We start from the raw sequence: 110,783 nt of genomic DNA, 5'->3' as shown, positions 1-110,783 counted from the left end.
CGCACCAGCCGCCAGCCAAAACCCAGCAGCAGCACGATGGCGACGAACGTGATCGCCGCTTGCGTGAGCATCGACTGCAGCCATTTTTCGAGGATTTCCTGCTTCGATTGCGCGGTCGCGACAATCAGGGGGTAGGTATCGAGGTGGCGATAACTGTAGAGCCGCTCGATGCCGTCAATTTTGGAGCGGCGCATGCCGGAGCCGATCGGCCCCTGGCTCAAGTACATCTGATGGATCGGGCCGTTGCGCACGTTGGTGCCGAGCAGTGAATCGTTGTGCGGCAGGCGGTAGACCATCGTGCCATCGTCGAGCGTGAGCATGACCACGCCGGCGCGGCCGACATTGAAGCTTTCGTACAGTGTCGAAAAATACGCGATGCGGATGGTGCCAAGCGCAACGCCGGCAAAGGCACCATCGGGATGGTCAAGGCGGCGGGACACCGGCAACACCCAGGCGCCGGTCGACCGGCTACGCACCGGCTTGCCGACATGCACGCTGCGATCACGGTGTTTCAGGTGAAACTGGAAGTATTCGCGATCGGCATTGTTGTAGCGCAGCGTGCGGTCCTGCGACGTCATCAGCCAGCGCCCATCGGCGCCGAATACGAACAGGCCATGCAGTTCTTCGACCTGCGACGCCATATTCTTCAGATGCAATTGCAGCCTGGTGCGCGCCGGGCCATTGTCGACGCCATCGGTTTCCACGCGTTCGACCACACCGGCCAGCACGGTATCGACCACGCGCACGGCGCTTTCGCCCTGCGCTGCGAGCGCATGCGACATATTGGCGGTGGCCACGGCAACCTCGGCCAGGCGTTCCTTGCGCGCGCGCCAGCTGTCAGAGATCTGGATCGCCAGCAGCAGCAGGCACAATCCGATCACGAACAGCACGGCATTGCGCACCGCGGGGCGCTTTGCAGCGGTCAGACGGGAGATCTCGGGAATGGCGCTGTGCTCTAGCATGGCGAGGCGGTGAGCCGCCACTGGCGCAAACGCCAAGGCCGTCAGCAGCAGTGAGGCTCATTACTGGTAGAAAACCGACGGATTGTCGCATAGTGCTGCCGAATCACCCGAATTGTCACTGCATTGTTACATCTGGCGCGCGACTCACGCCACGCGCAGCCCCAGTTCGCTGATCAGTTCGGCCGCCTGGCGCGGCGTGATCCAGGCGCCCTGGAACAGTTTGACGTCGGCCAGCGTCAAACCGGACAGATCCGCTTCGCGCAGGTCGGCGTGATCAAAGCGCGCCTGCTTCAGGCTCGCGTTACGCAGGCTGCCGCCCTCGAACACGGTGTCGCGAAAATCGCAGGCGGCCAGGTCGGCATCGGAAAAATCGAGTCCCTTCAACGTCGATTTGCGAAACGACATGCGGCGCAGGTCGGCGCCGATCAGCAGGCACTCCTCGAAGGTCAAGCCCAGATGCGCCGCTTCTTCGAAATTTGCACCGGTCAGCTTGCAGCCCGTAAAGGTCACCGAGGCCAGGCGCGCGCGGCGCCAGCTGCTGTTGTTCAGGTCACAGCTTCGCAATTGCGCATCGGTCAGGTCGGCCGCCTCGAAATCGGCTTGCCGGCCGCGGCAGCGCTGCCAGGTCGTCTGTGCCAGTTTGGCGGCGTAGAACGACGTTTCGGCAAGGCTGCAATTGATGAAACTGCTGCCGCGCAGGTCGAGCCGCGACAGGTCCGCGTTGTCGAGCACGCAATCGAGAAAGGTGACGCTGCCGTTTGCAAGTGCCGCATCGATATCTTCGCGGTCGGGAAATTGAGTAAATGTATGCATTGATTTGTTTTGAAAAAAGCGCATGCCAAATCCAGCCACCGTCTTTCAAGTTCCCGGCTTGCGCTGATGGCAGTCAATAACACGCCAGACGGCACGCGCATCGCCACCGACATAATGACTGCGGCAGTCTACCTGAATTCGCCCATGCCCAATCCGTGCATCATTCCCCCAGGAATTGATGGCGTTGACAGGCGGCGCAGGGTGTTGTGCACAGGACGGGAAAGGCAGCGAGTGCGTTTCCACTTGGACAAAAAAAAGGTAAGATAGCGTCGCTCCCTTTATGTTTTTGATAAGCGCTTATTTTTGCTTAAGCATATTGAAAATAGTCGAAGGGTAATCGTGTTTGAGAAATGCGGAATACAAGATGGATCATAAGAAAACGGCTGATTGGGAACTCGCTTCCGGCAGCTGGACGTTGGCAGCCAACGATGGCGAGATTCGCCTTAATCGCACGGTGATGGGCAACGCCGTCGCCGCTTCATTGGGTGTAGCAGACATTGCCACCATCATGAAAATGCGCTGTGCGAACGGTGCGTCAACGCTGTATCCCCCCGATTTCAATTTTTCGCCCGTTGACGGCGCCCAGCTGGCGCCAAACAGGCCCAGCGCCGCAAGCTGGATCGCGCCGAGCGGCGCGTCGGCCATCACGGACGCCGGGATGCCTGAAGCTGTGGGCCTCAAGCGCACGCGTCACAGCGTGCCGGTCGATCGCCTGCGCCGGCATGACGCCGACAGCATGGCCGACCTGGAATTGCCACTGCCGCCACCGGGCGAGTACGAATTTTTCTCGGGCACGTTCGGCACGGTCGATGCCGTCTTGCTGGCGCTCGATACGGGCAAGGGCGCGCTGTTCGGCTGGTTGCCCGCATCGCAGAAATGGCAGCCGCTGCTCGGCACCGGCACGCGCCTCTTGTCCGAGTCGACCTTGCCGGTGCATGCGTGGCGCGCCGAGATGGCGGCCGCGTTCAACAGCCGCCTGTATATCCCCACCGAACATGGCCTGGCAATGCTGGTGCCCGATTTCGCGGCGCTGCAGTTCCGGATCGATTACGTGGGCAACGCCCCGGTCGTGGGCGCGCCAATGGCGTTCGATCACCAGGTGTGGGCGCCGATCCGCCATGACGATGGCGTGGTGCAGTTCGTGTTCGCCGACGCCCATGGCGTGGCCGGTCCGCCACTGCGCGTCGATGGCCGCTGGAGCCTGGGCGAAATGGGTGCGCCATGCGCCTATGGCCGGCTTGCGGTCTGGCCCTGCGAGGCGGGACAATTACGCTTGCAGAAAATGACCGACGGCAGTGTGGCGGCCACGTTCCTGGCCTGGCCGCAAGGCATCAAGCCCCACTTCGAGTTCGGCAGCGCGCACATGGCGCGCTCGGGTTCGCTGTGGCAGTTGTGCTTCGATAGCCGCCTCGACAGTTATGTGTACGTGCGCCTTGGCGTCAACGAGCACGAACAGGTGGCCGCGCTCAATCCGCGCATCGGCTCTGGCACCATCAATTACCGCTTCGCCACCAAGCTGAAAACCGATCCGTGGGTCGAGCCGGAACATGGCGACGACGGCGCGGCCAACACGGTTGTCGTGCCGCTGCTCGAACTGGGCGAGCGCAGCGCCGTGCTGGGGCTGCGCATCGACAGCACCGCCGGCCTGGGCACCTTGCTCAATTCGGCTGAACGCATGCGCGCCCAGCTGGTCTACGATGACGAGAACAACGACATCGTGTTCCACACCATCGCCGTCAGCAAGCCATGGGAACTGCGCCTCTTCCTGCACAACGGATACCTGTGGGTCTACCACCCCGGCATGCAGCGCATCCTTGGCTGGGACGTCCAGCAATGATGCCGCGCGTGTGGTGCGCGGCGCTCGTGAGCGTCGTCCTGGGGCTGTGCGCCGTGCCGGCGCAGGCGATCCAGCAAGCGTTTCTGGTGCAGAATTCCGGCTGGATGGAGCCGTTCTACGCCGATCCGCAATCACAGTTCAAGCCGCTGATCGCCGCCGTGGCCAACGCTGCGGCGCGCCCGGGCGACAAGGTCATGGTGCTCGCGTTCAGCCAGTCCAGCGGCAGCAATGTCTCGCCGCAATTGCTGGGGCAGGGCGATGGCGCAGCCCAGGTGGCCGGCTGGCTGGCGCCGCTCGCGCCTGCGCGCAAGAGCGCCAGTGCGCTGGCTGACACCGATTTTCGCGAAGCGGTAACCAAGACCATAGGCGAGACCTTCAAGTCGCGCCCCGGCATCATCTGGATTTTTACCAACAACAAGAACAGCCCCGGCAACGACCCCGCCACGGCGGCGCGCAACCTGGAGTTTTACCGGCTGCTGCATTTGGAGCCATCCATCACGCGCACCGTGGTGTTCCCGCTGCGCATGCCTGTGCAGGGCAAGTTCTTTGCCGCCAAGGGCTTGATGGTCTACGGGCTGGCCTACGGCAAGGAAGCGGGCGACGAGCTGGGCCGCATGGTGGCCGAAGGCCGGCTCGCCAACATTCTTACCAAACCACCGGCACGCCTGAAACCGGTGGACCAGGACGGCGTGCGCATCGTGCCCCAGGCCGTCCTCAATACCCCGAACATGACAGCTTCGCTGGGCACCGACAAGCGCACTGTCGTGCTCGATGTGGACGCCGACAAACTGGTACCGCAAGTGCGCCTGAAGGCGTCCTTGCAGAACCTGTTCTATCCGTACCTGATCGCCCAGGCCACGGTCGATGGCCAGCTGCGCACGCGCGCCGGCACGACGCCGTTGACGGTGGCACCGACAGCCGTGAGCAATCTCGCGCCGGGCGCCAGCCAGTCGATCGAGGTCAGCTTCAAGCTGCCGCTCGAAGAAGTGCCGTCGGCCTGGTCGCGTCAGGCGATCGCGGCGATGGGCAAGCAGGTCATCATGCCGATGTCGGTGAGCCTGGGCCTGAGGGATCAACGGCTGGCCTTGCCCGCATCGTTCAGGACCGAGATGCAGGAACTGTTCCCGGGCGATCCGCTGTCGGACGTCTTCGTTCCGCCCGACAGCGTGAAATCGTCCACCGCGCAGGTGCCGCTGATCGTGCGCGTGCAATATCCATTGACGCCCGTGCTCGTGATCGTCGGCGGCGTGCTGGCGTTGCTGCTGGCGCTGGCTGCGCTGGCGTTTTTGGCCATGAAAACCACGCGCTATCCGATCATGGTCAACGGTGTGCGCCGCAACGTGCTGCTCAAGCCGTTCAAGTCGCTGGCGATCAAGACCGACGACGGCGCCGCGGTCGGCCAGATCCGGCGCGGACTCGGCGGCCCAACCGTCGTCCAGGTCGAGCCTGGCCAGACGTTGACCATCGCGTCGTAATCCATTCAAGTAGTCCTCACACCCTCCAGGAGAACGTGGCATGACGCAGCAAGCAAAAGAAAACGCAGGCTTTACCCTGCCGGCACCGGTCGAAGGCGAACAGGCGCCCGCCGCGCCGGCGACCCCGGCAACGGGAACGGCCGAGACCGTCCAATCGCTGCCGGTGACCACCGACGTCGACACGTCGTCGCGCGATGCGCTGATCGGCGGCGGCGTCCTGCTGGTGCTGTTCATTGCGTTTTTCTTTGCCAAAAATGCCTACGCCAACACGCTGGTGGCAAAACGTATCCAGCCGGGCAAGGCGAATGCGGCTGGCTGGTGGCTGTTCATCTTTCTGGCCAGCCTGTCGACCGGCGTCGTGCTGGCGGCAATCAATGCGCCGAAGTTCATGGCGCCCCTGATCATCGGGCCACTGACGCTGATCGGCCTGATTGCGCTGGTGCTGATGCTGCTGTCTTCCCGTAAATAAGCGCCCGAATACCCCATTAGGACTACGCGACATGGCAGATAATCTGAACCAAACGATCGGCGCCGGCACCGGCGAACGCAAGCAGGAGCAGAGCATCGACCTGCGGCCGACGCTGTTCATCGGCATCGGCGGCACCGGCATGGAAGTGCTGATGCGCGTACGCCGCCGCATCCTTAACACGCTGTGGGGCGGCAACGGTTCGCGCACCCGCGTCGACAGCCTGGCCGAATTTCCGGTCGCGCAGTTCATCCAGTTCGACCTCGACACGGGCGCCGTCATCGACAGCGGCCGCGCCCAGGCCGAAGACCTGCAATTTGACCAGGTCAAGTTCACCGACGAAGAAAAAATCGTCGAAGCGTTTGACATGGACAAGTACAGCCGTGATGACGACGCGCTGGAGAAATATCCGCACATCAAGGAATGGCTGTCGCTGACGCCGAAAAAGATTCGCGAACTGGGCATCGATCCATCGAAGGGCGCGGGCCAGATCCGCGCTGTCTCGCGCCTGTACCTGTTCGACAAGTACACCAAGATCCGCGACAAGATCCGCCTGAAGCTCAAGACGCTCAAGGCCGGCCTGTCGCACGAGCAGCAACTGGCGCGCCTGGGCCTGCGCATGGAAACCGAAAAGTTCCGCATCGTCATCGTGGGCTCGGTGGCCGGCGGCACCGGCTCGGGTGCCTTCCTCGACATGGGCCTCCTGGCGCGCTGGCTGGCCAAGTCCGAAGTGGGCAATGCCGACGTCGAACTGATGCTGTTTTTGCCGACCGGCTACGCGGGCGCCAACAAGGAGCGCACCGAAGCGAACGGCTACGCCGCGCTGATGGAGCTCGAATCGGCCATGCTCGGCAACAAGGGTTACGTGGGCCGCTGGGATGCCTACGACCAGCCCGAATTGCCGCGCGAACCGTACAGCGAAGTCTATCTGATCGACTCGGGCAACCTGGCCCAGCAGCACACGAACGACGTCAAGGATGTCTACCACATGGTGGCCGACACGCTGTTTGAAGACTTCGCCTCGGGCGACTTCGCGCGGCGCAAGCGCTCGGTGGCCGTGAATCAGGCGCAGCACAAGAACTTCCTGCACGATGCGCTGGTGCCGAAGAACCGCTTTGCCGACATGCGCCTGTCGTACTCGAAGCGATTTTCATCGTTTGGCCAGGCCGTGCTCGACACGCGCCAGGAAGCGCGGCGCGAAGAGCGCGCGCACCGCTGGGCGGGCGCCATGCTCAAGGCCTTCTTTGGCGTGGGCAGCGTTGACACGGGCGTGAACCGCGCCACCGACAAGCAGCGCGACGAATTCATGGCGGCCCAGATGGCGCTGCGCGCCGCGCCGTTCAGCGATTTTCCGACCTTCTCCGACCGCAACGTCGAGCTGAAACGCTCGAGCGGCGAGTTCCTCGATTACGCCCTCGTCGACGACCTGCTGCAGGACAAGCACGGCCTGCTGCTGGCCGGCGTCGAGCAGCGCGTCAATGCACGCATCGACAGCATCCGCACCGGGTTCGACCGCGCCGAGTGGCCGACGCAGGTGCGCGAGACCGTCCAGCAGCTCGAGCGCGACTCGGTGCGCGACCAGGATTCCACCGCCGACACGACCGAAGACCGCGTGGTCAAGCGCCGCCGCGAGGTGTTAGAGCGCATCAAGCAGGCGATCCGCGACCAGCTCTACGCCTACCTCGACAACAAGGATTTCGGCGGCCTCGAATACGTGCTGTCGCTGGTCGAGCAGATCAAGGACCGCCTGGAAGCACCGGGCACGGGCCTGATCAGCGCGCTCAAGCTCAACAGCGAGCGTTACCGCGAAATCAAGGAAGCGGTGCGCACCCGCGAATACGAACGCCTGCTGGCCAATCTCGAACAGACCCGGGGCGGCTTCTTCAGCAGCAATAACGAAAAGCAGGCGGTCACGGTGCTGGACCATCTGCGCACCGAAATTGCCAACGCGCTCAAGTTCCACCTGCGCGCCAAGGCCGCCGACGAAGCGGCGATCCTGATGGCCGACCTGTCCGCCTGGCTGGGCAAAAAGAACGGCGTCGACGCGCAGGGCCGCGCCATCTGGAACGGCCTGGTCGGCGAATTCCAGGCCGGCCGCGAAGCCGTGCTGGCCATGCTGGGCCAGCTGCAGCACGCCAATGCCATCATCCAGCAAGACCTGAACAAGGACCACGCCACCTTGATCACGGTGCCGGTGGCCGAGCGCAACGTGCCAATGCCTGGCGCGCTGCAACTGCGCGAATGGGCCGACGAAGCGTTCAAGGATCTGGGCGGCTCGAAGGTGCTGTTCCCGATGCTGGGCGACACCGCACAGCGCAGCGAGATCATCAACAAAGTCAAACGCATGGCCGAGCGGCAGTTGACGCTGGCCGGTGCGGGCGACGCCGAAACCGTCGACCACGATCCGTTGATCGAAGCGCTGGAACAGATGAATCCGGCCGAACGGATGGACCGCTTCCGTAAACTGCTGGCCTGCGCCATGCCGTGGATCGACGCGAATCTGTCGGGCGACTTCACGGTCAAGGCCGACCAGTTCAAGTGTTTCGTGGGCGTGGCCAATGCCGACCGTTTCAAACGCCTGTTCGGCGCCGAACTCAACACCTGCGTGCCGACCCAGGCCAATATCACCGCGGCGCAATTGTCCATCGTCGAGACCGGCGTGCCGGGCCGCGCTGTCTGTTACTGCGAGCTGTCCGGCATCCCGATGACGGTGCTGCGCGGCATGGAAGGGTGGCGCACCAGCTACCGCAAGGAAGCCGAAAAGAACCCGACCCACACGCACATCGACTCGACCCAGTTCAGCCATCCAATGGCGCCGACGACCGACGAGATCAACCGCCTGGCCGAAGACTTCAAGCAGTACCTGCAGGCGATCATGCTGGGCATTTTGACGCGCTCGACCCAGCGCGTGATTCCGCGCGGGCAGTACCAGTTTGCCGTCGCGCGCGGCGACGTGCGCCGCATCGGCAACGAACGCGCCATTCGCCAGAACGGCTTGCCGGCCACCTACCGCGACGCCATCGTCGAGCGCGTGCAGGAGCGCCTGGCCGAGCTCGACGCGAGCCAGACGGTCGCCCTGGCGGCGCTGGCCAGCTATTACGAGACGGCCGTCTACACGCCAAAACTGGTGGAAGACGCGACCGGCGCGCAGGATGACCGCAAGGGCTTTGCCAGCGCGATTGCCGGCGAAGCCAAGCGGGAGCTGGCCGAGAAGGCCCGCCGCAAGGGCATGAGCCAGCGCGACATCGACCGCGCGGACGAGCAATTGCTCGAGGTGCTGACGGAGTGGGCAAGCGTCGTGCCGGATTCGGATGAAGACGCGTATGACTGGGAAGTGCGCGAGCCGGGCGAGGATGGCCATCTGCGCCTGAAATACGTCATCAAGCCGGATGCGTTCAACGCCGGCAAGCTTGATGGGTTGCTGGCGCCGCAGGCTACCGCGCCTGTTGCCAGGTTCCCGGCTGGCGCGCCTGGCATGCCACCATTATTGGGCGCCACGCCACCGCCACTGGGCGGGATGCCGCCACCGCTCGTCGAGCATCAATATCACCTTGGCATTGGCGGGCAGCAGTTCGGGCCGTACAGCGCGCAGCAGATCGTGCAGATGGTGCAGGCGGGGCAGGTCGTGGTCGCTGGCACGAAGGTGTGGCGCGTCGGTCTTGCGGTTTGGGGCGAGCTGGCGCAGTTGCCGGAATTGACGATGCTGTTCGGGGCGCCGGCATCGCCGCCGCCGTTGCCACCGATGCTGTGAGGACGAGACTTTGAAACAGTGTTCTGGCTGCAGCGCAACGCTGCAGGGTGAGGTGGCGTTTTGTCCATTCTGTGGTGAAGGGGTGGATGGGGCGGTGCGCAGGGTCGGGCAGGGCGGGGGCGCTTCTATTCCTGCTGCTGCGGTTTCTGCCGCTGCTGCTGCTGCTGCTGCGGTGCCGGTAACCGCGCCGCCGAGTGTGCCTGTGCCTGCCGCGCCTGTCGTAAGGCCGCAACCTGCGCCCGCGCCTACGCCGACGCCGACGCCGGCGGCGAGCGCGACGCCTGCTGCTGCTGCGCCCCCATCTGCGCCCGCGACGCCTGCCCGGCCTGCGGTCGATCGCGCGCCGATACCGCCCGCAACGCGCAAAGGCGGGAAGGGCAAGTGGATCGCCGGCGGGCTCGTGCTGCTGCTGGTCGTGCTCTACAACATGGGCTCTGGCGACAAGCCGGTGATCGAGGAAAATGCCTGCGAATCGGCGTTCGATCTGGGCACCAAGGCGGTCACGGCCGGGGATATCGCCGCTGCGCGCACCCAGGCACTGCGAGCCAGCGCCGAATGCGGCGAGAAGGACCGCGCCAAGGTCAACACCCTGCAACGCGCCATTGCGGCAGCAGAAAAGACCGACAACACTTGCCTGCGCAACTTCCGTTCAATCGACGGCTTGTTGCAGGACAGCCGGCCTGGTCGTGCGCGCGCAGGACTGAACGAATTGACGGCGGCGTGTTCAAACAAGCCGGAGGCCGAAGCCTTGCGCACCCGGCTGGAGGCGACCCAGGAATCCATCAAGGGAGCACTGGCTGACGTGCGCAGCGCGCTCGATGCACGTGACCAGGCGCAAGCCAGGGCAGCACTGGCCAAACTGAGTGGCCTGAATCGCGACGAACCCAGCCTGAACCAGCTCAAATGGGAGGTCGACGCACTGGACGCCGCCGCCGCGGCTGCCGCCCAACCGGCACCACCTGCCGAGGTCTTCATGCCGGGCGCCGCGCCGGTCCAGCGTGCGCCAAGCCAGGTACAGGAGCCGACGGCGCCGCGTGCGCCGACTGCGCCTGCTACCCAAGACACGGGCGCAGCGCAGCGCACGTCGATGGCAACGATGTTCCTGCGTGATGCCGAGCAAGCGCTGTTGCAGCGAAAATTTGATGCCGCAAGAACGTATGTAGAAAGCGCGCGCCGGGCCGACCCGAACAATCCGCAGCTCGATAGCATGATGCAGCAGATCCGCGATCGCGAACGCCAGATGCTGCAAGAAGAAACCACCATCAGATAATGCAGTCTCATCAGGGAAAACCATGAAAACGCCAATGAAAAAGATCGTTGTGCTGACGTTGCTGACGAGCCTCGTATCCGGCTGCGCCACCACGGGCCAGAGCGGCATGTCGCAAACGCAGTATCCGCAGGGCGGCGTCGCCGCCGAGCAGGACCCGTGCGCCGTTGGCTCGTCGGCGCTGATGGGCGCCGCAGCCGGCGCACTGCTGGGCGCGCTGATGGATGGCAAGCGCGGCGCAGCACGCGGCGCCGCCGCTGGCGGCATCGTGGCCGCACTCGGCTGCGTGGCCATCAACTCGCAATCACGCCAGACCCGCACCGCCGCCCAGGTCGACAACGACTTCATCCGCACCCGCGGCCGCCTGCCAGCCGAGCCGCAAGTGGTGTCGTACCAGCCGCGCCTGAACGCCAGCACGGTGCAGCGTGGCAAACCGGTGGTGGTGACGTCGACGGTTGAACTGGTCAACGGGGCGACGACACCGGTCATGCAAGTGCGTGAAGAGCTGGTGGTGTTCGATCAGGATGGCAAGCAATTCAAATCGGGCTCGAAGGCGCTGACCAACAACTCGGGTGGGCGCTTCGAGAACTCGTTTGAAATCACGCTGCCGAAGGATGCGTCGCAGGGACGGTATGCACTGCGGACCAATTTGTATGTCAACGGCAAACTGTCGGCGTCGCGGGATTTGAGTACGCAACTGGTGTGGAATGGGGTGGAGCAGGTGATGATTGCCAGCCGTTGACTCAAACTAAAGCCGGGGTCGGGTCTGACATTCGGACACGAGCTCAGGCTTTATATAACGTCGACGACTGAAAAGTTTGGCTTAGCCAAGACATTATTTGCCGCGCTGCAAGAACAACAGGATGAATCTGGGGCACGTGTCTGAATGTCGGACCCGCCCCCTACCTTTCTGACTTGACGCTACTTTTTTTGGGCCTGGCCGAAGTAGGGGTGCAAAATCATTTGCACTGGACGGATGCTGTCACTCGGTGCGACTCCAGTGTTCGCTGCTTGAGTATGCAATGTTTCGCGGAAGCGCTAACGCGATACCAGCGAGCGGTGGTGGGCTCATACCAGCAGGCTATCCACCTCACCCCGTCACCATTGAAGCCGAATCTGACATCGTGGCCGCCGTGCACCGTTTTCGTCTCACCCATCAATTCGCACTGTTTCTCATCACCTTCAAACATGCCGGCTCCGATGAGTCGCGCTCCAGAATTCTTCGCAGGACAGTCGATTACCTCTGCTTGCACAGTGCCAGAAACCAAGATGATTGCGAGTAGTGCTGCCTTCATTTGGGAACAACCATGTAGATCTAATCTGCGTTATATGAGTCGGAATAGGCGCTTCCCTCGGCCTTACTTTTGCTCCGCGCGGCGATTTCCCGCTGCCTGACGGTGTTTGGGATGCGCGTGCGCCACTGGTCCATGACCCGTATATTCTTTGCTTTGGTGCTCGATACGCCCCTCTCGCAAAAATCCACGAACAGCGCTGCATGGTATCCATGCTGATTCGGGAAGCGCCCATTACCCTGCTTGTCGAATACGAAGTTCGCGATCACCGTTCCTCGATTCAAATAGCTCAGGTCGACTACCCGAGGTCCTGGCCTCCATCGGCTTGTATGCCCAACACCTGTCGTTGCCTGCACAAGCGCCGCACACTTGCCGTTTGAAAATGGTGCGCGACCGTTTAGTTTGTCCACGTCCCCAGAATATATGAAATATGCCATAGCCCTCCCAATCGCATTAGTGATATACAGCCGGGTGTAGAGCACGTGTCTAAATGTCAGACCTGATCCCGGCTTTTACTCTTGCATGAAGACGGTTCAGGTCTGGCCGAATTAGGGCTCCAACAAAGCGATCAATTTAGTGGCCAGAACCAGATCGGCTTTGCCGCCCAAAAGCAAGTGCGCGCGCAATCCTGGAATCTGCTCCCGGGTCGATGCACGATCAGGTCTATGTGACCTACCGCCCCCCCCCCGATGCGAAAAAAGGACACGACGCCGTTGCGACTGCCGATACCTGCGCGCGCATCGTCTTCGTCGGTGTAGACCTCGGGCCACCCCCAGATCATCTTGAGAATTTTCGACAGCTTTTCCTGTCCAGGTTCGATCAGCTTGCCAGCAAGCACACCAGCCTTCGCTTTCATGCGAGCACCAGGCAATGGCACACCAGCCCGTAGCAGCCCGTAACTCATGCGCACTGCACATGTGTTCATATAGCTTTGGTTGTCGATCAGGTCGTCCCAGCCGATCTCGCCATATAATTCGCCGCGCGAAGATTGTGCGGGATAGTATTTAAGCAACTGTATAAATCCCGGTTTCATGGCTTGGATCCTGACGTTGGGCACGGATAGATCCTGCTTACCATCGATAAGGCCAACTCAGCCGCGCTCCGCGTAAGTTGATGTGGGGATAGGCGCTTCATCTGTGCAGCAGCTTCATAGCTGAGCTCATGCGCGACGGGCTGACCATTTGGGCACCACCGCACGCCGACGGTGCCGTCGAGCACTCCATCCATATATCCCGTCGCCCGCTCGCGGCGGAGCGACGCAAGATCGTTTTCTGGCATTGCCACCATGTCGCGCACGAACTGTTCGCCGGTCATGGCCGGTGGATGCGGCTCCGCTGACGCCCCTAAAGGCACTAGGGCTAATAGCAGGATGAGAGGACATAAAATGACCTCCATTGATTCGGTTGCGGCAGAGCGAGTAGCGCGACATTGATACGCAATGCTGGTGTTCCATCGTCCCTGTAACCGTGCACACGCCGTGCGCCTAATGCGTCGCCAGACTCTCTGTGACATCGTGTCACCCCACTGCCGTTCTTGCCTCATCGTGACCTCCATATGTGAGAGGTGATACTGACAAAGTGTGCATTACAGCAAGCTGACTTCTATCAAGGACTGACACAGCCGTCACTAGTAAAGGCCATGGAAGCCAGAAAAGCCAGGCAGGTCTGGAGTGGGGGATTCGGCCCCGAGCTCCATGCTTAACATAGCGTCAAGAGCTGAGGAAGTTTGCTGAGCAATGAAACTCGATGCTGTGCGGCGAGGACTAAAGGTTCAGTGTTGAGGACGTGTCCGAATGTGAGACTCTTGCTTTCTAACTCTGGCTATTCCTCGGATCAGAGCGCAAAAAGCCCAGTCCGAAGACTGGGCTTTTTGCTTGCATTCTGTGGGGTGGCTGATGGGGCTCGAACCCACGACAACAGGAATCACAATCCTGGACTCTACCAACTGAGCTACAGCCACCACTGAACTACTAGATCTGTCTCGTTGTTTCCGCGACAGAACAAGATTATATAAACTTTAGCCCGTGCTTGCAAATTTAATTGCATGGCGAAGCAGAGGGCGCTTGCGGCTCGGCAATGTCGACTGCGTACACGGGCGGATCGATCCCCAGCAGGCTGCGAAACGCCGCCGTCAGCGCCGCCGCACTGGCCGTCGTATAGCCCGTCAGACCAGCTGGCAGCGCATCCGAACCAGCAGCCCGCGCCAGCCCACCAGCCACCAGCAAGCGCGCCAGTTGCCGCGCCACAGCGTCCCCTGTATCCACCAGCCCCACATCACCACGCCCCGCATCCACCAGCAGCCGCTCGATCGCCCCACGCACCAGCGGATAGTGCGTGCAGCCCAGCACCAGCGTATCGGCATCCTGCGCCAGCAGCGGCGCAATGAAGCGATCCAGCATGGCCGTCGTGATGCTTGATTCAACCTCGCCAAATTCGATCTGGTCGGCCAGGCCGACACACGGCTGGAGCAGGAAGTCGACGCTGGTATCGCGATGGATCTGATCACGCAGTTGCAGGAACTTGGCGCCGCGCAGCGTGCGCTCGGTGGCCAGCACGCCGACCTTGCCGTTGCGGCTCAAGGCAGCGGCAGGCTTGAGGCCCGGCTCCACGCCCACGACCGGCATTTCCGGATGCGCGTCGCGCAGCACGCGCACGGCCGCCACAGTGGCGGTATTGCACGCCACCACGATCGCCTTGGCCCCTTGCGCAATCAGGAAGTCAGCAATCGCCAGCACGCGCGCAATGACGAGCGCCTCCGGCTTGTCGCCATACGGGGCGTAGCCGGAATCGGCGACATACAACAGGTGTTCATGCGGCAGCTGCGCCTGGATGTGGCGCAGCACCGACAGACCGCCGACGCCCGAGTCGAACATGCCGACCGGGGCGTCGTGGGCAAGCGTGGTGGAAACCATGCTGGAGGGGAGGGTGCTTATGCGACGGTGATCGGCACGCCGCGCAGCGATTCGATCTTGGCCGACCATTCCTTCGGGCCGGTCGTGTGGACCGACGTGCCGGTCGAATCGACGGCGACGGTGACCGGCATGTCGGTCACGTCGAACTCGTAGATCGCTTCCATACCCAGGTCCGCAAAGCCGACGACCGTGGCCGACTTGATCGCCTTCGAGACCAGGTACGCCGAGCCACCGACCGCCATCAGGTACGCCGATTTGTGCTTCTTGATCGACTCGATGGCGGCCGGGCCGCGCTCGGCCTTGCCGATCATCGAGATCAGGCCGGTCTGCTCGAGCATCATGTCGGTGAATTTGTCCATGCGCGTGGCGGTCGTCGGGCCAGCCGGGCCGACCACTTCGTCGCCCACAGGGTCGACCGGGCCGACGTAATAGATCACGCGGTTGGTGAAGTCCACCGGCAGCGATTCGCCCTTGGCCAGCATGTCCTGGATGCGCTTGTGCGCAGCGTCGCGGCCCGTCAGCATTTTGCCGTTGAGCAGCAGCGTCTGGCCAGGCTGCCATGAAGCGACTTCTTCCTTGGTCAGCGTGTTCAGGTCGACGCGCTTGGATTTCTGCGTGTCCGGCGTCCAGTTCACATCAGGCCAGCTCGACAGCGCAGGCGGTTCGATGTAGACCGGGCCCGAGCCGTCCAGCACGAAGTGCGCGTGGCGCGTGGCGGCGCAGTTCGGGATCATCGCCACGGGCTTCGAGGCCGCGTGCGTCGGGTACATATTGATCTTCACGTCCAGCACCGTGGTCAGGCCGCCCAGGCCCTGCGCGCCGATGCCCAGCGCGTTGATCTTGTCGCACAGCTCGATGCGCAGCTCTTCGAGTTTGTTGTTCGGGCCGCGCTGGCGCAGCTCGTACATGTCGATGTCTTCCATCAGCGACTCTTTGGCCATCAGCATCGCCTTTTCGGCGGTGCCGCCGATGCCGATGCCGAGCATGCCCGGCGGGCACCAGCCCGCGCCCATCAGCGGCACGGTTTTCAGCACCCAGTCGACCAGCGAGTCGGACGGGTTGAGCATGACGAACTTGGTTTTATTTTCCGAGCCGCCGCCCTTGGCCGCGACTTTCACGTCGACGGTCTCGCCCTCCACCAGTTCCATGTGGACCACGGCCGGGGTGTTGTCCTTGGTGTTCTTGCGCTCGAAATGCGGGTCGGCGACGATCGAGGCGCGCAGCTTGTTGTCGGCGAAGTTATAGGCGCGGCGCACGCCTTCATTGACGGCGTCCGTGACGGTGCCCGTGAAACCCTCGAAGCGCACGCCCATGCCGATTTTCAGGAATACGTTGACGATGCCGGTGTCCTGGCAGATCGGGCGCTTGCCTTCGGCGCACATGCGCGAGTTGGTCAGGATCTGGGCGATCGCATCCTTGGCGGCCGGACTTTGCTCGGCCTCGTAGGCGCGCGCCAGGTGCTGGATGTAATCCGCAGGGTGGTAGTAGCTGATGTACTGCAGTGCTGCCGCGACCGATTCGATCAGGTCGTCTTGGGTAATCACGGTTGCCATGTTCGCTCTTTCAGGAGTACCAGGAAGGTTCTGTTTTAAGAATGCTTGTCGTTGTGCGTGCTCATCACGATGCGATCGGTGTAGGCAATCGCCATGGCCGAGAGCAGGAACGCGAAGTGGATCAGGGTCTGGAAGAACAGCGTCTTCACATCGTAGGACGACGCGTTGATGAAGGTCTTGAGCAGATGAATCGACGAAATGCCGATGATCGCCATCGCCAGCTTGGTCTTCAGGACCGATGCGTTCACGTGCGACAACCACTCTGGCTGGTCCGGGTGACCATCCAGGTGCATGCGCGACACGAACGTCTCGTAACCCCCGATGATCACCATGATCAACAGGTTCGAGATCATCACCACATCGATCAGGCCGAGCACGACCAGCATGATGATGGTTTCATTGAGCCGGGTAGGGCGCGCGGCGCCCGGCACGCTGACGGCATCGATGATGTGTTTGAGCGAGTCGGCGTTGCCCATGGCGGCGCCGATCAGGTCGACGAGTTCGACCCAGAAGTGAAAGACGTAGACGCACTGGGCCAGGATCAGGCCAAGATACAGCGGCAATTGCAGCCAGCGGCTCGAGAAAATCAGTGAATTAAGGGGCGACAACTTGCGATAAGGCGGGTTCGGCGGCAGGGACGACATCGGGATGGAACTCCAGGAAGTGCGAGAAAATTCAGCACGGCATTTTACACCGGCGCCAGCGTTACGGTGTCGTCTCGCGCACTTGTCCGCTTTGCAAGAGACGGCGTTAGAATGCGTCAGGCGGCACCTGCCGGTCGCCGGGGGCGATGTGTAAGGGCTCAGTAAGCGAGCGCCCCTATGGTATCGGCATAACCCACTAACTAGAATGGAGACCGACATGTCCGAGAACGAGACGACGCAAGAGCAATCCCAGGGCCTGCAAGAGCACCGCGTATTCCAGCCGCCGCACGAATTTGCCGCCAACGCCACCGTCAGCGGCATGGCCGCCTACGACAAGCTGTGCGCCGAAGCGGCCAGCGACTACGAAGGTTTCTGGGCCCGTCTGGCGCGCGAGAACCTCGACTGGCACAAGCCATTTACCAGCACGCTCGATGAATCCGACGCGCCGTTCTACAAATGGTTCGGCGACGGCCAGCTCAATGCGTCGTACAACTGCCTCGACCGCAATCTTGAAAACGGCAACGCCGACAAGACCGCAATCGTTTTCGAGGCCGACGACGGCGCCGTCAACCGTGTGACCTATCGCGAGCTGCATGAGCGTGTCTGCAAATTCGCCAACGCGCTCAAGTCGCGCGGCATCAAGAAGGGCGACCGCGTCATCATCTACATGTCGATGTCGGTCGAAGGCATCAGCGCGATGCAGGCCTGCGCCCGTATCGGCGCGACCCACTCGGTGGTGTTCGGCGGCTTCTCGGCCAAGTCACTGCAGGAGCGCATCATCGACGCCGGCGCGGTCGCGGTTATCACGGCCGACGAGCAGCAGCGCGGCGGCAAATCGCTGCCCCTCAAAGCCATCGTCGACGAAGCCCTCGGCATGGGTGGCTGCGACACCGTCAAGGACGTCATCGTCTACCGCCGCACCGGCGGCGACGTCGCTTTCAAGGAAGGCCGCGACCTGTGGCTGCACGAGCTGGTCGAAGGCCAGTCGGCCGACTGCGAGCCGGAATGGGTCGACGCCGAGCACCCGCTGTTCATCCTCTACACGTCCGGCTCGACCGGCACCCCGAAAGGCGTGCAGCACTCGACCGGCGGCTATCTGCTGTGGGCCGCGCTGACCATGAAGTGGACGTTCGACCTGAAGCCCACCGACGTCTTCTGGTGCACGGCCGACATCGGCTGGATCACCGGTCACACCTACATCGCCTATGGCCCGCTGGCCGTCGGCGGCACGCAGGTCGTGTTCGAGGGCGTGCCCACGTTCCCGAACGCCGGGCGCTTCTGGAAGACGATCGAAAAGCACAAGGTCAGCATCTTCTACACCGCGCCAACGGCGATCCGCTCGCTCATCAAGGCGTCGGATGTGGACGAGAAAGTCCATCCGAAGAATTCGGATCTGTCGAGCCTGCGTTTGCTGGGTTCGGTTGGCGAGCCGATCAATCCGGAAGCCTGGATGTGGTACTACCGGAACGTCGGCGGCGAACGCTGCCCGATCGTCGACACCTTCTGGCAGACCGAAACGGGCGGCCACATGATCACGCCGCTGCCGGGCGCGACGCCGATGGTGCCGGGTTCGTGCACGCTGCCGCTGCCGGGCATCATGGCCGCGATCGTCGATGAAGCTGGCGTGGACGTGCCGAACGGGCAGGGCGGCATCCTGGTCGTCAAGCGTCCATGGCCGTCGATGATCCGCACCATCTGGAACAACCCGGACCGGTTCCGCACCAGTTATTTCCCGGACGAGCTGGGTGGCAAATACTACCTGGCGGGCGACGGCGCGATCCGCAACAAGGACACCGGCAACTTCACGATCACGGGCCGCATCGACGACGTGCTGAACGTGTCGGGTCACCGCATGGGCACGATGGAAATCGAATCGGCGCTGGTGGCCAATTCGCTGGTGGCCGAAGCAGCGGTGGTGGGGCGCCCGGACGATACGACGGGCGAATCGATCTGCGCGTTCGTCGTGCTCAAGGGCGCGCGGCCAACCGGCGAAGAGGCGAAGAAAATCGCCAACGAACTGCGTGCGTGGGTGGGCAAGGAAATCGGGCCGATCGCCAAACCGAAGGAAATCCGTTTCGGTGACAACCTGCCGAAAACCCGCTCGGGCAAGATCATGCGCCGCCTGCTGCGCGTGCTGGCCAAGGGCGAGAGCATCACGCAGGATGTGTCGACGCTCGAGAATCCAGCGATTCTGGAGCAGTTGAAAGAATCGGCGTAATTACGCCACTGGTGCCGGCCTTCGGGCCGGAACGAAAATGCCCGTCTTCGCATTGCGACGACGGGCATTTTTTATGACGTAGGGTGGATGGCTCCGCCATCCACGCGTCCAACCACCATCACAACTTCTGCAACTGCTCCTTGGCATACGCCGCACCCGCACCGGTCGGCGCCAATTCAAGATACGTCGTAAACGCCGCCCTGGCTTTCTGCGGCTGCTTCGACCTCACATACGCATCACCCAGATTGCGATACGCGATCGCCCGCGACGGGTCGATCTTGACCGTATTTTCAAACCAGCGCGCCGCCTCCACGTAGCGATCCTGTTTATAGAACACGAAGCCCAGATTGTTCGCCGCCAGCGCAAAGTCCGGCCGCAGCTTGAGCGCCTCGGTGAACTGCGCCTCGGCCTGCACATACTGCTTCTCTTTATATAGCTGCAAACCCAGATCGTTGGCCCGCTGCGCCTGCTGCCGGCTTGAGACCGGCACCACCGCCGGCGCCTTGAGTCGCGTCTCGCCGCCCTGCAGATCCTTGACCACCACCGTGCCCGACGCTTTCGAGGTCTGCGCGTCCAGGCGCGTGTTGAGCGCAATCGCATCGTTTGACAACTGCGCCGTGCCGGCCGTGAGGAACTCGGTCTCTTCGGGCAGTTCGAACACGAAGTCGCCGCCTTCCGATCCCGGCAAGCTGCCAAAGGCCGGCGTCTGCTGCGACACGCTGGAGACGGCCGGTGCCACATACGCCGCCAGCTCGGTGGCCGTGATCAGGCCATCGCCATTCAGGTCGCCCTTGCCGCCCAGGGCCTGCATCAGCGTCCAGGTAAAGACCGAGTGGCCATTCGGCCCGCCGTCGGCCACCAGCTGGTCGGTGCCGCCGGCCGTGAGCATCTGCCGGCCCAGGCGGCGCGCGTTATCGCGCAAGAATGATGCATTGGCCGCGCCGCGCGTCAGGCCAAGGCCGCTATAGCAGGCGTCCATCACGAACAGCGCGTGCTTGGCCGGCAGGCTCTCGGCGATGTTCTGGATTTCGGTCATCGGAATCGCATCGGTGGCCAGGTTGTTCGGGTCGGCGTCGAACGGCACGATGTAGCCCAGATCGCGCCCCGAACTGAGTTTGCGCGTGGCGCCGTGCCCTGCGAAGAACACGAACACGCGGTCGTTCGGCTGCAGGCCGCCGTGGGCCAGGCGATCGTGGAACGCAGCCAGGATGCCCTGGCGTGTGGCCTGCTCATTTTTCAGCGTGATCACGCGTTCCTGCGCAAAGCCGAACTTCTGCACCAGCAGTCGCTCGACGCCTTCGGCATCGCGTACCGCGTATTCCAGGCGCGGCCACTTCGGATAATTGTCGATCCCCACCAGGATCGCCCACGAATTGGCATAGCCGGTGGCGGCCGCACGTGGCGCCGGCGCGGGCGCTGCCTTGCTGTCGACCTGGAACGTGGCGCCATCCCAGCCGGCAAATTGATAGCCCTCGGCTGCCAGGCGTTCGAGAATCATCGGCAGCGCCTTGACGGTGCGTTCGTGGATATCGTGGAACAGGATGATGCCGCGGCCTTCCTTCTCTACGCTGCGCAGCACGCGGTCGGCAATCGACGACGGCACCGGGTCGGCCCAGTCGAGCGAATCGATATTCCACATCATCGACGTGAGCTGCGCATCGGCCAGCAATTGCATGCCCTCGCGATTGCGCGCGCCATACGGAAAGCGAAACAGCGACGAGCGCTGCGGATCGACCGCCTTGAGCAGCGTGTCGGTATCGAGGATTTCGGACTTGAGCTTCGCGCCCGTCTGCTTGGACAATTGCGCATGCGTGAGGCTGTGATTGGCCAGCACGTAGCCGGCGTCCTTGAGCTTGCGGCTCACCTGGGCGTTCGCCCCCAGCTTGGCCGCACCCTGCGCATCGAGCGCGCCCAGGTTGCGCCCGACGTTGAAGAAGATCGCCGGCGCGTTGTACTGCTTGAGGATCGCGGCGATTTCTTCGCTGTAGCGGCGGTGCGGGCCATCGTCGAAGGTGAGCAGCACGGTCTTTTTAGGAAGCGACTTGCCGAAGATCTCGGCGCCTTCGCGCCCGGCCTGCGGTGGCGCGCCCGGCTCCGGGGACGCAGGCTCAGGTTCGGGCGCGGCGGGGTAGGGCAGCACGACGCCGTATTCCTTCAGGATGCGTTCGCGCGTGTAGAGTTTTTTCAGGTAGACGATATAGCTGTCCCACTTCTCGCGTTTCAGCTCGATCGCGCGGGTATCGAAGCGCCCGAAGATCGCCCGGATCTCCTTCTCGTAATTGCGCTCGATCTCGGCCAGCGCGTCGAGGTCTTCCGAGATCCGCTTGTGCAGCTTGATCGCGGCGAGCGACGAATCGCTGGCGATTTGCGCCTGCAGGCTGCGCAGGGTTTCGCGAAACGCCAGGCGGTCGGCGTCGTACAGGCCGTCGCCGGACTCGATATAGTCGAGCAGGGTGCTGATGGCGTCGAAGCGGCGTGGGTTGTTCGACGCGATCAGGGCGGTCAGCGCAGTTTCCACGCGACCGATGCGTTCCTGGTTTTCGTGGAACAGCTGCTGGCCGATGCGGTTCGCCTGCGCGCGCTCGGCGGCGGGCAGTGTGGCCTCGTCGTGGGTCAGCACGATGATCTTGCGGTAAGCGTCGAGCATGGCGCGCAGATCGGTTGCGATGGCGCGGGCGTCTTGAGTGCTGGTGCTGGTGGCGGTTGCGGGGGCCGGCTTCGCTTCTGGCGCCCCGGTTGGGGTGCGGTTGACGAGCCAGGAGCCAGCGCCGGCGCCAGCAGCAGCCACGGCGAAGATGATGAGATAAAGTGATGTGCGTTTCACGACGTATCCGTTGCGGGTAGCGTGCCAGAGGGGCAGGCCAGCCGGGAACGATACCATTCAGAGGTGGTGCGAGGAAAGGGGCTTGCCTGGCCGTTGTCAGGTCGGTCTTGTACTACCAGGAATTGTTGTTATAATGAGCGGCTTCGTGGAACGCGCACGTCGACCATCAGGAGAGATGGATGAGTGGTTTAAGTCGCACGCCTGGAAAGCGTGTGTAGGTTCATAGCCTACCGGGGGTTCGAATCCCCCTCTCTCCGCCAGAATACAAGTCATTGATTTAGTGAATAAAATCCTCCTGATTCGGAGGATTTTTTTTGCCCGTTTTACTATAGATTCGGGCTGTACTATTCAAATGGTCACCTCAGTGGTTTGACCATGTCCGGCCGGCGCCGATAAACGCGATCCGTGATCTTGCTGTCAGCGTGCGCGAGCAGGCTGCGGGCGTGTTCCAGGGTGCTCGCATCGCTGGCGCACTTGGCGCGCAGGTCGTGCTCGGTGAAGTGTTCGGTCACCTTCGTTTCTTCCATCACCCTGGCCATGAAGTTGCGCCAGAGCGATTCCCAGCTGCCGGCCCGGCCGTTCTCTTTGAAGTAGCATTCGCCGGCGAGCGTGCAGAACAAGTACGGCGACAGCGGCACCGGCCGCGCGGCCTTCGCCGTGGCCACCGCTTCGCGCAGCTCGTCCGACCAGGTGATCACCATGCGCTTGCCGGTTGACCCTGATGTCTTGCCGGGCTCGACGTAGATGCCGTCTTCCTGCAGGTCCGACATCGTCAGACGCAGCATGTCGCCGCGCCGCATGCCCGTCAGCAGCTTCAAGCGGATATAGGCCTGGGCCGCCAGCACGCTGCCCGACTTCCGGCGCGCCTCCAGCGACAGGCACTCGACGATCTCCCAGTCCTCCACGTAGCGCGTGCGCGGCTTCTCCCCTTCCAGTCTGACCTCGCCCTTGAACGGGTGGCGGTCCAGGTATCCCCACTCCACGGCCTTCGTCAGCGCGTGCGACAGCAATTCCATTTCCCGGCGCGCAGCCGTCTTCTTCTCCCGCCGATCGACGTATTGGTAGACGTGCCGCGGCTTGATATCGGTCAGGGCCATTGGGCCAAACGTCGCGCGCACAGGCTTGATCGCCGATGCGTTCTGCGTTTGGGTCGTCACGCTCTTGAGCGGGATCACCTCGAGCGCGTACCGATCGAGCAGGGCGGCGACAGTCTTCGCCCGGTCGACCACCTGCAGCCGCTCGGCCCACACCTTGTAGGCCTCCGGTAGGTTGGCGCCGAGCCGGAATGTCTGCTTGCTGTCCCATGCGGCCTCCTGGCCGGGCGGCACTTGGTAGTAGTAGCAGCCATGGGCAAGACGCCAGCGCTTTGGCAAGCCCTGATTCTCGGGCTTACGCGCGCGCGGCATTCATCGCTCCCCAGTTCGGTTCGGTGGGTGTCTTCTTCCGTGCCGAGGCCGGCGCCGACGCGACCCCAAACAGCTGCTCGACGTGCGAGCGCAGCACGGCCAGGCTGCCGTCGGCGCGCTGGCGGAACTCGATACCCATCGCGCGCAGCATCTTCGCCTGCGCGCGGCGCTGCACTCGATCAGTCATGCTGTGGATCTCGTCGGAGCTCAAGAACATTTCGGACATCATAAAACCCTTTCCAACTTCTATTTTCGCCCAGCGCTGGCGACCAGGCCGGCGTAGCACTTGCTGTGAAACGCCTTCTTGGCCTGCGCGCCACCCGGCGACTGCGCGCGCACATATTGCGTCCCGCTGGCCACGGTCATGCCGCAGAAGGCGCACAGGTAATCGCGGCGCGCCTTGTGCGTGATGCTGTTGAGGATCATTGGGCGCCGCCTGTAGCCAGGCGCGCCCGGTACGCTGCCACCGCATCTCGCTGGCCTTGGCGCATGCTGTCGCCGGTGTAGCCGTACACGTCTGGCGCGAACAGCAACACCGGATCCGGCAGCGGCGGCAGTCCTTCGTCGTCCACCTCAACAGGGCGAGAAGCGAGGGCGGCGCGCATCTTCTTCCAGTCCAGCCATACGGATCGCTTGTGCTGCAGTTCTCCCATCAGCGACATCAAATCGCCGCGCCAGACTATTGCCGCCTGGTCTGGAACTGGCAGCGGCTGTTGAAGGTTGACGGCGCGCTCTAAGCGATCCTCGGCGCGCTTGAACTCGTCTACCGGCATTGCATATGGATGCACCCGACCCAGCATATTTAGCAGCTCTTCGGACGCGGCGTTGGGCGACCGCGCGGCGCGCACTGCTGCATCCCACCGTTTGCAAAGGCTGTCCATTGTGGCCACGATGTCGCCGGTAATCTGCTCGCCGGGCCGCTGCGCCAGGTTGAACATCACGTTCGCCATCTGCGCGCCGACGTGGCGCAAGGTGTCAGCCATTTGATTCGCTCCCTTCAAACATATCGGCCACGGCCAGGCGCTCGCGGCGGGTGGTGCGCGCGGTCTCGGCGTGGTGCGCCGCGTCGTATCGCAGGTGGTGCATCTGGCACCAGGCGCGCAGGTTCGCCGGGTCACAGTTCTCGGGCTGGTGGTCGAGGTGCGCGATGGTCAGGACGATCTCCACCATGTTCTTGAGCTGGTACTCGCTCATTCGCACCGACGCGATGTACTCACCGGTCTCCGCGTCAAATACCTCGGCCGTGTCAGCTTGGTACGTGCCGGCGAATGGGCCAGCGCCGCGCGCGATGGTCTGGCCATTCTTCACCTTGCACTGCTCGCAGCAGTTGCCGGCGCGCTCCAGAATCGACGCACGGACCTCGGGCCAGTTGGCCGGGTAGCGCTTGCGGTTTTCAGGCTTGATCGGCATTTGATTCGCTCCCTTCCTGGCCGCCGTCGAGCTGGGCGGCGCGCTCATATGCCGCGCAGATATTGCACTTGCGCGTGGCGTGGCACGGATCATTGCTCTCAAACTTGATCGTTTCTTCCTTGTCGATGAGCTTGCGCGCCTTTTGCTCGGCCTCATCCATGCTGATTGCATGCACGCCCACGCCGGCCGCCATCTTCGTCTTCCCCACGTAGCAGTCGAAGCGGTACAGGCGCGGCAGTTCGGTCGGCGCTTCCGATGTGTTGGCGGGCTGGGCGGCGCGCGGCTCGCTGTCGAGCGGCAGCACGCCATCGGTGTCGCCGTTCCAGCAGCACATGCCGGTTGCGCCCTGGCCCTCATCGTCCTTGTACTGGACGACGCCAAAGGTCAGATCGTCGTCTAGCTGATCGGGATCGCCTGCGCCGTCAGGGTTGATGAAGTCGAGCGCCTCGCGCAATTGATGCCCGTTCAGCGTTACGGTGGCGATGCCTCGCTCCCAGCCCGGCATCGTTTTGTCGGTCGGCGCTTCCGGTGTGCCTTGGCCGCTTGATGCGTTGCCCTCGATAGCGACCATGCGCGCGGCAAAGTCGCTGGGGTGGCGGAAGTGCAGGTTGCCAGTTGCGGTGTCGCGGTAGACAGTGAGTGGATCGATTAGGCGGCACTTGCCGGCGCCGACAGCGTGACCGAGCAGTTCGTATCGGCCGCTCTCGCCCATGTAGCTGTACAGAGCGCCGGGTGCTGCGGCTTGCTGGGCGGCGAGAACGCGTCGGTAACTATCGTGCGCCCGATCGTACTGCGCCTTGTCGACGCCATACCACTCGCCGCTGTCATGGCTGAAGACTTGATAGGCCTCTTTGCCGCTCTCTGCATGCTGGGCGCCACAAAGAGGCGGCCACTGCGCCCAATACTGCTTGTACAGCGCATCGGCTTGCGGCGCTTCGCCCTCTGGCTGGCCGCGGCGAGCAAGGGCGATCAGGGCCAGCACGGTGGCAGGGTTGGCGCCGGCCGTGAACCTTGCGTTCGCTTCAACCACGCCGGTCGTGTCGTGCGCATAGTGGCGAACGATGTGGCCAGGGCGTTGCGCAGGGCGCACGATGTGGGTGTAGGCGTCCGAGCCTTCCTGATAAATCCAAGGGCCGGGCGTTGCCGCGCGCGCCAGTGCTTCCAGGCGGTCCAAGTCCGGCAGTTCAGGGGATGCGGTAGGGGTGGTGGTCATGCTGCTTGCTCCTTCGTGATGTGTGCCTCGACCCAGTCGCGCACGGCCTGCCAGCGCTGCCTGCGGGCGAATTCGTTGGGGACGCTCACACTCTGGTGATGGCCTCGATCCCAGGTGCGCATCGGGCCGCAGATCTCGACCTCCATCCAGCGATGCTCTTGCACGTGGTCGTCGTTGACCCACATGATCTCGCGCGCCAGCTGGTCGGCGATGTTGAACGTCCCGCCCAGTGATTCAACGTCGTAGGTGTCGATCGCGGCCAGATTCAAGCCGCGCGCCTGACCGACGACGCCCAGTGCGCAGAACTGGCCATCGGCCTCGAGCTCGCCGGCCACCAGCTGCTTCTCCGGCATTCCGTCGAGCGCGACCAGCAGCTCGCGCAGCAGCGCCTGGCCACGCTTGCCACGGATGGCCGACGCTACCTGTGCGCGGTACCGGCCCAGTGCCAGCGGATCGTCGTCGCCGTAATCGTCGCAATATCCGCTGCGGCTCATGCTGCACCGCCTTCCTGGCGCTCGCCTGATGTAGATGCCTGCATGGCAGCCGCGATCTTCATGTACACGGCACGGATGCCCGGCACGTTCGTCGCACTGACCTGCAGCTCGGGGAAGCCGTAGATGCTTGGACTCGTATCGATAGCGCAGGCATGTAGCGCGGCGACGATCATCTCGTCGGTTGGCTCAGCTGGTGCAGGCTCACCGTTCATGGCCAGGTCGTCGTCGACGTCGGTCGGGCCCAGGTACATCGATCCCTCATCCGGGTAATCGCTGAAGAAGGCGTACAGGCCGTCGTCCATGTCGGCCCACGCCGCAGGACGCTGGAAGATCGAGATTTCAGCATCGTGCCCGCCGAACGTGGCCACCAATTCTTTTGCCTGGCGCAGCGTGATTTCGATACTCGGAATGTCTGCGATGCGCACGGGCCCTGCTGGCAGAGGCGCGGCTGCCTGATCGGCCTTCACTTCAAGCGGCGCCGCGTACAGTTTCGTGCCGACGCACGGCATGTTGTCGCGATCGAGCCAGGTCACGGCCGGCTGGCCATCGACGTAGCCCTTGAACTCGGCCACCGGCCGGCGCGCGCCGACCAGCTGCAGATTGACCTGGTCGACCGGCGCGCCGGCAGCGGCTGGCACCTCAACCACCAGCACACGCTCGTGCTTCTCGGGTGCGTGGCTGAACTTGCAGCCGGCCGGGCCGACGGTGCCGTGGTTCTCGCTGGTCATGCACAGCGACCAGGTGCGCAGCGCGCTGGCGGTGCGGCGGGGGTGTGCGTGTTCCATCAGTTTCCCTCTCGATCTCGGTTTATGCGGCGCGGCATTGCCTTCGCCAGTTTGTTTTCGGCAAGCACGCGGTGTGCTTGCGCGATCGTGGCTGCTGCTTCTGCGACGACCAGCTGGCGGAACAAGTCGCGCGCCATCTGTTCATCGCTCTGGTAGGTGATGCGCAATTCTTCGAAGGTCCGGGTCACGGCCGCGTCCCGTTCAGCTCGTGCATCGCGCGCTGCTCGGCTGCGTCGTCGGCGCGCTGCACCTCTGCCACCAGGATCAGGAAGGCCATGACGAACACCAGTGCCTGGCCGATGCGGCGCTTCACAGCGGCCACCCGTGGGCAATGGCCGAGGCGCACAGGGCGCAATAGACGAGCACGACCGCGCACTTCCACTTGATGACGCGCAGGCGGTGCTCGTTGAACGTAGATCTCACTGCAGCACCTCCGCCACGGCCTTGTTGACGTGCAAGATGCGCAGCGCGAGCGCCGCGGCTTCGGCCTGGTTGACTGCGTCGTCCAGTGCGTGGTGGTGCGTGCCGCCGCGGCGGTCGACTTTCACGCCTGCCAAGTCGTAAAGGGTGCGGGTGTCGCGCACGCTCCAGAACTCCCACGGTGCCGGGATGCCGCACGCGCGGTAGGCGGCATCGAGCAGCGGCACGTCGAAAGTCGCGCCGTGGCACCAGGGATACTTTGCGCTCTGCTCGAGCAGCCATTCGCGCAAGCAACTCAGTACCGTGCCGAGCGCCATGGCGTCGGTTGGGAATGCCGCGGCGCGCGCCTCATCGCTCTGGCGCATCCACCATTCAACCGTGGCCGGGTCGATGGTCAGGCCGACGTCGGTACACGACGAGAGCCGGATCGGCGCGTAGAACGTGGCGCCCAGGCCGTCCATGCCGAACATCACGGCGCCGACGCTCAGAATCGCGGAGCCGGGCGTGGTACCGAGCGTCTCGGTATCGATCATGACGTCGCTCATCTTGGCCAGGCCGGGAGCAGCGTCGCGCCAGTCCAGCTGCTTGACAGGCTGCACTTTGTCGTCCAGGCGCCGTAACAGCTCGCCATTGACGGTCGAGGGAATAATCCGCTCACCTTTTTGGACGGTTGGCACTGCATCCGTGTTATCGGTCATTGTCATTTCCTTGACTCCGTTGGGCGTGCGGCCGCAAAAGCTTTTTCGATCGCGGCTGCTCGTTGATGGCGGCTGGACTGGACGTTAATGCGCGACTGCTGAATGGCTTGGCGGTCGGCAGGCGTCAACGACTGCGAGTCGGCGCTGGGCGCGCGGCGTGCACGGTACTTCATGCCTGCGCCTCACCGCCCATCGCTTCGACCAGGTCTGCTAGCAGCTGGGCCAGCTCGCCCGACATGAGAGCAAAGTCGCTGTCGAACCGCTCGCCGGCGTCATACACCCCGGTAGCGTTTTCCTTAAGCACGGCCAGCGGTTTGACGCTCTTGATAGCTAGCGACTCGTCCAGCACAAAGCTGATGCGGTCGTTCCACGTCAGCGCGAGGCGCGTGCATTGTTTGCCAGCGGCGATGTGGCGCCGGGTGTCTTGTGGGTCCAAGGTGTGGCGCTTGTATCCGATCTGGGCACGGCTCTCGCCGGTAGCGCGAAGCGTCGCATCCTGGTCGATCGTAAAGCCGTACGGCGCTTCATCGGCTTCGAGCCAGCCAGTCATCACGGCCACCGGCGAACGCTGCACGCGTAGCGATTCGAGCGGCATCTTGTCGACCGCCTTGAGCAGCAGCTTGACGACGTCGTCAGCCTTGGCGGGGCCCGACGCATCGACCACGAGCCAGCCATTGACCGGATCGATCCACACCAGCACGGCCGAGCGAATCGGGAACGCGCGCGGCAGCAGCTCGTCGGCGACGCGCTCTTTCAACTCGCGCATCGCCTTCTTCCCTGGGCGGAACCCTTGCTGTTCTTCCAGCTCATCGGCGCGCGCTGCGGCGACCTGGTTGATCACCTTCGCGGGCAGTACCTTCTTCTCGGTGACGAGCTGCAGCAGGAACTGGCCGTTCACTGCGTGCACGAGCGGCATCCCGGCCCCGCGTGGCGACTGCCATCCCTGGCGCAGCAGTTCGCTGCTCGACGCCGGCGTGAACGCCTGGAACGTGAGTGCGCCGGCCAGCGCGTCGGCGGTCATCGCGTACGGCGCCGGCAGGCGGTAGATCTGGAGGTTTCGGAAAAACATCGTGGTTCCTTCGTTATCGGGAAGTTAGTTACAGGTGTGGCGCGATCGGATCGATTGCGCCGGCCAGGCAGATCAGAAGAGCCAGCAACGCGAGCATCACGCCCGGGTGGCGCTCGGCCCAGTCCATGCCAAAGAAAAGTAAGAAGCGAATCATCGGGACCTCAAGTTTTTGATTTGGCCCGCGCGACGTGCTGACGGCTCGGCTTCGAGCGGGTAGGGTTGAGCGCGGCAGCTTCGTCGCGTTCTTCGGTGAGCTTCTGCAGGGTGGCGCGGGTGATTGCCGCCATCGTCGCGGCGTCCCGGTTGGGGTGGGAGCCGTAGTGCTCAGTGACGCCGCGCCGGCCAGGGCCGTATCCCACGGTCACCGAGTACTCGTCAGGGTCGTGTTTGATGTTCAGCGCGTGCTTGATGGCGAGCGCGCCAGCGGCCCGCGGGTCGCGCCGCCACTTCGACATGATCTCGCTTGTGCGAATCCCGCTACCGCTGTCGGCACGGCCCGTCATCAGGTAGACGTTCGAGTCAATCGACAAGCCCAGGCCGCCGGGCATTGACGTGCGCACGCGCAGATCAAGTCGCGCAATCTCGCGCTCGTCGGCGATCGCCTTCTTCAGGTAATCCTGGTCGTACTGCTGGGTCATGCGGCACCTGCAGCGGCGAGAGCGGCGCGGGCACGGTCGGCGCATGGCTTATTGATGCCCACGATGCCGTTTTCATGCTGGTCGAGCATTTCGGCTAGGGCCGCGATGAGCCCCTCGTGAGGGTTCGCGCTGTTGCGCTCTGCGAGCATGGCATCGGCCAAGCCGTAAGCTGATTTCGCCCATGTTTCGAAAAGTACGCTCTTGTCCACATGCCCCCAAGTCCGGCCGGTAATCAGTGATGACAGTGCTCGCGCTGCGAAGTAGTCGCGCAGCAACATACCGCTGCTCTCGCGAGGGTATTGGCACGGAAATGCCAGCTCGCCATCTTCTCGTTTGCTCATCCTTCTCTCCTGTGTTGTGCCGGTATGTCCAGCGTTTGGCGTCGCGGCTGGCGTGTGCTCAGCTCGTGCAGGTGACGAATACTTTAGCGTACTAAATAACGCAACACAAGAACTTTCTTTAGTTTACTAAAGTTCGTGATAAAATTATTTCGTCGCTTAAGAATTTGCGACCGCAGGCTTGGGGCAGGGAGGGGAAACCGCCGACGCTCAGGCTTAAGTGCCAAGGACGACCGGAAGGGCAACGCGTGGGTGGATCGTAGAGCGCGCCGGGGGACGGACAGGAATGTCTGGGAAGTCTGCGAACAAGCGAAAGTGTCCGAAGGCGAAAGCATGGGATGCGGTAGCCCACCACGGAGGTCGATAAACGTCGTCCGCTTTAGGGAGGGTTACGCTCTGGAACCGAGGCTCTGCTGGGATAAAGCGAAGCCAATAACTTAGAAACACCTACCTGAACAGCCAAGAACAGAACCTGAACAGTACCTATAGAGGGTGCGTAGGAAAAAAGGCCCGAAAATGTCGCAAAAATTGACCCTCGCGGCCTACCTGGAGGGTAGGGGTAAAGTGAAGTCGCTGACCCGGATCGAGGCTGAGGCCTTCGGTGTGCCTTTCCCACTAGTGTCTGGCTGGCCATCACGATATGGTGACGCCGAGATCACGGCCGCCATGCTCGAGGACCTCGCACGGCGAATTGCGGTCGCCAGACGGTCAACTGCTCACAAGGCGCTCCGCGGCCTAGATGGGGCGGGATGCGCGGGCCCTGAGCTGCGCCAAGCCCACTGCACAACTACCACTCAGCAGGCTCGCTCAGTACCGGTGCTACGCATCGACGCGGCTCCATCTTTCCCTGGCTTCACCCTACGCTCGGGGAGACGATCTAGAGTTAAACCGTTACGTTAGGTTTAAATGAACAAAGGCCCGCGCGAAGCGGGCCGTCAAATACTAAGATCTATTCAAAAGACCTATTGTTGCTTGCCTCGATCAGCTAGGTATTCAGTGTGCGAAAGCGGCTGAATGATATTCAGCCAGACCGACATTGCTGTCAGCGTGAAAGATCTGGAAGCCGGAGGCATACAAAAGGTCCAAATGTGCGTCCGCTATCTCCGCCACCTCGCTCGGCACATGGACGATAGCAAATTTCTTTGTCTCAACTCCCCAAGCTTTCGCGCCTTCTGCAGCAGCCATCACTTTAGTGCATGCTTCAGAAACTTTCTGGCGAGCGGCTTGGGCTGAAACCCTGTAGTCCAACGTTTGAGTAATACGATAAACCCCATTTTTATAAACGAAGTCTGCTTTTAAATCCGGGTTTCCGGGGATAGGGTAGTGAGGTACTACTCTATGTTGCGTAAGGTCATCGACACTTGTTCCAAGTAAGCCCATACCTTTAAATCTAACAGCTATTTCTTTATGGAGCTTACTGCGCTTAGTCTTCTCTGACTTTGACTTGGCCACGATGTAGGTTGCCGACAACTCTCGAATCTCAGCATCTAATCCCGACTCTGTCGCATAAAAGAATCCGAGTTCTCCATTCCGGATGTACCCCATCGAAATCAATGCAGATACTCTTGCTGTATTATCTGGCAGGGAGTTCAGGATGTTGGCAAGCTGATCCCTGAGCTGAGATTCACGTGAATAACTCCAGCCCGGATCAATTGCCGAGACTTTGCCGACGGGCGCAGTGATTCGAACAAGCGGATCTCCGTGACTGGGCAAGATAACCAGGCCGACGTTGACATACTCTCCACGCATGACATCAGGGGAAAGTCTTAGCACGGCATACTCGTACATTGTACTAATACTCATTTCCATGCCCCTTGTTCTAAGAAATTACTTACTGCTCCCACCCTAGGTCCCCAACCTGTTCGCCACCAGTCGAGTAGGTCATGGCCCGAAACGGTAACCATCCATTCGGCAGGCAACTGCTCAAAGATCATTCCGAGCCAGCTTGCGTCGAGGCGCCTTAGTCGAGAGCATGCGTCGATGGCTGAATCGCTATCATATTTTACCCCGAGAGAGTCCCATTCACGCCAGACGAGTCCAGTGTTTTCGCGCCCGATTTGATCGAACCCCAGTGGAGGATGTCGAGTCGGCCACGCACGGGAAAAGTCAACTGCTCGAAGGAAGATTTCACCGCTCTGCTGGGGTTGCGGTAGCCAGTTGTGCCAGTGGCGGTCATCGTTGCCGATCGCAAGGTCGATGGCAAGCACTGCTGAGAAGATCGAGGAATTTGCACACAGCCCGATCTGACTCTGGAGCTGTGTAAAGTCGTTCGGCAGCTCAACACCGGATTCTAGTCTCGATCCGAAAACCTTGCGGCCCTTGAAATCCACCACTTGCGGTGTTGCCATCGGTACATCGCAAGCCTGGCATAACATTGCACCTATGAACTCCGCCACGCAGATATCCGGCGTGGTTTTCAATAGGTACCGTTCTCCATGACGGGTTACGCCGATGCCTTCATTGTCTTGGCCAGACAGCCTGGGCATGTACTTGACTATCGCTGGCGGCGCTAAATGTGCTTGTATCAATCTGACATCCTAGTTTGCCGGGTTCGACTGCTACTCGAAGACACACTAGTCCCGGTCAGAAGAAAGCGAACACCTGTTCCGGCATCTAAGCGTGCCGTTTCGCTCGCGCGAGTATAGCTCGACCGCATGCGCAGAAATCTAGTCAATAGTCACCGAAGGTAAGGGGCGATGATCACGTCTTTACCGTTCAGCGTCACGAGCAAAATTTCACCCGTTGATACAATCCCAACGCAACTGGCTGACATCTGCACCTTGGCGCCAGCAGAATCCTCGAAGTTGAACGAGCCACGTGGCCATACAAAGTAAAACTCGTTGCTTCCGCGGCTGTGGTTTTTCGAGTAAGGCGGTACCTCTGCGCCACTGAACTCGCTCTGTTCGAGGATGCGGTGCTGGCACGCTCTTAGGGCAAAGGATGCCTGTCGATCGTGAACCTGGCTCTCGCTCGGTACCGCGAGGCGTTACACGGTGAGCGCAGCCATAACGGTCAGCGCAGCGATCGCAAATAGGCCGAGCCACTCCTTCAGACCGAGCAGGAAGATCGGCGCCCTGCTAGTGATAGCTTCCTCTTAAACTTGCTTGTGCACTGGCGTCTCAAGGAGCGCCTGGCACCGAGGCACTGGAGTGGTCGAAGCACGGCGATACTGGCCTTACAGCTTGGGCACTGAACGTTCGCAATCGCCTTGGATCCTTGATGCAGCTTGCCAATGAAACCCGTGCAGAATGACTTAAAAGCCTGAAAGCACTTGATAGCGCAAGCCGTTGTTATCGGCACCAAGAAGATTCAGCTTGACTGTTTTGAAGGTCACAGTCGTAGGGAATTCGGTAATGTCGTAGGAAACATCTTGGAAGAATGATGGGCGGGCGAAGTCACCCGCGTACTCGCGATATGAGAGCTTAATAGTCTTATTGCTGTAGCCTTGGTACAGAAGTTCAGACTTCAGCGCATCACTACGGGGAACTACTAGCTCACTTTTAGAGAAGCGGACTGGTGTTGGTAGGTCGTAGTTGAGCCAAACCATTCCAGGAGCAACCTTTGCCTTGGTAAAGCTGCTTCCTGCCACCGGGCTCACAAAGCACACTCGGCTTCCTGTGCCCGCAAGAGGATCGACGTAAGCATTGCGCTCTGTACAGTACGCCGGCTCACCGCCAGTGTCGGCGGGAACAATAAACTCGCCTACTTCAATCTTGACTGGTACGACTAAAACGCGGAAGGCTGCGGAGTCTTCAAGGCGGTATCCCGTCTTACTCCAGTGGCGATATTGGCTATACACCGTACCACCCACAGGTGCTTGTGCATCTGTATTGTGCTCGGGAATGCGGCCGACTTGCTCGCTTACTTGAGAGTTCTGTGTGACAGAAACGGTCGCGCACCCTGAAAGCATCAACGCTACGGCTGCAGCAAAAATTCGCATAATTTTCCCTTATCGGCGTCTAAGCGCGCCGCTTCGCTCGCGTGAGTATATCTTTTGACCTATTGCGGAAATCTCACCAATTGTCTTCGCCGGCAGCTTATAAGCGACCAGTCAACATTCGACCAGGCTGATACACGACACGCCCGACAATAGAGAGCCAGCCGCTGCGGGCGTTCGCGGGCTTAAAATCAGGGTTGATGAAGCTAAGGTACCACTGGCCACCGCGCCGCTGCAGTTGCGTGATGCATGCTTCCCCATCCCAGTTCACTGCATACAGCTCACGATCACGGCGCGCAGTGTCCGAGGTGTCGATCACGATCCAGTCGTCCTCGAAGATTAAGGGCTCTAATCCCCGGTCGCGCACCTGGAGCGCAAGAAGGTCTGCGCGCCCTGTGCCAAGTTGCTGCAAATCGCTCAATGGGAGTGGCAGCGGCGTGCCGGCCGACATATCTGCCTCGGTTTCAAAGCCCTCGACACCAGCGCGTAGCCGCAGCTTGACTCTCCGAACCAGTTCGAAGTCCGGCCCTACCTCTACATGCAGCATCTTCACACGCTTGGGCGGAAAGCTGATTTCGGGATGTGCCCGAGTACTAGGTGCAATGCAGTGATTTCCTCAAGGTCTACAACGATGTTCTGGAAGTCTTTGTTCACGGACTCGAAGCACGCCTGATCGTCTCTTTGCCAAAGCAGTCGCTTTATCATCCGTCGCCCGTCGCTTAGAAGGACGATGACTTCGTCACTCGGATACACATCTGCACATGGGTCAACGCCGACGAACTCTCCGGGCAGATACCGTGGACTCATGCTCTCGCCGCGCACGCGCAGCGCATACGCCTCCACGCAGGAGGTGAACCAAACCATGTACCCCTCTGGCTGCTCAGGCGGGAAATCGTCGATGTGCAGCAAGCCATCCTCGCCCGCTTGGACCCGGCCCGCTACAGGGAGCAGCCGCGGTGTTCCGATAATTGCGGGCGCGTCCTCCACATCAGAGGCAGCTTCTACTGCAACAGGACGGTACTTGGGCAGCTTCCCGTCCGTGAGCCAGTCCAGGCTGAACTGGGTGCGGGCGAAGGCCTTCAGTGGTTTCGGCCCGAGCCTAGTAGTTCCCGAGAACCATTGCGCTACAAGCCCTTGCGATACGCCGCAAAAAGTCGCGAGCTCGACGCTGCTCTTGAGCCCCAGCTCTGCCATTACTTGCTTAAGTCGTGTTGCCAGATCATCCATATTTAGCACTCTAAATGTTTTTCGCTTTAGCGTGCTTGCATGTTTAACTTTAGTAAGCTAAAGTATTGTCATGGACAAGAAACCGACGCCTGACGAGATCATTGATGCCTTGGGCGGGACATCAAAAGTTGCAGAGCTCAGCGATGTGACCGATTCCGCTGTATCCCAGTGGAGGATCAATGGCATCCCGAAGCATCAGCTGAAATTTCTCCGCCTTGCGCGGCCAGAGATATTTACCGCGCTCGGTATTGGTGATGTAACTCCACAGCGCCGGTCAACGGACAAGTCTCCGGCACCTTTCCGCGCAGGGCGAAGCCTACCAACTGCCGAAACGGTGCTGAGTTGTGGCGCGTCGGCGCCTCCTGCGTAAGTCACGACTGCGTAACGTTTTACCCATTCCTGTAACCCGCATCACTAGGAGAAAACCATGAACAACCCGAACGCCAAGACCATCTCGGTCAAAGGCTACCTTTCGCCGGACGTCTATCTGGCCAACAAGGCCGTTTTCGACCCGGTCGGCCTGTCGATGAGCGCTGCAATCGGCCTGGGCCTTCAGCAGTTGGCTGCTTCGATCCGCGAACTTGACCCTGCACATCGTACCCGCAGGGAGGGTGCAGGTCGTATGCCCAAAACGGGCCTGCAACGGACCTGGCCGCAGTCAAGCGCGCGCAGGGCACGCGGCGGCGCACCGAAACCTTTCATGCGGGTTTAAAGGGTTTCGGGTGCTAGGCGTATCGAAAAGTGAATAAGGAGAGGGGCCGAGATGGACGATCAGAAGGAGAAAGACAAGGTGCTGGCCAAAGCGAGCATGTGGGTGTCGAGTCGACGCGCAAAGGCCGTTGCAAAGGGGCCAGAAAAGGAGCGCGCGCAGTCCCGCCACCACCAAGACGGAAACGAGCTGGCGGAGGCGGTGGAGAAGCTGGAGAAGAGCTTCCTGCAAGGGTCGACGTGAGCAGCACCCAGGCGGCGGGATAGTGCCGTCACCAACATCACATCAGGGAGCGGAATTGACGAACGTACCAAAGCTGCTGGACACGCTGCGCGAGCGCTTCCAGATCAAGAGCGACGCGGCGTTGGCGCGTGAGCTGGAAGTCTCGCCAGCGCAAATCAGCAAGATGCGCGCCGGATCGGCCTTGGGCCCGTCGACGATCTTGAGCATCCACGAGCACCTGGGCGTACCGGTGAAAGAAATTCGCGAGTTGGCGCAGTAAAGAGAAGTCCCAGCGAACGTTCGCTGAACGGCAGAAATGGAAAAGCCCGGGCGCAACCGGGCTTTGATGAAGCAACTACTTGGAGAACGCATGTTAGCACAATCAAATATCACGCCGGTGCACGCCGGTGAAGACCAGTCTTCGACTGCGCGCTTCGCACCTGTGCAAGGGTACTCGGTCAACCAGGTCGAAACCGATGCTCAGTCGCTGGTCGAGCTCGTGATCGACAACAACTGGCTGCGCGCCGGCGACGTCGTGTGCGTCACGACTACCAGCCGCATCGTGCTCACCGATTCCGACCTGAATGCGGCCGCTCGCGCCGTGATCGGCGGTGCTTCATGAGTGTCATTGTCGGATTCAGCGCAATGGAGTTCGCGCGGCGGGTGCACCAAGGTCAGCAACGCAAATACACCGGCTGCCCGTACTCTGACCACCTGGCCGAGGTCGCTGGCATCGTAGCAGCTGCGGGCGCGCGCGATGATGTCTGGCTCGATACCGCTGTAGCAGTCGCCTGGCTTCACGACTGCGTCGAAGATCAGGGCGTGACGAAGGTTGACCTCATAACGCGCTTCGGGCTGACGGTCGCCCACGGTGTAATGCTCCTGTCCGACCTTGAGGAGGGAAATCGGGCGGCGCGTAAAGCGGCATCGCGAGCGCGCCTCGCCATGGCGCCAGGTTGGGTTCAGACCATCAAGGTGGCTGATCTGATCAGTAACACCTCCTCGATCGTGCAACACGATCCGAAATTCGCGCGCACCTACCTAGAAGAAAAGCGGCTGATGCTTGAAGTTTTGGTCGACGCCGACCAACGATTGGTGGAATTGGCGCGCCGTCAGATTGGTGGTGCAGTATGAACAAGCACGCCAACCTGCGCCTTACGGCCAAGCTGCTGCCGCTGATTGTGCCGTTCATGGCCAAGGATGATATCCGTTACTACCTGAACGGCATCAACGTACGCCCGCACAAGGGTGGCGGCGCCATCATCGTTGCCACGAATGGTCACGCCCTGGCCGCCATCCGTGATCCCCGCGCGACCTGCGAGCACGAAGTAATTCTTCGCTTCGACACGCGTATGCAGCAAGCCTGCGCAGTCGGCCTCAGTGATGATCGCGAGATCGTCATGATTGGCGACCGTCTTGCCGTGGTCGACAACACGGGCCGGGAGGTCTACATTCAAGCCGGTGCGCCGGAGATTGAAGGCAACTTCCCCCGCTACGAGCGCGTAATTCCTAAGCTGGAAACGCTGCAGCCCGGACTCGTCGGAACGTACAGCGCCACTGTGCTCGCGCCCGTTGAGAAGGCCGCATTGACGATCGCCAAGCGAAGCCGGGGTAGCTACAGCGGAATGCAGTTCTTCAATGTCAACGGCGACGCAAACTCGTGCGCGGTAGTTCGTCTTCCGGTCGAGCCCGAATTTGTGGCCGTGCTCATGCCAATGCGCGACGACGCTCTCAAAGCAGCTACCCCGGAGTGGGTATCTGAACTCCATGCTGCGGTCGACGCCGCTGCCAACCAATCCGGGAGCGCAGCATGACACGCGCCAGCTACGTAACCCCTGGCCAGACGGCCGCGCGCATCGACAACCTGCGCCGCCTGGTGGCTGAACTTATGATCCGTCCATTGCGGCGCGACGAGATCGGGAACCTGTTGCAGATGGGCCCGTCCGGCGTGCGCAAGTACCTGGTCGATCTCGGCAGTCGCATCACGACCGCGCGCGTCGACAGTGAATCGGTGTGCTTCCTCGCGATCACGACGGAGCAGGCCCAGGCCTATCTGGCTCAACTCGCTACGGCGCCGGTGGCGCGGCCCACCGGTGTGCCGAAACGCCCGAGCGATGTCGCCAAAATCGGCACCGGCCGCCTCGTACATATCATGGAAGACGACGTGCACTACTCGGTGCGCCTGAGCTCGGCGGCGCCCGCGCGCGACCCGCTGGTAGCTGCGCTGTTCGGCGCACGTGTGCCGGAGGTGCGGGCATGAAGCGCGACCTCATGACAATGGGCCTTGACCTGGGCAGCGAGCTGATCATCGACAACTTCGCCGGCGGCGGCGGCACGAGTACCGGGCTTGAAGCTGCGTTCGGGCGCCACGTCGACATCGCCATCAACCACGATCCCGAAGCGCTGGCCATGCACGCCATCAACCACCCGCGCACGAAGCACCTGTGCGAGAGCGTCTGGGACGTCGATCCGATCGTAGTGACTGGCAACCAGCCTGTCGGCTTGGTGTGGCTCAGCCCAGACTGCAAGCACTTCAGCAAGGCAAAGGGCGGAAAGCCGGTCGAGAAGAGGATTCGCGGGCTGGCCTGGGTGACGCTGCGCTGGGCGGCGAAGTGCCGGCCGCGCGTGATCATGCTCGAGAACGTCGAGGAGTTCAAAACGTGGGGCCCGCTTATCCAAGACGCTGACGGCGCCTGGAAGCCGGATCCAGCCAAGCGCGGCAAGACGTTCGACAGCTTCGTTCGACAGCTAGAGGCGCACGGCTACAAGGTCGACCACCGCGAGCTGCGCGCCAGCGACTACGACACGCCGACCATCCGCAAGCGCTTCTTTCTGGTGGCGCGCCGCGACGGCTTGCCGATCCTATGGCCGGAGCCGACGAACGGCGCGCCGGACTCGATCGGCGTCCGCGCCGGCAAGCTGCAGCCGTACCGTACCGCGGCGGAGTGCATCGACTGGTCGCTGGAGTGCCCGAGCATCTTTACCCGCAAGCGCCCGCTGGCCGAGGCCACGCTGCGTCGCATCGCAAAGGGGATCATGCGTTACGTGGTCGACGCGGCGGATCCGTTCATTGTGGGGCAGGGCGGGCCGATCTATGCTGGCAAGCCGGTCACCGCGCGGCAGCCGTTCGGCACCTTGACCACCGAGAACCACCGCGCCGTTGTCGTGCCGAGCATCGTCCCGGTAACCCACCAGGGCAGCGATCGCAGCGAGTCGATACACGAGCCGTTCCGCACGATCACTGGCGCGCAACGCGGCGAGAAGGCGCTGGCCACCGCCACTATGGTGCAGGTTGGATACGGCGAGCGGGAAGGCCAGGCGCCACGCGCACTGGATATCGAGAAGCCGCTCGGCACCGTGGTCGGCTCGACGAAGGCCGCTCTGGTAACTGCGTTCCTCAACGAGCACGCCAATGCCAGCAACCAGCGAGTGATGTCGGCGATCGAGCCGCTGCGCACGGTCTGCGCCCAAGTAAAGGGCGGGCACTTCGGTCTGGTCTCTGCAGCGCTGGTCGGCGTTGGCGGGCGAGCCGGAGATAGCCGCCCGCGTGGCGCCGCCGAGCCGACGGCAACCATCACTGCCAAGGGTGACACCGCCGTCGCGACCGCGTTCCTGGCAAAGCATTACACCGGTGTGGTTGGCTCTGATCTGGAAGACCCGATCGGCACGGTCACCAGCTCGGATCACCACAGCTTGGTCACGGCCCACCTCACCAAGTTTCGCACCGGGTCGACCGGCAGCGACCTGGCGGATCCGGTTCCGACCATCACCGCTGGCCCGAAGGAAAACCCCGCCGGCGCGCCGCACGCGCTGGGCATCGTCACTGCGCACATTCAGCGCGACATGGGCAATAGCATTGGCCACGCTGCCGGCGCGCCACTCGGCACGGTTACGGCCGGCGGGGGAGGGAAGTCGGCTCTGGTTGCCAGCAGTCTGGTAAAGCTGCGCGGCACGAGCACGGCCTCCGGCGCCGACGAGCCGCTGCACACGATCAGCGCCGGTGGGCAACATCACGCCGAGGTGCGCGCCTTCCTGCTGGCTTATTACGGAACGGATCAAGACCAGACGCCGAGTTCGCCGCTCGCGACCGTGACCAGCCGTGACCGCTTCGGCCTGGTGACGATCCACGGCCAGGACTACGAGATCGTCGACATCGGCCTGCGCATGCTGGCACCGCACGAGCTGTACCGCGCGCAGGGTTTCCCGGCGGGCTACGTCATCGACGAGATTCCGGATCCGACACTACTGTTCGCAGACGGCGCGCAGATCGCAGCTGACCCGCTGTCCCTCCCGCGCATCCCGCTCACGAAGTCGGCCCAGGTGCGCATGTGCGGCAACAGCGTCTGCCCGCCGCTGTCCGAGGCGCTCATACGCGCGAACTTCGCGCACGAGCGACAAATCGCCGGGGTGGCCGCATGAAGTACATCCGCTGCGGTCGCCCTCAGTGCCAGCCCGACGCCGACGGCTGCCAGTTCGCCAATTTCACTTTCCGGAGGCTTGGACATGACCGAGCATAGTAACTACCGCCAGCCGACTCGCGGCACGGCGGCATTTGCCGCAGGCGAGCACCTGTACAAACATGGCCCGATGAAGGAGCAAGACCTCGAGGCTGCACTGGATGCCATCGGTGAGGCGAAGCTCAAGGGCGATGCACTTCAGCGCGCGCTGCGCACCGGCTGGCTGACCGTGCAGCAGGACGGTCGGATTGCCGTCAGCCTGTTCGCCCGCGTCTCCTACGACCGGCTGGCCGGCATCGTGCACGTCAAGTATGTTGGGCAGGCTGCAGCGCCGCGCCATTCGGACGTCTTTGCGCGCCCGACGTTGAGCAAGAAGTACATCCCTGACCGTCGTGGCCTGCGCCGGGACATACCTGCGTGGTCGGTGCGTAGCAATTCTTCGTTCAAGACTGTTGGCGGAGGTGGGGCATGAGCACTCGCATCGATCGAACCGGTACAGTCAACTTCGGTGACGCCAGCATCTCGATTTGGGAAGAGGGCATCAGCGCTGCGCGCGCAGCGGGTGGCTACCCAGCAGAGAAAGAATGGGAGCGTCTGTTTAAGCGGCAAGTGTTCGCGCGCATCCTCCAGACCATGAATCGGCTCGGCTGGACCTGCACGATGCCGGCTGTAGACCCGCACAACGTCAAGCACTATGGCGGCACTGTGGCGCGCTGGGCCGCTGAGCGCCGGAGGTTCTGCACCAAGGGTGATTTGAAAGCGGATCTGGAAATCAGTGGCCGCACCATCTCGCTCAAGATGTTCCAGAGCGTGAATGCGCCCGATCGACCAGACCATGACGGGCGCTACCAGAGCGATCTGGAGGGCCACATGCCATACGTCATGCGCCTCGAGATGGAGCGCACGCGCCGGCGGATTCGCGACTACCTGTGCAACGTGTTCACCTGGTACCTGTTTAAGCAGCCTCGTGCCAAGCGGGGGCTGACTGGCCTGACTGCTCTTGAGTACATCCAAGCTGATGTGCGCGCGTGCTGTCACTACGGCAAGGAACTCGACCGGCGTTCAGGGGAGGACAGCTGCGGGAACAACCGTTCCGCCGACGGCTCGACCGTCAAACATGGCGCCCGTGTCTGGTTTGCGGATTATAAAGGATGCATCTGCACCGGTACCGCGTTCTACAACATCAACAATATGTGGTGGGTGATCACCGGTCGCTATGACGCCCGCAACGTAGCGAGCTTCGAGATTTACGCGCGCCGGCCGGATAATCTTCGGGTCAAGCGCAATGCCGACCGTCGCCGCAAGTGCCTGGAGGCGGAGCTGGCCAACGCCGTCAAGATGATGAAATTCGAGCGGGCCGCGCAGCTGCGCGACATCCTTTTCCCGGGCGACCAGCCGTTGTTTAACGTCTGGCATGAAGAACACCAGTTGTACCACCGCGCTGCCTTCTGTGGATATACGGCCGACCAGTCCCGGGCCGGCAAGTTCACGGCTGACGAGGTGCGGGGCTGGGACAGTGCGCCGAACAAGGTCATGCCGATCGCCATGCTGGAGGCAGCATGAGGCGCGATTTGATGACGATGGAGCTGGACCTAGGCGACCGCCAGAAGGACATGGGCGGCCTGCCGGCCGAAGTGCCCGACCTGATCGCACGCGGTGCCCTGTTCGTGGTAAATCACAGCGGCGGCAAGGATAGCCAGGCCATGTACCTGCTGCTGCGCCAGCATGTGCCGGCGGCCCAGCTGGTGATCGTACACGCCGACCTGGGCCCGGTCGAGTGGGCCGGCGCCGTCGAGCACATCACGGCGACCACAGCCGGTGAGCCGCTGCACGTGTGCCGTGCCCGACGCACGCTGCTGCAGATGATAGAAGAGCGCGGCATGTTCCCATCGCCGCAGCAGCGCCAGTGCACATCGGACCTGAAACGCGGGCCTATCGAACGCACGATCCGCGCCATCACGCGCGAGCGCCAGGCGCTTGGCTTCGAGGCATGGGGCCTTGTCGTCAACTGCATGGGCATGCGCGCCCAAGAATCGCCGGGGCGTAAAAAGCTCACGTCGTTCAAGCATTCGGCCAGCAACAGCAAAGCTGGCCGCGAGTGGTACGACTGGCTCCCAATCCACAGCTGGTCTGAGGTGGAAGTGTTCGCCGCTATCGCCGCCGCCGGCCAACGTCCGCACGTGATCTACAGCCTGGGCATGACCAGGTTCAGCTGCTGCTTCTGCATCATGGCGAGCGAGCATGACTTGCGCACGGCGGCGCGCCTGGCAACGGAGCGCCCTGGGCTGCTCAATGACCCCGATCTGTATAGCAAGTATGTCGGGCTAGAGCGCGCTACCGGACAGGTGATGCTGATGCCGAAAAACGGCGTGCGTCTCTCGCTCGACCAGGTGACCGGGGTGCCCGCATGATCCGCTCCCCCATCGCCCGCACTGGCACCCTCAAGCAGGGCAAGCCGATGGCGCGCAAGGCACCGATGGCGCGCGGTACCGGCTTCAAGACACCCGCCGCTGGCGCTGGGCTGCTGCGCGTCGCCGCAGTGCAGACGAAGGCCCAGGCCCGCGAGCCGAAATTGCCGAAGCCTATGGCCTCGCGCGGGATGAAGGGACGCCCGCCGACCGCCGACGAAGCGCGGTTCATGAGCGCGATCGCCGACCTGGGCTGCGTGGCATGTCGTCACGACGGCTGGAGCAACCCTGATGTCAGCGTGCACCACATCGAGGGCCGCACGAAGCCGGGCGCGCACCTGCTGGTTCTGCCGCTGTGCGCTGGCCACCACCAGGACGGCACCGGCACGAACCCGACACTGATCGCCGTCCATCCATACAAGGCGCGCTTCGAGGCTCGCTACGGCGCCCAGCTGGCGCTGCTGGCCGAATGCATGGCCATGCTCACAAATAACGAAGCCGCGTCGGGTGCAACCGTCGCGGCCTCTGAACAAATCACAGTGGAGTAATTATGTCTGCCAATATTTTAAGCGATTACAACGACTTCCTTCGCGCCAAGATCAAGCTGGCACAGCGTAAGGGCTTCGACGTTCCCGTTGATCAGATCAATCCAGGCCTCAAGCCGCACACCCGCGATATCGTGCGCTGGGCGCTGCAGGGTGGCCAGCGCGCGGTCTTCGCCTCGTTTGGCCTGCACAAGACCAGCACGAACCTCGAGGTGATGCGCCAGATCGGAATCCACCGGCCGTGCCTGCGTCTGATCGTCCTTCCGCTGGGCGTGCGCCAGGAGTTCACCCGTGAGGTGGCGAAGCGCTTCACCGGTGACTGCGCGGTCGACCTGCGCTTTATCCGCACTGATGCAGAGATCGACGGTATCGACACGGTCTACATGACGAATTACGAGAGCGTGCGCGATGGGAAGATCGACGTCACCCGCTTTGGCGCCGCTTCGCTTGACGAGGCGAGCATCTTGCGCAGCTACGGCAGCAAGACCTATCAGGAGTTCCTGCCACTGTTCGACCAGGTCGAGTTCAAGTTCGTCTACACGGCTACGCCGAGCCCGAACCGCTTCAAGGAATTGATCCACTACGCGGGCTTCCTGGGCGTGATGGACACTGGTCAGGCGCTGACCCGCTTCTTCCAGCGCGACAGCGAAAAGGCCGGCAACCTGACCCTGTACCCGCACAAGGAAACCGAGTTCTGGCTGTGGGTGGCCAGCTGGGCGTGCTTCATCCGGCGCCCGAGCGATCTGGGCCATTCGGACGAAGGCTACGACCTGCCGCTGCTCGAGGTGCAGTATCACGAAGTGCCGAGCGACTACGATGCCGCCGGCGCCGAGCGGAACGGCCAAGGCCTGCTGATCCCGAACGTGGCCATGGGCTTGTCGGCCGCCGCCGGCGAGAAGCGGCAGAGCATGGCTGCGCGTGTCGTCAAGGTCGGTGAGATCGTCGCGGCGGATCCGGACGACCACTTCGTCATCTGGCACGACCTCGAGGATGAGCGTCACTCCATCCAGGCTGCGCTGCCCGGCGCTGTGAGCGTGTGGGGTACGCAGGATCTGGATGAGCGCGAGCAGCGCATTGCGGACTTCAGCGACGGCAAATTCCCGATCCTGTCGACCAAGCCGATCATCGCCGGCTCGGGCTGCAACTTCCAAGTGCACTGCCACCGGGCGATCTTCGCCGGCATCGGCTTCAAGTTCAACGACTTCATCCAGGCGATTCACCGCATCCAGCGCTTCCAGCAGACGCATCCGGTCCGGATCGACATCATCCACACCGAGGTGGAGCGCGCCGTTCTGGCCGAGCTGCAGGAAAAGTGGCGCCGGCACGATGAGATGCAGGACACGATGGGCGAGATCATTCGTACCTACGGGCTGGACCAGCTGTCGATGCAGGACAGCCTGGCGCGCACGATCGGCGTCGAGCGTCACGTCGTGTCCGGTGACCGGTTCAGCGTGGCCAACAACGATTGCGTGCTGGAAGCGCTCGAACAGCCGGAGAACTCGGTCGGACTGATCGTCACGAGCGTCCCGTTCGCGAACCACTACGAGTACACGCCGAGCTACAACGACTTCGGTCACACCCAGGACAACAACCACTTCTGGGAGCAGATGGATTTCCTGACGCCGCAGCTGCTCCGGATCCTGCAGCCGGGCCGCATCTATGCCTGTCACGTGAAGGACCGGATCAACTTCGGCAACGTGACCGGCGCCGGCATCCCGACGGTGAGCCCGTTCCATGCGGAGGCGCTGTTCCACGGCATGAACCACGGCTTTGACTACTTGGGCATGATCACCGTGGTTACGGACGTCGTGCGCGAGAATAATCAGACCTACCGGCTGGGCTATTCCGAGGTGTGCAAGGACGGCACGAAGATGGGCGTCGGCTCGCCGGAGTACATCCTACTGTTCCACAAACCGCAGAGCGACCGCAGTCGCGGCTATGCCGACATCCCGGTGACCAAGTTCAAGCCGCTGTGCCAGACCGATGACGGGGAGCAGGTAGCCTTCGACCGTAAGCTGCCGCCTGTCCCGGGTACCGGGTACAGCGTCGCGCGCTGGCAGGTCGACGCCCACGCATTCTGGCGCTCAAGCGGCGACCGGCTGCTGGCCGCCGAGGAGCTGGCCAGCTACGGTCCGGCCAAGCTGGCCAAGATGTTCACCCAGCTGTCGATGACCAACGTCTACGACTACGAATACCACGTGAAGGTGGGCGAGGCCATGCTGGCGAACCGTTCGCTGCCGGCCGACTACCTCAGCCTGGCGCCGGGCAGCGCTGATCCGATGGTGTGGCACGACATCGTGCGCATGCGTACCCTGAACGGCGACCAGTCGGCGCGCGCCGTCGAGAAGCATGTCTGCCCGTTCCAGATCGATATCGTTGACCGCCTGATTAACCGCTACAGCAACCCGGGCGACGTCGTGTACGACCCGTTCTGTGGCCTGGGCACGGTCCCGGTGCGCGCCATGAAGCTGGGTCGCCACGGCGCCGGCTCGGAACTGAACCCGGCGTACTTCGCCGACCAGGTTCACTACTGCCGCGCAATGGAGCGCGAGGTCAGCATGCCGACGTTGTTCGACTTCGAGGCGGTCGACGCTGACCAACCGGCACGGGAGGCAGCATGAAGCTTCTAGAAGTCGTACGACGCGAGCTTAATGGTTTCGCCGACGGGAGTGGTATTGGCCAGCTTTTGAGCGACGGCGGCGATCCGGTCGAGATTGGAGTCGAAGACTTGGCGGGCGGAAAGCTCATCCATGCCCCAGGGTTGAAGCGCGGAATAGGCAATTCGTGCCGGCTTCCATATCCCATCGTGCAAAACCTCAAAGTTGACGAAATCCCCGATCGTCAATTCTTGGAAGTTTCGGATTGCGTCTGCAGCAGCCATGGAAGCACCTCGTTGAGTTATCTGAAAGGCATCCTAGCATGAGCAAGAAGCGAGATCGTCGAAATAAGAAGTATTGGCCGCGTCAGGCGGCACTGGTCGGCGGCCTGACTGTGATCGCTCGTTGTGTCGCGCGCGGCCAGGACGCCGCACCGCTCGCCGAGGATCAGCTGGCCGACCTGGGCCTGGCTTACTGGCTTAGTCTCGAGCAGCTGCGTACCGGCGCTGCGACGGAAGAGGCATGGTCGTGCGTCGTCACCGCGCTGAACATCGCCATGGCCATGGCCGAGGCTGATATCGGCGCAGAGCACGAGGCGGCGATCAACCGTGCGCTTGAGGGTGCCTTCCGCGCCAAGGTGCGCAGCGCCAAGAGCGGCAACTTCCGGCTCGACGGCGATGCCATGCGCGATATCGAAACCGTACTCACGATCCACGACGCCCAGTTGGAAGTCGCCACGCGCGCCGAAACCATCGCTGCGCTGCAGCTGGTGTTCCAGCGCGTCGACGAGGGCCACGTGTACAGAGAAGCCGCCTGACGCGGCGCCAACGGATAGAAAGGAAACATCATGGGAAGCATGCTGAATTTACAGACCACCGGTGGCAACGACGTGACGATGTCGAGCCGCGAGATCGCCGACCTGGTGGAGAAGCGGCACGACAACGTGCTGCGGACAATTGAAACGCTGGCGGCGCGCGGCGCGATCACACTCCCTCAAAATGAGGAAGTCACGAACGACGGCCCGGGCCCGCGCACCATTGGCCAGTACCGGATCGGCAAGCGCGACTCTTACGTGGTCGTGGCGCAGTTGTCGCCAGAGTTCACCGCGCGCCTAGTAGACCGCTGGCAGGAGCTGGAAGCGCGGGCGCCGGCGCTAGCGGTGCCGCAATCGTTCGCCGCGGCGTTGCGTCTGGCGGCCGAGCAGCAGGATGTCATTGACGCCCAGGCCGCCCAGCTTGCCGCTGCAGCGCCGGCCGTCGAGTTCGTCGAGCGCTACGCCGACTCGACCGGCACGAAGGGGTTCCGCCAGGTGGCCAAGCTGCTAGGCGCGAAGGAGAATCTGTTCCGGGAATTCCTGATCGACCAGAAGATCCTGTATCGGCTCGGCACCGAGCTCACGCCGCACGCACAGCACATCGACGCGGGCCGCTTCTGCGTGAAGGCCGGTACAGCAGACAGCGGACATGCGTTTAACTCGGCACGCTTCACGCCGAAAGGCGTGACATGGGTCGCTGGCGAGTGGGCGAAGCACCAAGTGTCGCGTCGCCAGGGGGAGGTGTCGCATGCTTGATCGCGCATCTCTCCGCCAGATGGCAAAGACCATGCCGGTAGTTACGATTGACGCCGCGACGCTGATGGCCCTGCTTGACGAGGCTGAGCGCTCGTCGGCACCGGCAAAGGCGCGAGCCGCGCGCGAGCCGCGCGAAGCTTCGCCCGACGATGAGAAGTGCGCGTATTGGCTGTTCGGGGTCGTTCGGCAGACTGCGCCGGCAGCGCGCGAGCCGAGTTTCTCGACCTGGGCAAACGACGTGCGCTTGATGCGCGAGCGCGACGGCCGCACGCTCCGGGAAATCTGCGAGTTGTTCCAATGGGCACATTCCGACTCGTTCTGGTGTCTGAACATCCTGTGCCCGAAGAAGCTTAGGGAAAAGTGGGATCGGCTGGCGCTGCAGCGCGAGCGCACCTCGCCGGGCCTGCGCACCGTACCGAGCTTGGGTAAGGCTGGCGCCGCAACGGCGCAGAACGCCGCGCGTTGGCTGGAGGAGCATAGCGATGCAGCCTAAAGACCGCCCGAAATTCCTCACTACCCTGACCGGCATCGCCGACTACTACGGCAAGGAGCTATCGACCGGCACGATCGGCCTGTATTGGGAAGGCCTGCGCCAGTACGACATCGAAGCTGTTGAGCGCGCGCTCTGGGCGCACACCCAGAACCCGGACAGCGGCCAGTTCATGCCGAAGATCGCCGACGTAACGCGTGTGCTGCAGGGCCGAACAGAAGATCAAGCGCAGCTAGCCTGGTCGAAGGTCGACGGAGCCGTGCGGCAGATTGGCATCTGGGCCGACGTCGCATTCGATGATCCGATTGTGCACCGCGTGCTGGCCGACATGGGGGGATGGGTCAGGATGTGCCAGCACGACGATGAGAAATGGCCGTTCGTGGGAAAGGAGTTCGTCACTCGGTATCGCGGCTTCAAGATCGCCGGCACCGCACCCGCGTATCCGCGCTACTTCCTCGGTACCGCAAGCACGCACAACACCGCCGAAGGATTGGCCAAGCCATGCGTGCGCCTGGTCGGCAATCCCGAGGTGGCGCGCCAGGTCATCGCAGGCGGGCTGGCGCCGGGTGCGCCGCTGATCGATGGCTTCAGCCAGCAGTTGCAGAGTGGCCGAACTGCCCTGCGGGTGGCAGGGCATGCGTGACGACGCCGAGATATGCGCGCGCTGTGACCGCCTCAAGACAGAGGGCTACCCCGACAAGCTCAAGCAAGGGCAGGGGTACTGCCTGGGCCACGAGGATGACAGTCCATCGCACGGGCCGTTCGCTGCCTAGAATGACCGTGCATGCGTGTTGTTCATTCGAGCGAAGGACATGGCGTTGCGCGAGCGCTGGGTCGAGCGGCGCCAGGCCAAACAAGAACAGTTGCAAGTCCAAACCGCAATGAAAGGATGAAATGATCGATTCGCACGAGACGCTTTCCCTCAACCACGCCGAGGGCGAAAAGCCGAGCAACCCGAAAGACCTGGTCGGCGCGCGCAAGGCGCCGATGTCGACGGTGCCGGCAACAGTGCTGGCCGAGATCGGCGTGGCGATGCTGGAGGGCGCCAGCAAGTACGGCCGGCACAATTACCGGGTGGTAGGCGTGCGCGGGTCCGTCTACTACGACGGAGTGATGCGGCACCTGATGGCGTGGTGGGAGGGCGAAGATCTCGACCCAGATTCGGGCATGTCGCACGTATCCAAGGCCATCACGTCGCTGGTGGTGCTGCGCGACGCCATGATGCAGGGGAAGTTCACGGACGACCGCCCACCGCGCGCGATGCCGTTCTACCCGGCCTTGAACGCTGGCGCTGCCGACATCATCGACCGATACGCCGACCGCAACCCGGTTCACTACACCATCAACTTCACCGGGATGCCGACATGACGCAAACTCGACTCGGCTCCTTCATCGAGGCAATCATCAACGTAGTGATCGGTTTCGGGATCAACTTCACGGCCAATATGTTTATCTTCCCGCTATTTGGCTTCCACATCACGCCCGGCGCCAACTTTGTGTTGGGGATGATCTACTCGGTGATTAGCGTGGTGCGGTCGTACGCGGTGCGCCGTTGGTTCAACGCACGGTTGTATAAGCTGGCCAGCGCCGTGGCTTCGTCGATCGAGGCGCGCCAATGACTGCTCAGCGCGCGCTCCAGGCGCTGGGCCGGCTCAAGGTCGGTACTATGAACAAGACAGAGGCTGCCTATGCGGCGACGCTCGACGGGCGTCGCCACGCGGGCGAAGTTGCCTGGTTCAAGTTTGAGGGGATGAAGTTGCGGCTGGCCGACAACACCTTCTATACCCCGGACTTCGCGGTAATGCTGTCAGACGGCGCGCTTGAGATGCACGAGGTTAAGGGCTTCTGGCAGGACGATGCGCGAGCGAAGATCAAGATTGCCGCTGACCTTTATCCTATGCGTTTCGTTGCAGTACGCGTGAAGCCGAAGAAGGAGGGCGGGGGCTGGCATATTGAAGAGTTCTAGCCACAGGCCTTCGATTTCAGTGTACGTGCTGCCATGCCTTGAAGATCATTGAAAATGCGCTCGAGATCACTCCGTGACCCTCAAAGGATGCCGGCCTATCGTCATTTGGATAGCCCAAGGCCGGGATCGAGCGCAGCATGCGTAGAACCTGCGGATCATGCTCCCCATCTGCTTCGACATCTTCCAGTACCTCCCGCTCGATTTGATGCAAGAGCGCCCACGTCAAAATTCCAGACGATCTATGTCTCTGGATAATCAGGGGCAACGCTTCCTGGACAGCCGTCGATGCTCTGTCAAGTTCGTTCATTAGTTGAGTTGGAGTAAGTGATTCCATTAAATATATTCCTGCAATCTGAGTGGCAATGGGGTTCGGTCAACTTAGCAATTGTGTCATGTCTGTTGGCATTCTGCTGAACTGAACCACCGCTTGCGGCACCGGTGAATAGGCCGTGACTGGCCAGTCTATTGTGCATTCGGGTCGCACCCATGTGATGCAAATAGGATACAAATTGCGATTTTGAAAATGTCGGGCATCTACATTATTTTCTTTCCACTGGTAATCTCTTTGCCGTTACGAAGGAGAACCCATGTTTGCTGAACGCTACCTCAATGCACTGAATACATCCAATTTGCAGGATGACGATCAGCACCACCAAACCGAGCCACTTGTCGCCGCAGCGCTTGCTGATCTGTCTGGCGGATCGGGCGCGTTGTTCGGCACCATGCTGCTGCGAGCTAGCATCGCTGGCGTGCCGCGTCAGGTAATCGAGAGCAGCGCCCGTGACCTGGGCGTGTTGCTGCGCGTGTGGACGGGGGAGGTGGCGCGCAAGGGCTTCGAACGCAAATGGATGAACATCAAGGCTGAGTGGGACATCAAGGCCGCGTATGCCATATACGCCAAGATCGCGCGCGTCAGCCTGGCGCACTGGCTGGGCGGCGAGTGCTCGTCGTGCAATGGGACAAAGGTAGTGGCAAGCCGGGTCTGCGCCGACTGCGCCGGCACTGGCCGTGAGCCGATCCAAGGTGGTGCGCTGGAGATTGAGCGCGTCAAGGACATGGTGTCGGAGTTACAAGGGCTGTACCAGGCGCACAGCGCGAGGGCGTCCGCTAAGATGAGGCAAGCGGCATGAACGCGGCCGATAGCATCCGCGCTGCACGCGAGAAGATGGAGAGCGCGATCTTGCTCGCTACCGTCCAGGCAGTAGCCGAATTCAGAAACGTCACTGGTGCGACACCATCGGACATCCACATCACGATGAATCGTCGCATGTACTTGGGTGCGGCCGTTGATGACATCGTCCTAGGTGTTGCAGCGCGTATTGAGTTGTAGTGCAACAGTGTTGCAAACTACGCGAACCGGGCGTAAACTACGTTTCTTCACATATCCCTCGATCCACGTAATGTGCGCTTAGGCGCCAACGTCACCCGAGGCAGTCGAGTACCCGGCCCGCAATACAGCCGGCGCTCGTCTAGCGAAAAGGCCCGCCATCCCGGTGGGCCTTTTGCATTTGCGGCCTACCTAGCAGATAGCTCTGAGACTCGCCGCCTGGCCCACGCACGGGCCAACTGATCAATGTGGACGCAGCTGCATAGTCGCGCGTATATCGCCGACTATATAGTCGCGGGTGAGAGCCCCGCCGTCCGCTCCCGTGTCTCCGGTCCTGCCCCTGCAGGATCTTCGCCGCCCCTCGCATCCATGCGCCGGGCGGCTTTTTCTTTTCCGAGGTGCCTATGGCCATCATGAAGAGCAATGCCTCCGCCTTGATCGTAACCGCGCCTCACCCACTCACGAGTGGGCAAGTCGATCAGGTGCGCGCTGAGATAGCGCGCCAGCTTCCGGCCGATACTGCAGTGGTTGTGATCCCGAACGGCTTCACGGCGCACTCTCTCGCCCTCGCGCCTACCTCGGTCGAGTTGCAGCATGACCAAGCTGACCTGCTCTATCAGCAAGTGGCTGCGCTGGGTGCGCTGCAGAAGATCGGAGTGGGCATTGCTGACGCAATCGAAGCCCTGGGAAACGCGTCAATGCGTGTCACTCCATGAGCATCGAAGACGAATTGGCATGGCTGCGCTATACGGTGCAGCGCGCCCGTGCATGGGCCATCCGCCTGACAACAGAAGGTGCAGTATGAACGACATCGCACGCATCTATCGCGCCGAGATCCTGCGCGCCGTGCTCGGGCCTGGCGCGCATCCGGCCAAGGCCGCTGACCTCCATCGTCTGAACCAATTCGCTGAACACCTGGCGGCGTGCGAAGAAGCCCAAACGATCCTGCGCGCCAAAGGCCATGGCGGTCCAAGCACCAGCATCGTCGAGGCCGCCCGTCAAGTCCCTGCCAACGTGAAGCAGGTTATCCGCGCGCTGTTCGCGGGGCCAACGGCGCCCCGTGAGCCAGGCATCGAGCATGCACACGAGCCATGGAAGGTCACCTGATGGCGACCGTCAATCTTACTTTGCGCGCCCGAGTGGCTTGGTGGACTCGCCCGGCACTGACTGGTGCGCTCCTGCTTTCGTGGATCGCTAATCGCTTGATCGACTGGATCGTTGATCGCGGAATCAAGTTTGAATCCTCGTGAAGCTGCAACAGCTACGAACCCAACTTCGGCCTGCGGCAAGCAGAGTCACCATGCTGCCGACGCAGCGACCTGAGACAGTCGAGCGCAAGCGCGGGTCGGCTGGCGTGCGTGATCGTGACCGCATCCGAGCGCGCGACTGCGGCTTGTGTCAGGAGTGCAAGCGCAAAGGTCGCGCCACCATCGGTGGCCCGGTCGACCACATTATCCCGCTCTGGAAGGGCGGCAGTGACGACGAATCGAACAAGGAAGTGTTGTGCGTTCCGTGCCATGACGCCAAGACGGCTCGTGAGGCTGCGGAGCGGTCGCGAGGCTGACGATGGCCGGCAAGGGGAGGGGGTGTTGTAAGTCTACAACGCCTCGGGCCCGGACACCGACTAGCTTCTCACGCGCAGAAAAAAATCCCCCTGGAGGAAATTGTTAATGGCTTTAACAGGCAAAAAGCGAGCCTTCGCCGATGCCGTTTTGGCCGGGTTCTCGAATAAGGAAGCGGCAATTCGTGCCGGCTTCAGTGAAAAAACGGCATCAGCAGCCGGGTCCAGAAATGTTAAAGACCCGGATGTTAAAGCCTACCTCGATCAGCGGCGTGGCACTGGCGCCACTGGCGTCGGAGGCGGCGCTAACGCCCCCACGCCACCACCGCAGGCTGACGACTTGGTCGACATCCCATCGACCACAGACCCGATGGAATTCCTCACCAATCTGATGAACGAGCCGGCCGCTGATATCCGCATCCGCGCTGATGTCGCCAAAGCACTGATGCCGTTCAAGCACCAGAAGCTGGGTGAGGGCGGGAAAAAAGATCAGAAAAACGAAGACGCCAAGAAGGTGGCCAGCCGCTTCGCGGCGGCGGCCCCGCCCCAGCTCAAGGCAGTGAAGTAAGGACGACAATATGGAATGGTCTACCGCCTGTCCGGATTGGGAAGACAGGATAAAGGCCAAGCTGTCGATCATTCCTCCGCCGATATTCCCGCAACAGGCTGAGCAGGCGCTGGCCATCTTCAAAGAATTGAAGGTGACTGACTTGCCTGGCAAGCCGACGTTCGGCGAATGCAGTGAGCAATGGGTGTTTGACTTCGTCGCCGCTATCTTCGGTGGCTACGACGCCGAAACTGGCAAGCAGATGATCCGCGAGTACTACCTGCTTATCAGTAAAAAGAATACTAAGTCGACAATCGCGGCCGGCATCATGCTAACTGCAGTGATCCTGTGCTGGCGCGACGAAGAAGAGCACCTCATTCTGGCGCCGACTAAGGAAGTTGCCGACAACAGCTTCAAGCCGGCCGCCGCGATGGTTCGCGCCGACGACGAGCTGCTAGCGCTGTTTCACGTCCAGGACCATGTTCGGACAATCACGCATCGCGTATCGCGCGCCTCTTTGAAGGTCGTAGCAGCTGACACTGACACCGTGTCCGGCAAAAAGTCCGGAAAGGTGTTGGTTGATGAGCACTGGCTGTTCGGCAAGCGCGGCAACGCTGAGGCAATGTTCATGGAAGCGCTGGGTGGCCAAGTATCGCGCGATGAGGGGTGGGTCATCTACCTGACCACCCAGAGCGACGAGCCTCCTGCCGGCGTCTACAAAGACAAGCTGAACTATTTCCGCGATGTACGAGACGGAAAGATTTACGATCAGAAATCGCTGGGCGTTCTCTACGAATACCCGGCGGCGATGGTGAAGGCTAAGGCCTACCTCGACTCTTCGACCTACTACATCACCAATCCGAACATCGGACGCTCCGTCAGCGCCGAATGGCTGGAAGATCAGCTGCGCAAGATGCAGCATCGGACGGACGGCAAGTTCCAGCAGTTCCTCGCCAAGCACTTGAATGTCGAGATCGGGTTGAATCTGCGCTCAGATCGCTGGGCTGGCGCGGACTTCTGGGAGCAACAGGCGAAAGTGCCGGGCTTGACGCTCGATCAGCTGCTAGAGCGATGCGAAGTGATCACCGTCGGCATCGACGGCGGCGGCCTGGACGACTTATTGGGCGTGGCTGTGGTCGGGCGCGAGCGGGCAACCCGAAAGTGGCTGGTTTGGACGCGCGCCTGGGCACACCCGATCGCACTTGACCGGCGCAAGAGCGAAGAGAGCCGGTACGAGGATTTTAAGGAGCAGGGCGATCTAATCATTATCGAGCAATTGCCCGGTGACGTCGCCGCAGTGGCCGCTGTCGTCAAGCAGATCAACGAGTCCGGTTTGCTAGCATCGGTCGGCCTGGATCCTGAAAAGACGCACAAGGTGATGTTCCAAGCTCTGATTGACGCCGGCATTGAAGAAGCCATGTGTTTCGGCGTCCCGCAGGGCTGGAAACTTGTCGGTCCCATCAGCGTCACAGAGCGAAAGCTGGCGGAAGGCGTGCTTCTGCACGGCGGACAGCCTCTGATGAACTGGTGCGTGGGCAATGCAAAAGTCGAGCCGCGCGGAAACGCGCTCCTTATTACCAAACAGGCATCGGGCATCGCGAAGATTGACCCGCTGATGGCGCTCTTCAACGCCGTCTCACTGATGGCACTGGACCCAGTCCCAAATCAGACCACATCAATTTACGACGAGGGCGTTTGCATATGAGCTTCATCGACTGGGCGACCCTCGTCGCGGGCATCATCGGCCTGCTTTCGATCACCGTCGGCGCGGGGATGATCTACCTTCCTGCCGGCTTCATCGTCGCTGGCGCTGGCCTGCTCTTCTGGTCGTACACCGTTGCCCGCGCCATGGCGCGCGGTGGCATCAAGGAATAACGGATGTTCGCCAAACAGTTTTTTAGCCCGCAGGTTAGCGCCGGCGGCGGCAGCTGGCTGTCGGGCCTAGGTGGGGCACGCTCCGATGCGGGACCGCTGGTGACTGTCGAGTCGGCCCTCACGCTGACTTCGCTGCAGGCCTGCGTGACTTTGATCGCGGAAAGCATTGCGCAACTGCCGCTCGAGCTGTTCCGCCGCACCAAGGACGGTGGTCGCGAGCCAGCCAAGGATCACCCGCTTTACCGAATCCTGGCGTATGCCCCGAACGAGTGGCAGACGCCGTTCGAATATCGCGAAAACAGTCAGCTGAAGGCCGGTACCCGGGGCAACTCGATCAGCCTGATCGGCCGTGATGGCGACGGCACGGTCACCGGACTGTATCCAGTCGATACGGAAAGTGTGCAGGTGCTTAAGGGGCCAGACCTACTGCCGTACTACCGCATCGATGGCCAGACGCCGATCCCGCAGCGGATGGTGCATCACGTCCGGTGGTGGAGTCTGAACAACTACGTCGGCATGTCGCCGATCATGCTGCACGCGAACGCCATCGGCCATGCCCAGGCGATCCAACAGTACGCCGGCAAGTCGTTCCTGAACGGGACCGCGCTGTCTGGTGTGATCGAGCGCCCGCGCGAGTCGTCGCCGATCAAGGACCAGAGCGTCATCGATCGAATCACTGACCGCTGGCAGCAGATGTACGGTGGCAGCGCCAACGCCAAGCGCGTTGCCATGCTACAGGAGGGGATGACCTTCAAGCCCCTGTCGATGACCAACGTCGACGCAGAGTTGATCCCTGCCCTGAAGCTTACGTCCCTCGATATCGCGCGCATCTACAAGGTGCCGCCGCACATGATCGGCGAGCTGGACAAGGCCACGTTCTCGAACATCGAGCACCAGGCGATCCAGTTCGTGATTTACACGCTGCTGCCTTGGATCAAGCGGCACGAGCAGGCAATGATGCGCGACCTGCTGCTCCCGAGCGAGCGGGATGAGTACTACATCGAGTTCAACGTCTCCGGCCTGCTGCGCGGCGATCAAGGATCGCGCTATGCCGCATACGCGGTAGCCCGTCAGTGGGGATGGCTGTCCGTGAACGACATCCGTCGCTTGGAAAACCTGCCCCCGATCAAGGGTGGCAACACCTACCTGCAGCCGCTCAACATGGTCGACGCGGCCAAGCCGCTGCCGGTCACGCCCGCGAAGGCGAGCGCCGAGCAAGTCGCCGAAATTGAAGGAATCCTTGCATGAAGAACCGTTTCCGTATCGCCGGCATGATTTTCAATCAGCCGCTCATGGTGACCGAGTCGATGCTCGACCAGGCTGCTGCCTGGGCCAATCAGCAAATGAGCCTGAACATCGTCAATCTGAGCCTCAACGGCGTGCAGCCGCAGATGATGGACGACGATAGCGGCCCGTTCGAAACGGCCGCAATGCGAGCCGAGTCGTCGCGCCGTCAGATGATTGCCGATATTGGCGTGGCCATTATCCCAGTGCATGGCGTGCTGGTGAGCCGCAGCATGCAGATGAATCCGTGCGAAACCATGACCAGCTACGAGCAGTTGCGTGGCCAGGTCAGTGCCGCGCTCGCGGATCCCGCTGTTGAACAAATCGCCTTCGACATCGATAGCCCTGGCGGCAGCACCGTCGGCGCTTTCGAGCTGGCTGATTTCCTCTTCGAAGCGCGCGGCGTCAAGCCGATGAGCGCGATCACGCACTACAGCGCTTACTCGGCCGGCTACTTGATCGCGTCTGCGATCGGCAACGTCTCCATGTCGCGCACCTCCGGCGTCGGTTCGGTCGGTGTGATCGCCAAGCACATGGATGTCTCGGCACGAAACGAGCAAATGGGCGTGAAGGTGACGACGGTCTACGCTGGCGCGCACAAGAATGACCTGAGTCCGCACGAGCCCCTGACTGACCAGTCACTCAAGTTTCTGAACGACATGGTGCAGGGATATTACGGTCAGTTTGTTGACTCGGTCGCTCGTTACCGTGGCATCGGCGCTGATGCGGTGCGCAGCACCGAGGCTGGCGTGTTCATGGGGCAGCAGGGTATCGATGTTGGCTTCGCCGATCGTATCGAGACGCCCCAAGCCGCCATTGACCGCATCGCCGCCCAAGCGCGCGAGGCGCGCGTCTCCCGCAATTCGAAGCAATCCATCGGCGCCCGCGCAAAAGCAATGGCGCTCCAGACCCAAATTTGACCGCGTTCGCGGGACAAGCAACCAAGCCGCCCTCGAGGCGGTTTTTTCCATTCTAGGAGAGGCAATATGCCAACCATTAACGAACTCCGCAGCGAACGCGCCAAGGTCAACGCCAGCGTGCAAGCCCTGGCCCTGATCGAAGCCGGCGGCGGTCAACTGACCGCGGAGCAGCTGGTCGAGTTCACCGGTCTGCAAACCAAATTCGGCGAGCTGACCGCGCAGATCACCCGCATGGAAGCATCCGAAAGCATGGCCGCTGCTGCTGCCGTGCCTGTCGATCGTGCTCTGTCGGCGATCCACCAACCAGCAGCGCCGCCAGCGGCCGCTGCAAGCATGCCGGCGACGCCGCGCATGCCAAGCGTGCCCGGTACCGGTATGTCGCGCATGGTGCGCGCACTGGTTGTCGCCCAAGGCAACCAGCAGGTAGCCGCCAAGTTTGCGATGGACAATCACTTCGGCGAAGACGTCGCGATGGCACTGAATACCCTGACGCCTGGCGCCGGCGGTGTCCTCGTCCCGCAAAACATGGCCCGCGAAGTGATCGAGCTGTGGCGTCCTCAGTCGGTTGTACGCCGCCTCGGCGCGCGCACGCTGCCGCTCACGAACGGCAACATCACCCTGCCGCGCCTGAAGGGGGGCGCAGTCGTTGGCTACACCGGCAGCGATTCGGATATCGGTGTGACTGGTCAAACCTTCGACAACCTGAAGCTGTCAGCGAAGAAGCTGACCGGCCTGGTCCCGATCTCGAACGACCTGCTGGCGTACGCCGGTACGAGCCCGAACGTCGACAAGCTGGTGGTGGATGACTTGACCGGAGCGATGAGCTCGCGCGAAGACAAGGCGTTCATCCGCGACGACGGCACCCTGGAAACCCCGAAAGGCCTGCTGGCCTGGGCGCTGGCTGGCTTCAAGTTCGCGGCGTCCGCTGGTGACACGTTGCAGAAGATCGAAAACGATCTGAACAAGTTGATCCTGGCTCTGGAAAACGTGAACGCCAACATGGGCGCGCCCGGCTGGATCATGTCGCCGCGTTCGTTCCGCTTCCTGGAAGGCCTGCGCGACGGCAACGGCAACAAGGTCTATCCGGAGATGAAGGATGGGAACCTCAAGGGCTATCCAGTCGGCAAGACGACCCAGATTCCGAACAACCTGGGCGCCGGCTCGAACCAGTCGGAAATCTACTTCGTGGACTTCAACGACTGCTTCATCGGCGAAGACGAAACGCTTCTGATCGATTACTCGAAGGAAGCGACGTACAAGGACGAAGGCGGCAATCTCGTCAGCGCCTTCCAGCGTGATCAAACGCTGGTGCGCGTCATCGCGAAGCACGACTTCGGCCCGCGCCACGTCGAATCGATCGCAATTCTGACTGCGGTTACCTGGGGCGCCTAAAGCGGCCTGACTGCCGGCCTGCTGCTGCAGGTCGGCCAACCATTTATCAAGGAACTCCATCGTGGAATCTGTCGAATTTATCAAGCCCTGGAAAATTTACAGTCCAGGCGACGTCGCCGGCTTCGAGGCCGATCAGGCCAAGATCCTGACGGACGGAAAAGTGGCAAAGCCGTATGAGGCAGACGCCAAAGCCGCAAAACCAGCGAAGTAGCCTGCCGCATCTCCGGCGCACGTCTTGTGAGCCACATGCTCGCGAGACCTGTTGCCGCGCCAAGAGAAAGCTCTAGCGATGACCCACCTGCATATGGCCCGCAAGGATTCCACCATCCGCCTGTACGACGAGCCTGGCGGCTATGAGGCACGTCGGCCATACAGGGCAATCCTCCAGATCACGCACCTGTCTGACCGAGTCGCCTACCTGCACGGTGCGGTCGGCGAGATTGATCGAGCCGCGCATGCAGCGGCAATGAACATGCTCCGCGAACTCGGCGTCACCACGGTGATGTACGAGCGGCGCGGGCGAATGAAAACAATCGAGCTGGCGCCGCCAGCTGGGTGCTAATGAAAGACTGAAGATGGCAAAACTCACCTTGGCAGTATCCGCGTCGGGCGGGTTGGGCTACGACTTCACCACGCTTGGAAGCGCCGACTGGCTTGCCTATCCCGATAGTGGTTCGCCGTTGAGTAAAGCAAACGCCACTGCTCTGGCTATTGCTCAGTTATCCGGCTCACCTGGGGCTGTGGGGTATGCGCGCTCTACCGGGCCGACATTCAACTACACGGACGGCACAGCGCCGACCAGCGGATCGACGCAAGGCGGGTTTTACATCATTTCCAGTGGGCCGTCGAACGGATGGTCAATCACGGCGCCTGCGGATACGACTGAGCGGCGACTGCGGGTCTATGGCGGCATCTACGCCGGCAGCGGAATCAAAGTCACGGCCACGCTATCCGACGGCAGTGCCGCGCAAGCTGTGGACACGTCGTTCGTTTATGTGAGTGGTCCTGATCCGCGCACGGCCGAGTATCTCATCGATTACTCTGCAGCTTCGGCAGGGCAGACCCTCACGGTCCAGATTCAACCTGTTAGTACGGGAACCTTGAGCCTTCAAGGCGCGGCGCTAGGCACCGCACCAGTTATCACTGCGCCTGGTGCGCCAACCATTGGTACGGCGGTCGGCGGCAGCAAATCCGCAAGTGTCGGCGGCACGGCCCCGGTCAGCAATGGCGGCAGCGCAGTCACCGGATACCGCGCCACTTCGTCACCTGGCGGCGTCACTGCAACGTCAACGGGATTGCCCGTGTCAGTGGCGGGCCTGACCGATGGTGTTGCCTACACCTTCACGCTGGCAGCGCAGAACGAAGTGGGCTATGGCCCTGAATCGGCCGCATCAAATAGCGTGACGCCATCGTCTGCGAACAACGCACCGACATTCACCGGCACTATTCCGGCGATCGGCGGACAGGCGGGAACGGCAATTACGCCGGTCGATATGCGGGGTTACTTTCAAGACACCGACGCGCTGACCTACAGCGCGAGTCCGTCCGGCACTGCCTGGCCGGCTGGCTTGAGCATCGCAGCGGCAACCGGAATTATCAGTGGGACCATCGCTGCCATCGGCACGACGACCGGCATTCGTGTTCGCGCGACTGACACGGCCTCGCAGTCGGTCAACTCGAATGCGTTCAATGTGGTCATGTCGTCGGGGCCAACGCAGGTCGCGTACAACGATGCGGCCATTGTATTTTCGCCATACGGTTGGGATGATCGCGGCACATACAAAAGCGCAAATGCTCCCGGCGCGTACGCAAAACTCGATTTCACCGGGACCAGTGTTACAGCCAAGTTCGACATTTCGGCGTTCTCGGCGGCTAGCGTTGCTGGCGGTTCGTATCCAATCGTCCGAACGGTCATTGATGGGAAGTTCGTCACCGACACCCAGTTGTCCAGCGGATCGCCAAACGTGGCGGTTACGGGGCTGTCTTCGGGCGCACACACGCTGGAAATGTACTTCCGGGCGGTCGACGTCAACATCGGCGATCGCTGGACGACCCCGCTTTCGGCGTTGCGGCTCATGGGCTTCACGCTCGATACGGGCGCGACATTCAGCGCGCCCGCCGTGCGAAGCAAGAGCATGATCTTCTTCGGTGACTCGATCACCGAAGGCTATATCGTCAACGGTGCAGCGAACCCTGGCGGCAACTCGGCGGTTCATACCGTGGTGCCATTTATTGCGCAGGGCCTGGGCTGCGAATACGGGCAGATCGGTTACAGCGCACAGGGTTACGAAAAAACCGGCAACGGCAATGTGCCGGCGCTCAATGCCGCCATCCCGCTCTATTCGGCGGGACGATCGCGCCTGGTGAATGGGAAATTCTCGCCTGAGCCCGATTATGTGTGCGTGATGCACGGTGCGAATGGCACGCCGACATCAGCAGGCATTCAGACAGTGATCACCACGCTGCGCGCTGCTGCCCCGAACGCGCGGATTTTCCTGATGGTGCCGGCTGGTGGTTACGCGCGCGCGGCAATTACGGCGGCGGCGCTGGCCAAGAATTCCGACACCAAGCTACACGTGATCGACCTGGGTGCCGAGTACCAGCCGGGCATGGACAGCAGCGGCAACGGGGGGCAGTACAGCAACGACAACGGGCTGCACCCGAATTTCCCCGGCAATGCGAAAGCGGCCACGGGCTATTTGCCAAAGATGCAAGCGGTAATCGACGGCGCAGCAGTTATCGAGCCACAGCCGGCCCTCACGCCGCGTACGGTTTCGTTGGCCCTGGCAAGCGGCACGGACGGAAACGGCAACGTGGTCCTGGCTGCGGGCCTGACCGGCTTGCGGGTTTCGTTCCATGATGAACCTAGCCCGGACGCGACTACGGTTCCGCGTTACCAGTCGGCGACCGAGACAACCGACAACACGACAGGCGTGCTGTCGTTCGTTGTGAATTCAACGCTCGCATCTGGTGGCACCGGTCACATTACGATCGAGGGCCCTGCGGGTATTCACTTCAACGGTTCTGTGCAGGTGACCTGATGACAGCCTATCTCGCTTCCGCAACGACGGGCGGCGTCGCGTACCTGGCACCCGCCGAGCCGTCCACAGTTGCACAACCACCCACGCAGGATCAAGTGATCGCCACCCAAATAGCAGCTTCACGCACGGTCAAGTTCCCCGGCGGTACGCGGGTGGTAGCGTTCGGCAGCAAGCCGGAAGGTGTCACACCAAACACACCGTACCTCGAAGCGGGGAAGTGGTGGAGCGAAAAACACCCGCTTGATGAGCGCTACTGGGTGGCCGATGTGACGATCGACCTGGCCGAGCGCGGCACGACTGCGACGTCAGTTGTCGCAATCGTGGCCGGCGTCATTTTGCTCGAACAGCCTGTCATCCAGGGTAAGTTGATCCCGGTCAAGCTGGGCGGGTTCAACGCGGCGCCTGGCGCAGTCAACTTCTGCACGTTCCGCGTCAGGTGCGCGGATGGCCAGCGGTTCGACCGCACGATCTGGTTCAAGCAACAGGTGGGCGTGTATGCGCTCGATAAGGATCCCGACGACGAGAGCTATTTCGTTGGCGATATCGGCAATGACCTGGTCGACAGCAACACGACAGCGAGTGCAGTCCTGGCGCTGCCGGTGGGCGTTGAGGTGCTGGTGCCGGCGGTGATCCAGGGCCCGCTGATCTTGGTGAAGCTGGGCGGCATGGACACCTTGCCGGCCGGGGTCAACTACTGCGACCTGCGCATCGACTGTGCGAACAGCGAGCGCTTCTACCGGACCTTTCAATTTAACAGGGTGGACAACTGATGATCGATGCATCGCAACTTCCGAGCGTGCCGAACACCGAGCTGCTTAAACAGCAGGATGCGGCCGCTGTCGAGTACGCACGCGCGCCGGCAGCGCCTGGCGCGCCGCACGGCGCCGGCCGCCCGCCAGCAGTGCAGGGGACGACACGATGAGCTGGAAGCTGATCAGTCCTCCTGTCGGTCTGGCGGTTTCGATGGCCGAGGCGCGCACCGCCGCGCGCGTGGACGTCGGTGAAGATGGCACGTCGCCCCTCGATGGCGAAATCCAGCGAGCTATTCGGACCTATACCACCGAAGCTGAAGGAGAAACGAACCGCGCTGTGATGGAGCAGACTTGGCGCCTGACGCTGGACGGCTTTAACGGCGCGATCGCGCTTCGCCGGCCGCCGCTGCTTCAAGTGATGCACTTGAAGTTCTTCGACGCCGACATGGTCTTGCAGACGCTCCACCCTGAGGACTATCAGGTCGACGGCGAAAGCGAGCCGGGCTTCATTGTTGCCGCGCCGGGCCGCGCCTGGCCAGCAACAGGACGCTCGGTCAACTCGGTCGAGGTGCAGATCCGGTGCGGCTACGGGCCGGACCACACGACCGTCCCCGACGCCATCTCCGGCTTCATCCTGGCGCGCGTGAGCGAACACTTCCAGTCCGGCGGTCAGCCAAAGAATGAGCACGTCAAGCGGCTGTTGTGGCCAGAGGTGGTGATCGCATGAACATGAACGACCGAATTACGCTGCAGCGTCCTGGGCCCGGCGCTGGCAAGCTTCGGGCCCAGGACGCCTGGGAGTCAATCGCTACCGTGTGGGCTAACGTACTTTTTCCAAGCGGTGTGGAAGTAGTGCGCGCCGGTGCCGAAGTATCAATCGTCAAGTGCTCGATTCGGATCCGCCGACGCACCGACATTGATACCGCTGCGCGCGTACTCTTCAAGGGAAAGGCCTACGACGTCGAGTCGGCACTGCCAGATGGGCGCGACTCCCACTTCATGTTCCTAGTGTGCAAGGCGGTCACATGATCGACTTCGATACCTCGGCCTTTGAGGCTGCGATGACGGCTGCAAGGCGAACTATCACTGAAGCGCTCGGCGAATCGACACTTCGAACGGTCGGTTTTGCCGGCGCCGAGGTTTTTCGCGATCAGGCAAAGCAGAATTCGCTGGCCAACAAGAAAACCGGCATCCTGTTCGACAACATCATCGTCAAGCGCCTGGAAGAGGATTCTGATGGAGATCGGCGTCAGGCGTACATGGTCACCGTGCGCAGCGGCACTACCGCCAGCCCTGGCGCCTTCTACTGGCGCTTTGTCGAGAACGGTCACAAGTTCGTGCCCAAGAACAAAAAAGTAAGTAAGAAGACGGGCAGGGCCATTGGCTGGAAGGCCCATCGGCAAGCCGCTCAGCGCGTGGCTGATCTGGAGTTTGGAAACAAGCGAACACGGGCATATCCGTTCATGCGGCCCGCCTACGACAGCAAAAAACAGGAAGCCGTTAGCGTCATGACGCAAACCCTGGCTGAACAGATCGCAAGGAATGCAAAGTGACCCCCGAAGACCATATTGAAGTCGTGCTGGCCCACCTGGCCGGCGGACGCCTTTATCCCGACGTGGCGCCGCTGTCTACCGATACCCCATACATCACATACCAAGTGGTGGGCGGGGAGCCGATGAATTTCCTGTCCGGCGACCGCCCGGACAAGCAGCACGTGCGCATGCAGGTGAATTGCTGGGCCGGCGCAGACGAGCGCGCCGAAGTTTCTGAGCTCGCCAAGCTGGTGGAAGACGCGTTGCGCTCCGCGACCGAACTGCAGGTCGAAGTTGTATCCGGCCGGACGTCCACGTACGACGAGGAAACCGATTCCCGCGGAACCATGCAGGACTTCATGCTTTTTTGTTGACGAAACAAGTTTTTACTCCAAGCCGCCCGAGAAATCTGGCGGCTTTTTTCATGCCCGGCTTCCGGGCTTTACCCCTGAAAGGCCGATATGCAATTGCCAAATAACATCGCGTTCGCTGTAGCGTCCGCATTCGCCGCTGCCGTCAGCATCACCGCGATCACCAACGCGGTGGAGGCAGTCGCGACTGCCACCAACACCTTCGCCACCGGCGACTACGTCGAATACACGGGCGGCTGGAGCAAGGCCAATGGCCGCGTGTTCCGCCTGAAGGCTGCGTCGGGCACCTCGTTCACGCTGGAAGGCCTGGACACGAGCGACACGTCGCTGTTCCCAGCTGGCGCTGGCGTCGGCACCGTGCGCAAGATCACCACCTGGACTCCCGTCACCGGTGTGGTCAGCGCCGATATCGCTGGCGGCGATGGCAAAAACGTCGAAGTGCCGCTGCTGGACAGCGACATGCCGGTCATGCTCCCCGACGGCTTCACCGCAACCACCGTCACGCTGACGACCGCCGACGACAAGTCGCTGCCGCATCACGCCGCCCTGAAGAAAATCTCGGATGGCGTCGCGCTGACCTGCCTGCGCGGCACCCTCCCGGGCGGCGGTGTCCTGCTGTACGCCGGCTACTGCTCGTTCAACGAGTCGCCAAGCCTGGCAAAGGGCAGTGTGATGGCGGTGAAGTCCGTCTTCTCGCTGCAGAACAAGGTCGTTCGCTACTGATCTGTGTTGCCAGCTGGCGCCGAATGGTCGGCGCTGGCCTTTTCCAAGCCCGCGGGGTAGCGCCTCGCGGGCCTTTTTTATCCCTACCTGAAAGAAAAATATCATGGCAAAAGCAAAACTCACCCTGGCAGTCGCCGCTACCTTCAAAGCAACCGTGTCGATCCCGGTCCCGGGCGGCAAGTCGGCTGACGTCGAATTCATCTTCAAGCATCGCACGCGCGACGACTTCAAGGAATTCATGGAAACCCTGGCCGGCGCTGAAGACGTCGACGCGCTGATGGATATCGCCAGCGGCTGGGATCTGGACGAACCGTTCGGCAAGGACGCTGTCGAGAAGCTCGTGCAGCGCTACATGGGCTCGGCCCGCGCCGTGCTCGACGTGTACCTGGCCGAACTGACCGGCGCCCGCGCAAAAAACTAAGGGACGTTGCCACCGCCATGTACGAGGCCGCGCCCACCGACGCTGAACTTGCGATCGCGGGCATGACTCGGGATGAGGTGACAACGTCTGTCGAAATCTGGCCCGACAACGTGCGGGCCTACAACACCTTTTCCAGGCTGCGCAAGCAGTGGAATTTCGCTCCGATGGGCGGCCCGATCGGGTTGAACTTCCTCGTTGCCTACAACCGGATGGACCGGATGGGGCTGACGGTCGAGGAGTACAACGAGTTGGATGTCGATCTGCAAATCATGGAAGACGCGGCCCTACAGGCAATGCGCACGAAATAGCTAAGCAAAGGGGGTATCGATTCGATACCCCCTTCTAGCTGACTATCCTTTCGGCGCCGCTTTTCTTGAAATGCGCTTGACCACCTTGGTGGGCTCGGCGAGGCTAGTAAGCGGAGGCCCCACTTCCATGCCATGTACTTTTGCGCCTAGGGTGCGCACGCTTTCCAGCTTTGCCAATACGTTTTTTTCGAGATCATCGGTGCCAGTAGCAAACCGCTCCGCATCTTCTCGAAACGATTTCGCCTCCTCGTTGCTTAGGACTTCCGTTCCGTGATCGCCGAACGATTCACAGCGCGCGACGACCGTCAGCAGTTTGTTCGCTAGGATGGCAAGCTCCATCCGCCTAAATTCTTGTTGCAGCTCTAGGTGTGCTACGCGGAAGGCGAGGGTGACCACCTCCTCCCAATCTCCTTCACGGCTCATAGACTGCTCAATGCGCGAGACGATCTCCGCGTTCATGCTGCGGCCGTTTGCCTTGGCGAGATCAGCAATACGTTCGCGCATGCCTTCAGGAAAGCGGAGCATAAACTTATCGGAATCACGTCCGACTGCGGGTTTCTGGTCTTGGCTCATGGGCGAAGCATACTATCAGCGTGACATCTTTCAAATAATGTCACGGTGACTTAAAAGTGCTTGCTGGTGCGATCACTCTGGTATACGATTCAGTCATGTCACGGTGACACATGAGGAAAAATGATGAAAACTACTACGGTTCAGATCCAGTTGCGTACGAGCGAGGAAAATCGCGCATGGCTCAAGCAGATTGCAGATAAGGAAGAGCGCTCGGTGAACTGGACCATTAACAAGCTCGTCAGTGAGGCGCGCCAGGCCGCGCAGGCGCAGCGAAATGCCCATCAATAAAAAAACCCCGATCAAGCTTGGCGGCAGGGATCGGGGTTTCGATGAAATCCAAGAAAGGAAATTCGAAATGAATGCTACAGCAGTCACCAAGAAGATGCAACGTGCGTTGAGCTTCGGCGCGCATGAAGTCAAAACGATCACCCGTGAGGGGCAACTTTGGATGAGCGGCACCGAGGTCGGTCTTGCTTTGGAATATGCAAGCCCCGAGAAAGCCGTTAAGCAGCTGTACAGCGGGCACGCCGACGAATTCACATCGACCATGACAAGGGTCGTCAGGGTAATGACGGCTGGCGGAAAGCAGGCGATTCGTTTTTTCAGTCTGCGCGGGGCGCACCTATTGTCGATGTTCGCTAGGACCGACAAAGCGAAGGCGTTCCGCAAATGGGTTCTCAACATCCTCGACGCCGAGGTTGAGAAGCCGGCGAAGAAGCAGATCAAGAGCTATCACTACCCAATCGATTCGGCCAAGCCAGTGGCGATGGGTGTTGCAAGCATCTTGACGCCGAAGATGATGCTGGACGCGAAGAACCCTGCGCCAGAATTGCGGCTGCTGGACCAGCTGAGCGCTGACGGGCATGACGTCAGCGGCCCCCGGATCCGCATCTTGGCCATGCTCTCGGGGCTGGAGTATTCCGAGAATCTCCGAGAGCGGGTTGCGCGGTGGGAGCGGGCGATGGCTTCGCTTGGGGAGGATATGAGCTCACTGAGTCGTGAGCGTGGCAAGCCAGTGATCTTCGGCCGTGCGCCGAATCCGGCTGACGCAATCCATCGGCATGTGTACCGCGATCAGATGCCTGTCTTGGGAGGTGCAGCATGAGCGGCCTGATTCCATTCAAGTTCGAAAAATTCGATATTAGAGTGGCGCTGGAAGGTGGAGAACCTTTCTTCAACGTTGGCGACCTTTGTTTGGCGCTCGGTTTTGGTAATTCCCGTCAGGCTGTCGATACCCACGTTGATCCAGATGACGTCCAGAAGTTGGACGCCATCGACAGCATGGGGCGCACCCAGCAGGCAAATCATGTTAACGAATCGGGCATGTACGCGCTGATTCTGGGAGCCACGAAATCTCAGGCCAAGCGCTTCAAGAAGTGGGTCACATCTGAGGTTTTGCCTTCAATTCGGAAAACTGGAAGCTTCGGTGCGACAGCAACATCAAGGCTCGACAGCGCTGCTCAAGCCCTCAAACTAGCGCCGCTAGCTATGCGGGCCGCGCGGGCTTTCGGGCTCGATAAGAATGTTGCCGCCATCAGCGCGAACCAGTACGTTTGTTCGATCACCGGCCACAACCTGCTGAAGGAATTCGGCACTATGCACTTACTCGCTGAAAATCAGGAAACACAGTGGTTCACCCCGACCGAACTGAAAAACGAGTCCAAGGTCAGTGCGCAGAAATTGAATGAGGCGCTGGCCGCCGCAGGCCTCCAGCAGCGGCGCGAAAAAACGTGGGAGTTGACGCCGGCAGGGCACGCGTATGCTCGACTGTTTGACACCGGGAAAAAGCACAACTCCGGCACGATGGTTCAGCAAATTCGTTGGTCGCCTGCCGTCTTGGCCGAACTGAGGAATACCGGCTCACTGCTGTAGATCGTTGAGCACTGATTCCGCCGCCCTAGAAATAGAGGCGGTTGTTTGTGCTGGTGTAATATTGCCTCCTGAAAAATTGGGGGGCAATATGCAATCTGTATTGAGGTCACTGGTAGCGCTCGCCTGCTTGGCGAGTCTAAATTCTTCGGCATCAACGTATTCGAAAGAAGTTGAAAGGCAGGCCAAATGCGAATCTGCCGGGAATGTTGCACGCTCTCACCACGGAATTTCTAAGCAGCAGATGAAGGGTGCAGTTGGCGATATGCAGAAGAAAATGGATAAAAAAGAGATAACCAAGAAGCTTGGCGGACAAACCCAGTACTTGATTTGGCTTGGCTACTCGGCAGCTAATGCGAGAGACGCCTACATGAAGGGCTGGGGTTGGTGTATGGACCTTGGCGATTAAATAATTGAAGTCAACTGCCGGACTAGTCGCAGAAAACAGCAGCAAGCCACCTTTTAGGTGGCTTTTTTTATGGGCGGCGAATGAGCACAATCACCAACGAAGCAATTATCAAGGTCACCACCGATGCCACTGGCGTGGAAGAGGGCGGGCGACGTATTGATGCATCGACCGCGCGAACCGGCAAGAATCTCGACAACCTGGCTGCTACCGCCAAGCGGACAGGTAAGTCGCTCGATGACCTGAGCAGCTCGTCCGGTATGCGTGCAGTAGGCGACGGGGCCGGCACGGCAGCCGGCAAGGTCGACCGCGCGACGCTGACCATGGCTGCATCCATCCAGCGCGCAACCGCGGCGGCAGATGCTGGCGCGAAGAGCGGGGCAGATTTCTACGCGAGCCTGGCCAATTCGCGCGGCCTGAATATGACCGCGCTCCGGCCGTACCTTGACCAACTCGACGCCGTCACCCGGAAAACCGCTCAGGCGGCTGCGGCGCAGCGTCAACTCGACGCCGGCAACAGCTTCTTGGACGGGCTCCGCTCTCAGGCTGATGGGATCGGGAAAACCGCGTCGCAGTTGGCCGCGCTGCGCGCCGAGCAGCTGGGTGTCGCTGACGACGCGCGCCCGCTGATCGAGCAGCTTCAGGCGGCGGAAGAAGCGGCCGGAAATGCTGGCAGTTCGATCAGCGGGTTCGGCGCCGCGCTCGCCAGCGTCGCATTTGGCGGCGGCATCGCCGCTGTCGCCCAGCTCTCAGACCAGTACGGCAAATACTTGGCTCAGCTTAAGCTGGCCACGACTGGTCAAAGCGAGTTCACGAACGCGCAGAACTCAGTGCGCCGCATCGCCACGTCCGCGCAATCAGACCTGTCATCCACGGCGTCCCTGTATGCGAGCATCACCAAGAGCACGCGCGACTTGGGCATCGCCCAGGCGCAGGTGGCCAGTATCACCGAATCGGTGAGCCTGGCACTGAAAGTCTCGGGCGCGTCGACTGGAGAGGCGTCGTCGGCAATCTTGCAGTTGTCCCAAGCATTTGCTTCGGGCGTACTGCGCGGCGATGAATTCAACTCGGTCAACGAAGCGTCGCCACGCCTGATGCAGGCGCTGGCCGACGGTATCGGCGTTCCCGTGGGCGCATTACGCGCTATGGCCGAGCAGGGCAAGTTGACGACTGAGGTGCTGGCCAATGCGCTGCCGCGCGCGCTGGGCGCGCTGCGCAACGAGGCGCGTTCGGTCGAAACCATCGGCGGCGCGGTCACCGTGCTCAAGAACAACGTGATGGAGATGGTGGGCGCCACGGCGCAGTCGAGCGGGGTGGTCACCGTCCTGTCGGGCAGTATCAACCTTCTTGCTGACAACCTGACCCTGGCGGCCGGCGCGATGGGCACGGTCGTGGCCGTCAAGCTTGGCACGGCGCTGCATGCGTCTGCTGCAGGCGCTGTCGCCTCGATGATGGCGAACCGCGCTCTCGCGCTGAGCAATCTAGCATCGGCCCAGTCGAATGTCGCTGCGACGGCAGCGGCATCGGCGACGGCCGCGGCGCGAGTGAACGAACTGCGCGCTGCGGTGCTGGCGGCCCAGGGCAACGTGGCGCTCGCTATTACGAACAACGGCCTGATCCCGGCGCAAGCACGTGCGACGGCAGCCGCCTCAGCCCACGCTGCTGCCCTGACCGCGCAAGCGACGGCGGCACGTGCCGCGTCTGTTTCTGGTGGTTTGGCTGGCGCCGCGCTCACCGCTCTGGGCGGCCCTGTCGGTGCCGTAATCGCAGTTCTCGGCATCGCTGCGACCGCGTGGGCAGTTTTTGGCAACAAAGCCGAGCAGGCAAACGATCAAGCGACGCAGTCGACTGAAGAATCGACCGGCGAAATGATCGTCCGTCTCGACGAGCAGATCAAGAAGCTGCGGGAGCGAAACGCGTTGGCGGAAACCGAGCCGCGTATCAAGGCGCTCGATGGCATCAGCGAGGTCGACAAGGACGGGCTTGCCCGCGCAAAGGCGGCACTCGACAAAAACCGTGCAGCACAGCAAGGCGCGGACGCGCGCACGTCTATGATGTTGCAGCTCGAGCAGATTGAGTTGTCGAACAACTACAACATCGCTCTCAAGCGCGTGGAGGAGCAGCAGGGAGAAGTGGCCAAGGCGGCACTTCGAACTCGCGGCGAACGGCTAGACGAATGGTATGCAAAGAACGGCTCCGGGGCACAGCGCCTTGCAGCAGAGCTCGCAGAACTTAAAAAGCAATTCGGCACTATCCCTCCGGAGATGGAGAAGCTGGTGCGCGCGAAGTATGCTGACCCGGCCTCCGCGAAAACAATCAAAGACCAGGCGGCAGCGGCAAAGGAATATGCTGACCTGGTCGACCGCATCAACGGCAAGAGTGCTGGTGTCGATCCAGACTATCAGGAGAACCTCCTCAAACTGTCAGCCGGTTATGGCGCCGGCAAGCAGTCACTCGAAGCCTACCGCGCTACCGTTGAGGCGTACATCGCGCAGCAGCCGTTCGCGAAACAGGCTGAAGAAGAGCGCCTGCGCGCCTTGAAGGAGGTGAGCGATTTCCAAGACAGCTACTCGAAAGGCCTGGAGGCCACGAGCAGCGTCTACGCCAAGCGCGCCCAGGATGCTGAGGCCGAGGCCGTGCGCAACGAGGAACTGGCCAGCACGTACGGCCTGACCAAGTCGGCGATCGAGGCGCTGGAGCTGGCGCGCCTGCAGGATCAGCTGGCGCAGCGCTCGACCCTGGGCCTGACCCTGGACGAAATCGAGAGTCTCGAAAACCTGATCAGCGCGAAGCAGCGCAGCGCCGGCGCGGTGTCGAAGATGGAAGGCATGGACGCAGCCAAGAAGGCGGGCGAAGAACTCGACCGCCTTCTGGACCCGACGAAGGCACAGAGCTTTGGCGATGCACTGAAAGGTGCATTCGGTGCGGCCGGCGATTCGATGACCCAGCTGGTATCTGCCGTGGATGCATACGGTATCCGGCAAGCGGAAGTCGATAAGGCACGGCAGCTTGCAGCAGTCGCATATGCCAAGGATTCCAAGGGCTTCGCGGCGGCGACGGCGGCCATCAACGAAGACGAAGTGAAGTCGCGCTTGAGCGGCTACGGCGACATGGCTACGGCGGCGAAAGGCTTCTTCTCCGAGGGCAGTAAGGGTTACGCCTTGCTTTCTGGCGCTGAGAAGGCTTTCCGTGCATTCGAGCTGGCGAGCCAGATGGAATCGCTCTACACGCACTTGTTCGTCACATCTGCAAAGGCAGTCGGCACTACTGCGGGGCAAGCAGTTGAAACGACGGCTGTCGTCGCTGGCGAGGCTGCGCGCAACGTGGCCAAAGTGCCGGGTGTGTATATGTCATTCATGGGCGCGCTGGGCCCGTGGGGCATGGCCGCAGCTGGAGTGGCAATTGCTGCAGTTCTGGGCGGCTCGTTCAGTGGCGGCAGCAGCGTCCCACTGTCTCAGCAGCGGCAGGAAAAACAGGGCACCGGCACCGTGCTGGGCGACAGCTCGGCCAAGTCGGAATCGATCGCCAACTCGATTGACGCGATCGAAGGTGCGACTCTACAGGGACTGCGCATCAGCGACGGGATGCTGGCTTCGCTGCGCAACATCGAGGCAGGCATCGGCCAATTCGCATCGTTCCTGGTGCAGTCCACTGGCGTGGCCGGCGACTACGGCAAGCAGTTCGCTTCGGCCGATGGCAACTTCCTGAGCAAGATCGGCAGCAGCATCTTCGGTGGCAAGAAAACGGTGGAAGACACCGGCTTCCTGCTGACGAAGGCGTCGTTCGAAAGCATCCTGAACGGCGGCACCGATGCGGCGCAGTATGCCGACATCAAGAAGTCGGGCGGCCTGTTCTCCAGCGGCAGCACGAGCAGCAAGATCGAAGGCCTGGGCGCCGAGGGTAACCGGCAGATCGCCGGCGTGCTCACGTCGCTGTACCAGACCGTCATCGAGGCCAGCAGCCTGATCGGCATCGGCGGCGATGACTTCACCGCCAAGCTCAGTTCGTTCGTTGTCGACATCGGCAAGGTGAGCCTGAAAGGGCTAACCGGCGCCGAGATCCAGGAAGAACTGTCGGCCGTCTTCTCCAAGGTGGGCGACGACCTGGCTGCATTCGGCGTGGATGGCCTGGGCCAGTTCCAGAAAGTGGGCGAGGGCTACCTCGAGACGCTGTCCCGCGTGGCGACCAACTACCAGGCCGTCACGGTGGTCACGGACTCGCTGGGCATGGTGTTCGACTCGGTCGGCCTGAAGTCGGTCGGCGCGCGCGAGCGGCTGGTCGGCCTGGCCGGTGGCCTGGAAGAATTCACGTCCAGCGTCGACCAGTTCCTTGCCGACTTCTACACCGACAAGGAACGGGCCGACTCGCTGCGCGCGCGCATCACGCCGACGCTCGACCAGTACGGAATTCAGACCGGCGCCGAGGATTCGCTGAAGCAGTTCCGCAGCGTGGTCACCGGGCTGGACCTGACGACCGACGCCGGCGCGCGCGCGTATGCTGCGCTGATGCAGATCGCTCCGGCGTTCAAGCAGATCGCCGACGTTGACAAGGACGTGCTGGAGAAGGCTACCGACCTGTCCAACAGCAACCGTGAACTGGAAATCCAGATCATGGAAATGCTGGGCGACAAGGCCGGCGCTCTGGCGGCCACGCGCGCGCTCGAGCTCGGTGAAATGGACGCGTCCCTGCGTCCACTGCGTGAGCGTGTTTATGCGCTGGAAGACGAAGCCGCTGCGCTCGGTACGGCCAACTCGCTGCTTTCGATCCAGGCTCAGATTTACGAGCTGACTGGTGATAAGGCTGGCGCTGCGGCGGTGCTGTCGCAGCAGCATGTCAACGCCCTGGCCGCGATGGACCCGGCGCTGCGCGGCGCAACGCAGAACCTCTGGGATCTGCAGGCAGCGGCCAAGGCCACGGAGGCTGCGGCGGCTGCCGCTGCGAAGGCTTCTGATCGGGTCAAGTCAGATGCGGCGGGGCTGATGAGCGGCGTCGATGGCGCGTACTCGGCGCTGCAGCGGGTGGTCGAGCGGCAGAAGAAGGCGATGCAGGAAGAAATCTCGGTGCGCACCGCTTCGGTTCAGAAAATCGAATCGCTGTCGCAGGCGCTGCGCGGCTCACTGGACAGCATGTCGGTGACCGGGTTCGAAGTGCAGGACCGCCAGGCGGCGCAGGCGCAGATTCAAACTGCCCTGGCCATCGCCAAAGCGAGCGGTGTGCTGCCGAGCGCGGACGACCTGAAAAGCGCGTTGTCGGTGCTGGGCAAGGATTCGTCGGGCCAGTTCTCCACCCAGGAGGATTACCTGCGCGACTTCTACGCCACCCGGATCGGTATCGAGGATCTGGCTGGCATCACCGACAAATCGCTGTCGGCAGAAGAGCGCAGCCTGAAGGCGCTGGAAGATCAGGTCACGCAGTACGACCAGATGCTCGAGCGCGAGCAAGAGCAGATCGACGTCCTGAAGGGCATCAGCACGATCGGCCTGTCGATCGAGCAGGCCATCCAGGCGCTGCGCGGTGCGATGGGTGCGGCGGGCGCGAACCCGTACAACTCGGCCACCAGCCAGATCAGCGATGCCTACAAGTCCAGTCTCGGCCGTGCGCCGGATGCGGCAGGGCTGAGCTACTGGCAGGACCGGGCCGCCGGCGGAATCTCGACCGAGGCCATCATCGGCTCGATCAAGGGTTCGCCCGAAGCGCAGATCCAGGCGCTCTACAAGGACGTGTTCGGCCGCCCGGCTGACTCGGCCGGGCTGAGCTACTGGATCGACCGGCTCAAGGGCGGCATCAGCCTGGGCTCGATCCGCGACACGTTCGAGGAAAGCGCCGAGAAGAAGCTGCGCGGGTTTGCCGTCGGCACGAACTATGCGCCCGCCGACATGCCGGCGCAGATTCACGAGGGAGAACGCATCATCCCCGCGGCTGACAACCGCGAGCTGATGCGCCGCCTGGCCAGCCCGGGCGAAAACAGCGCGGTGCTGGTCGCGGCCGTCGAGCGCCTGACCGAAGAAAACCGGGGCATGCGCAAGGATCTGAACGACGCGCTGTATGCGATCGCGAAGAACACGATGAACACGGCCAGCTCGCTGGACGACGCACTCAACGGCGACAAGCCACTAGCCACGAAGGTGATTGCCTGATGATCATTGTTGATCCAGTAGTGCTGGGGGATGTGCCGTTCATGCGGCCATCCCCCAAGTGGGTGTACGACCGGACCGGCACGCTTGTCGAGGTGCCGGCCAATACCCTGGGTGTGACGTACGATCCCGCCGACCTGAGCAAAGCGCCGTGGGCGCTGCTCGAGCCCGAGGCGACTAACCGCATTCGCAACAACTCGATGATCGGCGCAGTTATTGGTGGGATCGGCAATGGAGGCGCTTTGCCCACGAACTGGATATTGTCTATGAGCGTCATCGGCCTCGCCGCTGCCGTCACTGGCGTCGGCATTGAGGACGGCCTGAATTACGTCGACGTACGGATCGCGGGAACCGCTACAGCGCGCGGCAATATCAGTATCTTCCCCGACGGGTTCGACTATTCGTCCGCAGCTGCGCAGGGACAGGCGTGGGTTTCTTCTGTATTTATCCGGCTGGTTGCGGGATCGAATAGCGGGGTCGAGTCGCACTACTTGGTGATCGAAGAATACAACGGCAACGTGTACATGGCAGGGCAGGGCTATGAACGACCGCCACCCAGCGAGCTGCCGCTCCGTATGCAACGCGTCGATCGAAAACGGGAGCTGGCGGCTGCGGTCATGACGAAGGCCGGTGGCTACATTGGCGCGACGATTCCAAACGGAGCTAACGTCGACTTCACGCTGCGTATAGCTCTGCCCCAGTTCGAGCGAGATCGCCTTTCCAGTCCAATCAAGACCAGCAACGGTGCTTTCACCCGCGCTGCTGACGTGGTTGGCGCCGGCGCTGGCCTGGTGTATTCGAATGTGCCGATGGTTGAGCTGCCTTACAACGTGGCCACGACCTACGCGAAAGACGCGGCGGTGTACGACCCGGCGACAAAGATCGTCTACTGGTCGATGGTCGCGGGCAACGTCGGCAAGGCTCTGAGCGACCCGGCGTTCTGGAACAAGCGCACGGCGATAAACCGCTGGGCCATGTTTGACGATCGCAACAGCACGCAGACCAGCAACTCGGAAGAGATCGTGTCAGTGTTCTCGGCGCAGGCAATCACGCAAGGCCTGTTCGCCGGCGCCATGGATGCGAGCGAAGTGCGCGTGTCGATGACGCACCCGACGCGCGGTCTGGTGCACAGCGAGACGAAAAGCCTGGTGCTGCCGCGCTCGGGCAGCAGCTTCTATGGGTGGTGCTTCAACCGGCTGCGGCTGCGCACTTGGTTCTTGACACTGAAGCTGCCAGTGTTCGCCAATGCCCTGGTCACGGTCACGATCAAGAAGCCCGGCGGCGCGCCCAAGTGTGGCATGTGCTTGCTGGGCCCGACGGTCGATGTCGGCCTGTCGCTGATGGGCCTGTCGACCGAGCTCAAGGATTACTCGACCACGACGTTCTTCACGGACGGATCGAGCTCGACGGTCGAACGCGGCTTCTCGAAAAAAATGAGCGTCGATATTTCAGTCGAAAGCGACCGGGTCGAAACGATCGAAGACGACCTGATCAAACGCCGACAGAAGACGCTGGTCTTCTTGGGCTCGACCATGCGCGGCGACACGATGCTGGTCGGGCGGTTCAGCAGCCTGCGCAAGGTGATCGACTCGTTCCCCCGCTCGAAGATGGCCCTACAAATTGATGGAGTATTGTCCCAATGATCACAGCACTGACCGACCCGAACCAGTTGCCGAACCAGTTGCAGGACCAGCAAACGTTCGACGCGAACATGGCGTACGTGATCGACATGCTGCCCGAGCGCGCGCGGCAAGAGAACGAGCTGGCCGCCGAAATGGCCGGGCTGGTATCGCAGGTAGGTGTCATCGCTGCCGGCGGTGCCTTCGCCATCCCGTACGTGTTCGATACCACCACCACGGACGCCGACCCTGGCGCCGGCAAGCTGCGCCTGTCGAGCGCCACGCAGAATACCGCGACCCTGATGCGCGTGGACCTGACGTCGGCTGGCCAGGACTACACCACGCTGATCGACACCTTCGACGACTCGACCAGCGCGGTGAAGGGCTCAATCCGGCTGGTGAAGCAGGGAGACATCACGAAGTGGATGACGTTCAATCTCACGGCCCTGGCCGCACCGACCGGCTACCGCAACCTCACGGTGGTGTGCACGGACAGCAGCGCGGCCAGCCCGTTCACGAATGGCGATGCGCTGATGCTGTCGTTCCAGCGCACGGGCGACAAAGGCGACAAGCCACTCGGCGGTGCGCTGGTGTGTTTGGCGTCAGTTACGATCAGCGCCGGGGTGACCTCGATTAGCTACCCTAACATTTTCACGAGCGAGTATGACCGGTACACGATTGAGTTTATCGACGCCCTTGTCCCATCCTCGGTCGCGTCTTTTAATCTTCGACTAGCTACGGGCGGAACGCTTGCGGCCGGTTCTGTTTATTTCGGTGGGCCAAACGCTGCTGACTTATCGTCTGCTACCACCGCTTTTAATTTAATTGCCGGCGGTGGAAGTATGGGCGGGGCCACTCCTTCACCGTCTTTCTCAATCGATATTTTTAACGCGAATTCAGGGGGGCGAAATAGTCTGCACTTCCGGAGTGTTTTTTTAACAAACACCTTGTCGCAGCAGTCTGGTACGGGATTCGGAATCTTTAATAACACCGGCGCCTTGACCGGGTTCCAGCTTTATCCGGCTTCCGGAAATATTACCGGCGGAAAGCTGCGGGTCTACGGTCACCGCAACCAAGTAGGGATCGCATAATGAGCGTCTTGATTTTTGATAGCGGCGAATACCGCGAAGCGACCGCCGAAGAACTCGCCGAAATCGAAGCGCGCGAGGCTGAGGCTTTGCACCCCGCCGTGCCGCAAGAGGTGAGCATGCGCCAGGCCCGCCTGGCCCTGCTGGGGCGCAGCGTGCTGGGCCAGGTCGACGCCGCGATTGAATCGCTGCCGAGCCCAGAACGCGAGGCCGCGCGCATCGAGTGGGACTATTCGAGCGTCGTTGCCCGCAACAGTCCGCTCGTCGTGATGATGGGCGCCGCGCTGGGCCTGGACGACAGCGCGCTCGACCAGCTCTTCATCACCGCTGCAACGCTGTAATCCCAGCCGCTTCCCGCTGGCCTGCATCTCCCAACCCACTTCGGTGGGTTTTTTTACGTCCACCGAAAGGCATCAATGAGCATGGCCAAGATCACCCCGCAGGAAGTCGGCAGCTACGCCGGCGCCGCCGTCACCGTCGCCACTTCCATGACCCTGACGCAGTTCGGCGTCATCGTCGGCATCGCCACCGCGCTGCTGACGTTCCTACTGAATGCCTGGTACACGCACCAGCGCAATTCGCGCGAGAGCCGATTGGCCGAGCTCGAGTGCCACGAACGAGAGGTGCGCCTGGCGCAATTCCTCGCGCAGCTGCAGGCCCCCGAAGTAAAGCCATATTGCCCAACACAGGAAAAACCATGAACTTCATCCAAGACGCACGCGCGCAATTCCCGAAACTCTGGTCGGTACGCTTCGCGCTGCTGGCTGCCATCGCCTCGGCCATCGAGGCTGGCATGCACCTGTACGCCAGCGGCACCGCGCCCATCCTGGTGGTGGCAGCCGGCCTGACCTCGCTCGGCGCCGCGATCGCGCGCGTGGTGGCGCAACCGTCGGTGACCGGCAATGGCTGAGCGCGCAACCATCCAGCGGCGCGGCGGCCTGGCTGCGCTGGTTGGCGCAGTCGCTGCAGCCGGACTGCTCGCGTTCACGCCGCCGTTCGAGGACACCAAGCTCACAACCTATCGCGACATCGCGGGTGTGCTCACGTACTGCACCGGCGCGACCGAGAACGCAGCCTGGGGCAAGACGTACACGCCGGCGCAGTGCCGCGCGCAGCTCGACCGCGACCTTGAGCGGCACGCGTTTGGCATCGCCCAGTGCATTCCGCTCGCGCGCCTGACCGATGGCCAGAAGGTGGCCTTCGTCGACGTCGCCTACAACATCGGCGTGAGCGGCTTCTGCGGATCGAGCATGGCGCGGCGCACGAACGCGGGCGACATGGTAGGCGCCTGCAATGCGCTGATGGCCTGGAACAAGATCACTGTCCTGCGGCCGGTCATCGGTGAGGACGGCAAGCCGGTCAAGGATGCTCGCGGCAAGGTAGTGATGCGCAAGGGGCTCGAGGAAGTGCGCGGCCTCTCGCGCCGGCGCCAAGCCGAGCGCGAGCTGTGCTTGAAGGGGCTGCCATGATCCCGGTCCAGTACCGCGCGCTCGCCGCCGGCCTGGGCCTGCTGCTGGCGATGACGCTGGCCGGTGCCGCCGGCTGGTTCACAAACGGCTCGCGGCACGACGCCGAGATCGCCGAGCTGCAGCGCGCGCACGCGGAAACGATGCGCAGCCAGTCCGAGCTGGCGCTGACGACGCTGCAGGCCGACGCCGCGCGCATCACCACGGCGGCCACCGAGTTCGCCGCCATTCAATCCAACCTGGCGCCGCGCATGTCGGCGCTCACCAAGGAGCTGCGCAATGCACCGAAACTTCCTGCTGGCTGTGTGCCTGACCCTGTGCGGGTGCGCAACCTCGACGCCGCAATCGAAGCCGCCAACAAAAGCATCCCTCGATAGCGCGCTGGCTGCGCCGTGCCCTGCAGTCGAGCGGCCAGGCGCCGACGACTACGACGCGTGGCAGGCTTGGGCGATTGAGCTGCTGCGCCAATATGCGGAGTGCGCGGCGCGCCACGCAAAGACGGTGCAGGCCTGGCCGAAGTAGGGGCGCTGAAATGTGGTGATTGCCAAGGCGAATATCGCTGTCGAGTCAAATCAGCGACCGCTCGCCCTCTGGGCCGCCTCATGCATCGATGTGATTGCTTCCGCGTTTTGTTCTAGCCAGCGTTGATGGGCCTCCCGGCTCGCAGCCTGCTTGCGCTCTACCTCAAGATTGGCTGCGTAATCGACGAGGCGCTTTTCTTCCGCAATGATTTGATCGTTGCTCCAGCCAAGTTCGCATGCCTCGGCGTAGGCTCGAACTGAGAACTTGTCGGATCCTTCGTATTCGACGCTCATATCCTGCCATTTTGAATAAAACCGCACGGGCTGAGCATCTGACCTGCCATCAACTGATCCGCATATGACCTTTTTGTCAGCGCTGTAGGAAATGTCATGCAGCTCTCCGGGAAGACGCGAGCGCACAAACTGCTCTGCGGGAGGCACTTCTTTTGCGCAGCCAATCAGAATAGCCACCGCCGTAGAAAACATGATGAATCGCGTAATTACCATAGAGGTTGTGTGCAAGCCGTTGGTCTGAGAGAGGCCAATCGTAATCGGCGTATTGCATACATGTCAACAGCCGGGTAAATTTCCGCATATGGCTGACCTAAGACGGATGAGGCCTGGCCGAAGTAGGGCGCCGCCGTGCCGGTTGCAGTAGCACGCGAAGGGCCAGCGCGAGTGGCAACCCGGCCTGGCGCAGCGCTCTTGCGCCGGCGGCCGGGTCCAGCATCACAGCCTGGTCGACCCTGGCTTCAGTCGTCGTGTCGGTTCGATTGTCCATGCCCCGATGATGCGCGGCCCAGCGCCGCGCGACCCGATCGAGGTCAATCAGGCGCGGTGCTACACTGTATGTATGAACAGCAATCCCGCCATGCGCTTCAAGTCCGCGCTCACCAAGGACGAGCTGAAGACGATCCAAGATCGCAACCCGGATTCGCCTGACGTGCGCGCGCTGCTGTGGGAAGTGGCGCGGCTGCGCGCCGTCGCGTTACGGACGCGCGACTACTTCCGGCAGGGCTCGTCGTCTATGGCCTTGATCCTCGCCGACTCTCTGCGCACGATGCTGGAGGATGAGCCGGTAGTCCGAGAGCAGACGAAACTGTAGCTCAGGCTGTACTATTCAAACCTGCTAAAATCAATAGAAACAAGGGCTTGCATGGGTGCGGAGGGTGCCTTCATAGTACAGCGTCCATTGCGTAAGCTTTTGGTTTGAAAGGACAATTCGGAATTCCCTAGTTAGCTTCATAGCCTACCGGGGGTTCGAATCCCCCTCTCTCCGCCAAAAACACTAAAAAGCCCCTATGAAGGGGCTTTTTCAATTCCGCCTACCCCCATCTCTACCCACATGGCTAATTGAGCTGCTTTTTGACGCCTCGGCTCAAGCTCCCCTGCCACCGCACCAGCTCTTGCTCATCCCAGGCAACCGCGCGCGTGCCCAGCTGGATCGGCGCCGGGAACTTCCCCGCTTGATCCCTCCATAGATTGCGGTGCTCTGCATGCGAGCCGAGGGTCACGAACTGAGGGGCAGGTCACGACAGGAAGAGCATGTCTGACAAACTGACACGGACTGAACTGTAGCGTGCCATGTTCGTCGCCAAGGCAGAGCCTGTGTCTGTATGTCAGACCTGACCCTCGCTACCACGAAGTCCTAGAAAATTCGGCGCCCGCAGATAGGGTATGTGTCGTCAACTTTGGGGTTAAACCGCGTATCCTTATACGTGGTGGATCTCCTAAGAACACAGCCGTGCTTGACGTTGTATTGCAAGAACTACGGTCGGAATTTTAGCAGTAACTAGGGCGCGGCAGTTCCCCGAATTCTGTGAGGAAACGGCCATCCGGAGCCGGTCGTTGCGCAGTGGTAGCCATATATATAGTTTGGAGCGACAGCCTCCGCCCGCTACAATCTCAAACTTTGACTGGAAATGCCGTGAGGACTGTCGCCGCACTAAGCAAGCTGTGAGCGCAGATTTACTTATAAAATCGGCATTGTCTGGCTTACAATGAATTATCGCCATGTTATGCATGGTAGAAATGCAATGGATTTGGGGGCAATGATGAACGGAAAAATACTTCGACAGCTGATTAAAGCTGGCACCACTGGGGACTCAGCGGTGTTTCGTCGTGCGTCAGAGGCAATTATTGAGAACGAGAGGCAAAAGCAGCATCACTTGCTTGCCAACGACTTAGAGCGAATTCTATACGGGGATCACCAAAATGTGGATCCTGGGCGGGCAAACAAGCTGCCAACGTCGCCTGTTGATAAAGAGCGTGGCTTCCCGTTGCTCGATATTCGGCAGCCGCAACGCTCGCTAGAAGAGCTTATCGTTGGTGCTGCTAGTGTTGCTGCGGTTGACGACCTGCTGGAGGAGCACAGGCGTTCCGATTTGCTACGAAGTTACGGAATGAAAGAAGCGGGGAAAGTCCTACTTTATGGGCCGCCTGGGTGCGGTAAGACGTTGGCAGCTGAAGTCATTGCTTTTGAGCTTGATATGCCACTCGCGATTGTGCGCCTCGATGCATTGGTATCGTCCTTCTTGGGGCAAACGGCGGCTAACCTTCGACAGGTATTCGAATTCGTCGCCGGACACTCAATGGTTGTTTTGTTTGATGAGTTTGACGCTATTGGCAAGGAGCGTGACGACAGTAGTGAGCATGGCGAACTCCGTAGAGTCGTGAACGCTGTGTTGCAGATGATGGATGCTTATCAAGGCAAAAGCCTGATTTTGGCTGCGACTAATCATGAGCAAATTTTGGACAGCGCAATTTGGCGACGCTTCGATGACACCATCGAGTTCCTACTGCCAGGCCCGGCACAGATCGTTCAGCTTTTGCAACTGAAGCTGCGAGGAATCAGGCGGCAATTTGAACTGGATGACGCAGATGTGGTGGGGGGGTTTAAGGGAATGAGCGGAGCAGACATAGAACGAACTATACGGCGCGCTGTTAAACATATGATCCTGCGAAGCCAAGAGTTTTTGACTGTGAAAGATCTTAAAAGTGCCCTAGCGAGAGAAAGTCGGAGTAATATAAGGTAACTTTGACTCTGCTATGGGTGTGGGATGGAATCTGGCTTCAAGCATTTAACTATTAAAAGAGAAGTCTTAGAAAACCCCCGTCGCACCCGCAATCCTCCATTTTTCGTCCGGCGCGAAGATGTGCGAGCACACGGCAGACGGCTGAACGCATTTTTCGCCAGCGCTCGATCAGCCGCTGGTAAGCTGATACCCTCGTCAACACAGACTTATATTTTCAAGCTTCAATACGAAGGCGCGCTAACCTTTGAAAATCTGCGTATACACGGCGTAGAGTTCATCAGCCAAGAAGATAGCCAAGTTTGCGTGGTTTTTGCTGACGAGCAGGGTTTGATGAAATTCTCAGACCATCTTGACCGTCTTGGACAGAACGATACAGATATAACTTATAAGCAGATCCTTGAGGCGTTGAGTGGGATTGACTGCTGGACTGAGGCTGATCGAACTAGTTGGGCTGTTCAACGTAAAGGGTTTCCAACGGATGAGTCATTTAAGTTAGATATTGAGCTTTGGCCCATCTATGCAGCCAATCACCCTGAGAGGATTCGGTTGTGCGCTGCTTTTGAGGCATGGCTCGTTGCTGAAAAAATCCAAAATCTTGATAAGGTTAACTTAGACAGCCTTTTGATGTATAGGTTGAAAGTGACACATTCTCAAGCAAAGGAGTTGTTGAATCATATGGATGTCAGGTGTGTTGATTTGTTGCCTGAAACCGGGATTGAATACAATTTTCAGCTTAATCGGGATATCGCCGAAATTCCGAGCAGTATTCCCTCCCCAAGCGAAACCGCTACAAAGATCTGTATTCTGGACAGTGGCGTAAATGCAAATCATCCGCTCCTTAAATCATCCATGGGCGAGAGTGCTACATTTATCTCGGACGAAGATGAGAGTGATCGGAATGGTCACGGAACTGCGGTTGCGAGCATCGCTCTGTATGGAGATCTAGAAGCGTGTAACGCTAGCGACTATTGGCACCCTGAGCTTTGGATCTATAGCGGAAAAGTGCTTAATGAAGGCTGTGATTTCGATGTTAAAACTATCGAATCTACACTTATCGAAGCCGTTAACTATTTTTCCGAGTTGGGATGTCGAATATTTAATATTTCTTTTGGGAATGCCAATTCTCCATATGATCAACGGCATATAAAAGGAATGGCCTATACCTTGGATCGCTTGGCGAGAAGCAAGGGAGTCTTATTCGTCGTTTCATGTGGCAATTTCAATGGATCGGAAGATCCGCCTGTTCCAAGGGAAAGTTGGCGTGAAGAATATCCAGAGTATCTAATCCATAACGAGAACAGGATAATTGATCCAGCCCCGGCGTTAAATGTTTTGACTGTTGGAAGCTTAGCTCGACACAATGCGACGAAGGATGCTCAGCAACGCGAGAATGACATTTCTCATCTTTCTCCCGCAATCGAAAATCAGCCTTCGCCATTCACTCGTCACGGCCCCAGTGTGAAAGGTGCGCTCAAGCCTGAGCTGGTTGCACATGGAGGTAATTTCGCCAATCCTATGAGATTCGAAGGAAAACAATGGCAAAACGTTGATTCGCGCCTTGGGGTTTTGGCTTGCAGGAGTGACTTCATTGGAAACACATTGTTCTCGGAAAAATCGGGAACTAGCTTTTCAGCGCCATACGTGTCGCATTTGGCGGGGCGGTTCCTCAATCAATATCCAAATTCGTCTGCAAATTTGGTTCGGGCGGCACTGCTTAATCATGCTGCGATGATTGGTGAAATTGAGGGCACTTTTTCTGAGGAATTGAAAAAAGCCTATAAGGAAGATCCTAATACTCTCAATAGGGATGTTGCTCGGGATGTGGCGGGTTATGGCGTTGTAAACGAAGATTTGCTTTACAGGTCATCTGAAAATGCAGTCGTGCTTATGATTGAAGATGCCATAGAAAATGACTCGCACCAATTCTTCGAGTTGCCTCTACCTTCGGAATTCTTGCGCTCAAAACGCGCTTCCAGGGAGTTGAGAATTTCTTTGGCATATACCCCAGAGGTGCGAACCACGCGCATCGAATATACTGCTACAAAAATTAGCTTCCGATTCGTTAGGGGCAAGAGCTTGGACGAGGTGGCGAATCACTTCAATCATGATACGCAAGCAACGGCTGAGTCTAGAAATGACGATGCAACTACGAATCGGACGATAACTGCGCAGACCCGTGACCGTGGAACTGCACAAGCATCGATATGGCATTTCCGTCAGTGTAGACCGACCGAGAAATGGTTTGTCGTAGTCACACGCCAAGACCGTGAATGGGGGAAGGCTGTCGCCCTGGAGCAGGAGCCATACGCGCTGATAGTTACCGTCACCGATTTCGAAAATGCTGAGGCGGAGCTGTATACCCAGATCCAAACGAAGATTCAAGCGCGTAACCAGGCTCAAGGGCGTAATCAAGTCCAAGAGCGCCAGCGAGGTTGAGCGTAGGCACTCAAAATCGTTGCGCCGATGTAACGGCTCTGAGATTATTTCTATGAGACGTTTGGGGCGGGCGCTGAGCCAAAAGTCAGCTTGAGCGTAGCTGCTGCATGTTTTATTTTTTGACGGTATCTTTGACGGTATGACCGAGGTTGCGAACGCGAAACTCTAGTATCTGTGCGGGTTTCAAGGCATGATTCGACTTCCCCTCTCCGCCAGAACACAAGTCCTTGATTTAGTGAATAAAATCTTCCTGATCCGGAGGATTTTTTTTGCCCGTTTTACTATAGATTAGGCTGTACTATTCAAATGATCACCTCAGTCGTTTGACCATGTCCGGACGGCGCCGACAGATGCGGCGTTTGATCTTCCTGCTGGCGTGCGCGAACTGGCTGCAGGCGTACTCCAAGATAGTCGGATCGCTGGGGCACTTGGCGCGCAGGTGCGCTCGGTGAAGTTCCGTCCCCCTCGTTTCCCATTGCAGGGTAACTACCGTCGCCAATTTATATGAATATTTCTAATCCTGTCTTCGCTGTCGCTTTGACGCTCCTGGCATTTTTGGCGATCAGAATCACGTTTGTATTTGAAGGCAAGCGTCATCCACCGATGCGGTTTGGCACGATCAATGGTTTGCGTGGATATCTCGCACTCTTCGTGATGTTGCACCATGCCTGCATGTGGTTCGTATTGGTCCAGACAGGCAAATGGGATGTGCCTCGGCCAAATCTATACGGGCCTCTTGGCCAAGCCAGCGTTCTCATGTTTTTCATGATCACGAGTTTTTTATTCTATGACAAACTATTGAATGCGCGGGGGCGCAGGTTTGACTGGAAAGCATTTTTCATCGGCCGTTTCTTCCGTATCGCACCGCTTTATTACGTGGTTCTGATATTTGTTTTTCTAGCCGTTGCCCACCTGTCAGACTGGCGCATCGTCGACAGCTTGCAGGCGATTTTCCTCGCTGTCGCGAAGTGGTTGTTGTTCACCATGCCTACCGCCGCGCCACTCAACGGACACACCGATTCCTGGATCATCATGGCTGGCGTGACATGGTCGCTCCGCTACGAGTGGTGTTTCTATCTGGCTCTGCCCTTGATTTCGCTGGCTGTGGGGCAACGTCCAGGTTGGCTCTTGTTGCTGGTCTCGGTCGCAGCGCTGATCATCGGTTGGTGGATCGGATTGAACAGTCGATTTGCAGCGGTATTTTTAGGTGGCATCCTGGCTGCGTATCTGGTGCGTGATCCAAGATTTACGCGGTTTTGTGAGAAAACAGTGGCCTCGGTATTGGTGCTGCTGTGTCTTGCTGCAGCGCTTCAATTCGACAATCTGCTGCAGATTGCGCCGTGTATCGCGCTGATCGCCGCCTTCTGTGTGATTGCCGGCGGGGCCGACATGTTTGGCCTGTTCTCGCTGCCGACGTCTCACCGGCTCGGTGAACTCGCCTATGGCATCTATTTAATCCATGGGATCGTGCTATTTGCGGCGATAAATTTTGTTGTCGGCAAAGATTTGGCGGCTGATATGTCGGTGCCGGTGTACTGGGTGTTTGTTGCAGTACTGGCGCTGGTCACTCTGGCCCTGTCTGGCATGGCATACCACTACGTCGAGAAGCCAGGAATCGCCCTGGGCAAGCGGCTTGGCAAGCACAGCAAATGAACCCTGGCCAGTCCTGACGGTCTCAGGCTCACAACCCTGCTGGCGCGCGTGGATCAATGATCATCGCGCGCCGAGTGCGTCAGGACCGCTTGTAACGCAGCCAGACGCCGCCACCGTCCTGAACCTCCGCCGAGGCGAGTTTCAGGTAACTCGGCTGGGTCCACGTTTCCTTGGCAATTTCAAACGACGCAGGATGATCGCCGCGCCCGTCGATCAGCGGCAGTATCACGACGCTGACCTCATCAACCAGGCCGGCACTGACAAAGGAGCCGCTGACGTGAGGACCGCCTTCCACGATCAACCGCTTCGTGCCCAGCTCATCGGCCAGCGTCTGCACCACCTGCGCCAGATCGATGTCGGTTTTGCCCGCGAAAAAATAGGACACGTCGATCGACTGCAAGTAGGCCAGATAGTCGTCCGGCACGGCTTCTGTCAGGGCCGCGACCACGTGCGAGCCGAGCGCTTCGTTGCTCTTCCAGGCAACCTTGCCGTGACCGTCAATGGCAATGGCGTACGTCGCTGCGTCACGCTTGGCGAAATAGGGCGTGCGTGGGATCGGCTCTTTCGCCATACCTTTTGGATAACCTTCGCCATGGGCGATTTCTTCCATGGTCGTGCGCCCGCAAATCCAGCCATCAAATTCGAAGGTCTTGGCCAGCTTTTCATAGAGCGCGTCTGCGGCTTTCTTGAATGGCCGGTCCCAGCCATCGGTGAGCGCATGCCCGTCGATGGACGACATCATGTGGCAAATTACATAGGGTTTCATCAAATTCTCCAGAACGGAATGTGAGCAAATTGCTTTTCAATTAAACGGGATTGGTGCTGCGGGACGTGCACACGCAAGCTCAGCTCACCAGCGGCATCGCAGCCCAAGGTGCCGGGCTCGTTGTCTTGTTGCATGCCTTCTTCGTGAGAGTGCGGGCTTACTTCTTCAAATGCTGGCGCACCTTGGCTGCGCTGTTGCCCACCTGATGAACCACACGCTCCAGCTCTTCTGAACTGATGCCCAGCGCATCGGTCCAATAGCGAACCTCGTGGTGCTCGGTGAGACCGATGAGGTGACGGTCCGTGTTGCCTCGGTTCGACAGATCATCTGAGATGGGTATCTCCTCAACACCTCAGGATGCGCGCCTGGGCGTGACAAGTCCGTGCGTGACTTCACGAACGCACAACAACTTGGCCGTGACGTGGCGGCGGTTCGCACGGCATTCAACGCAGCTTCGCCATGATCAAGGCCCGATACCCCCATCAGTTCCACGGCTGCGAATTTCATGCAGGGGCAGCTCGTTGCGTCGCGTCGCCAATCTTTTTCACCTTTGTTGAGCTTGCTCAAACATTGAGTTTGTGAGCCGTCAGCATGTCTTTTTTTCAAATAAAAAAGTGTTATTAATGCAATCCTGCAGCGCTGATTCCGTGGTGTGCGGTATGACAAACAGGTGCTTGATCCAACCTCTGGAGAACACAATGTCGCTTGATCTGACGAAGTCCTCTCATCTGCTGCAGTTGACGCGCCCGAAGCGTCCCACGCCCCGCCAACTGGCGACGGCGTTCAAGTCCCAGGTCGGCAATGCACTGCCGCCGGCCAGTAAAATCTACCGTGATGACACGCCGCAGTCGGTCAGCGCCATTCCCGAGTACGCCCCGATGGGTGGCGTGCTGATTGCGTATCCCGGGGTGCAGGCGCCACCGATGACGCAGGCGCAGCTGACGCCGTCAGGCCCGCGTGCGTTCGGCATACCGGATGAGCTGATCGTTCGGATGCAGCAGAACGACACTGGCAATCCGGTGCATATTTTCGTGCTGTGCGATGACGCCGCGATGAAGCCGGTGATCGACGCGAGCCTGGCCGCAGAGGCCGAGCGCTTGCAGCTGACGTACTACCCGACCCATCTGCACCTGGTGCCGTGGGACACCGACACCTTCTGGACGCGCGACTTCGGCCCCTGGTGGATGCGTAACAATGTCACCGGCGCCTATGCGATCGCCAAGCACACCTACACGACGCTGGGCGGTGGCAGCGTCGGCCTGGTGGACGGGGCCGAAGGTGTCGATCCGCATCTTGGCCTCGGTATTTTCCGGCCGAATGACGACTATGCGGCCATTGCTTTTTCCGACTTCCTGAATGCCCCCATCCGGGCGTGGAACAAGGCCAGCTGGGGCGCCCTGAACCCGCGCGCGCTGGCGCCGCTGCCCGTGCACGACTGGTACTTCACCGGCCTGCTCGATGTGGGCGGCAACTACATGGTCACCGGCCAGAACAAGATCGCTTCGTCGTATCTGGTGGCAACCCAGAACGAACTGCCCACCAGGAACGAGGAAGACAACACGAACCCCACGACGGCGGTGCTCGAGCAGCGGCTCGACTACATCCTGCAGCAGCTCAATCGCTTCATGGGTATCGCGTCGTATCACGTGCTGTCCGACCCCACCGGGACCTATATCGGTCACGTCGATTGCTGGGGCAAGTTCCTGGCCGACAACAAGGTACTGATCGCACAGTCGCAGGATGCGGCCACCAACCAGGCGTTCGACCGGATCGCGCAATCGTTCGCCGATGACGGTTTCCGGGTCTATCGCACCATGGTGCAGGACATGTATATCCCGGGCCCCGACAACGGCGCCACGACGGCGGCCTATACCAATAGCCTGATCCTCAACCAGTGTGTGTACGTGCCGCTGGCCGGCCCTGGCCATGAGCAGTTCGACCAGCAGGCGCTCATGGTCTACAGGGAAGCGCTGCCCGGCTACCAGGTCATTGGTATTGCAGGCAAGCCGGCGTTTCCGTGGCTGGGCACCGATGCCATGCATTGCCGCACCCGCGCCGTGCCGCGCGCCGTTGTCGACAACTGGCTCAAGGCCCAGGCGCCGGGCGCACCCATCATGCCGTCGTGATCCCATCGCGGCGCTGGCGCCTTTGCATCGCCAGCGCGCTGTCTTGACGCATGTGTGACGTAACCGGGAGGGCAGCATGTGCACCAGTATCGCGGTAGGGCGCGACGCCAGTAGCGACGGCAGTCTGCTCGTGGGGCGCAACGAGGATTGCAAAAACGCCAGTTGGAACAAGGCCATGATCAGGCGCGCGCAGCCTGAATGGCGGGCCTTCCCGAACTCGATGGTCAATGGTATCTGGACCTTGGGCAACGGCATGCGGGTGCCGGTACCGGCCACCAGTTACGCGTACACCGGCATGCCCGACGCCAGTGCGGCGGGCGAAGCCATCGCCGCCATCGGTAACCGCTTCCTGTTCGAGGAGCGCGGGGTCAACAGTTGCGACTTCGCGATCTCCGCCACCAATTCCATGACCGCCAACCTGGCTGCCCAGGCTGCCGACCCCTTTGTCGGCGACGCCGCCAGCGGGGAGGGCGCCGGCCTGGCCGAGAGCATCTTGCCGACCCTGCTGCTGCCCCAGGCCCGTTCTGCCTCCCATGCGCTCGATTTGTTGTCCGGGTATATGGAGACGGTGGGCGCCAGCGAGTCCAACGGCTTGTTCCTGGCCGATCCATCGGCCACCTGGTACGTCGAGATCGGAAGCGGCCATCACTGGATTGCCGTGCGCCTGCCGGCCGGCGCTTACATTGCCGTGGCCAACGCGCTGCGGGTGCATGGGGTCGACCTGGACGACACCGCCAATGTGCGCCACTCGGCGGGCTTGCTGCAGTTCGTGCGTGAGCATCGGCTGCTGGCTGAGGCCGACCCGCACTGTTTCGATTTCGCCGCTGCGTTTGGCGATTTGGGGCAACCATACGACGTGGACCGCGTCTGGCTGGCCCAGCTGTTGCTGACGCCATCGCACGCGCAGCCGGTACGCCAGCTGCAATATCCGCTGTTCCTGGCCCCGGACCACCCGATCGGCCCCGGCGACGTGATGGGGGTGCTGCGCGCAGGCTACGAGGGCACCGCGCTCGAAGGCATCGGCCAGCGGCCCATTGGCTGGAGCAAGACGGCGGAAAGTCATGTGATCGTCCTGGATGGCGCCATGCCGGACGGGTTGCGCACGCTGATCTGGCAATGCGTCGGCACGCCGCTGTGCGCCCCCTACCTGCCGTTCTTTAGCGCTCTGGAGCACATTCCCGAAGCCTACGCACGTGGCGACGATCACTACGGCACCGACTCGGCCTACTGGGCGTATCGCGGGCTGTACACGCTGGCGCAGACAGCCGGTCGCTCGGCAGAGGTGGCCGCGATGTGGTGGGCGTATCAGGCACGGCTCATCGCGCAGCAACGCGCCCTGCGCAGCCTGCTGGCTGGCGATGACGTCGCAGGGCCGGGTGCGCATGCCGCCATCGCGCGTGCCTACAGCGCGGGGACGATCGCCGAGGGGCTGGCGCGCGCCCGTGCTACCCGCAACCGGCTCATGACCGAACTCACTGACGTATCCCCCAACCCATCAACTTGATCGGAATCATCATGGAGCAGTTTCGCGTCCATCCTGTCGTGGGCATTGCCCGCGTCGGTAATAGTGTCGACTACGTGATCGCGCCAGAGACGATGGCGGGTGCGGGGCTTGGCGGCAGCACGCCCAGCGGCGGCTTGCCGATCCGGGCGGGGAGCGAGAGTGAGGTCGTCACCAGTGCCGATGTGCGCGACGCTGCCGGTGCGCTCAAGCGCCAGGCGGCCAGGTTCCGGGTCTTCGTCTATCCGGACGACGACAACGCCACCTGGCCGCGTGGCGATGGCGTCGAAGTCGTCATCGGCAGCAAGGTGGGCGCGCGAACGGTAACGGACATCCTCTGGACGGTCCATCTCGCCAACAAGAAAGCCAATTGCTTCGTTCTCACCGAGACAGGGCGCCAGGGTATCGCCAGCTACGGCGATGGCCATTTGCCGCCGATGCGCAATGTCAGTCTCGAACATGCCGATGCACCGCAGCCCCCCGTGTCGCGCCGCATCGGGTTGATGAATGAGCCGAAGCGCGTGTTCCAGCTGACCATCGATCCGGGCCCGCGCGTCATTTCGGGCGCCGACGCGCCCGCCGTGCGGTTCGACAAGCCAACACTGGCGCAGCATGTCGACACCCAGGGCGTCATCGTCCCGCTGCCGCACTATCCGAAGTCGTTTCCCGATGACTCGTTCACGCAGATGGACGCGCCGAGCGGGGCGATCGACACGCTCGGCGAACTGCTGACCGACGGCAAGGGCCGGCTGCTCGTGCTGGGTGGCTACGGCAAGGCGGCCGGCTGGCACATCGACGGCCAGGCGCCGACGCTGGACGACGATGTCAACAATGACCAGTGGTTCGACGACACGGGGGACGGGCCCGTATCGGCGCACCTCGTCTTCGACGACGGCAGCCGCGCGGCGGTGCAGGGCGCCTGGGTGAGCGCCACCGACCCCGCGTTCGCGCCGCAGATCCTCAATGTCGTCTCGCTGTGGGATGACATCTACGACACCTGGGTGCGCACCCAGAAGCTCGCACCGGCCATGTACGACGCGGACAAGGGCGGCTTCCAGTCCGGCTACCGGCCCACGTTCGAGGACCAGATCCAGCCGATCTTCAGCAGCGCGGCCATGCAGCAATGGGTGGTCAACCTGAACCAGCGCGCGATGTCGGCCCATGCGGCCCTGACTGCCATCTCGGCAGCCGACGATCCCGCCACCACACCCCTCGCGGGCATCAAGGCGATCTTTCGCAGCCCGTACGATCCGGCGCAGCAGGACAATATCGCATTGATGCCGGCGCACCTGGGCGATGCCGGCGAGTCCTTCCTTACCCTGCGCAAGACGCAATACTTCTTCCTCGAACGGTGGAATGCCGGCAAGGCCAATTACCTGCCGGGTGCCGGTGCGGCGCTGGGGCCGGGCGAATTGCTCGACAAGGCCACCTTCGTGAACTGCCTCGGTGGCCGTTTCAGCCCCGGCATCGACCTGACCTTCGTGATGCGCGAAGCGGCCATCTACCAGTTGCCGTGGTCGGTCGCGGGCCCGTTCCGGCTGCGCGCCAAACCACTCGCGTACGCCAGCACGCGTCCGGCGGGCGTGCCCTTGCTGACTGCGGGTTACGTGCCGCGCCATGCCGAGGCCGATGGCCTGGAACCGGGGGATCTCGGAAAATTCATGGCGGTGCCCTGGCATACCGACTACAACAGCTGCGCCACGCATCCGCCATCGCCCAATCCGGCGGGCAACCGCACGCTGTTCTGGTCCTGGCCGGCACAGCGCCCGGTGGCGGTCTACAACGACGGCGACGTGTTCTGGGGTTCGAATGATGCGCCGGATGCGTCGCCAAGCGACGATTCGCCGGACACGCCGACCTGGAACGAATTCTGGCAACTGGGCCAGCAGCGCTGGTCGGTGCGAGGGGAGGGCACGCAATCTGCCTATGCCGAGAACTGGGGCCGCTACCAGGTGCGCCGTGACATGCTGATGAACTGGAGCCGCATCGGCATCGTCATGCAGGCAACGCAGGTACCGGCGCCCACGGACCGTGAACCCCGGACAGGCGAGAGGCTGGCGTCCGACGCTCTGCCGGCCAGCTGGTACCTGGAAGTCCAGAGCCAGCTGGTCGACACCGACCGCCAGCGCGTGGCGCCGTTCCCCAATATCGCCACCAGCGTGAACGACGATCCAACGCGCGGCCTCGATCCACGCGACCTGTTTTTCAAGCTGCAGAATGTCGACACGTATCCGGAAGTGCGCGACAGTGCGCGCATCTATGTGGATGCCTGGCTCAAATGGGCGCAGGATTTCTCGAACAACCCGGGCTCGCCCGAAGACCGCGCCTTCTTCCGCTACACCGAAGGGGCATTCACGGACCGGCTCGAGCTGATCTACCAGCAACTCGTCGATGAAGCCGCGGACTTCGATCCCGCGCAGGATGGGCAGTTTACGACTTACGACCAGATGTGCACCTACACGATCCAGTGGGCGCCATTCAACCTGATCGATGGCGCCTGGCTGCGCAATATCGGCGGTGTCGGGCCGATGGACGAAGTGAAGTCGCTGCTGTTCTCGGTGTCGATGGACGAGCGTGGCGACGGCGTCGTCTCGATGAACCACTGCAATATCTACCGCGATCTCTGCCATTCAATCGGCTATTACCCGCAGCCGACCGACTCGCGCGAATTTGCGTTCGATCCGCAGTTTCTCGACAGCGCGTTCACCGTGCCGGCGTTCCAGCTCGCGATCTCCGAGTTCACGCAGTGCTACTTGCCGGAACTGCTCGGCATGACGCTGATGCTGGAATGGGAAGTCGTGCAGTTGAAGCAGACACGTGATTCGATGGTCTACACGGGGCTCGATCCGCATTTCTACATCATGCACATCGGCATCGACAACGCAGTGAACGGCCATGGGCAGCGGGCGCGCGACGCCATCATGCTGTACCTGCAGAACCAGTGTGCGTCGGGCGGCGACACGGCGGTGCAGGCGGCATGGCGCCGTATCTGGAACGGGTTCGTCGCGTTCTCGACCATTGGTACGTTCGGCAATGACCTGCTCCACCTGATCACGACGCCGGTCGACCTGCGCGCGCAAATGCTCTCGATGATCGAGAACAAGGCCGACTTTGGCAGCAGGAACCACCAGAACCACATGGTCGGTCCCAGCCGGATCGATGACTGGTTCGCCAATCCGCCAGCCTTCCTCGATGCGCTGGTCGAGCACGGCTACCTGATTCCGGGACAATGGGCCAACAGCCGCATGTTGCAGCTCATGAGCTTCGAGACAGGCCCAATGTTCCGCGTTTTCACCGACAGCGAGATCCAGCTCTGGCAGGACTACACGAATTCGCTCGGCCAGCCCGCACCCGCACCATCGCCAGCGCCAGCGCCTGCCGTATCGCCCGCCCAGGCGATGACGGCGGTTATCGACCAGCTGCGGCCCGTCCAGCAGGGCATCGCTGGCCACGCGGTCAACTGGATGGCCGACGAACATGGTGTCGTCCACGGCATCGACTGGTGGTTCAGGCAGTCCACGCCCGTGCTGATGACGGCGCTGGCCTCGCCCGTGAACGCGCTCGTGAAGCCTGGCGACCCTGCCAACAGCCGTTTCCTGATGGAGCTGATCGCGCCCACGGGGCCGATGGGCCCCGCCTTCGGCCAGCCGGCCGTGGCGCCCAATACGGGTTCGTGCCGCGATGTCGTCGAACTCTGGATTCGTGCTGGTTGTCCTGTGCCCGGTAACAAGCCATTCACGCTGCGGCTCGGTACCCCGCGCGCCAGGCGTGGGCAGCATCCGACCGGGCGCATCCATGGCATGGGGAACGTGCATTGAGCGGCGCTGCGCAAGTCATCATCCATGGCAGCGGCCCGGCGGGCGCAGCGTGCGCACTGGCGCTGGCGCGCGCGGGCGTCGATGGCGTGCGCCTGATGGGGCGGCGTGACCCATTCGCCGGGCAGGGGGCGATCGGCGAATCGATCCCGCCCGATGCAAGGGGCCTGCTCGACCGCCTTGGCCTCTGGCAAGCGTTCATCGAGCAGGGCCATGAACCCTGCCTGGGCAGTTGCTCGACCTGGGGCGGCGCAACCCCTGGCTATAACGACTATCTGCTCAATCCGCAGGGAAGCGGCTGGCACCTTGATCGCGGGCGCTTCGACGCGTTTCTGTGCCGGCAGGCCGAAAATGCGGGCGTGACGCTGCTGGCAGAAGAGGCGGGCGACCCCGCCATCCAGCCGCGCTTTGTCGTCGATGCCACCGGTCGTTCGTCGGTCCTCGCGCGGCGCGCGGGCGCCCGCCAGATGGCGCTCGATCGCCTGACCTTTGTGTATGGCTTCTTCGACCTTCCTCCCGCTACGGTGCATTCGCGGTTGACATTCCTCGAGGCAGTGCCCGATGGCTGGTGGTACGCGGCAGCGATCCCGGGGCGCCGCATGGCTGTTGCGTTTGCTGGCGACGCCGACACCATCCGTGACGCCAGCCTCGCCCGCGAGAGCGCGTGGCTGCGCGCCGCATTCTCGACGCGCCAGATTGCAGTCTGCCTGGGCGGCGCGCGCTTCGTCGCCGCGAGCCTGGTGGCGCGGGTCGTCCCAAGCTTTTTGCTCGATCGCGTCTGTGGCGCGCGCTGGCTTGCGGTGGGCGACGCCGCGTCGTGCTTCGATCCGCTCTCTGCCCAGGGCATCTACAAGGCGCTCGCCGATGGCATCGCGGCGGCGCACGCCATTGCCGCCGCGCTCGCAACGGGAAGCGATCTGGACGCCAGCTACCAGCACGCGGTCGAGTCCCGTTTCACCGAGTACCTGGCCAATCGCAATTATTTCTACGGACTGGAACGGCGCTGGCCGGATTCGCCGTTCTGGCAGCGCCGCCACGCGCGCACCGCGCTGGAGCGCGCGTTCTGAACCGGTGCATGCACACACGGCAGCAACTTTTCTCCATTTGACGAAGGAGCAGGTCATGACCAAACCAGTTCGCACGATCAGCAAAGTCAGCGATGCCCGCCTCGGTGGCTGGCTACCGCACGACCCAGATCATACTGACCTCTGGATACAAAAGCTCAGGAGAAAAGTCGAAGCGTCGCCACAAGCCCTGATCGAACCCATCGCGGTATTCCAGCAGATGGTGTATGGCGATCCGGTGCTGTACGCGAATGTGCAAGGCATGTTCGCCGAGGCGCACTTCCTCAAGAAGAGTACGCCGCTCGGTTGGCAGGCGGAGCCCCTGAACTTCGAGGATTTCCTGGCGCTACTCAATGCGATCATGTGCACCGCCCCGGAGGCGTATCAAGCCGAATCGAACGGGCAGCAGGGGGCCGCCGGTTTGATCGGCTTTCCCATCAATGCCCTGCTCGACTGGCCGATGGGCACGTCGTTCGGGTATGACGTGTTCTCGAACGCGCTCGTCAACCAGCAATTCAAGAAAATTCTGCAGTACTGGTCGGTCTTCCTGGGCACGGAGGCGTCGCGCTACGTGCTGACGCAGGATGATCCCGCGAGCGGAGCCCTCGCGTGGCTGAATCCGACCGTGCAGGCAGAGATGGTGAGCGCTGCCCAGACCGCGTTCGGGCCAGCACCCAACCCCATCACCACGGATGCCACCTTTGCACAGGTCTTCAACTGCAATCCGGCCGACCCCTATTATGGTTTCCGCTCGTGGGACGACTTTTTCACCCGCACGTTCCGCGACGGCGTGCGTCCCGTCAGCGCCGTGGGCGACGACAGCATCATCGTGAATGCTTGCGAGTCGGGCCCGCTCGCCATCACCTGCAATGTGGCGCTGTCCGACGCGTTCTGGCTCAAGGACCAGCGCTACTCGCTGGAGAACATGCTCAATTGGGATGAGTACACGCCACAATTTGCGGGTGGCGAAGGCGCCACGGTCTACCAGGCCTTTCTCAGTGCACTCAGCTATCACCGCTGGCACAGCCCGGTCAGCGGCACCATCAAGAAAGCCTATGTGGTCAACGGGGCCTATTACCTCGAGAACCTGCAGCAAGGCTTCTACGATCCGAACGGGGCCGATCAAAGCGCGCCCAACAATTCGCAAGCGTTCCTGACGGCCGTCGCCACGCGCGCCCTGATTTTCATCGAGGCAGACAACCCGGATATCGGGCTGATGTGCGTGATGCCGGTCGGCATGGCGGAAGTTTCGAGCTGTGACATCACCGTGCAGCCGGGGCAGCATGTCGAGAAGGGCGACGAGCTTGGCATGTTCCATTTTGGTGGATCAACCCATTGCCTGATCTTCCGTCCGGGCGTGAATCTCACCTTCAAGTCCTACGAGCAAAGCGGCGTGAACGCCACGAACGTCCGGGTCAACGCCGAACTGGCCGTGGTGAGACCCGCCTCTCGTGCCTGACTCTGCCTTCGCTTCAGACGGGACACGCGTGCTGATGAGCGTGACGCGATCCGTGCACCGTTCGCGCCCACGCTGACCCACCAGTTGATCGAGCCGCTGCTGCCGGCGGCGCCAGCCAAACCGGCAGCCGGGCGGCCTTTTTGAAGGGCGACGCCAATACAACGGCGGCGCCCCGGATCTGGTTGATTGACGGCGTGATCGCGTACAATAACGAGCCAATCACTACCGAAACCACCTAATGGAATGGCTTTTTGACCCAAATATCTGGGTCGGCTTGTTCACCCTTGTCGTGCTCGAGATCGTCCTCGGCATCGACAACCTGATCTTCATCGCCATCCTGGCGGACAAACTCCCCCCGCACCAGCGCGATAAAGCCCGCCTTGTCGGCCTGTCGCTCGCCATGATCATGCGCCTGGGCCTGCTCACCGTGATTGCCTGGCTCGTCAAGCTCACCGCGCCCCTGATTGACCTCGGCCCGCTGTCGTTCTCCGGGCGTGATCTCATCTTGCTGGTGGGTGGCTTCTTCCTGCTGGCCAAGGCCACGATGGAGCTGCACGAGCGCGTCGAAGGCAAGCTGCACGTCGCCACCGGCAAGCGCGCCTATGCGAGCTTTGCGGCCGTCGTCGCGCAGATCATCGTGCTCGACGCCGTGTTCTCGCTCGACGCCGTGATCACTGCCGTCGGCATGGTCGACGAGCTGGGTGTCATGATGGCCGCCGTCGTGATCTCGATGGGCGTCATGCTGTTCGCCTCCAAGCCGCTCACGCGCTTTGTCAACGCGCATCCGACCGTCGTCGTGCTGTGCCTGAGCTTCCTGTTGATGATCGGCCTGTCGCTGATTGCCGAAGGCCTGGGCTTCCATATTCCCAAGGGTTATCTGTACGCCGCGATCGGCTTCTCGGTCGTGATCGAACTGCTCAACCAGCTGGCGCGCCGCAACTTCGTCAAGCAGGATGCGCACATCCCGCTGCGCGATCGCACGGCCGACGCGGTGCTGCGCCTGTTGGGCAGCACGCGCGGGATCGAGCCGGGCGACGAGCCGGAGACGGTGACGAACAAGCAGCAAAAGCAAAAGCCCGACGAGCCGACCTTCGAGCTCGAAGAGCGCAATATGGTCAGCGGGGTCCTGAGCCTGTCGCAGCGCTCGGTGCGTTCGATCATGACCAACCGCGCGGACATCTCGTGGATCAATATCGAGGACGACGCCGACACGATCCGCGCCCAGCTCCTGGCCACGCCGCACGGCTTCTTCCCGGTCTGCCGGGGCGAGCTCGATGAAGTGATCGGTGTCGCGCGCGCCAAGGATCTGATCGCTGACCTGACGCTGTCGGGCGCGATCGATGCGAACCATATCCGCGTGCCGATCATCCTGCCCGACGCCAGCGGCGTGCTCAAGGTGATGGACCGCCTCAAGCGCTCGCACGGCCAGCTGGTCATCATCGCCGACGAATACGGCACTTTACAGGGTCTGGTCACGCCGATCGACATCCTCGAAGCCATCGCCGGCGAGTTCCCCGACGAAGACGAACAGCCCGTGGTGCAGGACCTGGGCGGCGGGCGCTGGCGCGTGGATGGCACGGCCGACCTGCACTACCTGGAACAGGTGCTCGAGGTGGACGCGCTGGTGGGCGACACCGACGACTATACGTCGCTGGCCGGCCTGATGCTCGAGCGCTTCGGCACCTTGCCGCTGGTGGGCGACGGCATCGAGATCGACGGCTTGCGCATGGAAGTCGAAGAGGTGCTGGAACGGCGCATCGCCTCGGTGCTGGTCACGCGTATCGCCGCTCCACTGTAATACCCGGTTGAACGAACGTTTCACGATAGGGACGCCACCATGCAAGCACTCTCCCGGGGCCAGCGCCTGCCCCTGTCCACCATAGCGCCAGATGGCGTTGTTCAGACGGGCGTGTCGGCCCAGGGCCTGGTGCTCGACGTAGCGTGCTTTGCGCTGGACGCCACCGGCAAGCTGGCCGACGAACGCTATATGACCTTCTTCAACCAGAGCGCGACGCCGTGCGGCGGCGTGGCGCTGGGCGTGGTGGGTCAGGATGCTGCGGGCTTCAGTTTTCAACTCGCGCGGCTACCTGGCTGGGTCGAGCGCGTGAGCATCGTTGCCAGCACCGATGGCGCAGCGACGATGGCGCAGCTGCAGACAGGTTACCTGCGCCTGGTTGGCCCGCAGGGCGAATTCGCGCGCTTCGCGTTCAGCGGCAGCGACTTCGCCAGCGAGCGTGCCGTGATGCTGGGCGAGCTGTATCGCAAGGATGGCGGCTGGCGCTTTATGGCGGTGGGCCAGGGCTTCAATGGCGGGCTGGATGCGCTGGTGCGTCACTTCGGCGGCGCAGTGGCGGAGGAGGCGCCTCCGATGCCTTCAACATCATCGGTCGACCTCGAAAAGCGCGTGGCCCAGGCTGCGCCGCAGCTGGTCAACCTGGTCAAGTCGGCTGCCGTGTCGCTCGAAAAAGCGGGGCTCGCGCAGCACCGCGCCAAGGTCTGCCTGGTGCTCGACATCTCTGGTTCGATGAGTGCCTTGTACAGCAAGGGTCTGGTGCAGAAATTCGCCGAGCGCATTCTGGCGCTGGGCTGCCGCTTCGATGACGATGGCGAGATCGACGTGTTCCTGTTTGGCCGCAACGTCCATCAGGGCGAGGCAATGGGCTTGTCGAACTGGCCGAACTACATCAAGGGCATCATTGCGCGGCACCCGCTCGAAGGCGACACCCGCTACGGCGCCGCGATCGAAGCGGTGCGCCGCCACTACTTTCCGGATGCGCGCGGCGGCGAGCGCCGTGCGGTTGCCAAGGCCGCCGTGCCGGTGTACGTGATGTTCGTTACCGACGGTTCGACGTCCGACAAGCCGCTGACCGAGCGCCAGCTGCGCTGGGCCAGCCGCGAGCCGATCTTCTGGCAGTTCATGGGCATCGGCAAGGGCCGCAAGTCGAAAGCCAAGGCGCTGGCCAGCTTTGCCGACTCGGATTTCCCGTTCCTGGAAAAGCTCGACGAGCTCGATGGGCGCCTGGTCGACAATGCCGACTTCTTCTCGGTGGCCTCGCCCGACGAGCACCCCGACGCCGCGCTGTACGACCTGTTGATGAACGAGTATCCACAGTGGGTGAAGCAGGTCAGGGCGCTCGGCATGATCGGCTGACGCGCGGTGGAAGGGGACGCATTTGGCATGTAAAACAGGCCCCGAAATACCGCTCTGCTCAACCATTAGAAACCAGTAGTCGCACGTTACTCTTGCTGCATCGTCAGGACGTCATTACGTCCACAGACCGTGTACAACAGGGAGAAACAACGTGTTCGAAGGATTCATCCAGCTCACCGCAACGGGCCTCGCGCTCACCATGGCCGCGTCGTACATCATGACCGTGTTTGCCAGCGAACTGTATCTGCACCGCTCGCGCAGCCACCGCGCGATCACGTTTCACCCGCTGCTGTGCCAGCTGTTTCGCCTGTGGATCTGGCTGACGACCTACGGCGTGACCGCCAAGGCCTGGGTGGCGGTGCACCGCAAGCACCACGCCAAGTGCGACACGGTCGACGACCCGCACAGCCCGCACATCCACGGCCTGTGGACCATCCTGACCAAGGGCACGCTGCTGTACCGGAAGGCGGCGCGCAACGCTGACCTGATCAAGGCCTACGGCGTGGGCATCAAGGAAGACTGGATGGACGCGCACCTGTACACGAAGCACCGCTTCCGTGGCGCGTTCCTGTTCCTGGCGCTCGAGATGCTGGCGTTCGGCGTGACGAACGGCTTTCTGATCTGGCTGTTCCAGTTTTCGATCCTGCCATTCTGGGCCTCGGGCTTCATCAACGGGATCTTCCACGTGGTGGGCTACCGTAACTTCCAGACCAAGGAAGGGTCACGCAACTTCTTCCCGATCGGGATCATCTTCGGCGGCGCCGAACTGCACAACAACCACCACGCCAACCCGGCCTCGGCCAAGCTGTCGATGAAGTGGTGGGAGTTCGATGCGGGCTGGCTCGTCATCCGCGTGCTGTCGTTCGTGCGCCTGGTGACCATCAACCACGTCGACCGGCTGCCGGCACCGGATGCTGCGCAGGCGCGGCGGCCCGCGGCGGGTTGACGCCCGCAGTGCGCAGCTTTTTGCCAAGCCGGCGCCACCCGATCACCACGCCCGTCACGCTGAGCAGCAACCCACCGAGGCTCAGCACGACGAGCACGATGTCCCATAGCGGACGCCGCTCGAGCAGCGGCAGCCAGTCCCACGAATGCAGCATCGCGAACAGCCAGCGGCTGGTGCGCTTGCCGCTGTCGATGTGACCCAGCACCGCCCCCGTATGCGGGTCGAGATGCACCCAGGTCGCATGCGCATCGGCGAACACGAGGCGCAGTATCGGTAGCGGCCTGGCCGCGCCGCCCATCATCGTGTGTGCATCGCGCGCGTAGTAATACAGGTCGTACGTGCCCAGTTGCTCCACCCGCGCGACGGGTGCGTCGACCAGGCGCGCGGCCGCAGCCCGCAGCCCCGCCGCATCGAGCGTCACCGGGCGCGCGGCGTGGCTGTCCAGCACCTGCGGCGCGCCGCCCGCGCTGTAGGCCAGCACGCGGTTCTGGCCCAGCACGCGCACCCAGCGCAGCTCGCGCATGGCGCCGCTGCTGGCGGCCAGCAGCGCTGGCGGCGCGGCGTCCTGGCCCGTCAGCGTCAAGGGCCCGCCCTGCAATGCCTCCATGCGCAGCTTCGGCGCGCCGGTATCGAAAATGCGCCACGGGTTCATCGACATCAAGCCGCTGAAGATCCACGCGATCGTCACCAGCGCGAACAGCAGGCCCGTTACGTGGTGCCAGCGCATCATCGCGCCCGGGTACGGCGTGCGCGCGCCGCTGCGGTACGGCGCGCGAAAGCGCCAGCGCAGGATGCCGGCCACGGTGCCCGACAGCGCAGCAGCGATGCCGGCAATCGCCAGGTAATTGACGATACTGGTCCAGTAAGGCTGGAACACATTGCCGCGAAACGGATACAGCCAGTGGATCCAGGCGCCGGCATAATTCCACAGTTGTTCGCTGCGCGTTGCGTCGCGCACGACTTCGCCGCTCTTGCCGGACACGTACAAGAGCGTGCGATCGGCGTCAATCACCTCGACCCGGTGCAGCGGCCGCTGCGCATCGAGTCCGCGCGAATGGGTAAACGCGTCTTCATCGATGACGTCCTGGTAATGCACGGTCACGCCGGGGCCGGCCCAGGCGGCAGCGCTGGCCAGTGCCTGGGCCGCATTCGCCGATGCCAGACGCGCACCGCTGATGGCGTCGATGACGATGGCACCGCTCTTCGCACCGGCCACGGGCACCGGCGTGACGACATACACGGCGCGCCCGCCACGCGATGCGGCCAGGCGCAACCCGTCCAGCGGCCCTGTGACGCCGGTCCTGGCCAGCGCCACGGCCGGCGCCAGCAGCGGCGCTTTTTGCGACAGCGCCGGCAGATGCGCCAGGCGTTCGGCGTCGGTCAGTTTCGGGTAGCCGACGTACATCATCACGATGCCCGATGCGAACCACATCGCAAACAGCACGCAGCCACCGATGCCCAGCCAGCGGTGGGTCAGGAACAGCCAGCGCTTGAGTTGTGCCTTCATGCCGGACTCCCCGTCAGAACGCCACGCGCAGCGACACGTCCGCCGTGCGCGCCGCGCCCAGGTACGCCATCGTGCTGTTCACGTTGGCGGCGTAGATCCGGTCGGTCAGATTGCGCACGCGCCCGACCAGCGTGACGTCGCGGGTCACCTGATACGACAGGCCCAGGTCGACGAACGTATAGGCCGGCCAGTACAGCGTGTTGGCCGCATCCGCATACACCTTGCCGACCCGGCGCACGCCGACGTTCGTCTGCAGCGCCGGCGTGATGGCATACGACAGCCACAGGTTGGCCACGGTTGATGGCGTGTTGACCGGCGTCTTCCCGGCCAGCGACACGTTGCCCTGGCGGTAGTTCTGGTATTGCGCATCCACGTAGGTGACGTTGCCTTGCAGGCCAAGGCGGCGCGTCGGCTGCAGGCCGACGGCCAGTTCGACGCCTTGTGACGTCTGCTTGCCCACGAGCAGGGTCAGGGCGCTGTTGTCCGGGTCCTGCGTCGCGATGTTCTTGCGCGTGATGTGGTACGCGGCCAGCGTTGCCGTGCCCTTGCCGTCCCAGAATCCCAGCTTGCTGCCCACTTCAAACTGGCGCCCGGTGGTCAGTTCGCTGTTGTTGCGCACGTCCGCGAACGAGGCGGTCGACAGCACGCCGGACGGTGGATCGGCCGCCGTCGCAGTTTGCGCATACAGGTTCATGGCGGGCGTGACGTCCCACACCAGGCCCAGGCGGCCCGTCGTCGGCGTGTAGCTGCGTGCGAAGCTGGCCGGGCTGGCGCTCGTCACCTCGCGGCGGTTGGTCAGATCGAGTTCGATGCGCTCGTGGCGCAGCGCGCTGACCAGGTTCAGGTTGGGCACCAGCGCCGTGCGGTTCTCGACATACAGCGCGGTCGTCGTGACCTTGTTGTCGCGGTCCGGCCGGAAGCCCGGGCTCATGCCCGGCACCGCGAAGAAACGTTCGGTGACGAAGTCGTACGGGTCGACCGTGCTGACTGTGGCGGGCAGGCTGTTCGGGAACCGCGTCTGTTTGTTGACGCTGACGTCCAGGCCAAAAGCCCAGTCGCTGCGGCGCGCGCCGATGCGGCTCTGGTACACGCCGTCGAGGCGATCGCCGACCATGCGTTGGTCGTGGCGCTGGAGCAGGGCCCCCGAGCGGATCACGGCCGTGTTGGGCGGGTTGAAGCGGTAGGTTTCGACGTTGCGATAGTCGCGCAGCGCATCGTAGACGTACAGCGTGTTCGTGACCTGCAGCGCGTCGCCGACCTGCCACTTGCCGATCGAGCGCAGCCAGTGCACGCGCTGGTCGTAGACGCCATCGGCGCTGTTGTAGTTCTTGAAGCGCGTGGGCTCGAGAATGCGCGCCTGGCCGGCGATCGGGTTGGCCAGCGGCGTGCCCCAGTACGGCCGGTCCACGTCTTCCTGCTGGAATTCGTAGGCCAGCGTGTGCGTCACGCCGCGCCCGAACTGCGACAGCAGGGACGCCGACAGCTGGGTCGAGCGGCTCTCGACCCCGTCGATCGGGCTGCCGGTGTCGCGGTGGTTGATGTCGATGCGCGCGTAGTGGCCATCTTGCAGCTGGCGATTCAGGCCGACCGACGCTTCTTTCAACCCATGCGCGCCAAGCCGCACCTGGGCCTGTGAAAATTCGCGCGCCTCGGCCAGTTTGGTGATGTAGTTGATCGAGCCGCCGACGGCGCCCGAGCCGAACAGGAAGCTCGACGGCCCGCCGATGGCTTCCACCCGGTCGATGATCCAGCTGTCGACGGGGCGCGCGGCAATCGCGTACTGGACGTTGATGCCGTTGAACAGCTGGCTGATCGAGCCGCTGCCGAAGCCCCGGTAGCTCACGCCGATATTGCCCGGCGCATTGTGGGCGGTCACGCCGGGGATGGCGCGCAGGATTTCCTGCGTGTCCTGGGCGCCGCGCACGTCGATCAGTGCGCGGTCGACAACAGTGACCGTGGCCGGGGTTTCGCGCGAGGTCAATCCCAGGCGGCTGGCGGTATCGAGCGGCGTGTCGAGGTCGAGCAGGCTGCCGGCGCGCGGTGCGTTAGCCGTGATTTCGACGGTGGGGATGGTCTGGGCGTGTGCCTGGATGATAAACGTACAGCCCAGGGCGAGCGCGATCGTGCGCGGCCGGGCGTGAAGACATAAGGTCATTGCGTTTCCTGTGCGCGCGACGGGCAACAACACCGCGTCACGCATGGTCCGCCGGCGATGCACGCACGTGCGCCGCCGGAATTAAAAGTGGGGACGGATCAGGAGAACGACGAAGGCGGCCCGCGCGATTGCGCAGCTGTCCAGGCAAATTGCGGGCGTGGCGCCTGATAAAACAGGGGTGGGTAGGGATCGCGCTCGAGGCTTGCCACCAGCAGCGCGCCGGCGTAGGGCGGCGGCGCGATGACGGCGTGCTGGTGCGAGCAGCACAAATCACAGTGCGACATGTCCGGCACCGGCGGCGCCGTCGTCTGGCTCGCTGCATCCACGACCAGTACGTGGCGGGTGCCGCTGGCGCTGCAAATCTCGGCCAGGTAGGTGTTGGCCGGCTGCCCGTTGGCCAGGGCCATGGCATGCGACAGCACGGGCGTGAACAGGCCAAACAGGAACGCCACGAGGACGGTCCAGCCATACAGCGCGCGGGTTGTGCGTAGCCTGTGCATCGGCAAATTATAGTCCTGGGAGCGCGCCCGAGGCGACGCTTGGTCAATTTGTCCATCTGGCCGGGCGGCGCGACACATTGCGCACGATTGTTATAATCGCGGCCTGTGCCTCTCGCCCAAGATTGATGAACACCATGCCGCGCACCCTTGTCATTTCCCCCAACTGGATCGGCGACGCCGTCATGGCCCAGCCCTTGCTGCGCCGGCTCCGGGAGCGCCATCCCGAGCGGCCGATTGATGTCGTGGCGCCCACCTGGGTCGCCCCGGTCTGGCGCGCGATGCGCGAAGTCGACACGGTGCTCGAGTCGCCGTTCAAGCATGGCGCGCTGCAGTGGAAAGAGCGCAAGGCGTTCGCAAAGATGCTCGGCGCGCGCGGCTACGCCGACTCGTACGTCTTGCCCAACACGCTCAAGTTCGCGCTGATCCCCTGGCTGGCCGGCATCCCGCGCCGCGTGGGCTACAAGGGCGAGATGCGCTATGGCCTGGTCAATGTCATGCACCACGACGACAAGGCCGCGCCGCGCCCCATGGCCCAGTTCTACCAGGCGCTGGCCGACGCGCCGGTGCGCGACCTGGCGCGGCCCGAGCGCCTGCCTGAACCCGTGATGGCGGTGGCGCCCGAGGAAGCACAGGCCGCGCTCGCGCGCCTGCAACTGCCGGGCGGTGCACACGTCGTGTTTGCGCCGGGCGCCGAATTCGGCCCGGCCAAACGCTGGCCATCCACGTACTTTGCCGAGCTGGCGCAGACGATCCTGGCCCATCGCCCGGACGTGCAGATCCTGCTGCTAGGCTCACCGAAAGACCGCGCGGTCTGCGACGAGATCACCGCCATCGCGCCACAGGCGCACAATCTGGCCGGTTCGACCTCGCTGGCAGAAGCCATTGCGCTGATCTCGCGCGCCGCTGCCGTGGTCACGAACGATTCGGGCCTGATGCACATCGGCGCGGCGCTGGGGCGGCCCGTGGTCGCCATCTATGGCCCGACCGATCCGCGCCACACGCCGCCGCTGTCGCAACTGGCGCAGATCCTGTGGCTGCACATCGAATGCTCGCCCTGCCAGCAACGCGAATGCCCGCTGGGCCACCAACACTGCATGAAGCAGATCCTGCCCCAGGCTGTCTGGCAGCCCTTGCAATCCATGCTTGCCGCCGCGTGACGCGGGCAAGCCAAACGATTTAACAGAGGACCCCATCATGATTCTGGTTACCGGCGCCGCAGGTTTTATTGGCGCGAACCTCGTGCACGCTCTGTCAGCGCGCCAGCCGTTCAGCGTGTTCGCCGTCGACAATATGTCGCGGCCCGAAAAATTCCATAACATCGTCGACGCCGAGATCGCGGACTACGCCGACAAGGAAGACTTCCTGGTGCGCCTGAAGGCCGGTGAATTCGACAACAAGTTCACGGCCGTGCTGCATCAGGGCGCGTGCTCGAACACGATGGAGACCGATGGCCGCTACATGATGAAGAATAACTACGACTACACGGTCGCGTTGTTCGAATTCTGCCAGCGCCAGGACATCCCGTTCATCTACGCGTCGTCGGCCGCCGTGTATGGCGCCGGCACCGTGTTTCGTGAAGAGCGGCCACTCGAGCGGCCACTGAATGTGTATGGCTACTCCAAATTTTTGTTCGACCAGTACCTGCGCCGCTATTGGGCAAGCAAGGGCAAGGATGCGGGCAGCCAGGTCGTCGGCCTGCGCTACTTCAACGTCTACGGACCGCTCGAAGGGCACAAGGGCACGATGGCGTCGGTGCCGTTCCATCAGTACCACCAGTTCCTGAAGGACGGCAAGGTGCGGCTGTTCGGCGCCAACGACGGTTACGAAGCCGGCGCGCAGATGCGCGACTTCGTCTACATCGACGACGTCGTCAAGGTCAACCTGTTCTTCCTGGACCATCCAGAACAGCGCGGCATCTTCAACCTGGGTACCGGCCGCGCGCAGCCGTTCAACGACCTGGCGGTGGCCACGGCCAACGCATTGGCCAACGAAGGCAAGCCGGCCTTGACGCTGCACGAGATCGTCGAGCAGGGCCTGCTCGAGTACCTGCCGTTCCCGGACAAATTGAAGGGCAAGTACCAGAGCTTCACGCAGGCCGACATCTCGGCGCTGCGCGCGGCCGGCTACGACGAGCCATTTACCGACGCGGCCACCGGCGTGGCCAAATACATGGACTGGCTGCGCGCGCAGCCGCTGCGTTAAGGGCCACTGCTTTAAGGCCGACGTTTACATCACGTATACATCGGGGGCCGCGCTTTATACCCGGTTTTTACGCCTGAATCGCTAACCTGCTCGTGTTCCATGCCGCGCTATCGTGCGCTGCATGGGTTTCAACACAACCACGAGCAGACACCATGAACGCATCGATACAAGCGCGCCGCGCCGTCCTGGCAGCCGCCGCCATGCTGGCCATCAGCGGCGCCGCGCACGCCCAGACCACCGACAGCGTCGCGCTGGTCGAACCTTCCGCAGCGGCATCCCCCATCACCTTCAACGCCGCGATCACGTCGGATTACCGCTACCGCGGCATTTCGCAGACGCGCCTGCAGCCGGCGCTGCAGGGTGGTCTTGACTATGTTCATGCCACGGGTTGGTACGTCGGCGCCTGGGGCTCGACCGTCAAGTTCGCGAAGGACGCCGGGGGCGATGGCGACGTCGAGATCGACCTGTACGCCGGCAAGCGCGGCGAGCTCGCGGTCGGCCAGTCCTCGGGTCTGGCGTACGACGTCGGCGTGCTGCGCTACCTGTATCCCGACAATGGCCTGGGCCAGGTCGCCGGCTTCGTCAATGCCAACACCACCGAGGTGTATGCGCAACTGGGTTACGGCCCGGCCTATATCAAGTATTCGCACGCCACCACGAACCTGTTCGGCTTCGTCGACAGCGAGGGGAGCAGCTACCTCGACATCGGCGCCAGTCTCGATGCTGGCCATGGCGTCACGGTGCTGCTGCACGCGGGCCGCCAGCGTGTGGACAACAACCCGGCCGCCGATTACACCGACTGGAAGATCGGCGCCTCGCGCAGCTTCGCGCTGGCCACGGTCGCCGTCGCGTATGTCGGCACCAACGCCGACAAGAGCGCGTACGCCTCGCCAAGAAACGGCAAGTTCACCGGCCGCGACGCGCTGCAGCTGACCGTCAGCCGCACGTTCTAGACCGCACCACCAGAATAACAACCACGCTGAAAGCGAACGTCCATGGATCTTATCTATCTCGGCGCGCTCCTGGTGTTTGTCCGCCTGACTTGCCTCCTGGTGAGCGGTTGCGGACTCCTCGGAGGCAAGCAATGAATCTCTCCTACGTGATCGGCGGCCTGGCCGCCTGCGCGCTCCTGGTCTATCTCCTGATCGCCCTGTTCAAGCCGGAGGACATGTGATGCCCACCCATGAACTGATGACGCAGTTCCTGCCGCTGCTCGCGCTGTTTCTGGTCGTGCTGCTGGCGCTGGCCTGGCTGCTGGGCGCACTGCTGGCGCGCGTCGGCGCCGCCGACATCAAACCAGGTGCCGTGCCCGGCCTGGGCTGGGCCGGCGGCATCGAGCGCGCGATGTTCCGCGCTGCGGGCCCCTCTGCCAGCGCCGCCCAGGGCTGGAAAGCCTATGCGCTGGCGCTGATCGCCTTCAATGCGGTGGGCGTGGTCTTTGTCTACGGCTTGCAGCGCCTGCAGGGCTGGCTCCCGCTCAACCCTGAAGGCATGGCGGGCGTGAGCCCCGATTCGAGCTTCAACACTGCCGTCAGCTTCGTCGCCAACACCAACTGGCAAGGCTACAGCGGCGAGCAGACGATGAGCATCCTGACCCAGATGGTCGGCCTGGCCGGCCAGAACTTCTTTTCGGCCGCCACCGGCATCGCCGTCGCGTTCGCGCTGATCCGCGGCTTTGCTGCCCGTTCGGCCGGTGCGATCGGCAATTTCTGGGTCGACGTCACGCGCTCGACGCTGTACGTGCTGCTGCCGCTGTCCGTGATCCTGGCCGTGTTCCTGGTGGGGCAGGGCGTGGTGCAGAGCCTGGCGCCGCACGCCGAAGCGCAGGTGCTCGAGCCGGTCGCGTACACGCAGCCGTCCAGCGATGGCAAGGCGGCAGTCGAGACCCGCGCCGACACGCAGGTCATTCCCATGGGCCCGGTCGCTTCGCAGGAAGCCATCAAGATGCTGGGCACGAATGGCGGGGGCTACTTCAACGCCAACTCGGCGCACCCGTTTGAAAACCCGACCGCGCTATCGAACTTCGCGCAAATGATTGCCATCTTCCTGATCCCGGCCGCGCTGTGCTTCGCGTTCGGCCGTATGGTGGGCGACGTCCGCCAGGGCTGGGCCGTGCTGGGCACGA

At 61.9% G+C, this 110,783-nt stretch carries 122 protein-coding genes and 2 tRNA genes (2 of these 124 cut by a window edge); 81 read left to right on the top strand and 43 right to left on the bottom strand.

Features of this window, described 5'->3' with window-relative positions; all coding sequences use genetic code 11:
• From RCH14_RS02370 to RCH14_RS02360, 3 genes are all read right to left on the bottom strand, one after another.
• Window positions 1-962: the 5' portion of a sensor domain-containing diguanylate cyclase gene (locus RCH14_RS02370; RefSeq protein ID WP_343024555.1), read on the bottom strand. Its footprint begins 622 nt before the window's first position; 962 of the gene's 1,584 nt are visible here — the first part of the coding sequence; its start codon is at window positions 960-962; the stop codon falls past the left edge of the window.
• A 144-nt stretch (window positions 963-1,106) separates the two neighbouring features.
• The gene (locus RCH14_RS02365; RefSeq protein ID WP_343024554.1) at window positions 1,107-1,775 is read right to left on the bottom strand and encodes a pentapeptide repeat-containing protein; all 669 of its coding nucleotides are present in this window, start codon (window positions 1,773-1,775) and stop codon (window positions 1,107-1,109) included.
• Between the two features lie 369 nt (window positions 1,776-2,144).
• Window positions 2,145-2,420 carry a hypothetical protein gene (locus RCH14_RS02360; protein WP_343024553.1) on the bottom strand — a complete coding sequence of 92 codons (276 nt, stop codon included), beginning with the start codon at window positions 2,418-2,420 and terminating at the stop codon, window positions 2,145-2,147.
• Window positions 2,421-2,433: 13 nt separating this feature from the next.
• Between RCH14_RS02360 and RCH14_RS02355 the strand changes: the two genes are divergently transcribed.
• From RCH14_RS02355 to RCH14_RS02330, 6 genes are read left to right on the top strand one after another with little or no spacing between them, the layout of a single operon-like run.
• Complete coding sequence (locus tag RCH14_RS02355; protein WP_343024552.1) at window positions 2,434-3,612, top strand: hypothetical protein; 1,179 nt, start codon at window positions 2,434-2,436, stop codon at window positions 3,610-3,612.
• A complete protein-coding gene (locus RCH14_RS02350) occupies window positions 3,609-5,087 on the top strand; it encodes a hypothetical protein (protein ID WP_343024551.1) in 1,479 nt (492 codons plus the stop codon). Before RCH14_RS02355 ends, RCH14_RS02350 begins: the two co-directional genes overlap by 4 nt.
• A gap of 40 nt (window positions 5,088-5,127) precedes the next feature.
• A complete protein-coding gene (locus tag RCH14_RS02345; RefSeq protein WP_343024550.1) occupies window positions 5,128-5,556 on the top strand; it encodes a hypothetical protein in 429 nt (142 codons plus the stop codon).
• A 31-nt stretch (window positions 5,557-5,587) separates the two neighbouring features.
• Window positions 5,588-9,304, top strand: coding sequence for a tubulin-like doman-containing protein (locus tag RCH14_RS02340; protein WP_343024549.1), 3,717 nt, complete (start codon window positions 5,588-5,590; stop codon window positions 9,302-9,304).
• Window positions 9,305-9,314: 10 nt separating this feature from the next.
• Entirely contained in the window at window positions 9,315-10,574 is a 1,260-nt protein-coding gene (locus RCH14_RS02335; RefSeq protein ID WP_343024548.1) for a hypothetical protein, read from the top strand.
• Between the two features lie 34 nt (window positions 10,575-10,608).
• The gene (locus RCH14_RS02330) at window positions 10,609-11,313 is read left to right on the top strand and encodes a hypothetical protein (protein WP_343024547.1); all 705 of its coding nucleotides are present in this window, start codon (window positions 10,609-10,611) and stop codon (window positions 11,311-11,313) included.
• A gap of 217 nt (window positions 11,314-11,530) precedes the next feature.
• Here the strand turns inward: RCH14_RS02330 and RCH14_RS24015 are convergent, their stop codons facing one another.
• The 8 genes from RCH14_RS24015 to RCH14_RS02305 all read right to left on the bottom strand — a co-directional run bounded on the left by RCH14_RS24015 (window position 11,531) and on the right by RCH14_RS02305 (window position 16,971).
• The gene (locus RCH14_RS24015; protein WP_407070040.1) at window positions 11,531-11,866 is read right to left on the bottom strand and encodes an STY0301 family protein; all 336 of its coding nucleotides are present in this window, start codon (window positions 11,864-11,866) and stop codon (window positions 11,531-11,533) included.
• A gap of 20 nt (window positions 11,867-11,886) precedes the next feature.
• A complete protein-coding gene (locus RCH14_RS24010) occupies window positions 11,887-12,300 on the bottom strand; it encodes a BPSL0067 family protein (protein WP_407070039.1) in 414 nt (137 codons plus the stop codon).
• A 131-nt stretch (window positions 12,301-12,431) separates the two neighbouring features.
• Window positions 12,432-12,896: a T6SS effector amidase Tae4 family protein gene (locus RCH14_RS02325; RefSeq protein ID WP_343024546.1), complete on the bottom strand. Its 465-nt coding sequence runs from the start codon at window positions 12,894-12,896 to the stop codon at window positions 12,432-12,434.
• Window positions 12,893-13,177: a Rap1a/Tai family immunity protein gene (locus RCH14_RS24005; RefSeq protein ID WP_407070038.1), complete on the bottom strand. Its 285-nt coding sequence runs from the start codon at window positions 13,175-13,177 to the stop codon at window positions 12,893-12,895. The genes RCH14_RS02325 and RCH14_RS24005 overlap by 4 nt, the downstream gene beginning before the upstream one ends.
• A 569-nt stretch (window positions 13,178-13,746) precedes the next feature.
• Window positions 13,747-13,822: transfer RNA gene (locus RCH14_RS02320), tRNA-His, on the bottom strand.
• 76 nt (window positions 13,823-13,898) lie between these two features.
• The gene (gene murI / locus RCH14_RS02315; protein WP_343024545.1) at window positions 13,899-14,774 is read right to left on the bottom strand and encodes a glutamate racemase; all 876 of its coding nucleotides are present in this window, start codon (window positions 14,772-14,774) and stop codon (window positions 13,899-13,901) included.
• 17 nt (window positions 14,775-14,791) lie between these two features.
• Window positions 14,792-16,327 carry a fumarate hydratase gene (locus tag RCH14_RS02310; RefSeq protein WP_343024544.1) on the bottom strand — a complete coding sequence of 512 codons (1,536 nt, stop codon included), beginning with the start codon at window positions 16,325-16,327 and terminating at the stop codon, window positions 14,792-14,794.
• Window positions 16,328-16,362: 35 nt separating this feature from the next.
• Window positions 16,363-16,971 carry a TIGR00645 family protein gene (locus tag RCH14_RS02305; protein ID WP_343024543.1) on the bottom strand — a complete coding sequence of 203 codons (609 nt, stop codon included), beginning with the start codon at window positions 16,969-16,971 and terminating at the stop codon, window positions 16,363-16,365.
• Window positions 16,972-17,188: 217 nt separating this feature from the next.
• Between RCH14_RS02305 and acs the strand changes: the two genes are divergently transcribed.
• Complete coding sequence (gene acs / locus RCH14_RS02300) at window positions 17,189-19,189, top strand: acetate--CoA ligase (protein WP_343024542.1); 2,001 nt, start codon at window positions 17,189-17,191, stop codon at window positions 19,187-19,189.
• A 118-nt stretch (window positions 19,190-19,307) separates the two neighbouring features.
• Here the strand turns inward: acs and RCH14_RS02295 are convergent, their stop codons facing one another.
• Complete coding sequence (locus RCH14_RS02295) at window positions 19,308-22,013, bottom strand: polysaccharide deacetylase family protein (RefSeq protein WP_343024541.1); 2,706 nt, start codon at window positions 22,011-22,013, stop codon at window positions 19,308-19,310.
• A gap of 169 nt (window positions 22,014-22,182) precedes the next feature.
• Between RCH14_RS02295 and RCH14_RS02290 the strand changes: the two genes are divergently transcribed.
• Window positions 22,183-22,273 (top strand) — tRNA-Ser (locus RCH14_RS02290).
• Window positions 22,274-22,369: 96 nt separating this feature from the next.
• Here RCH14_RS02290 and RCH14_RS02285 read toward each other — a convergent pair.
• The 20 genes from RCH14_RS02285 to RCH14_RS02190 all read right to left on the bottom strand — a co-directional run bounded on the left by RCH14_RS02285 (window position 22,370) and on the right by RCH14_RS02190 (window position 35,648).
• Complete coding sequence (locus RCH14_RS02285; protein ID WP_343024540.1) at window positions 22,370-23,419, bottom strand: tyrosine-type recombinase/integrase; 1,050 nt, start codon at window positions 23,417-23,419, stop codon at window positions 22,370-22,372.
• Complete coding sequence (locus RCH14_RS02280) at window positions 23,403-23,636, bottom strand: DUF4224 domain-containing protein (protein WP_343025031.1); 234 nt, start codon at window positions 23,634-23,636, stop codon at window positions 23,403-23,405. Before RCH14_RS02280 ends, RCH14_RS02285 begins: the two co-directional genes overlap by 17 nt.
• Window positions 23,637-23,665: 29 nt before the next feature.
• The gene (locus tag RCH14_RS02275; RefSeq protein ID WP_343024539.1) at window positions 23,666-23,845 is read right to left on the bottom strand and encodes a hypothetical protein; all 180 of its coding nucleotides are present in this window, start codon (window positions 23,843-23,845) and stop codon (window positions 23,666-23,668) included.
• The gene (locus RCH14_RS02270; RefSeq protein WP_343024538.1) at window positions 23,842-24,402 is read right to left on the bottom strand and encodes a hypothetical protein; all 561 of its coding nucleotides are present in this window, start codon (window positions 24,400-24,402) and stop codon (window positions 23,842-23,844) included. Before RCH14_RS02270 ends, RCH14_RS02275 begins: the two co-directional genes overlap by 4 nt.
• The gene (locus RCH14_RS02265; protein WP_343024537.1) at window positions 24,395-24,829 is read right to left on the bottom strand and encodes a hypothetical protein; all 435 of its coding nucleotides are present in this window, start codon (window positions 24,827-24,829) and stop codon (window positions 24,395-24,397) included. The genes RCH14_RS02270 and RCH14_RS02265 overlap by 8 nt, the downstream gene beginning before the upstream one ends.
• On the bottom strand, window positions 24,813-26,042 hold the full coding sequence (locus RCH14_RS02260) for a hypothetical protein (RefSeq protein ID WP_343024536.1): 1,230 nt from the start codon (window positions 26,040-26,042) through the stop codon (window positions 24,813-24,815). The genes RCH14_RS02265 and RCH14_RS02260 overlap by 17 nt, the downstream gene beginning before the upstream one ends.
• Entirely contained in the window at window positions 26,039-26,536 is a 498-nt protein-coding gene (locus tag RCH14_RS02255; RefSeq protein WP_343024535.1) for a hypothetical protein, read from the bottom strand. Before RCH14_RS02255 ends, RCH14_RS02260 begins: the two co-directional genes overlap by 4 nt.
• Complete coding sequence (locus RCH14_RS02250) at window positions 26,533-27,321, bottom strand: hypothetical protein (protein ID WP_343024534.1); 789 nt, start codon at window positions 27,319-27,321, stop codon at window positions 26,533-26,535. The genes RCH14_RS02255 and RCH14_RS02250 overlap by 4 nt, the downstream gene beginning before the upstream one ends.
• Complete coding sequence (locus RCH14_RS02245) at window positions 27,321-27,509, bottom strand: hypothetical protein (RefSeq protein WP_343024533.1); 189 nt, start codon at window positions 27,507-27,509, stop codon at window positions 27,321-27,323. Before RCH14_RS02245 ends, RCH14_RS02250 begins: the two co-directional genes overlap by 1 nt.
• Entirely contained in the window at window positions 27,506-27,634 is a 129-nt protein-coding gene (locus tag RCH14_RS02240) for a hypothetical protein (protein WP_343024532.1), read from the bottom strand. Before RCH14_RS02240 ends, RCH14_RS02245 begins: the two co-directional genes overlap by 4 nt.
• A 106-nt stretch (window positions 27,635-27,740) precedes the next feature.
• Window positions 27,741-28,439, bottom strand: coding sequence for a 3'-5' exonuclease (locus RCH14_RS02235; protein WP_343024531.1), 699 nt, complete (start codon window positions 28,437-28,439; stop codon window positions 27,741-27,743).
• A 169-nt stretch (window positions 28,440-28,608) separates the two neighbouring features.
• Complete coding sequence (locus tag RCH14_RS02230; protein WP_343024530.1) at window positions 28,609-29,508, bottom strand: recombination-associated protein RdgC; 900 nt, start codon at window positions 29,506-29,508, stop codon at window positions 28,609-28,611.
• 28 nt (window positions 29,509-29,536) lie between these two features.
• Window positions 29,537-29,662, bottom strand: a complete 126-nt coding sequence (locus RCH14_RS02225; protein WP_343024529.1) for a hypothetical protein — start codon at window positions 29,660-29,662, stop codon at window positions 29,537-29,539.
• A 7-nt stretch (window positions 29,663-29,669) separates the two neighbouring features.
• Window positions 29,670-30,146: a hypothetical protein gene (locus RCH14_RS02220; RefSeq protein WP_343024528.1), complete on the bottom strand. Its 477-nt coding sequence runs from the start codon at window positions 30,144-30,146 to the stop codon at window positions 29,670-29,672.
• The gene (locus RCH14_RS02215) at window positions 30,143-30,487 is read right to left on the bottom strand and encodes a hypothetical protein (RefSeq protein WP_343024527.1); all 345 of its coding nucleotides are present in this window, start codon (window positions 30,485-30,487) and stop codon (window positions 30,143-30,145) included. The genes RCH14_RS02220 and RCH14_RS02215 overlap by 4 nt, the downstream gene beginning before the upstream one ends.
• A 990-nt stretch (window positions 30,488-31,477) precedes the next feature.
• On the bottom strand, window positions 31,478-32,293 hold the full coding sequence (locus RCH14_RS02210) for a DUF3037 domain-containing protein (protein WP_343024526.1): 816 nt from the start codon (window positions 32,291-32,293) through the stop codon (window positions 31,478-31,480).
• Complete coding sequence (locus RCH14_RS02205) at window positions 32,284-32,904, bottom strand: hypothetical protein (RefSeq protein WP_343024525.1); 621 nt, start codon at window positions 32,902-32,904, stop codon at window positions 32,284-32,286. The genes RCH14_RS02210 and RCH14_RS02205 overlap by 10 nt, the downstream gene beginning before the upstream one ends.
• 833 nt (window positions 32,905-33,737) lie before the next feature.
• Window positions 33,738-34,424, bottom strand: a complete 687-nt coding sequence (locus tag RCH14_RS02200) for a hypothetical protein (protein WP_343024524.1) — start codon at window positions 34,422-34,424, stop codon at window positions 33,738-33,740.
• Window positions 34,425-34,521: 97 nt separating this feature from the next.
• A complete protein-coding gene (locus tag RCH14_RS02195) occupies window positions 34,522-34,968 on the bottom strand; it encodes a S24 family peptidase (protein ID WP_343024523.1) in 447 nt (148 codons plus the stop codon).
• Between the two features lie 2 nt (window positions 34,969-34,970).
• Window positions 34,971-35,648 carry a S24 family peptidase gene (locus RCH14_RS02190; protein ID WP_343024522.1) on the bottom strand — a complete coding sequence of 226 codons (678 nt, stop codon included), beginning with the start codon at window positions 35,646-35,648 and terminating at the stop codon, window positions 34,971-34,973.
• A 70-nt stretch (window positions 35,649-35,718) separates the two neighbouring features.
• On the opposite strand from RCH14_RS02190, the gene RCH14_RS02185 reads away from it, so the two are divergent.
• The 14 genes from RCH14_RS02185 to RCH14_RS02120 all read left to right on the top strand — a co-directional run bounded on the left by RCH14_RS02185 (window position 35,719) and on the right by RCH14_RS02120 (window position 46,610).
• Complete coding sequence (locus RCH14_RS02185; RefSeq protein WP_343024521.1) at window positions 35,719-36,018, top strand: hypothetical protein; 300 nt, start codon at window positions 35,719-35,721, stop codon at window positions 36,016-36,018.
• A 57-nt stretch (window positions 36,019-36,075) separates the two neighbouring features.
• On the top strand, window positions 36,076-36,360 hold the full coding sequence (locus RCH14_RS02180) for a hypothetical protein (protein ID WP_343024520.1): 285 nt from the start codon (window positions 36,076-36,078) through the stop codon (window positions 36,358-36,360).
• A gap of 51 nt (window positions 36,361-36,411) precedes the next feature.
• Window positions 36,412-36,600: a hypothetical protein gene (locus RCH14_RS02175; protein ID WP_343024519.1), complete on the top strand. Its 189-nt coding sequence runs from the start codon at window positions 36,412-36,414 to the stop codon at window positions 36,598-36,600.
• A 55-nt stretch (window positions 36,601-36,655) separates the two neighbouring features.
• A complete protein-coding gene (locus RCH14_RS02170; protein ID WP_343024518.1) occupies window positions 36,656-36,859 on the top strand; it encodes a helix-turn-helix domain-containing protein in 204 nt (67 codons plus the stop codon).
• 90 nt (window positions 36,860-36,949) lie between these two features.
• Entirely contained in the window at window positions 36,950-37,201 is a 252-nt protein-coding gene (locus RCH14_RS02165; protein ID WP_343024517.1) for a hypothetical protein, read from the top strand.
• Window positions 37,198-37,713, top strand: coding sequence for an HD domain-containing protein (locus RCH14_RS02160; RefSeq protein WP_343024516.1), 516 nt, complete (start codon window positions 37,198-37,200; stop codon window positions 37,711-37,713). Before RCH14_RS02165 ends, RCH14_RS02160 begins: the two co-directional genes overlap by 4 nt.
• Window positions 37,710-38,393: a hypothetical protein gene (locus tag RCH14_RS02155; RefSeq protein WP_343024515.1), complete on the top strand. Its 684-nt coding sequence runs from the start codon at window positions 37,710-37,712 to the stop codon at window positions 38,391-38,393. Before RCH14_RS02160 ends, RCH14_RS02155 begins: the two co-directional genes overlap by 4 nt.
• A complete protein-coding gene (locus RCH14_RS02150; protein WP_343024514.1) occupies window positions 38,390-38,839 on the top strand; it encodes a hypothetical protein in 450 nt (149 codons plus the stop codon). The genes RCH14_RS02155 and RCH14_RS02150 overlap by 4 nt, the downstream gene beginning before the upstream one ends.
• Window positions 38,836-40,998: a DNA cytosine methyltransferase gene (locus RCH14_RS02145; protein ID WP_343024513.1), complete on the top strand. Its 2,163-nt coding sequence runs from the start codon at window positions 38,836-38,838 to the stop codon at window positions 40,996-40,998. The genes RCH14_RS02150 and RCH14_RS02145 overlap by 4 nt, the downstream gene beginning before the upstream one ends.
• Window positions 40,999-41,082: 84 nt before the next feature.
• Window positions 41,083-41,508, top strand: a complete 426-nt coding sequence (locus tag RCH14_RS02140; RefSeq protein ID WP_343024512.1) for a hypothetical protein — start codon at window positions 41,083-41,085, stop codon at window positions 41,506-41,508.
• Entirely contained in the window at window positions 41,505-42,599 is a 1,095-nt protein-coding gene (locus RCH14_RS02135) for a hypothetical protein (protein WP_343024511.1), read from the top strand. Before RCH14_RS02140 ends, RCH14_RS02135 begins: the two co-directional genes overlap by 4 nt.
• The gene (locus RCH14_RS02130; RefSeq protein ID WP_343024510.1) at window positions 42,596-43,447 is read left to right on the top strand and encodes a phosphoadenosine phosphosulfate reductase family protein; all 852 of its coding nucleotides are present in this window, start codon (window positions 42,596-42,598) and stop codon (window positions 43,445-43,447) included. Before RCH14_RS02135 ends, RCH14_RS02130 begins: the two co-directional genes overlap by 4 nt.
• Window positions 43,444-43,992, top strand: a complete 549-nt coding sequence (locus tag RCH14_RS02125; RefSeq protein ID WP_343024509.1) for a Ref family recombination enhancement nuclease — start codon at window positions 43,444-43,446, stop codon at window positions 43,990-43,992. Before RCH14_RS02130 ends, RCH14_RS02125 begins: the two co-directional genes overlap by 4 nt.
• 2 nt (window positions 43,993-43,994) lie before the next feature.
• A complete protein-coding gene (locus tag RCH14_RS02120; RefSeq protein ID WP_343024508.1) occupies window positions 43,995-46,610 on the top strand; it encodes a DNA methyltransferase in 2,616 nt (871 codons plus the stop codon).
• Window positions 46,611-46,615: 5 nt separating this feature from the next.
• Here the strand turns inward: RCH14_RS02120 and RCH14_RS02115 are convergent, their stop codons facing one another.
• The gene (locus RCH14_RS02115; protein ID WP_343024507.1) at window positions 46,616-46,870 is read right to left on the bottom strand and encodes a hypothetical protein; all 255 of its coding nucleotides are present in this window, start codon (window positions 46,868-46,870) and stop codon (window positions 46,616-46,618) included.
• Window positions 46,871-46,908: 38 nt separating this feature from the next.
• On the opposite strand from RCH14_RS02115, the gene RCH14_RS02110 reads away from it, so the two are divergent.
• The 7 genes from RCH14_RS02110 (at window position 46,909) to RCH14_RS02080 (ending at window position 50,612) form a co-directional block, all read left to right on the top strand.
• Window positions 46,909-47,403 (top strand): hypothetical protein, encoded by a 495-nt coding sequence (locus tag RCH14_RS02110; RefSeq protein ID WP_343024506.1) that lies wholly within the window; start codon window positions 46,909-46,911, stop codon window positions 47,401-47,403.
• A 30-nt stretch (window positions 47,404-47,433) separates the two neighbouring features.
• A complete protein-coding gene (locus tag RCH14_RS02105) occupies window positions 47,434-48,156 on the top strand; it encodes a phage antirepressor KilAC domain-containing protein (protein WP_343024505.1) in 723 nt (240 codons plus the stop codon).
• Window positions 48,149-48,649 (top strand): hypothetical protein, encoded by a 501-nt coding sequence (locus tag RCH14_RS02100; RefSeq protein WP_343024504.1) that lies wholly within the window; start codon window positions 48,149-48,151, stop codon window positions 48,647-48,649. The genes RCH14_RS02105 and RCH14_RS02100 overlap by 8 nt, the downstream gene beginning before the upstream one ends.
• Window positions 48,639-49,289 (top strand): DUF6475 domain-containing protein, encoded by a 651-nt coding sequence (locus tag RCH14_RS02095; RefSeq protein WP_343024503.1) that lies wholly within the window; start codon window positions 48,639-48,641, stop codon window positions 49,287-49,289. Before RCH14_RS02100 ends, RCH14_RS02095 begins: the two co-directional genes overlap by 11 nt.
• 251 nt (window positions 49,290-49,540) lie before the next feature.
• Complete coding sequence (locus tag RCH14_RS02090; protein ID WP_343024502.1) at window positions 49,541-50,014, top strand: dATP/dGTP diphosphohydrolase domain-containing protein; 474 nt, start codon at window positions 49,541-49,543, stop codon at window positions 50,012-50,014.
• Window positions 50,011-50,265 (top strand): hypothetical protein, encoded by a 255-nt coding sequence (locus tag RCH14_RS02085; RefSeq protein WP_343024501.1) that lies wholly within the window; start codon window positions 50,011-50,013, stop codon window positions 50,263-50,265. Before RCH14_RS02090 ends, RCH14_RS02085 begins: the two co-directional genes overlap by 4 nt.
• Window positions 50,262-50,612, top strand: coding sequence for a DUF1064 domain-containing protein (locus tag RCH14_RS02080; RefSeq protein ID WP_343024500.1), 351 nt, complete (start codon window positions 50,262-50,264; stop codon window positions 50,610-50,612). Before RCH14_RS02085 ends, RCH14_RS02080 begins: the two co-directional genes overlap by 4 nt.
• 16 nt (window positions 50,613-50,628) lie before the next feature.
• Here RCH14_RS02080 and RCH14_RS02075 read toward each other — a convergent pair whose 3' ends face one another.
• Window positions 50,629-50,946 (bottom strand): DUF2471 family protein, encoded by a 318-nt coding sequence (locus tag RCH14_RS02075; RefSeq protein ID WP_343024499.1) that lies wholly within the window; start codon window positions 50,944-50,946, stop codon window positions 50,629-50,631.
• Between the two features lie 253 nt (window positions 50,947-51,199).
• On the opposite strand from RCH14_RS02075, the gene RCH14_RS02070 reads away from it, so the two are divergent.
• The 23 genes from RCH14_RS02070 to RCH14_RS01960 all read left to right on the top strand — a co-directional run bounded on the left by RCH14_RS02070 (window position 51,200) and on the right by RCH14_RS01960 (window position 66,666).
• Window positions 51,200-51,742 (top strand): hypothetical protein, encoded by a 543-nt coding sequence (locus RCH14_RS02070; protein WP_343024498.1) that lies wholly within the window; start codon window positions 51,200-51,202, stop codon window positions 51,740-51,742.
• Window positions 51,739-51,942: a hypothetical protein gene (locus RCH14_RS02065; RefSeq protein ID WP_343024497.1), complete on the top strand. Its 204-nt coding sequence runs from the start codon at window positions 51,739-51,741 to the stop codon at window positions 51,940-51,942. Before RCH14_RS02070 ends, RCH14_RS02065 begins: the two co-directional genes overlap by 4 nt.
• 401 nt (window positions 51,943-52,343) lie before the next feature.
• Window positions 52,344-52,655, top strand: coding sequence for a hypothetical protein (locus RCH14_RS02060; RefSeq protein ID WP_343024496.1), 312 nt, complete (start codon window positions 52,344-52,346; stop codon window positions 52,653-52,655).
• An 85-nt stretch (window positions 52,656-52,740) separates the two neighbouring features.
• Entirely contained in the window at window positions 52,741-53,046 is a 306-nt protein-coding gene (locus RCH14_RS02055) for a hypothetical protein (protein ID WP_343024495.1), read from the top strand.
• Between the two features lie 193 nt (window positions 53,047-53,239).
• Window positions 53,240-53,503, top strand: coding sequence for an HNH endonuclease signature motif containing protein (locus tag RCH14_RS02050; RefSeq protein WP_343024494.1), 264 nt, complete (start codon window positions 53,240-53,242; stop codon window positions 53,501-53,503).
• Window positions 53,504-53,609: 106 nt separating this feature from the next.
• On the top strand, window positions 53,610-54,068 hold the full coding sequence (locus RCH14_RS02045; protein WP_343024493.1) for a terminase small subunit: 459 nt from the start codon (window positions 53,610-53,612) through the stop codon (window positions 54,066-54,068).
• A gap of 10 nt (window positions 54,069-54,078) precedes the next feature.
• Window positions 54,079-55,752: a terminase large subunit gene (locus tag RCH14_RS02040; RefSeq protein ID WP_343024492.1), complete on the top strand. Its 1,674-nt coding sequence runs from the start codon at window positions 54,079-54,081 to the stop codon at window positions 55,750-55,752.
• The gene (locus RCH14_RS02035; protein ID WP_343024491.1) at window positions 55,749-55,922 is read left to right on the top strand and encodes a hypothetical protein; all 174 of its coding nucleotides are present in this window, start codon (window positions 55,749-55,751) and stop codon (window positions 55,920-55,922) included. The genes RCH14_RS02040 and RCH14_RS02035 overlap by 4 nt, the downstream gene beginning before the upstream one ends.
• Before the next feature lie 3 nt (window positions 55,923-55,925).
• A complete protein-coding gene (locus tag RCH14_RS02030) occupies window positions 55,926-57,170 on the top strand; it encodes a phage portal protein (RefSeq protein WP_343024490.1) in 1,245 nt (414 codons plus the stop codon).
• The gene (locus RCH14_RS02025) at window positions 57,167-58,126 is read left to right on the top strand and encodes a S49 family peptidase (protein ID WP_343024489.1); all 960 of its coding nucleotides are present in this window, start codon (window positions 57,167-57,169) and stop codon (window positions 58,124-58,126) included. Before RCH14_RS02030 ends, RCH14_RS02025 begins: the two co-directional genes overlap by 4 nt.
• Before the next feature lie 66 nt (window positions 58,127-58,192).
• Complete coding sequence (locus RCH14_RS02020; protein ID WP_343024488.1) at window positions 58,193-59,518, top strand: phage major capsid protein; 1,326 nt, start codon at window positions 58,193-58,195, stop codon at window positions 59,516-59,518.
• Between the two features lie 61 nt (window positions 59,519-59,579).
• Window positions 59,580-59,729, top strand: a complete 150-nt coding sequence (locus tag RCH14_RS02015; protein WP_343024487.1) for a hypothetical protein — start codon at window positions 59,580-59,582, stop codon at window positions 59,727-59,729.
• Between the two features lie 78 nt (window positions 59,730-59,807).
• On the top strand, window positions 59,808-60,080 hold the full coding sequence (locus RCH14_RS02010) for a hypothetical protein (protein ID WP_343024486.1): 273 nt from the start codon (window positions 59,808-59,810) through the stop codon (window positions 60,078-60,080).
• A gap of 13 nt (window positions 60,081-60,093) precedes the next feature.
• Window positions 60,094-62,559: a GDSL-type esterase/lipase family protein gene (locus tag RCH14_RS02005; protein ID WP_343024485.1), complete on the top strand. Its 2,466-nt coding sequence runs from the start codon at window positions 60,094-60,096 to the stop codon at window positions 62,557-62,559.
• Complete coding sequence (locus RCH14_RS02000) at window positions 62,559-63,329, top strand: hypothetical protein (RefSeq protein ID WP_343024484.1); 771 nt, start codon at window positions 62,559-62,561, stop codon at window positions 63,327-63,329. Before RCH14_RS02005 ends, RCH14_RS02000 begins: the two co-directional genes overlap by 1 nt.
• Window positions 63,329-63,481 (top strand): hypothetical protein, encoded by a 153-nt coding sequence (locus RCH14_RS01995; RefSeq protein WP_343024483.1) that lies wholly within the window; start codon window positions 63,329-63,331, stop codon window positions 63,479-63,481. The genes RCH14_RS02000 and RCH14_RS01995 overlap by 1 nt, the downstream gene beginning before the upstream one ends.
• A complete protein-coding gene (locus RCH14_RS01990) occupies window positions 63,478-64,038 on the top strand; it encodes a hypothetical protein (RefSeq protein WP_343024482.1) in 561 nt (186 codons plus the stop codon). The genes RCH14_RS01995 and RCH14_RS01990 overlap by 4 nt, the downstream gene beginning before the upstream one ends.
• Window positions 64,035-64,340, top strand: a complete 306-nt coding sequence (locus RCH14_RS01985) for a phage head closure protein (protein ID WP_343024481.1) — start codon at window positions 64,035-64,037, stop codon at window positions 64,338-64,340. Before RCH14_RS01990 ends, RCH14_RS01985 begins: the two co-directional genes overlap by 4 nt.
• Window positions 64,337-64,864, top strand: a complete 528-nt coding sequence (locus RCH14_RS01980) for an HK97 gp10 family phage protein (RefSeq protein WP_343024480.1) — start codon at window positions 64,337-64,339, stop codon at window positions 64,862-64,864. The genes RCH14_RS01985 and RCH14_RS01980 overlap by 4 nt, the downstream gene beginning before the upstream one ends.
• A complete protein-coding gene (locus RCH14_RS01975) occupies window positions 64,861-65,217 on the top strand; it encodes a DUF3168 domain-containing protein (RefSeq protein ID WP_343024479.1) in 357 nt (118 codons plus the stop codon). Before RCH14_RS01980 ends, RCH14_RS01975 begins: the two co-directional genes overlap by 4 nt.
• A gap of 87 nt (window positions 65,218-65,304) precedes the next feature.
• Window positions 65,305-65,937, top strand: a complete 633-nt coding sequence (locus RCH14_RS01970; protein WP_343024478.1) for a phage tail tube protein — start codon at window positions 65,305-65,307, stop codon at window positions 65,935-65,937.
• A gap of 103 nt (window positions 65,938-66,040) precedes the next feature.
• Window positions 66,041-66,358, top strand: a complete 318-nt coding sequence (locus tag RCH14_RS01965; RefSeq protein ID WP_343024477.1) for a phage tail assembly chaperone — start codon at window positions 66,041-66,043, stop codon at window positions 66,356-66,358.
• 17 nt (window positions 66,359-66,375) lie between these two features.
• Entirely contained in the window at window positions 66,376-66,666 is a 291-nt protein-coding gene (locus tag RCH14_RS01960; RefSeq protein WP_343024476.1) for a DUF1799 domain-containing protein, read from the top strand.
• Between the two features lie 42 nt (window positions 66,667-66,708).
• On the opposite strand, the gene RCH14_RS01955 is transcribed toward RCH14_RS01960, so the two are convergent.
• The gene (locus RCH14_RS01955) at window positions 66,709-67,239 is read right to left on the bottom strand and encodes an Arc family DNA-binding protein (protein WP_343024475.1); all 531 of its coding nucleotides are present in this window, start codon (window positions 67,237-67,239) and stop codon (window positions 66,709-66,711) included.
• Window positions 67,240-67,359: 120 nt separating this feature from the next.
• Between RCH14_RS01955 and RCH14_RS01950 the strand changes: the two genes are divergently transcribed.
• The 12 genes from RCH14_RS01950 (at window position 67,360) to RCH14_RS01895 (ending at window position 80,198) form a co-directional block, all read left to right on the top strand.
• Window positions 67,360-67,527, top strand: coding sequence for a hypothetical protein (locus RCH14_RS01950; RefSeq protein ID WP_343024474.1), 168 nt, complete (start codon window positions 67,360-67,362; stop codon window positions 67,525-67,527).
• Window positions 67,514-68,344 carry a Bro-N domain-containing protein gene (locus RCH14_RS01945; protein ID WP_343024473.1) on the top strand — a complete coding sequence of 277 codons (831 nt, stop codon included), beginning with the start codon at window positions 67,514-67,516 and terminating at the stop codon, window positions 68,342-68,344. Before RCH14_RS01950 ends, RCH14_RS01945 begins: the two co-directional genes overlap by 14 nt.
• Window positions 68,341-69,111, top strand: a complete 771-nt coding sequence (locus RCH14_RS01940; protein WP_343024472.1) for a BRO family protein — start codon at window positions 68,341-68,343, stop codon at window positions 69,109-69,111. Before RCH14_RS01945 ends, RCH14_RS01940 begins: the two co-directional genes overlap by 4 nt.
• A 4-nt stretch (window positions 69,112-69,115) precedes the next feature.
• The gene (locus RCH14_RS01935; protein ID WP_343024471.1) at window positions 69,116-69,517 is read left to right on the top strand and encodes a hypothetical protein; all 402 of its coding nucleotides are present in this window, start codon (window positions 69,116-69,118) and stop codon (window positions 69,515-69,517) included.
• Window positions 69,518-69,597: 80 nt separating this feature from the next.
• On the top strand, window positions 69,598-75,651 hold the full coding sequence (locus RCH14_RS01930; RefSeq protein WP_343024470.1) for a tape measure protein: 6,054 nt from the start codon (window positions 69,598-69,600) through the stop codon (window positions 75,649-75,651).
• Window positions 75,651-77,291, top strand: a complete 1,641-nt coding sequence (locus RCH14_RS01925) for a hypothetical protein (protein ID WP_343024469.1) — start codon at window positions 75,651-75,653, stop codon at window positions 77,289-77,291. The genes RCH14_RS01930 and RCH14_RS01925 overlap by 1 nt, the downstream gene beginning before the upstream one ends.
• A complete protein-coding gene (locus RCH14_RS01920) occupies window positions 77,288-78,358 on the top strand; it encodes a hypothetical protein (protein WP_343024468.1) in 1,071 nt (356 codons plus the stop codon). The genes RCH14_RS01925 and RCH14_RS01920 overlap by 4 nt, the downstream gene beginning before the upstream one ends.
• A complete protein-coding gene (locus tag RCH14_RS01915; RefSeq protein ID WP_343024467.1) occupies window positions 78,358-78,696 on the top strand; it encodes a hypothetical protein in 339 nt (112 codons plus the stop codon). The genes RCH14_RS01920 and RCH14_RS01915 overlap by 1 nt, the downstream gene beginning before the upstream one ends.
• A gap of 81 nt (window positions 78,697-78,777) precedes the next feature.
• A complete protein-coding gene (locus RCH14_RS01910; protein ID WP_343024466.1) occupies window positions 78,778-79,056 on the top strand; it encodes a holin in 279 nt (92 codons plus the stop codon).
• Window positions 79,053-79,265: a hypothetical protein gene (locus RCH14_RS01905; RefSeq protein ID WP_343024465.1), complete on the top strand. Its 213-nt coding sequence runs from the start codon at window positions 79,053-79,055 to the stop codon at window positions 79,263-79,265. The genes RCH14_RS01910 and RCH14_RS01905 overlap by 4 nt, the downstream gene beginning before the upstream one ends.
• Window positions 79,258-79,824: a lysozyme gene (locus tag RCH14_RS01900; protein ID WP_343024464.1), complete on the top strand. Its 567-nt coding sequence runs from the start codon at window positions 79,258-79,260 to the stop codon at window positions 79,822-79,824. The genes RCH14_RS01905 and RCH14_RS01900 overlap by 8 nt, the downstream gene beginning before the upstream one ends.
• Window positions 79,821-80,198 carry a hypothetical protein gene (locus tag RCH14_RS01895; protein ID WP_343024463.1) on the top strand — a complete coding sequence of 126 codons (378 nt, stop codon included), beginning with the start codon at window positions 79,821-79,823 and terminating at the stop codon, window positions 80,196-80,198. Before RCH14_RS01900 ends, RCH14_RS01895 begins: the two co-directional genes overlap by 4 nt.
• A 195-nt stretch (window positions 80,199-80,393) precedes the next feature.
• Here the strand turns inward: RCH14_RS01895 and RCH14_RS01890 are convergent, their stop codons facing one another.
• Window positions 80,394-80,828 carry a hypothetical protein gene (locus RCH14_RS01890; RefSeq protein ID WP_343024462.1) on the bottom strand — a complete coding sequence of 145 codons (435 nt, stop codon included), beginning with the start codon at window positions 80,826-80,828 and terminating at the stop codon, window positions 80,394-80,396.
• A gap of 367 nt (window positions 80,829-81,195) precedes the next feature.
• On the opposite strand from RCH14_RS01890, the gene RCH14_RS01885 reads away from it, so the two are divergent.
• Entirely contained in the window at window positions 81,196-81,447 is a 252-nt protein-coding gene (locus RCH14_RS01885) for a hypothetical protein (protein WP_343024461.1), read from the top strand.
• Window positions 81,448-81,691: 244 nt separating this feature from the next.
• Here the strand turns inward: RCH14_RS01885 and RCH14_RS01880 are convergent, their stop codons facing one another.
• On the bottom strand, window positions 81,692-81,856 hold the full coding sequence (locus RCH14_RS01880; RefSeq protein ID WP_343024460.1) for an AlpA family phage regulatory protein: 165 nt from the start codon (window positions 81,854-81,856) through the stop codon (window positions 81,692-81,694).
• Window positions 81,857-82,342: 486 nt separating this feature from the next.
• Between RCH14_RS01880 and RCH14_RS01875 the strand changes: the two genes are divergently transcribed.
• The 3 genes from RCH14_RS01875 (at window position 82,343) to RCH14_RS01865 (ending at window position 87,466) form a co-directional block, all read left to right on the top strand.
• Entirely contained in the window at window positions 82,343-83,377 is a 1,035-nt protein-coding gene (locus RCH14_RS01875; protein WP_343024459.1) for an ATP-binding protein, read from the top strand.
• 24 nt (window positions 83,378-83,401) lie between these two features.
• Complete coding sequence (locus RCH14_RS01870; RefSeq protein ID WP_343024458.1) at window positions 83,402-85,813, top strand: S8 family peptidase; 2,412 nt, start codon at window positions 83,402-83,404, stop codon at window positions 85,811-85,813.
• Between the two features lie 504 nt (window positions 85,814-86,317).
• A complete protein-coding gene (locus RCH14_RS01865; RefSeq protein ID WP_343024457.1) occupies window positions 86,318-87,466 on the top strand; it encodes an acyltransferase in 1,149 nt (382 codons plus the stop codon).
• Between the two features lie 79 nt (window positions 87,467-87,545).
• Here RCH14_RS01865 and RCH14_RS01860 read toward each other — a convergent pair whose 3' ends face one another.
• Genes RCH14_RS01860 through RCH14_RS01850 form a run of 3 tightly spaced genes read right to left on the bottom strand, consistent with a single transcriptional unit; the run spans window position 87,546 to window position 88,554 of the window.
• Window positions 87,546-88,232 (bottom strand): dihydrofolate reductase family protein, encoded by a 687-nt coding sequence (locus RCH14_RS01860; RefSeq protein WP_343024456.1) that lies wholly within the window; start codon window positions 88,230-88,232, stop codon window positions 87,546-87,548.
• Window positions 88,232-88,366, bottom strand: coding sequence for a hypothetical protein (locus tag RCH14_RS01855; RefSeq protein ID WP_343024455.1), 135 nt, complete (start codon window positions 88,364-88,366; stop codon window positions 88,232-88,234). The genes RCH14_RS01860 and RCH14_RS01855 overlap by 1 nt, the downstream gene beginning before the upstream one ends.
• Before the next feature lie 23 nt (window positions 88,367-88,389).
• Entirely contained in the window at window positions 88,390-88,554 is a 165-nt protein-coding gene (locus RCH14_RS01850; protein ID WP_343025030.1) for a DUF3606 domain-containing protein, read from the bottom strand.
• A gap of 376 nt (window positions 88,555-88,930) precedes the next feature.
• Between RCH14_RS01850 and RCH14_RS01845 the strand changes: the two genes are divergently transcribed.
• The 8 genes from RCH14_RS01845 (at window position 88,931) to RCH14_RS01810 (ending at window position 102,294) form a co-directional block, all read left to right on the top strand.
• A complete protein-coding gene (locus tag RCH14_RS01845) occupies window positions 88,931-90,358 on the top strand; it encodes an agmatine deiminase family protein (protein WP_343024454.1) in 1,428 nt (475 codons plus the stop codon).
• 76 nt (window positions 90,359-90,434) lie between these two features.
• Window positions 90,435-91,862: a C69 family dipeptidase gene (locus RCH14_RS01840; protein WP_343024453.1), complete on the top strand. Its 1,428-nt coding sequence runs from the start codon at window positions 90,435-90,437 to the stop codon at window positions 91,860-91,862.
• A gap of 11 nt (window positions 91,863-91,873) precedes the next feature.
• Window positions 91,874-95,677, top strand: coding sequence for a LodA/GoxA family CTQ-dependent oxidase (locus RCH14_RS01835; protein ID WP_343024452.1), 3,804 nt, complete (start codon window positions 91,874-91,876; stop codon window positions 95,675-95,677).
• Complete coding sequence (locus RCH14_RS01830; protein ID WP_343024451.1) at window positions 95,674-96,741, top strand: FAD-dependent monooxygenase; 1,068 nt, start codon at window positions 95,674-95,676, stop codon at window positions 96,739-96,741. Before RCH14_RS01835 ends, RCH14_RS01830 begins: the two co-directional genes overlap by 4 nt.
• Window positions 96,742-96,796: 55 nt before the next feature.
• Complete coding sequence (locus tag RCH14_RS01825) at window positions 96,797-98,197, top strand: phophatidylserine decarboxylase associated domain-containing protein (RefSeq protein WP_343024450.1); 1,401 nt, start codon at window positions 96,797-96,799, stop codon at window positions 98,195-98,197.
• Window positions 98,198-98,435: 238 nt separating this feature from the next.
• Window positions 98,436-99,995, top strand: coding sequence for a TerC family protein (locus RCH14_RS01820; protein WP_343024449.1), 1,560 nt, complete (start codon window positions 98,436-98,438; stop codon window positions 99,993-99,995).
• Window positions 99,996-100,034: 39 nt separating this feature from the next.
• Window positions 100,035-101,348 (top strand): VWA domain-containing protein, encoded by a 1,314-nt coding sequence (locus RCH14_RS01815; protein WP_343024448.1) that lies wholly within the window; start codon window positions 100,035-100,037, stop codon window positions 101,346-101,348.
• Window positions 101,349-101,499: 151 nt separating this feature from the next.
• Window positions 101,500-102,294 (top strand): fatty acid desaturase, encoded by a 795-nt coding sequence (locus RCH14_RS01810; RefSeq protein WP_343024447.1) that lies wholly within the window; start codon window positions 101,500-101,502, stop codon window positions 102,292-102,294.
• Here RCH14_RS01810 and RCH14_RS01805 read toward each other — a convergent pair.
• The 3 genes from RCH14_RS01805 to RCH14_RS01795 form a co-directional block, all read right to left on the bottom strand.
• The gene (locus RCH14_RS01805; protein WP_343024446.1) at window positions 102,230-103,801 is read right to left on the bottom strand and encodes a PepSY domain-containing protein; all 1,572 of its coding nucleotides are present in this window, start codon (window positions 103,799-103,801) and stop codon (window positions 102,230-102,232) included. The two genes, RCH14_RS01810 and RCH14_RS01805, sit on opposite strands and share 65 nt — an antisense overlap.
• Before the next feature lie 13 nt (window positions 103,802-103,814).
• The gene (locus tag RCH14_RS01800; RefSeq protein ID WP_343024445.1) at window positions 103,815-105,956 is read right to left on the bottom strand and encodes a TonB-dependent receptor; all 2,142 of its coding nucleotides are present in this window, start codon (window positions 105,954-105,956) and stop codon (window positions 103,815-103,817) included.
• 98 nt (window positions 105,957-106,054) lie between these two features.
• Window positions 106,055-106,456 carry a DUF2946 domain-containing protein gene (locus RCH14_RS01795; RefSeq protein WP_343025029.1) on the bottom strand — a complete coding sequence of 134 codons (402 nt, stop codon included), beginning with the start codon at window positions 106,454-106,456 and terminating at the stop codon, window positions 106,055-106,057.
• Window positions 106,457-106,590: 134 nt separating this feature from the next.
• On the opposite strand from RCH14_RS01795, the gene waaF reads away from it, so the two are divergent.
• The 5 genes from waaF to kdpA all read left to right on the top strand — a co-directional run.
• On the top strand, window positions 106,591-107,613 hold the full coding sequence (gene waaF, locus RCH14_RS01790; RefSeq protein ID WP_343024444.1) for a lipopolysaccharide heptosyltransferase II: 1,023 nt from the start codon (window positions 106,591-106,593) through the stop codon (window positions 107,611-107,613).
• A gap of 34 nt (window positions 107,614-107,647) precedes the next feature.
• On the top strand, window positions 107,648-108,658 hold the full coding sequence (gene rfaD, locus RCH14_RS01785) for an ADP-glyceromanno-heptose 6-epimerase (RefSeq protein ID WP_343025028.1): 1,011 nt from the start codon (window positions 107,648-107,650) through the stop codon (window positions 108,656-108,658).
• Between the two features lie 152 nt (window positions 108,659-108,810).
• Window positions 108,811-109,611, top strand: a complete 801-nt coding sequence (locus tag RCH14_RS01780) for a TorF family putative porin (RefSeq protein WP_343024443.1) — start codon at window positions 108,811-108,813, stop codon at window positions 109,609-109,611.
• Window positions 109,612-109,742: 131 nt separating this feature from the next.
• Entirely contained in the window at window positions 109,743-109,832 is a 90-nt protein-coding gene (locus RCH14_RS01775; protein WP_332530337.1) for a potassium-transporting ATPase subunit F, read from the top strand.
• Window positions 109,832-110,783: the 5' portion of a potassium-transporting ATPase subunit KdpA gene (gene kdpA, locus RCH14_RS01770; protein ID WP_407070037.1), read on the top strand. 848 nt of this gene lie beyond the right edge of the window; 952 of the gene's 1,800 nt are visible here — the first part of the coding sequence; it begins with the start codon at window positions 109,832-109,834; the stop codon falls past the right edge of the window. Before RCH14_RS01775 ends, kdpA begins: the two co-directional genes overlap by 1 nt.

The sequence above is a fragment of the Massilia sp. MP_M2 genome, assembly GCF_039123635.1.
Taxonomy (GTDB): domain Bacteria; phylum Pseudomonadota; class Gammaproteobacteria; order Burkholderiales; family Burkholderiaceae_D; genus Telluria.
The sequence above is the reverse complement of the archived record's forward strand: the minus strand, read 5'-3'. Positions and strand labels throughout refer to the sequence as shown.

Coding starts and splice junctions, on each gene's coding strand:
- RCH14_RS02365 (WP_343024554.1), bottom strand. CDS start 1,775: ATGCATACATTTACTCAATTTCCCGACCGCGAAGATATCGATGCGGCA.
- RCH14_RS02360 (WP_343024553.1), bottom strand. CDS start 2,420: ATGGCCGACGCGCCGCTCGGCGCGATCCAGCTTGCGGCGCTGGGCCTG.
- RCH14_RS02355 (WP_343024552.1), top strand. CDS start 2,434: ATGCCTGAAGCTGTGGGCCTCAAGCGCACGCGTCACAGCGTGCCGGTC.
- RCH14_RS02350 (WP_343024551.1), top strand. CDS start 3,609: ATGATGCCGCGCGTGTGGTGCGCGGCGCTCGTGAGCGTCGTCCTGGGG.
- RCH14_RS02345 (WP_343024550.1), top strand. CDS start 5,128: ATGACGCAGCAAGCAAAAGAAAACGCAGGCTTTACCCTGCCGGCACCG.
- RCH14_RS02340 (WP_343024549.1), top strand. CDS start 5,588: ATGGCAGATAATCTGAACCAAACGATCGGCGCCGGCACCGGCGAACGC.
- RCH14_RS02330 (WP_343024547.1), top strand. CDS start 10,609: ATGAAAAAGATCGTTGTGCTGACGTTGCTGACGAGCCTCGTATCCGGC.
- RCH14_RS24015 (WP_407070040.1), bottom strand. CDS start 11,866: ATGAAGGCAGCACTACTCGCAATCATCTTGGTTTCTGGCACTGTGCAA.
- RCH14_RS24010 (WP_407070039.1), bottom strand. CDS start 12,300: ATGGCATATTTCATATATTCTGGGGACGTGGACAAACTAAACGGTCGC.
- RCH14_RS02325 (WP_343024546.1), bottom strand. CDS start 12,896: ATGAAACCGGGATTTATACAGTTGCTTAAATACTATCCCGCACAATCT.
- RCH14_RS24005 (WP_407070038.1), bottom strand. CDS start 13,177: ATGACCGGCGAACAGTTCGTGCGCGACATGGTGGCAATGCCAGAAAAC.
- murI (WP_343024545.1), bottom strand. CDS start 14,774: ATGGTTTCCACCACGCTTGCCCACGACGCCCCGGTCGGCATGTTCGAC.
- RCH14_RS02310 (WP_343024544.1), bottom strand. CDS start 16,327: ATGGCAACCGTGATTACCCAAGACGACCTGATCGAATCGGTCGCGGCA.
- RCH14_RS02305 (WP_343024543.1), bottom strand. CDS start 16,971: ATGTCGTCCCTGCCGCCGAACCCGCCTTATCGCAAGTTGTCGCCCCTT.
- acs (WP_343024542.1), top strand. CDS start 17,189: ATGTCCGAGAACGAGACGACGCAAGAGCAATCCCAGGGCCTGCAAGAG.
- RCH14_RS02285 (WP_343024540.1), bottom strand. CDS start 23,419: ATGCCGCGCGCGCGTAAGCCCGAGAATCAGGGCTTGCCAAAGCGCTGG.
- RCH14_RS02280 (WP_343025031.1), bottom strand. CDS start 23,636: ATGTTCTTGAGCTCCGACGAGATCCACAGCATGACTGATCGAGTGCAG.
- RCH14_RS02275 (WP_343024539.1), bottom strand. CDS start 23,845: ATGATCCTCAACAGCATCACGCACAAGGCGCGCCGCGATTACCTGTGC.
- RCH14_RS02270 (WP_343024538.1), bottom strand. CDS start 24,402: ATGGCTGACACCTTGCGCCACGTCGGCGCGCAGATGGCGAACGTGATG.
- RCH14_RS02265 (WP_343024537.1), bottom strand. CDS start 24,829: ATGCCGATCAAGCCTGAAAACCGCAAGCGCTACCCGGCCAACTGGCCC.
- RCH14_RS02260 (WP_343024536.1), bottom strand. CDS start 26,042: ATGACCACCACCCCTACCGCATCCCCTGAACTGCCGGACTTGGACCGC.
- RCH14_RS02255 (WP_343024535.1), bottom strand. CDS start 26,536: ATGAGCCGCAGCGGATATTGCGACGATTACGGCGACGACGATCCGCTG.
- RCH14_RS02250 (WP_343024534.1), bottom strand. CDS start 27,321: ATGGAACACGCACACCCCCGCCGCACCGCCAGCGCGCTGCGCACCTGG.
- RCH14_RS02235 (WP_343024531.1), bottom strand. CDS start 28,439: ATGACCGATAACACGGATGCAGTGCCAACCGTCCAAAAAGGTGAGCGG.
- RCH14_RS02230 (WP_343024530.1), bottom strand. CDS start 29,508: ATGTTTTTCCGAAACCTCCAGATCTACCGCCTGCCGGCGCCGTACGCG.
- RCH14_RS02225 (WP_343024529.1), bottom strand. CDS start 29,662: ATGATTCGCTTCTTACTTTTCTTTGGCATGGACTGGGCCGAGCGCCAC.
- RCH14_RS02220 (WP_343024528.1), bottom strand. CDS start 30,146: ATGACCCAGCAGTACGACCAGGATTACCTGAAGAAGGCGATCGCCGAC.
- RCH14_RS02215 (WP_343024527.1), bottom strand. CDS start 30,487: ATGAGCAAACGAGAAGATGGCGAGCTGGCATTTCCGTGCCAATACCCT.
- RCH14_RS02210 (WP_343024526.1), bottom strand. CDS start 32,293: ATGGAAATGAGTATTAGTACAATGTACGAGTATGCCGTGCTAAGACTT.
- RCH14_RS02200 (WP_343024524.1), bottom strand. CDS start 34,424: ATGCGAATTTTTGCTGCAGCCGTAGCGTTGATGCTTTCAGGGTGCGCG.
- RCH14_RS02195 (WP_343024523.1), bottom strand. CDS start 34,968: ATGCTGCATGTAGAGGTAGGGCCGGACTTCGAACTGGTTCGGAGAGTC.
- RCH14_RS02190 (WP_343024522.1), bottom strand. CDS start 35,648: ATGGATGATCTGGCAACACGACTTAAGCAAGTAATGGCAGAGCTGGGG.
- RCH14_RS02185 (WP_343024521.1), top strand. CDS start 35,719: ATGGACAAGAAACCGACGCCTGACGAGATCATTGATGCCTTGGGCGGG.
- RCH14_RS02180 (WP_343024520.1), top strand. CDS start 36,076: ATGAACAACCCGAACGCCAAGACCATCTCGGTCAAAGGCTACCTTTCG.
- RCH14_RS02175 (WP_343024519.1), top strand. CDS start 36,412: ATGGACGATCAGAAGGAGAAAGACAAGGTGCTGGCCAAAGCGAGCATG.
- RCH14_RS02165 (WP_343024517.1), top strand. CDS start 36,950: ATGTTAGCACAATCAAATATCACGCCGGTGCACGCCGGTGAAGACCAG.
- RCH14_RS02160 (WP_343024516.1), top strand. CDS start 37,198: ATGAGTGTCATTGTCGGATTCAGCGCAATGGAGTTCGCGCGGCGGGTG.
- RCH14_RS02155 (WP_343024515.1), top strand. CDS start 37,710: ATGAACAAGCACGCCAACCTGCGCCTTACGGCCAAGCTGCTGCCGCTG.
- RCH14_RS02150 (WP_343024514.1), top strand. CDS start 38,390: ATGACACGCGCCAGCTACGTAACCCCTGGCCAGACGGCCGCGCGCATC.
- RCH14_RS02145 (WP_343024513.1), top strand. CDS start 38,836: ATGAAGCGCGACCTCATGACAATGGGCCTTGACCTGGGCAGCGAGCTG.
- RCH14_RS02140 (WP_343024512.1), top strand. CDS start 41,083: ATGACCGAGCATAGTAACTACCGCCAGCCGACTCGCGGCACGGCGGCA.
- RCH14_RS02135 (WP_343024511.1), top strand. CDS start 41,505: ATGAGCACTCGCATCGATCGAACCGGTACAGTCAACTTCGGTGACGCC.
- RCH14_RS02130 (WP_343024510.1), top strand. CDS start 42,596: ATGAGGCGCGATTTGATGACGATGGAGCTGGACCTAGGCGACCGCCAG.
- RCH14_RS02125 (WP_343024509.1), top strand. CDS start 43,444: ATGATCCGCTCCCCCATCGCCCGCACTGGCACCCTCAAGCAGGGCAAG.
- RCH14_RS02120 (WP_343024508.1), top strand. CDS start 43,995: ATGTCTGCCAATATTTTAAGCGATTACAACGACTTCCTTCGCGCCAAG.
- RCH14_RS02115 (WP_343024507.1), bottom strand. CDS start 46,870: ATGGCTGCTGCAGACGCAATCCGAAACTTCCAAGAATTGACGATCGGG.
- RCH14_RS02110 (WP_343024506.1), top strand. CDS start 46,909: ATGAGCAAGAAGCGAGATCGTCGAAATAAGAAGTATTGGCCGCGTCAG.
- RCH14_RS02105 (WP_343024505.1), top strand. CDS start 47,434: ATGGGAAGCATGCTGAATTTACAGACCACCGGTGGCAACGACGTGACG.
- RCH14_RS02100 (WP_343024504.1), top strand. CDS start 48,149: ATGCTTGATCGCGCATCTCTCCGCCAGATGGCAAAGACCATGCCGGTA.
- RCH14_RS02095 (WP_343024503.1), top strand. CDS start 48,639: ATGCAGCCTAAAGACCGCCCGAAATTCCTCACTACCCTGACCGGCATC.
- RCH14_RS02090 (WP_343024502.1), top strand. CDS start 49,541: ATGATCGATTCGCACGAGACGCTTTCCCTCAACCACGCCGAGGGCGAA.
- RCH14_RS02085 (WP_343024501.1), top strand. CDS start 50,011: ATGACGCAAACTCGACTCGGCTCCTTCATCGAGGCAATCATCAACGTA.
- RCH14_RS02080 (WP_343024500.1), top strand. CDS start 50,262: ATGACTGCTCAGCGCGCGCTCCAGGCGCTGGGCCGGCTCAAGGTCGGT.
- RCH14_RS02075 (WP_343024499.1), bottom strand. CDS start 50,946: ATGGAATCACTTACTCCAACTCAACTAATGAACGAACTTGACAGAGCA.
- RCH14_RS02070 (WP_343024498.1), top strand. CDS start 51,200: ATGTTTGCTGAACGCTACCTCAATGCACTGAATACATCCAATTTGCAG.
- RCH14_RS02065 (WP_343024497.1), top strand. CDS start 51,739: ATGAACGCGGCCGATAGCATCCGCGCTGCACGCGAGAAGATGGAGAGC.
- RCH14_RS02060 (WP_343024496.1), top strand. CDS start 52,344: ATGGCCATCATGAAGAGCAATGCCTCCGCCTTGATCGTAACCGCGCCT.
- RCH14_RS02055 (WP_343024495.1), top strand. CDS start 52,741: ATGAACGACATCGCACGCATCTATCGCGCCGAGATCCTGCGCGCCGTG.
- RCH14_RS02050 (WP_343024494.1), top strand. CDS start 53,240: ATGCTGCCGACGCAGCGACCTGAGACAGTCGAGCGCAAGCGCGGGTCG.
- RCH14_RS02045 (WP_343024493.1), top strand. CDS start 53,610: ATGGCTTTAACAGGCAAAAAGCGAGCCTTCGCCGATGCCGTTTTGGCC.
- RCH14_RS02040 (WP_343024492.1), top strand. CDS start 54,079: ATGGAATGGTCTACCGCCTGTCCGGATTGGGAAGACAGGATAAAGGCC.
- RCH14_RS02035 (WP_343024491.1), top strand. CDS start 55,749: ATGAGCTTCATCGACTGGGCGACCCTCGTCGCGGGCATCATCGGCCTG.
- RCH14_RS02030 (WP_343024490.1), top strand. CDS start 55,926: ATGTTCGCCAAACAGTTTTTTAGCCCGCAGGTTAGCGCCGGCGGCGGC.
- RCH14_RS02025 (WP_343024489.1), top strand. CDS start 57,167: ATGAAGAACCGTTTCCGTATCGCCGGCATGATTTTCAATCAGCCGCTC.
- RCH14_RS02020 (WP_343024488.1), top strand. CDS start 58,193: ATGCCAACCATTAACGAACTCCGCAGCGAACGCGCCAAGGTCAACGCC.
- RCH14_RS02010 (WP_343024486.1), top strand. CDS start 59,808: ATGACCCACCTGCATATGGCCCGCAAGGATTCCACCATCCGCCTGTAC.
- RCH14_RS02005 (WP_343024485.1), top strand. CDS start 60,094: ATGGCAAAACTCACCTTGGCAGTATCCGCGTCGGGCGGGTTGGGCTAC.
- RCH14_RS02000 (WP_343024484.1), top strand. CDS start 62,559: ATGACAGCCTATCTCGCTTCCGCAACGACGGGCGGCGTCGCGTACCTG.
- RCH14_RS01995 (WP_343024483.1), top strand. CDS start 63,329: ATGATCGATGCATCGCAACTTCCGAGCGTGCCGAACACCGAGCTGCTT.
- RCH14_RS01990 (WP_343024482.1), top strand. CDS start 63,478: ATGAGCTGGAAGCTGATCAGTCCTCCTGTCGGTCTGGCGGTTTCGATG.
- RCH14_RS01985 (WP_343024481.1), top strand. CDS start 64,035: ATGAACATGAACGACCGAATTACGCTGCAGCGTCCTGGGCCCGGCGCT.
- RCH14_RS01980 (WP_343024480.1), top strand. CDS start 64,337: ATGATCGACTTCGATACCTCGGCCTTTGAGGCTGCGATGACGGCTGCA.
- RCH14_RS01970 (WP_343024478.1), top strand. CDS start 65,305: ATGCAATTGCCAAATAACATCGCGTTCGCTGTAGCGTCCGCATTCGCC.
- RCH14_RS01965 (WP_343024477.1), top strand. CDS start 66,041: ATGGCAAAAGCAAAACTCACCCTGGCAGTCGCCGCTACCTTCAAAGCA.
- RCH14_RS01960 (WP_343024476.1), top strand. CDS start 66,376: ATGTACGAGGCCGCGCCCACCGACGCTGAACTTGCGATCGCGGGCATG.
- RCH14_RS01955 (WP_343024475.1), bottom strand. CDS start 67,239: ATGAGCCAAGACCAGAAACCCGCAGTCGGACGTGATTCCGATAAGTTT.
- RCH14_RS01950 (WP_343024474.1), top strand. CDS start 67,360: ATGATGAAAACTACTACGGTTCAGATCCAGTTGCGTACGAGCGAGGAA.
- RCH14_RS01945 (WP_343024473.1), top strand. CDS start 67,514: ATGCCCATCAATAAAAAAACCCCGATCAAGCTTGGCGGCAGGGATCGG.
- RCH14_RS01940 (WP_343024472.1), top strand. CDS start 68,341: ATGAGCGGCCTGATTCCATTCAAGTTCGAAAAATTCGATATTAGAGTG.
- RCH14_RS01930 (WP_343024470.1), top strand. CDS start 69,598: ATGAGCACAATCACCAACGAAGCAATTATCAAGGTCACCACCGATGCC.
- RCH14_RS01925 (WP_343024469.1), top strand. CDS start 75,651: ATGATCATTGTTGATCCAGTAGTGCTGGGGGATGTGCCGTTCATGCGG.
- RCH14_RS01920 (WP_343024468.1), top strand. CDS start 77,288: ATGATCACAGCACTGACCGACCCGAACCAGTTGCCGAACCAGTTGCAG.
- RCH14_RS01915 (WP_343024467.1), top strand. CDS start 78,358: ATGAGCGTCTTGATTTTTGATAGCGGCGAATACCGCGAAGCGACCGCC.
- RCH14_RS01910 (WP_343024466.1), top strand. CDS start 78,778: ATGGCCAAGATCACCCCGCAGGAAGTCGGCAGCTACGCCGGCGCCGCC.
- RCH14_RS01905 (WP_343024465.1), top strand. CDS start 79,053: ATGAACTTCATCCAAGACGCACGCGCGCAATTCCCGAAACTCTGGTCG.
- RCH14_RS01900 (WP_343024464.1), top strand. CDS start 79,258: ATGGCTGAGCGCGCAACCATCCAGCGGCGCGGCGGCCTGGCTGCGCTG.
- RCH14_RS01895 (WP_343024463.1), top strand. CDS start 79,821: ATGATCCCGGTCCAGTACCGCGCGCTCGCCGCCGGCCTGGGCCTGCTG.
- RCH14_RS01890 (WP_343024462.1), bottom strand. CDS start 80,828: ATGTTTTCTACGGCGGTGGCTATTCTGATTGGCTGCGCAAAAGAAGTG.
- RCH14_RS01885 (WP_343024461.1), top strand. CDS start 81,196: ATGAACAGCAATCCCGCCATGCGCTTCAAGTCCGCGCTCACCAAGGAC.
- RCH14_RS01875 (WP_343024459.1), top strand. CDS start 82,343: ATGAATTATCGCCATGTTATGCATGGTAGAAATGCAATGGATTTGGGG.
- RCH14_RS01870 (WP_343024458.1), top strand. CDS start 83,402: ATGGAATCTGGCTTCAAGCATTTAACTATTAAAAGAGAAGTCTTAGAA.
- RCH14_RS01865 (WP_343024457.1), top strand. CDS start 86,318: ATGAATATTTCTAATCCTGTCTTCGCTGTCGCTTTGACGCTCCTGGCA.
- RCH14_RS01860 (WP_343024456.1), bottom strand. CDS start 88,232: ATGAAACCCTATGTAATTTGCCACATGATGTCGTCCATCGACGGGCAT.
- RCH14_RS01855 (WP_343024455.1), bottom strand. CDS start 88,366: ATGCAACAAGACAACGAGCCCGGCACCTTGGGCTGCGATGCCGCTGGT.
- RCH14_RS01845 (WP_343024454.1), top strand. CDS start 88,931: ATGTCGCTTGATCTGACGAAGTCCTCTCATCTGCTGCAGTTGACGCGC.
- RCH14_RS01840 (WP_343024453.1), top strand. CDS start 90,435: ATGTGCACCAGTATCGCGGTAGGGCGCGACGCCAGTAGCGACGGCAGT.
- RCH14_RS01835 (WP_343024452.1), top strand. CDS start 91,874: ATGGAGCAGTTTCGCGTCCATCCTGTCGTGGGCATTGCCCGCGTCGGT.
- RCH14_RS01825 (WP_343024450.1), top strand. CDS start 96,797: ATGACCAAACCAGTTCGCACGATCAGCAAAGTCAGCGATGCCCGCCTC.
- RCH14_RS01820 (WP_343024449.1), top strand. CDS start 98,436: ATGGAATGGCTTTTTGACCCAAATATCTGGGTCGGCTTGTTCACCCTT.
- RCH14_RS01815 (WP_343024448.1), top strand. CDS start 100,035: ATGCAAGCACTCTCCCGGGGCCAGCGCCTGCCCCTGTCCACCATAGCG.
- RCH14_RS01805 (WP_343024446.1), bottom strand. CDS start 103,801: ATGAAGGCACAACTCAAGCGCTGGCTGTTCCTGACCCACCGCTGGCTG.
- RCH14_RS01800 (WP_343024445.1), bottom strand. CDS start 105,956: ATGACCTTATGTCTTCACGCCCGGCCGCGCACGATCGCGCTCGCCCTG.
- RCH14_RS01795 (WP_343025029.1), bottom strand. CDS start 106,456: ATGCACAGGCTACGCACAACCCGCGCGCTGTATGGCTGGACCGTCCTC.
- waaF (WP_343024444.1), top strand. CDS start 106,591: ATGCCGCGCACCCTTGTCATTTCCCCCAACTGGATCGGCGACGCCGTC.
- RCH14_RS01780 (WP_343024443.1), top strand. CDS start 108,811: ATGAACGCATCGATACAAGCGCGCCGCGCCGTCCTGGCAGCCGCCGCC.
- RCH14_RS01775 (WP_332530337.1), top strand. CDS start 109,743: ATGAATCTCTCCTACGTGATCGGCGGCCTGGCCGCCTGCGCGCTCCTG.